This is a genomic window from Streptomyces sp. x-80, from assembly GCF_046549095.1.
Classification (GTDB): Bacteria; Actinomycetota; Actinomycetes; order Streptomycetales; family Streptomycetaceae; genus Streptomyces; species Streptomyces celluloflavus.
Map to the genome: position 1 here is coordinate 1 of NZ_JAJPWM010000021.1, position 115,343 is coordinate 115,343.

At 71.1% G+C, this 115,343-nt stretch carries 81 protein-coding genes and 3 pseudogenes (1 of these 84 running past the window's edge); 34 read left to right on the forward strand and 50 right to left on the reverse strand.

What is annotated here, in order from left to right; genetic code table 11:
- Window positions 1-262: 262 nt before the first annotated feature.
- On the forward strand, window positions 263-703 hold the full coding sequence (locus ACLJWH_RS33025) for a DUF4277 domain-containing protein (protein ID WP_411145459.1): 441 nt from the start codon (window positions 263-265) through the stop codon (window positions 701-703).
- 312 nt (window positions 704-1,015) lie between these two features.
- Here ACLJWH_RS33025 and ACLJWH_RS33030 read toward each other — a convergent pair whose 3' ends face one another.
- Window positions 1,016-3,568, reverse strand: coding sequence for an ATP/GTP-binding protein (locus ACLJWH_RS33030; RefSeq protein ID WP_411145460.1), 2,553 nt, complete (start codon window positions 3,566-3,568; stop codon window positions 1,016-1,018).
- Window positions 3,569-4,117: 549 nt separating this feature from the next.
- Here ACLJWH_RS33030 and ACLJWH_RS33035 point away from each other — a divergent pair.
- On the forward strand, window positions 4,118-4,288 hold the full coding sequence (locus tag ACLJWH_RS33035) for an HNH endonuclease (protein WP_411145461.1): 171 nt from the start codon (window positions 4,118-4,120) through the stop codon (window positions 4,286-4,288).
- A gap of 203 nt (window positions 4,289-4,491) precedes the next feature.
- Window positions 4,492-4,953 (forward strand): hypothetical protein, encoded by a 462-nt coding sequence (locus ACLJWH_RS33040; protein ID WP_411145462.1) that lies wholly within the window; start codon window positions 4,492-4,494, stop codon window positions 4,951-4,953.
- A 203-nt stretch (window positions 4,954-5,156) separates the two neighbouring features.
- Here ACLJWH_RS33040 and ACLJWH_RS33045 read toward each other — a convergent pair whose 3' ends face one another.
- Complete coding sequence (locus tag ACLJWH_RS33045) at window positions 5,157-5,954, reverse strand: hypothetical protein (RefSeq protein WP_411145463.1); 798 nt, start codon at window positions 5,952-5,954, stop codon at window positions 5,157-5,159.
- 392 nt (window positions 5,955-6,346) lie between these two features.
- Between ACLJWH_RS33045 and ACLJWH_RS33050 the strand changes: the two genes are divergently transcribed.
- A complete protein-coding gene (locus ACLJWH_RS33050) occupies window positions 6,347-6,844 on the forward strand; it encodes a hypothetical protein (RefSeq protein WP_411145464.1) in 498 nt (165 codons plus the stop codon).
- A 473-nt stretch (window positions 6,845-7,317) separates the two neighbouring features.
- Here the strand turns inward: ACLJWH_RS33050 and ACLJWH_RS33055 are convergent, their stop codons facing one another.
- Window positions 7,318-7,470: a hypothetical protein gene (locus tag ACLJWH_RS33055; protein ID WP_411145465.1), complete on the reverse strand. Its 153-nt coding sequence runs from the start codon at window positions 7,468-7,470 to the stop codon at window positions 7,318-7,320.
- Window positions 7,471-8,031: 561 nt separating this feature from the next.
- Between ACLJWH_RS33055 and ACLJWH_RS33060 the strand changes: the two genes are divergently transcribed.
- Window positions 8,032-9,564, forward strand: a complete 1,533-nt coding sequence (locus ACLJWH_RS33060) for a CBS domain-containing protein (protein WP_411145466.1) — start codon at window positions 8,032-8,034, stop codon at window positions 9,562-9,564.
- Between the two features lie 35 nt (window positions 9,565-9,599).
- Here ACLJWH_RS33060 and ACLJWH_RS33065 read toward each other — a convergent pair whose 3' ends face one another.
- From ACLJWH_RS33065 to ACLJWH_RS33085, 5 genes are all read right to left on the reverse strand, one after another.
- Entirely contained in the window at window positions 9,600-11,186 is a 1,587-nt protein-coding gene (locus ACLJWH_RS33065; protein ID WP_411145467.1) for a protein kinase domain-containing protein, read from the reverse strand.
- Between the two features lie 175 nt (window positions 11,187-11,361).
- Window positions 11,362-14,538 (reverse strand): type I restriction endonuclease subunit R, encoded by a 3,177-nt coding sequence (locus ACLJWH_RS33070; RefSeq protein WP_411145468.1) that lies wholly within the window; start codon window positions 14,536-14,538, stop codon window positions 11,362-11,364.
- A gap of 20 nt (window positions 14,539-14,558) precedes the next feature.
- Entirely contained in the window at window positions 14,559-15,767 is a 1,209-nt protein-coding gene (locus ACLJWH_RS33075) for a restriction endonuclease subunit S (RefSeq protein ID WP_411145469.1), read from the reverse strand.
- A complete protein-coding gene (locus ACLJWH_RS33080; RefSeq protein WP_411145470.1) occupies window positions 15,764-17,773 on the reverse strand; it encodes an N-6 DNA methylase in 2,010 nt (669 codons plus the stop codon). The genes ACLJWH_RS33075 and ACLJWH_RS33080 overlap by 4 nt, the downstream gene beginning before the upstream one ends.
- A gap of 97 nt (window positions 17,774-17,870) precedes the next feature.
- On the reverse strand, window positions 17,871-20,105 hold the full coding sequence (locus tag ACLJWH_RS33085) for an N-6 DNA methylase (RefSeq protein ID WP_411145471.1): 2,235 nt from the start codon (window positions 20,103-20,105) through the stop codon (window positions 17,871-17,873).
- A gap of 152 nt (window positions 20,106-20,257) precedes the next feature.
- On the opposite strand from ACLJWH_RS33085, the gene ACLJWH_RS33090 reads away from it, so the two are divergent.
- The 4 genes from ACLJWH_RS33090 (at window position 20,258) to ACLJWH_RS33105 (ending at window position 24,013) form a co-directional block, all read left to right on the forward strand.
- Complete coding sequence (locus tag ACLJWH_RS33090) at window positions 20,258-21,484, forward strand: DNA sulfur modification protein DndB (protein ID WP_411145472.1); 1,227 nt, start codon at window positions 20,258-20,260, stop codon at window positions 21,482-21,484.
- A 135-nt stretch (window positions 21,485-21,619) separates the two neighbouring features.
- Window positions 21,620-22,138, forward strand: coding sequence for a hypothetical protein (locus ACLJWH_RS33095; RefSeq protein WP_411145473.1), 519 nt, complete (start codon window positions 21,620-21,622; stop codon window positions 22,136-22,138).
- The gene (locus ACLJWH_RS33100) at window positions 22,135-22,821 is read left to right on the forward strand and encodes a hypothetical protein (RefSeq protein ID WP_411145474.1); all 687 of its coding nucleotides are present in this window, start codon (window positions 22,135-22,137) and stop codon (window positions 22,819-22,821) included. The genes ACLJWH_RS33095 and ACLJWH_RS33100 overlap by 4 nt, the downstream gene beginning before the upstream one ends.
- A 49-nt stretch (window positions 22,822-22,870) precedes the next feature.
- Window positions 22,871-24,013, forward strand: coding sequence for a Fic family protein (locus tag ACLJWH_RS33105; RefSeq protein WP_411145475.1), 1,143 nt, complete (start codon window positions 22,871-22,873; stop codon window positions 24,011-24,013).
- A 22-nt stretch (window positions 24,014-24,035) separates the two neighbouring features.
- Here ACLJWH_RS33105 and ACLJWH_RS33110 read toward each other — a convergent pair whose 3' ends face one another.
- The 4 genes from ACLJWH_RS33110 to ACLJWH_RS33125 all read right to left on the reverse strand — a co-directional run bounded on the left by ACLJWH_RS33110 (window position 24,036) and on the right by ACLJWH_RS33125 (window position 28,973).
- Entirely contained in the window at window positions 24,036-24,935 is a 900-nt protein-coding gene (locus ACLJWH_RS33110; RefSeq protein WP_411145476.1) for a tyrosine-type recombinase/integrase, read from the reverse strand.
- Window positions 24,936-25,707: 772 nt separating this feature from the next.
- Window positions 25,708-26,508, reverse strand: a complete 801-nt coding sequence (locus ACLJWH_RS33115) for a tyrosine-type recombinase/integrase (RefSeq protein ID WP_411145477.1) — start codon at window positions 26,506-26,508, stop codon at window positions 25,708-25,710.
- 194 nt (window positions 26,509-26,702) lie between these two features.
- Complete coding sequence (locus tag ACLJWH_RS33120) at window positions 26,703-27,806, reverse strand: helix-turn-helix domain-containing protein (protein ID WP_411145478.1); 1,104 nt, start codon at window positions 27,804-27,806, stop codon at window positions 26,703-26,705.
- A gap of 957 nt (window positions 27,807-28,763) precedes the next feature.
- A complete protein-coding gene (locus ACLJWH_RS33125) occupies window positions 28,764-28,973 on the reverse strand; it encodes a hypothetical protein (RefSeq protein WP_411145479.1) in 210 nt (69 codons plus the stop codon).
- 117 nt (window positions 28,974-29,090) lie between these two features.
- Between ACLJWH_RS33125 and ACLJWH_RS33130 the strand changes: the two genes are divergently transcribed.
- On the forward strand, window positions 29,091-31,976 hold the full coding sequence (locus tag ACLJWH_RS33130; protein WP_411145480.1) for an NACHT domain-containing protein: 2,886 nt from the start codon (window positions 29,091-29,093) through the stop codon (window positions 31,974-31,976).
- Window positions 31,977-32,108: 132 nt separating this feature from the next.
- Here the strand turns inward: ACLJWH_RS33130 and ACLJWH_RS33135 are convergent.
- Window positions 32,109-33,114: pseudogene (locus tag ACLJWH_RS33135) on the reverse strand (IS5 family transposase).
- 72 nt (window positions 33,115-33,186) lie between these two features.
- Between ACLJWH_RS33135 and ACLJWH_RS33140 the strand changes: the two are divergent.
- Window positions 33,187-33,464: pseudogene (locus ACLJWH_RS33140) on the forward strand (hypothetical protein); the annotation flags it as partial.
- A 492-nt stretch (window positions 33,465-33,956) separates the two neighbouring features.
- Here ACLJWH_RS33140 and ACLJWH_RS33145 read toward each other — a convergent pair.
- Together ACLJWH_RS33145 and ACLJWH_RS33150 are read right to left on the reverse strand one after the other, a co-directional pair.
- Window positions 33,957-35,417, reverse strand: a complete 1,461-nt coding sequence (locus ACLJWH_RS33145; protein ID WP_411145481.1) for an NF041680 family putative transposase — start codon at window positions 35,415-35,417, stop codon at window positions 33,957-33,959.
- A gap of 321 nt (window positions 35,418-35,738) precedes the next feature.
- Entirely contained in the window at window positions 35,739-36,791 is a 1,053-nt protein-coding gene (locus ACLJWH_RS33150; RefSeq protein ID WP_411145482.1) for a cation diffusion facilitator family transporter, read from the reverse strand.
- On the opposite strand from ACLJWH_RS33150, the gene ACLJWH_RS33155 reads away from it, so the two are divergent.
- The 5 genes from ACLJWH_RS33155 to ACLJWH_RS33175 all read left to right on the forward strand — a co-directional run bounded on the left by ACLJWH_RS33155 (window position 36,735) and on the right by ACLJWH_RS33175 (window position 41,576).
- On the forward strand, window positions 36,735-37,052 hold the full coding sequence (locus ACLJWH_RS33155) for a hypothetical protein (RefSeq protein WP_411145588.1): 318 nt from the start codon (window positions 36,735-36,737) through the stop codon (window positions 37,050-37,052). The genes ACLJWH_RS33150 and ACLJWH_RS33155 overlap by 57 nt on opposite strands.
- Before the next feature lie 155 nt (window positions 37,053-37,207).
- Window positions 37,208-37,567: an ArsR/SmtB family transcription factor gene (locus ACLJWH_RS33160; RefSeq protein ID WP_131126539.1), complete on the forward strand. Its 360-nt coding sequence runs from the start codon at window positions 37,208-37,210 to the stop codon at window positions 37,565-37,567.
- Window positions 37,568-37,895: 328 nt separating this feature from the next.
- Window positions 37,896-38,513 carry a TetR/AcrR family transcriptional regulator gene (locus tag ACLJWH_RS33165; RefSeq protein ID WP_411145483.1) on the forward strand — a complete coding sequence of 206 codons (618 nt, stop codon included), beginning with the start codon at window positions 37,896-37,898 and terminating at the stop codon, window positions 38,511-38,513.
- A 161-nt stretch (window positions 38,514-38,674) separates the two neighbouring features.
- Window positions 38,675-39,859 (forward strand): GDSL-type esterase/lipase family protein, encoded by a 1,185-nt coding sequence (locus tag ACLJWH_RS33170; protein WP_411145484.1) that lies wholly within the window; start codon window positions 38,675-38,677, stop codon window positions 39,857-39,859.
- Window positions 39,860-40,346: 487 nt separating this feature from the next.
- On the forward strand, window positions 40,347-41,576 hold the full coding sequence (locus ACLJWH_RS33175) for an acyltransferase family protein (protein WP_411145485.1): 1,230 nt from the start codon (window positions 40,347-40,349) through the stop codon (window positions 41,574-41,576).
- Window positions 41,577-41,917: 341 nt separating this feature from the next.
- Here the strand turns inward: ACLJWH_RS33175 and ACLJWH_RS33180 are convergent, their stop codons facing one another.
- A complete protein-coding gene (locus ACLJWH_RS33180) occupies window positions 41,918-43,315 on the reverse strand; it encodes a class II 3-deoxy-7-phosphoheptulonate synthase (protein WP_411145486.1) in 1,398 nt (465 codons plus the stop codon).
- Window positions 43,316-43,859: 544 nt separating this feature from the next.
- On the opposite strand from ACLJWH_RS33180, the gene ACLJWH_RS33185 reads away from it, so the two are divergent.
- Complete coding sequence (locus tag ACLJWH_RS33185; protein ID WP_411145487.1) at window positions 43,860-44,162, forward strand: hypothetical protein; 303 nt, start codon at window positions 43,860-43,862, stop codon at window positions 44,160-44,162.
- Between the two features lie 2,484 nt (window positions 44,163-46,646).
- Here ACLJWH_RS33185 and ACLJWH_RS33190 read toward each other — a convergent pair.
- On the reverse strand, window positions 46,647-49,223 hold the full coding sequence (locus ACLJWH_RS33190) for an ABC transporter permease (protein WP_411145488.1): 2,577 nt from the start codon (window positions 49,221-49,223) through the stop codon (window positions 46,647-46,649).
- Window positions 49,224-49,226: 3 nt separating this feature from the next.
- Complete coding sequence (locus ACLJWH_RS33195; RefSeq protein ID WP_411145489.1) at window positions 49,227-50,066, reverse strand: ABC transporter ATP-binding protein; 840 nt, start codon at window positions 50,064-50,066, stop codon at window positions 49,227-49,229.
- A gap of 238 nt (window positions 50,067-50,304) precedes the next feature.
- Between ACLJWH_RS33195 and ACLJWH_RS33200 the strand changes: the two genes are divergently transcribed.
- Both ACLJWH_RS33200 and ACLJWH_RS33205 read left to right on the forward strand, forming a co-directional pair.
- Window positions 50,305-51,603, forward strand: coding sequence for a sensor histidine kinase (locus ACLJWH_RS33200; RefSeq protein ID WP_411145490.1), 1,299 nt, complete (start codon window positions 50,305-50,307; stop codon window positions 51,601-51,603).
- Window positions 51,591-52,235, forward strand: coding sequence for a LuxR C-terminal-related transcriptional regulator (locus ACLJWH_RS33205; protein ID WP_411145491.1), 645 nt, complete (start codon window positions 51,591-51,593; stop codon window positions 52,233-52,235). Before ACLJWH_RS33200 ends, ACLJWH_RS33205 begins: the two co-directional genes overlap by 13 nt.
- Window positions 52,236-52,741: 506 nt before the next feature.
- Here ACLJWH_RS33205 and ACLJWH_RS33210 read toward each other — a convergent pair.
- The gene (locus ACLJWH_RS33210) at window positions 52,742-53,125 is read right to left on the reverse strand and encodes a hypothetical protein (RefSeq protein ID WP_411145492.1); all 384 of its coding nucleotides are present in this window, start codon (window positions 53,123-53,125) and stop codon (window positions 52,742-52,744) included.
- A gap of 784 nt (window positions 53,126-53,909) precedes the next feature.
- Between ACLJWH_RS33210 and ACLJWH_RS33215 the strand changes: the two genes are divergently transcribed.
- Window positions 53,910-54,263 carry a hypothetical protein gene (locus ACLJWH_RS33215; RefSeq protein ID WP_411145493.1) on the forward strand — a complete coding sequence of 118 codons (354 nt, stop codon included), beginning with the start codon at window positions 53,910-53,912 and terminating at the stop codon, window positions 54,261-54,263.
- A gap of 359 nt (window positions 54,264-54,622) precedes the next feature.
- Here ACLJWH_RS33215 and ACLJWH_RS33220 read toward each other — a convergent pair whose 3' ends face one another.
- The 3 genes from ACLJWH_RS33220 to ACLJWH_RS33230 form a co-directional block, all read right to left on the reverse strand.
- Complete coding sequence (locus tag ACLJWH_RS33220) at window positions 54,623-55,084, reverse strand: hypothetical protein (RefSeq protein ID WP_411145494.1); 462 nt, start codon at window positions 55,082-55,084, stop codon at window positions 54,623-54,625.
- 235 nt (window positions 55,085-55,319) lie between these two features.
- Window positions 55,320-58,088 (reverse strand): ABC transporter permease, encoded by a 2,769-nt coding sequence (locus ACLJWH_RS33225; protein ID WP_411145495.1) that lies wholly within the window; start codon window positions 58,086-58,088, stop codon window positions 55,320-55,322.
- Entirely contained in the window at window positions 58,085-58,813 is a 729-nt protein-coding gene (locus ACLJWH_RS33230; RefSeq protein ID WP_411145584.1) for an ABC transporter ATP-binding protein, read from the reverse strand. The genes ACLJWH_RS33225 and ACLJWH_RS33230 overlap by 4 nt, the downstream gene beginning before the upstream one ends.
- 580 nt (window positions 58,814-59,393) lie before the next feature.
- Between ACLJWH_RS33230 and ACLJWH_RS33235 the strand changes: the two genes are divergently transcribed.
- Window positions 59,394-61,181 carry a hypothetical protein gene (locus ACLJWH_RS33235; RefSeq protein ID WP_411145496.1) on the forward strand — a complete coding sequence of 596 codons (1,788 nt, stop codon included), beginning with the start codon at window positions 59,394-59,396 and terminating at the stop codon, window positions 61,179-61,181.
- A 29-nt stretch (window positions 61,182-61,210) separates the two neighbouring features.
- On the opposite strand, the gene ACLJWH_RS33240 is transcribed toward ACLJWH_RS33235, so the two are convergent.
- The 8 genes from ACLJWH_RS33240 to ACLJWH_RS33275 form a co-directional block, all read right to left on the reverse strand.
- A complete protein-coding gene (locus ACLJWH_RS33240) occupies window positions 61,211-63,385 on the reverse strand; it encodes a tetratricopeptide repeat protein (RefSeq protein WP_411145497.1) in 2,175 nt (724 codons plus the stop codon).
- Between the two features lie 225 nt (window positions 63,386-63,610).
- Complete coding sequence (locus tag ACLJWH_RS33245) at window positions 63,611-64,234, reverse strand: GTP-binding protein (RefSeq protein ID WP_411145498.1); 624 nt, start codon at window positions 64,232-64,234, stop codon at window positions 63,611-63,613.
- Window positions 64,215-64,577: a DUF742 domain-containing protein gene (locus ACLJWH_RS33250; RefSeq protein WP_411145499.1), complete on the reverse strand. Its 363-nt coding sequence runs from the start codon at window positions 64,575-64,577 to the stop codon at window positions 64,215-64,217. Before ACLJWH_RS33250 ends, ACLJWH_RS33245 begins: the two co-directional genes overlap by 20 nt.
- Window positions 64,578-64,626: 49 nt before the next feature.
- Window positions 64,627-65,034, reverse strand: a complete 408-nt coding sequence (locus ACLJWH_RS33255; protein WP_052860903.1) for a roadblock/LC7 domain-containing protein — start codon at window positions 65,032-65,034, stop codon at window positions 64,627-64,629.
- Window positions 65,035-65,036: 2 nt separating this feature from the next.
- Window positions 65,037-66,692, reverse strand: a complete 1,656-nt coding sequence (locus ACLJWH_RS33260) for a sensor histidine kinase (protein WP_411145500.1) — start codon at window positions 66,690-66,692, stop codon at window positions 65,037-65,039.
- 211 nt (window positions 66,693-66,903) lie between these two features.
- Window positions 66,904-67,104 carry a hypothetical protein gene (locus ACLJWH_RS33265; RefSeq protein WP_411145501.1) on the reverse strand — a complete coding sequence of 67 codons (201 nt, stop codon included), beginning with the start codon at window positions 67,102-67,104 and terminating at the stop codon, window positions 66,904-66,906.
- An 855-nt stretch (window positions 67,105-67,959) separates the two neighbouring features.
- A complete protein-coding gene (locus ACLJWH_RS33270) occupies window positions 67,960-69,039 on the reverse strand; it encodes a rod shape-determining protein (RefSeq protein ID WP_411145502.1) in 1,080 nt (359 codons plus the stop codon).
- Between the two features lie 284 nt (window positions 69,040-69,323).
- Window positions 69,324-71,483 (reverse strand): FUSC family protein, encoded by a 2,160-nt coding sequence (locus tag ACLJWH_RS33275; RefSeq protein WP_411145503.1) that lies wholly within the window; start codon window positions 71,481-71,483, stop codon window positions 69,324-69,326.
- A gap of 265 nt (window positions 71,484-71,748) precedes the next feature.
- Here ACLJWH_RS33275 and ACLJWH_RS33280 point away from each other — a divergent pair, with 265 nt between their 5' ends.
- The gene (locus ACLJWH_RS33280) at window positions 71,749-72,768 is read left to right on the forward strand and encodes an alpha/beta hydrolase (RefSeq protein WP_411145504.1); all 1,020 of its coding nucleotides are present in this window, start codon (window positions 71,749-71,751) and stop codon (window positions 72,766-72,768) included.
- Between the two features lie 185 nt (window positions 72,769-72,953).
- Here the strand turns inward: ACLJWH_RS33280 and ACLJWH_RS33285 are convergent, their stop codons facing one another.
- The 7 genes from ACLJWH_RS33285 to iolC form a co-directional block, all read right to left on the reverse strand.
- The gene (locus tag ACLJWH_RS33285) at window positions 72,954-73,844 is read right to left on the reverse strand and encodes an ABC transporter permease (protein WP_411145505.1); all 891 of its coding nucleotides are present in this window, start codon (window positions 73,842-73,844) and stop codon (window positions 72,954-72,956) included.
- Window positions 73,841-76,558 (reverse strand): alpha/beta fold hydrolase, encoded by a 2,718-nt coding sequence (locus ACLJWH_RS33290; protein ID WP_411145506.1) that lies wholly within the window; start codon window positions 76,556-76,558, stop codon window positions 73,841-73,843. The genes ACLJWH_RS33285 and ACLJWH_RS33290 overlap by 4 nt, the downstream gene beginning before the upstream one ends.
- A 167-nt stretch (window positions 76,559-76,725) precedes the next feature.
- Window positions 76,726-78,219, reverse strand: coding sequence for a CoA-acylating methylmalonate-semialdehyde dehydrogenase (locus ACLJWH_RS33295; protein ID WP_411145507.1), 1,494 nt, complete (start codon window positions 78,217-78,219; stop codon window positions 76,726-76,728).
- A gap of 36 nt (window positions 78,220-78,255) precedes the next feature.
- Entirely contained in the window at window positions 78,256-80,157 is a 1,902-nt protein-coding gene (gene iolD, locus ACLJWH_RS33300; protein WP_411145508.1) for a 3D-(3,5/4)-trihydroxycyclohexane-1,2-dione acylhydrolase (decyclizing), read from the reverse strand.
- Complete coding sequence (gene iolB / locus ACLJWH_RS33305; protein ID WP_411145509.1) at window positions 80,154-81,047, reverse strand: 5-deoxy-glucuronate isomerase; 894 nt, start codon at window positions 81,045-81,047, stop codon at window positions 80,154-80,156. Before iolB ends, iolD begins: the two co-directional genes overlap by 4 nt.
- Before the next feature lie 90 nt (window positions 81,048-81,137).
- Entirely contained in the window at window positions 81,138-82,025 is an 888-nt protein-coding gene (locus ACLJWH_RS33310; RefSeq protein ID WP_411145510.1) for a deoxyribose-phosphate aldolase, read from the reverse strand.
- 106 nt (window positions 82,026-82,131) lie between these two features.
- The gene (gene iolC, locus ACLJWH_RS33315) at window positions 82,132-83,124 is read right to left on the reverse strand and encodes a 5-dehydro-2-deoxygluconokinase (protein WP_411145511.1); all 993 of its coding nucleotides are present in this window, start codon (window positions 83,122-83,124) and stop codon (window positions 82,132-82,134) included.
- A gap of 285 nt (window positions 83,125-83,409) precedes the next feature.
- On the opposite strand from iolC, the gene ACLJWH_RS33320 reads away from it, so the two are divergent.
- The 5 genes from ACLJWH_RS33320 to ACLJWH_RS33340 all read left to right on the forward strand — a co-directional run bounded on the left by ACLJWH_RS33320 (window position 83,410) and on the right by ACLJWH_RS33340 (window position 87,544).
- Entirely contained in the window at window positions 83,410-84,330 is a 921-nt protein-coding gene (locus ACLJWH_RS33320; RefSeq protein WP_411145512.1) for a sugar phosphate isomerase/epimerase family protein, read from the forward strand.
- Window positions 84,331-84,383: 53 nt separating this feature from the next.
- Window positions 84,384-85,406 carry a Gfo/Idh/MocA family protein gene (locus ACLJWH_RS33325; protein WP_411145513.1) on the forward strand — a complete coding sequence of 341 codons (1,023 nt, stop codon included), beginning with the start codon at window positions 84,384-84,386 and terminating at the stop codon, window positions 85,404-85,406.
- Window positions 85,407-85,507: 101 nt separating this feature from the next.
- Entirely contained in the window at window positions 85,508-85,669 is a 162-nt protein-coding gene (locus ACLJWH_RS33330) for a hypothetical protein (RefSeq protein ID WP_411145514.1), read from the forward strand.
- Window positions 85,670-85,671: 2 nt separating this feature from the next.
- Entirely contained in the window at window positions 85,672-87,081 is a 1,410-nt protein-coding gene (locus ACLJWH_RS33335; RefSeq protein WP_411145515.1) for a sugar porter family MFS transporter, read from the forward strand.
- A gap of 256 nt (window positions 87,082-87,337) precedes the next feature.
- Window positions 87,338-87,544: a MerR family transcriptional regulator gene (locus tag ACLJWH_RS33340; protein ID WP_411145516.1), complete on the forward strand. Its 207-nt coding sequence runs from the start codon at window positions 87,338-87,340 to the stop codon at window positions 87,542-87,544.
- Between the two features lie 90 nt (window positions 87,545-87,634).
- On the opposite strand, the gene ACLJWH_RS33345 is transcribed toward ACLJWH_RS33340, so the two are convergent.
- Window positions 87,635-88,030 (reverse strand): DUF2267 domain-containing protein, encoded by a 396-nt coding sequence (locus ACLJWH_RS33345; protein WP_411145517.1) that lies wholly within the window; start codon window positions 88,028-88,030, stop codon window positions 87,635-87,637.
- A 344-nt stretch (window positions 88,031-88,374) separates the two neighbouring features.
- A complete protein-coding gene (locus tag ACLJWH_RS33350) occupies window positions 88,375-89,418 on the reverse strand; it encodes a LacI family DNA-binding transcriptional regulator (RefSeq protein ID WP_411145518.1) in 1,044 nt (347 codons plus the stop codon).
- A gap of 306 nt (window positions 89,419-89,724) precedes the next feature.
- On the opposite strand from ACLJWH_RS33350, the gene ACLJWH_RS33355 reads away from it, so the two are divergent.
- The gene (locus ACLJWH_RS33355; RefSeq protein WP_411145519.1) at window positions 89,725-90,759 is read left to right on the forward strand and encodes a Gfo/Idh/MocA family oxidoreductase; all 1,035 of its coding nucleotides are present in this window, start codon (window positions 89,725-89,727) and stop codon (window positions 90,757-90,759) included.
- A gap of 272 nt (window positions 90,760-91,031) precedes the next feature.
- On the opposite strand, the pseudogene ACLJWH_RS33360 reads toward ACLJWH_RS33355, so the two are convergent.
- A pseudogene (locus ACLJWH_RS33360) lies at window positions 91,032-91,634 on the reverse strand (GNAT family N-acetyltransferase); the annotation flags it as partial.
- A gap of 134 nt (window positions 91,635-91,768) precedes the next feature.
- A complete protein-coding gene (locus ACLJWH_RS33365) occupies window positions 91,769-92,425 on the reverse strand; it encodes a DedA family protein (RefSeq protein ID WP_411145520.1) in 657 nt (218 codons plus the stop codon).
- A gap of 267 nt (window positions 92,426-92,692) precedes the next feature.
- On the opposite strand from ACLJWH_RS33365, the gene ACLJWH_RS33370 reads away from it, so the two are divergent.
- Both ACLJWH_RS33370 and ACLJWH_RS33375 read left to right on the forward strand, forming a co-directional pair.
- Window positions 92,693-92,980, forward strand: coding sequence for a heavy-metal-associated domain-containing protein (locus tag ACLJWH_RS33370; protein WP_411145521.1), 288 nt, complete (start codon window positions 92,693-92,695; stop codon window positions 92,978-92,980).
- Between the two features lie 5 nt (window positions 92,981-92,985).
- Window positions 92,986-95,235, forward strand: a complete 2,250-nt coding sequence (locus ACLJWH_RS33375; protein WP_411145522.1) for a heavy metal translocating P-type ATPase — start codon at window positions 92,986-92,988, stop codon at window positions 95,233-95,235.
- A 569-nt stretch (window positions 95,236-95,804) separates the two neighbouring features.
- Here ACLJWH_RS33375 and ACLJWH_RS33380 read toward each other — a convergent pair.
- The 5 genes from ACLJWH_RS33380 to ACLJWH_RS33400 form a co-directional block, all read right to left on the reverse strand.
- On the reverse strand, window positions 95,805-97,094 hold the full coding sequence (locus ACLJWH_RS33380; protein ID WP_052860693.1) for a citrate synthase: 1,290 nt from the start codon (window positions 97,092-97,094) through the stop codon (window positions 95,805-95,807).
- A 174-nt stretch (window positions 97,095-97,268) separates the two neighbouring features.
- A complete protein-coding gene (locus tag ACLJWH_RS33385; RefSeq protein ID WP_411145523.1) occupies window positions 97,269-99,479 on the reverse strand; it encodes an ATP-dependent RecD-like DNA helicase in 2,211 nt (736 codons plus the stop codon).
- Between the two features lie 299 nt (window positions 99,480-99,778).
- Entirely contained in the window at window positions 99,779-100,741 is a 963-nt protein-coding gene (locus tag ACLJWH_RS33390; protein WP_411145524.1) for a sugar phosphate isomerase/epimerase family protein, read from the reverse strand.
- On the reverse strand, window positions 100,738-101,877 hold the full coding sequence (locus tag ACLJWH_RS33395) for a dihydrodipicolinate synthase family protein (protein WP_411145525.1): 1,140 nt from the start codon (window positions 101,875-101,877) through the stop codon (window positions 100,738-100,740). The genes ACLJWH_RS33390 and ACLJWH_RS33395 overlap by 4 nt, the downstream gene beginning before the upstream one ends.
- Complete coding sequence (locus ACLJWH_RS33400) at window positions 101,874-103,025, reverse strand: Gfo/Idh/MocA family protein (RefSeq protein WP_411145526.1); 1,152 nt, start codon at window positions 103,023-103,025, stop codon at window positions 101,874-101,876. The genes ACLJWH_RS33395 and ACLJWH_RS33400 overlap by 4 nt, the downstream gene beginning before the upstream one ends.
- 354 nt (window positions 103,026-103,379) lie before the next feature.
- On the opposite strand from ACLJWH_RS33400, the gene ACLJWH_RS33405 reads away from it, so the two are divergent.
- The 4 genes from ACLJWH_RS33405 to ACLJWH_RS33420 all read left to right on the forward strand — a co-directional run bounded on the left by ACLJWH_RS33405 (window position 103,380) and on the right by ACLJWH_RS33420 (window position 109,647).
- On the forward strand, window positions 103,380-104,567 hold the full coding sequence (locus tag ACLJWH_RS33405) for a LacI family DNA-binding transcriptional regulator (RefSeq protein ID WP_411145527.1): 1,188 nt from the start codon (window positions 103,380-103,382) through the stop codon (window positions 104,565-104,567).
- Window positions 104,568-104,721: 154 nt separating this feature from the next.
- A complete protein-coding gene (locus ACLJWH_RS33410; protein WP_411145585.1) occupies window positions 104,722-105,705 on the forward strand; it encodes a GNAT family N-acetyltransferase in 984 nt (327 codons plus the stop codon).
- Between the two features lie 342 nt (window positions 105,706-106,047).
- Window positions 106,048-106,899: a sugar phosphate isomerase/epimerase family protein gene (locus ACLJWH_RS33415; RefSeq protein WP_411145586.1), complete on the forward strand. Its 852-nt coding sequence runs from the start codon at window positions 106,048-106,050 to the stop codon at window positions 106,897-106,899.
- An 888-nt stretch (window positions 106,900-107,787) separates the two neighbouring features.
- A complete protein-coding gene (locus ACLJWH_RS33420) occupies window positions 107,788-109,647 on the forward strand; it encodes a glycoside hydrolase family 3 protein (RefSeq protein WP_411145528.1) in 1,860 nt (619 codons plus the stop codon).
- Window positions 109,648-109,772: 125 nt separating this feature from the next.
- On the opposite strand, the gene ACLJWH_RS33425 is transcribed toward ACLJWH_RS33420, so the two are convergent.
- The 4 genes from ACLJWH_RS33425 to ACLJWH_RS33440 form a co-directional block, all read right to left on the reverse strand.
- Window positions 109,773-111,215 carry a S28 family serine protease gene (locus ACLJWH_RS33425; RefSeq protein WP_411145529.1) on the reverse strand — a complete coding sequence of 481 codons (1,443 nt, stop codon included), beginning with the start codon at window positions 111,213-111,215 and terminating at the stop codon, window positions 109,773-109,775.
- Between the two features lie 108 nt (window positions 111,216-111,323).
- Window positions 111,324-112,322 carry an aminoglycoside phosphotransferase gene (locus ACLJWH_RS33430; RefSeq protein WP_411145530.1) on the reverse strand — a complete coding sequence of 333 codons (999 nt, stop codon included), beginning with the start codon at window positions 112,320-112,322 and terminating at the stop codon, window positions 111,324-111,326.
- Between the two features lie 60 nt (window positions 112,323-112,382).
- A complete protein-coding gene (locus ACLJWH_RS33435; protein ID WP_411145531.1) occupies window positions 112,383-112,967 on the reverse strand; it encodes a TetR/AcrR family transcriptional regulator in 585 nt (194 codons plus the stop codon).
- Between the two features lie 207 nt (window positions 112,968-113,174).
- Window positions 113,175-115,343 carry the 3' portion of an ABC transporter ATP-binding protein gene (locus tag ACLJWH_RS33440; RefSeq protein WP_411145532.1) on the reverse strand. 1,878 nt of this gene lie beyond the right edge of the window, so only the last 2,169 of its 4,047 coding nucleotides appear in the window; its start codon lies beyond the right edge, outside the window; it ends in the stop codon at window positions 113,175-113,177.

Here is a 115,343-nt window from a genome sequence, read left to right on the forward strand (position 1 = left end):
ACACGGCGAGGGCACTCGTTCGCGGGACAGGCCCGGCGAACCCGCCCCGCTTCCAGCACCACCCCACTACACTCCCCAAACCCAAGCCGTTGACCAGGCAAAACATCAAAGTCCGGCTGGAGTACTAGGCATGTCTAGTCCCGTCCCAGCGCCAGCGCCTTGAGTGCGTGGTGACGTCCGTGGTGGAGAAGCGTCTGGGCGCTCTGCCCGTCACTGCTGAGTTTCTGCGCCGCCTGGATGTAGCCAGGGTCATCGACGAGGTGTGTCCGAGTGGCGGAGCGCCCATCTGACGCACGGGCAGGTCATCGAGGCGCTGGTGGCCAGCCGGCAGACCTCGCCCGCACCGCTGGTGCGGGTCGGGGACTGGGCCCACACCTGGGCGGTGGAGGAGGTCTTCGATATCACGCCGGACCTCCTCAACGATGACCGCCTGGCCCGCGCGCTGGACGCGATCGCTCCGAAGCTGGAGGTCATCGCGGGCACGGTCGGCGCTTGGACGATCACCGAGTTCGGGATCAATGTCTCGCGGCTGCACTGGGACATGACCGGCATGTCCGTCCACGGCGCCTTCCCCGCCGAGGATCAGGACGAGCGATACCCACTCATCGCCTGCAACGGGCATCCCAAGGACCGGCGCCTGGATCAACAGGCGCGCCAGCTGCGCGAGTGTTCGGACGAGGTTGAGGGTCGCATAGCGCACTGACAACGGGCCCACCTGCTGGACCGGTTGGTGGACGCGGCCGATGTACGGACCGCGTGGAGGGGCTCAGCTTGGATCAGCAACGAGCTGTGGTCGACCTCCTCGTCGAGGTGACGATCCTGCGGGCCCCTATGTGTGTGGGTATCCGCCGACGAGGCAGATAGGGGCGTGCCGTACGTCGAGGTGACGTGTGGAGAGCTCACGACTAGATTCACTGTCAGAGAAGTCGAAACGACTGGGTTCGCCGCCAAACGCCTCGATTAGCCCACAAAGGTCAACTATGCTTTTCTGATTCCCAGTTGAGGAGTTTGACAGCTACCGAGTCATACCGTCTGACGGCGGCGCTCCGGAGGCTGACCCTGACGGCAGCACAGCGCGTCGGCCGATGACCATGTCTCGCCACCGTTGGCGGACCCTCTGCTGATCGTCGAGCCAATGTGCACGGGAGGGAGAGTCGAGCGCGAGGCCGGCCATGAAGTGGGCGATGTCGACGTAGTAGGCGTAATAGCCCTCGCGGGTCAGCTCACGAAGTCGGCTGACCTTGTAGGCAACGCCCTCTTGGTCGTCGCGGATCGCGTGGTGGAAGGCGCGTGCCAACTCCAGCTTGGCCTGGGCGAAGAGCAGGCCCGACGTGCTGATCTCGGCCGCCAGCACCTGTGCCCGCTCCTCGACTCCCGTACCGGTACCGGCATCGCGCAGCAGTGCTGCGATGCGTACGTCCAGGGTTGCGGCACGCAGATCGACCTGGGCCAGGAGGTGTTCGCCGAGGTCGATCTCGTCATCGATGGTGAGGTCAGTCGTGAAGGCCAGGGTGAAGGCTCGCATGGCCTGTGACATAGCTGCTTCCCCGCGCTTGCCGTGCTCTTCACCCTCCGTACGAGCAGCTCCGAATGCCTGCGCGGCCAGCTGCACATTGCCCTGCACCCACTGCACGTCGCCGACGACGCGGTGGTGCCGCCCCTCCCAGCCCAAGTTTCCTGCGGCCGCAAGAGCCGTCGGGAAGTCGCCGGCGAGCCGAGAAAGGTGGGCGATCCCACGGCGAGCATTGGGGGCCAGGCGCCCGCCGCCGTCGGCAACCCTCTGCATTCCCTGCCGGGACTTCTCGGTGTGCCCGAGGTCGCGTTGCGCCTTGGCCCGGTAGTAGACAGCCATGTCGGACAGCTCCGCGGGCAGCAGCCCGGTATCGGCGACCATCGTCAGGCGCTCTACGGTTCGAGCACGGTTCTCGTGCTGCCGACGGGCGAGCGCGCTGAGCAACTCCACCAGCGCTTCAGCGGCCGTGGCGGCTGTCCCCTCTCCCTGGTGGCCCGCGGCCAGGTCGAGCGGTTCCCACACGGAGTCGCCGACGTAGTTCCACGCAGCCTCGGTGAGCCAGCCGAGGTCGAGTCGGTAGTCGCGGGCGATGGCCAGTCCCTGGCGCAAGCAGCCGACAAGAAGCGGCCGGTCGCGATCCGAGCCGTCCCTCCACTGCTCTCCGAGGGCAGAGAGGGCACGGGTGGCGGCCTGCTGCCAGTCAGTGGCGGACCAGCGGTCGTCCGTCTGATCGTCGGCGCCCCGGATCGTCGCGCGGATGAGGGCATGGAGGTGAAATGGCCACAGTCCGAACGGGGTCTCCCGTACGAAGGGACGCTCGACGAGCCGCAGGGCAGGCGCTTGTTGTGGGAGACCCGCCGCCCGGGTCGCCAGGGCGATGTCGAAGGAGGAGAAGAGGCTGACGGAGCGCAGCACGTGACGCTCGGGGGCGGTGAGGTCGGAAAGAGTGCGGGCGATCAGCGCCGGGAAGCCGTGGTCGAAGTCAGCCGGCTGTGGGGTGTGTCCGCTGCGGCGGAGTTCCAGGAACCTCATCACGGAGAGGTCGAGGTACAGCGGCAGGCCGTGCGAGCGCTGTGCGATAACGGTGCGGATGGAGTCGCTTATGAGGGGGCGACCTCCAGTGGAGAGGCGGCGGGCAAGGTAGTCGTCGCAGTCCTCGCAGGAGAAGTCGCCGATCAGCATCTGCCGTTCACGGCCGGGAGCAGGTAAGTCCACACGGTCCTGGGGGACGTCGCGGGCAACCAGGCCGGGCCAGGCACTGGGGCCGGTAAAGTCGAGCTGGCCCTGGAGCGCTTCGTCAGCCCATTGCAGGCGGGAGCGGCCGGTGATGACAAAGAAGGCGTTCGGCATCAACCACACCAGGCGCTGCAGGAGTCGCTCGAAGTCCCGGTGGGTACGGTCCCCGATCTCCTCGAAGGTATCCAGCAAGATCACTGGCGTGACCCGCTTCGCGGCCGGTATCCGGCCAAGCTCCCAGGCGAGCAGGTGCGGGTAGTAGGAGAGGGAGTCCAGGTCCGGTTCGCTCTCCAGGAGGTCGGCCAGGCGTGCGCAGTCGGCGAGCGCCCGCACGGTCCGCCGACGCTCGCGCAGCGCCCCTACGAGCACCCCGGTCACCTGCCCGATCGCGGAGCCCACCGTGCCGGGCAGCAACAGGGCCTGGGCTACGTCGGAGAGCGCGGACTGCATCTGCTGCGGCAGCGCCTTGCCGAACCGAACGGCCAGACCACCGCGGTTGAGAAAGTCCTCCAGTGGGTCTCCCGGGTGCTGATGCTCCCAGTAGCGGCGCAACGCCAAGTCGAAGGCGGGCAGTGGCCGGCCGATGGCGGCCAGGGCGAGGCGGACGGAGAGCACGACCTTCTCGAAATCGGGGTTCACGGAGCGCGCGAGATCGATCCGTACGGGCAGGATCCGAGCTGCGCCCCACAAAGGAGCGCCCCACTGGGTGGGACGCTGCCCGGGGTCGGCGAAGGAAGCTTCGAACTTGCGCGACAGCGTGGACTTCCCGATGCCGCCGATTCCATGGAAGGCCACCACGTTGTCCCGAGCAGCTTCCAAGTCTGCAGGATCAAACCCAGGGGCATTGACATGCCGCAGATGTGCAGCGAGCGCAGCCACCGCGAACTCCCACTGCGCCTGACGGTTCGTGAACGCCTCCGCAGTTCCAAGCGTGCGGTCGTTCGTGCTGAACAGCGCTCGTAGATCCCACCCTGCCACGCCAGCCCCCATTGAAGATTATATGGCCGCCAACTTACGCCCACTCCAGTCCTGTTGGAGAAGGATCTCCGAAGACGGCTGCGCCCCACCAGTGCGCACCGCAACCAAACATGAATGGACGACGCCGCGGGCAAGGAGCACGGTCCGGGCTTGACCTCCGACCCAGATCCCCCTGGCAGGCAGCCAGGCAATCTGCGTACGCAATGCATCCCGCACCTGAGGCTTCGGAGTCGCCATCGATAACCAAGAGCGCGCGACCGGCAACGCATTGTCAGTGCCGAGCGCTAGCGCCCCCTCCTTGAAGCACTGGCAATGGGAGATCCGATGACCCTGGTAGGCGACGGCGTCCAGCGAGGTAGGCGCACGAAGCAGCCCACGTGGGTGTGGCTCATGACCCTGACGGCCAACGCGGGCTCCTGCACATTCTGCGCCGTCAAACCGTCGACAACCCTCGACCACGAGGCTCCGATCGCGGACAACGGCGCGGACGTGTGGTGGAACTTTCTACCCGCCTGCAAGCCATGCAACGACTGGAAGGGTAAACGGACAGCCACAGAATGAGGAAGTTTCATCGTGGTTCGTGCAGGTCAACGGGCTGGCGTGAGGAGCCGTTGGGCTACTTGCGCATGTCCCGGGCCTGATCACTTCGAGGAGATCATCTGTCGGCCCGCTTCGGGCCGTTTTCCGGGATCTCCTGAACTCTGCGTACACAGCCCCCTACCGTGCGAGCAGGGTCGCGACGGTGAACCCGTGAAGGAGGGGGCATGGCCCAGAACCTGATGGAGTGGCTGATCGAGCGCCGCGTTGTGCTGGAGGAACACGCCAGACAACTGCGCAAGGAGTTGGCCGACACCGAGGCCGAGGTGGCCCGGCTGGGAGCCGCCGAGGTCGTCTACCAGCAGTTCCAGGAGGATGCCGAGGCCGGGCATCCCGATGCCGCGGCCTGGCAGCAGGCTCTGGAAGAAGCCACCGGCGGGGAGCCGGCTGTACCCGCGCAGGGTGTCGGTGCGACACCGGGGGCCGCTGGCCAGCTGCTGATCCCTCACCGCACCGACGGCAGCGACGTGGAAGACCTGCCCGCCGACTACCGCCAGATCATGGGGATCGTCGCGAGCGGTGCCTGGGGAGCACCGCCGTACAGCTCCGCGACGACCTTCCCCACCTCCGGGTCCCCGGTCGTGATTCGCCACGCCTACAGTGCAACAGGGCGGTTGTTGAGCTGCTGACCCGCCCTGAAACGGCCCACGTAGTCACCGGCAATCGTCTTGGGGCGGGCGTTGGGGTCGGTGTCAAACACACGGAGCGTGCGGGCCACTGTGCCGGCTCGCCTTGGGAGGTGCGTAGAAAGAGGCAGCGAGAAGGCCGGCGTATAGCCGCCGGGCCTGTCGCTGTTTCCATGCACTGGGGCCCGTGACACCCGCCCCACTCCCTACGCCGCGCGGCGCTGGGTACCTGTCTCCGCCTCCCCGCCGGAGGCCACCGGGCGCCCAATCACACCGCGCTTGTTCTCCCGCTCCCAGTCGAACACCGCGCGCAGGTGAAGGAAGGTCTGGAACAGCTCCGGTGTGTGGCGCACAGGAACGAGCTTCCAGCCCTCCGGGCGGACGTGGAGAACGGCCGTTGCGTCGATCGCCGGGACCGGGACGGACTCCCCCGTATCCGCCTTCACTATGCGGTCCGCGTTCGCGTACGCAGAGAGCTGCAAGGCCACCTCCTCATGCACGCCGGAGCGGGTGGTCTTCCAGTCCAGGACGACCGTCTCCCCGGCAATGCGCGCTATAGCGTCGAAGCTCCCGGCATAGTTGTGCTGGTCCGACCACACCGCATCCTCCAGGAACAGGAACTCCGGCTGGATGGCGTCCAGGAACTCCCGGAAGTGGTCGGCGTACGCGCGGAGGTCCGGGTGGAGCCGGGTCACGTCCTCGCCACGTGCCAGGCGTTCGAACACGTCATGGGCCGCCGACCCAGTGTCGGCCGCCTGCTTCGTCACCCGCCGAGGAGCACCCTTCAGATAGTCGATGGCTCCCGCACGGTCGTTCATGGCCAGGCCCACCAAGGAGCCGATGTTGTCCACGGCTGCCGTAGCCACCTCCTTGGCAGCCCAGAACTGAAGGAACCCCTTCGGGAGCATGGACAGGATGGAGGTCACACCGGGCGCTTTGGCCCCGGTCTCCGGGTCTACGTAGAACCGGCTGCCGGACCGGCTGATGGTGTTCAGTGCTGCCACGGGTCTCTCCGCTCGCTCACGGCCGCCAAGGGCCACTCAGGTGCCTACGGCGGCATTCACCGGGGGCCGTGACAGGGCGCGGCAAAGGTTCGAAACCAGCCACACACAAACAACAATTCTCTGCCATATGTGCACTTGACCAGCAAACTTAAAATCGGAAGCCTCAATTCTCGATCTTTTGCGCCATATTCCATTTATCGCACCACTTACCCTCTTCCATCCCATCGGGTCACATGCCAAGCTAATCACCGAAGTCGCCAATGCGCATGCAGCTTCCACTCAAGCAAAAACATGCGAGTAACCAGCTGCACAGGAAGGCAAAGCGGACCACTGGCGACCTCTAGTCTTTAGAGTTGCGTAACGCCCTCTTGCGATTTTTTCGGGAGTTATTTATGCGTGCAGCAAAGAAGTTGACCGTAGCAATCGCCGCGGCCGCATTGGCCATCCCGGCAACCTCTGCATACGCGAATTCAACACCAGTCAAGGACGGCCCCGGCGCAGCTAAGGTCATACAGATATTCGATGTAAATTGGCGCTGGGTGCCGAACAGTGTCGCATTACGTGAAGGTAATTCAAAATTCGGACGTCAGCATATAGCAAAGGGCGGAAGTACCGGTAACACGACAAATCACGAACTGACCCCGGCTGCAAAGCGCCTCTGGGTGATAGCCATGGAGAAGGTCGACCCGGGTACGCATAGCAATCCATTCCCGGGAGGGACGTTATCGATTGCCCACTACGCAACGCCCTCCGGGGTCAAGCGAACCATGTGTGTAGTAGATGATGCCAATGGCTATGTTTATGCGGGAAAGAACTACGGCCCTAAGGGAATAATCACAGCGTTCTGGGTCAACGGACATAAAACCCTCAGTGGATGCAGTAGAGACTAAAGGGCATCGGTTACCCTTGATGGAGCTGGGCAACTAATCCAGAAGGGGTAGAGATGATTGATCGTTGGAAAGTTGGCGATCGGGTCATGGTATCTGCAGAAACTGACCATCCAGAGGACCCCATCGGCGTGGTAGCTATGCTAACCGCGGACGGAGATGTGCTCGTCTCCTTCCCTCAAGCAGGCGCAGAGGTCCATCCCCCAGAAGATCTCACCCGTGCACCCGCCGAGGCGTCTGCAGACGAGGAGTGAGGCTCGCCGCAAGAAGGCCCCCAGTTGCTGACGGGTTCTGCACATAGGGGCAATGCAGAGGGGTGAATCGAGTGCGGGGTGGTCAGCCCTCGGCTCGAGCTAGGTTCCGTGGCCAGCTGGGCGCTTTGACCCAGTCGACGAGCTTGCCAGCGCAGGAGGAGTCGCCCCAGATACGGCAAAAGGCCCGGACGGAACAACGTCCGTCCGGGCCCGTACCTCTCGTTATCGGCCGGCGCCGTCACCCACCGATGCCTCCGGCAGCGTTGCCGGGTTGTACTTCGCCGCCACCTTGCGGGACGCTCCTTCACCCAGGAAGAGAATCACCAGGAAAGTGATCGCGTCCACGGCCTGGTCATTTACGGCCACGTCCGCCACGGCGGGGATGTAAGGGAGTTCGGGGCCGCGGAGCCATGACCGAACCACCGTTTCCCGAAAACGTCGGAAAACTGACTGACAACACGTCAAGAATGCACGTCCGTGCAGGTCAAAGCCCCATCCACCTCACCCTCACCAGGTGCCTTCTAAGCACTTGGCCGCAGGTTCGAGTCCTGCCGGGGGCGCAAGTTTACGCAGGTCAGAGCCTGTTTTTAGCCCTCCGCGAGATCGCTCGCGGAGGGCTTTCCCATCGCCCGAGGCATCGTTTTGCCCCGTTTCGCACCCCACGTCAGGGCCCGCCATCCCACATGCATCCCCCGGGCCGGGGCAACAAATCATGCGCGCCACTCCTAGCGAGAGAGAAGTCGCTGGTCAGAGTCATACTCATGGGCCATCAGGTCAGAACAGGGTAGGCGCCAAAGCGGCACCTGCCCTGTTCTTCAACTGCTGACTCGATCTGCTCCACGCCTGTCCTCGGGCCGCCACACGCACGTAGATTCAACCCTCGACGCGAGCCGCCCCACGTAGATGCGGCTGTAGGGCTTCACGGGTGGGGGAACGATGGTCAGAGCTTGGACGGTCCGCGGGGGCCAGTACGGGGAGCGCGAAGAGCAGGCGCTGGACGAGGGTGTGGTGATCGCCGGCTGGGAGGAGGTCGGGGATCTGAGCGGCTGCGCGTCGATCGCCGAGGTGGGGGATGTTCTGGCGCGAGCCTATCCGGGTGAGCTGCCCGGCAGGGTGGACAACTGGAAGCATCAGCTATGGCGCTTCATCACGATGGAGACCGGAGACCTGGTCGTGATGCCCCGCAAGTTCCTGGGAGTCGTCGCCATCGGGCGGCTGACCGGCGGATACGAGTACCGGAACGAGGCCGCCCCTGGCTTCCGGCACACGCGCAAGGTGGAGTGGGTACGCACCCAGGTCGAGCGTGCCGCGATCGGTGGCGACCTCCGCGACAGCATCGGCGCGTTCCTGACCGTGAGCGAGCTGAGTCGCCGTGACGCGGCACACCGTGTCGAGACACTGGCGCAGACCGGTGTCGACCCGGGCTACAAGGGCGCCGTGGAGCCACCTGCGGACCCTGAGGCGCTGGAGCAGGATGTGCGCGACGAGGGCACCCGACAGCTGACCGCCCGGGACCTGATCGGCCTGTGGGGCTGGCAGAGGCGCACCGGTGACGCCATCGACCTCGTCGACCGGGAGCTCGCGGCTCGAGGTCTGCAGGTGGCCCCGCATTTCACGGAGGTGCAGCTCGACGGCCTGATCACGGTCTCCGCGGAGGAAACCACCCTGACCGGGGAGACGGTCCAGGAGCCACCAGGAACGGATCTTGGTCACACACCCACGAGGGTCGCGGGTGAGGATCTGAGTCGACACTGGCGCATCGGCAGCCTCCCCTTCGCCCGGGATGTGGTCACGGTCTGTTTCGACGAGCCGCTGAGTCGCGCCATCACACGCATGGTCCAGGGCGACTTCTCGCAGCTTCCGGTGGTGAACCGGAACAACGTGCTGCGAGGGGTCGTCACCTGGGAGAGCATCGCCCGTGCCCAGTTGGGTCACCGCGGCGCCACCATAGCCGCGGCTCTGAACCCCCACCCACTCACCGCTCAGGAGCAGGAAGAGCTGTTCGTCCGCATCGACGACATCCAGCGTCACGGATTCCTGATCGTCACCGATGGCGACAACCTTGTGCTCGGCATCCTCACCGCATCCGACCTGGCCGACCAGCTCAAGCTGCGGGTCGAGCCGTTCATCCTCCTGGGCGAGGCAGAACGGCGCCTGCGCCGCCTCACCGACCGCCTGCCCGTGGACGAACTCCCCACCAGCTCGGGAGTACGCAAGACGCGCGCCGCAGGCAAGTACCTCACCCTCGGCCAATATCCGGAAGTCCTCAAGGACGACGCCTGCTGGGCGAAGCTGGCGTGGCCGTACGAGCAGGACGATCTAGTGCGCCGGGTCACCGCCGTCAAGGAGTACCGGAACGAGCTCGCTCACTGGGACATGGACGCTCCGGAGACAAAGACCGAGGCCCTGACGGAGACCAAACAGCTGCTGAGCCTGTTGAAGCTGATCGACCACGATCCACGGCCATAACCGGCCGACTCACCCTGGGCTGGGCCGTCCACCTGTCAGGCGCCCAGCCCAGGGTCGTCGAAGCCGAGGTCGATCACCGCGAGTGCCTCAGCGATCTCGACCGCCAACTCGTCCTCCGGCCCACTGACCAGGACCACATCCTGATACAGCGGCTCCAGCACCTCCCTGGCCTCCGACGTCCGCCCTTGCGCAAGCAGCAACATGCCGATGTTGTGCCGGAGCTCCACCGCTTCTTCGCTCGCGTCGCTGTCAACGGCGCGTACGATGTCCAGCACTTCCGTCAGCTGCGCCAGCGCGTCGGTGACCATGCCGAGTTCGGCACGGCACCGTGCGGCCTGGGCACGACAGGCACGGGCCTGGTCACTGGTCGGCCCGGCAATACGGGCATACGCGTCGGCGAGAGTGTCGAACTCGGGTCGCGCGGCGCGGTAGTCACCGCCGAGCAGACGCACCGCGGCCCGCTGCCTGCGCAGCCCCAGTACCGCCCTGTTCTCGGGGCCGAGCGCACGAGCCGCCGGTTCGATGACCTCGCCGAGCACGTCGACTGCCTGCGAGAACCGCTCCTCCCCGATGAGAAGGTCGGCCTGGTCACGAGCTGCCCGGATGTCCTCGCGCAACTGAGTCGGCACCGGCATGGGTTGCGGCAGGACGGGACTCGGCTGATCGACGGCGGGCACCTGTTCACGAGCCCGGGGTGCGTAAGGCTTGCGGTAGAGCGCTGTCGGATCAGGCACTCCGGAAGGACCTTGCCCACCGCTGACGGCTGTCTCATCGCCAGGCAGCGGCAGAAACGGGAGCAGCCTCTCATACACCTCTTGTGTATCGCCCGGTCGTTCCTCGGGTGCCTTGCCCAGCAGACACAGGACAAGTTCCTCCAGAGCGGGCGGCACCTCAGGGCGCAGCTGCCTCAGAGGCGTGGGGGCTTCGCTCACATGCTGGTACATCAGGCCGAACTCGTCGCCGGCGGTAAACAGCAGGCGCCCACTGAGCAGTTCGTGCAGGACGCAGCCGAGTGCGTAGAGGTCCGTCTGCGGAGTGATCGTGCCGCCGCGTACTTGTTCGGGAGCCATGTACTGGTACGTGCCGATGGGCGTCCCAGTCGCGGTCAGCTTTGTGACGTCCGTACGGAGAATGGCGGCGATACCGAAATCCAGGACCTTCACCGTGCCGTCGCGGGCGACGAGAATATTGGATGGCTTCAGGTCACGGTGGATCACTGGGACTTGGTGTGCGTGCGACAGCACTGTCGTGACCTGCGCGGCCACCGCCGCCGCCCAGCCGATCGGTAGCGGGCGCGCCGGGTTGACGTACCGGGCCAACGAGACACCATCGACGAGTTCCATCACCAGGAACAGCCGTTCCAGCGAGGCATCGAGCACCGCGTCGTACACCTGAGGTACGCCGGGATGCTGGATACGCGCGGTAATCCTGGCCTCGCGCTGGAAGCGCTTGGCGAACTCCTCGGCAAGGTGCGGGGCCGCAACCAACGATGCTTGTCGAAGCAGCTTCACGGCGACGGGGCGGTCGAGCACGGTGTCGTAGCCGCGCCACACATCGCCCATGCCGCCGTGGTCAAGCTCCTCGAGGAGTTCGTAGCGGTCGGAGATGGGCTCGGGTGGCACGGTGCTCTCGCTTCCTGCGCTGGTGACCGAGTTTCGGCGTTCGCGGTGTGACGGTGCGTGTCCAATGTGACGACTGGGGTGATCATCCGTCCAGGCCAGGTCCAGCCAGGATCAGAGAGCGAGCGGTGCCGGGGGCTCCCCGGCACCGCTCCACGAGACGTGACGGACGAGTACGTCAGAACCCGTCGTCGACCCCTTCTTCGCTCCGGATCATCCGCCAGGCGGCCTTGCGCGCACTGCGGTCGAGGCTCGACTTGAAGCCCTTGTCGCCGCCGAAGTACTGGCGGCCGAGCCCGGCGATGGTGTCGATGTGGTCGGCCATCTTGTCCTCGAAGACGTCGTCGAAGACCAAGCCGAAGTTGTCCACGTCGTTGTTGGCCACAGCGGCAGCCCGCACCTTGGGGTCGGCCTTGGCCTCTTCGAAGGGGCGCAGGACGTCCTGTTCGGTGAACTCGGTGCCGAACTTCTCGTTGAACTTCTCGATCAGCTCGGACAGCAGCGACTTCTCCACCTCTTTGGCGCCACCGGCTCCGTCGCCGAACCCCTTCAGGTCGGCCGCTCCCTCGGGGCTGAGTGAGACGTCGTACTCGCCGGTCCTCTCCACGCGCATGTGGCTGAGGTCTACCTCACCTATGTCCACGCCTCCGTCGGCACGTCGCGGGAGCCGGTTGAGTAGATGACGGCCGTACAGGTGCAGCCGCTCCAATTCAGCATCCTGGTACGGCACGATCTGGGCAAGGAACCCGTACTTGCGCACGTAGTCGTTGAGGTTGGCGCGGAAGTCCTCAGCCGTCTCGGCCTCCTCGTCGTCCTCACTCTCCATCAGGGCGGTGAACCGCTCGACGGCCGGGGACAGGAGTCGGTACAGCTCAGCGTGCAGCTTCTCCCACTTGGCCTGCGAGCCACCCGCCTTCTGCTTCGCCTCGAAGTATGCGGCGGCGAACTCGTCCATCTCCTGCTCGGCGAGCATCGGCGCGGACATGACGCGCCCCTGCTCGGTGTACAGCAGGTTCGGGTCGGAGGGGAGGGTGTTCGCCTCCTCGAAGTACGGGCGGAAGGCGTCCCGGATGTCCTCGGCCTCGTTCACGAAGTCCAGGACGGCGAGGTCGGACTGCGCCTTGCGCTCGGCCGTCCGGTTCAGCCGGGACAGCGTCTGCACGGCGGCGATGCCGGTCAGTCTCTTGTTGACGTACATCGTCGTGAGAAGCGGCTGATCGAACCCGGTCTGGTACTTCTCCGCAACGACCAGGATCTTGTACTCGGGCTTGCCTGAGCCACCCGCCTTGACCGCCTTGTCGTCGGCACGCGTGTACGCGAATGCCTCGGGCAGCGCGCTCTCGGCGAGCCCACCGTTCTCCTTGCTCTCGGTGGTCTCCTCACCGTCAACGGTGAGCGAGCCCGAGAAGGCGACAAGGACTCCGAGGTCCGGGTACTTCGTGTCGTAGTCCCGGTCCTTGATGTAGCTCTTGATGGCGCGCGCCATCTGCACGGCGGACTGCCGCGACGCGGTGACCACCATCGACTTGCCGCGCCCGCCGAGCCGACCGCGGGTGTGCGTGACGAAGTGCTCCACGATCACCTGGGCGTGCTGCGCGACAGTCGAGTCGTGGGTGAGCGCGTACCGGGCGAGCAGGCCATTGGCCTTGGAAGGGTCGACCTCCTTCTCGTCCGGGTTCTGGTTCACCAGCTTCCAGTACGTGTTGTACGTGACGTAGTTGCGCAGCGGGTCGAGGATGAAGCCTTCCTCGATGGCCTGCCGCATCGAGTACGTGTGGAAGGGCCGGTACTTGGCCTCGCCGACGATGTCGTCGAGCGTCCCGAAGAGTTCGAGGGTCTTGGCCTTGGGGGTGGCGGTGAAGGCGAAGTAGGAGAGGTTCGCGGCCTGCGCTCGCTCCTCGGCCTTCTCCTTGAGCTGGTCGGTAAGCGTAACGGTAGTGGCGCCGGCGTCCTCGGAGTCGGAGTCCAGACCGAGGTCACGCAGGGCCGCTTTGACAGCCGTAGCGGCGTCACCGGACTGCGAGGAGTGCGCCTCGTCGACGACGATCGCGAACCGGCTGCCCGCGATCTCGGTCGGGTTGCGCTTGATGTAGTCGAGCAGCGCCGGGAACGAGTGCAGGGTTACGGTGACGATCTTCCCGGTGTCCCGGGACAGCGCGCGGGCGAGCTGCTCACCCTTCGCCCCGTTCTTCTCATCGATCTTCACGACGAGCCCGGCGGTACGCGAGAAACTGCCGACGGTCTCGCGGAGTTGGGCGTCGAGATTGCGTCGGTCGGTGATGACGATGACCTTGTCGAAGACCGGCTCGCCGGGTGCGATGCGGCCCGCGGTCACAGCGTCCTGGTCGAGGGTGCGCGGGTCGGTGCCGGCGTGCAGGTCGGAGAGCCGGTGGGCAAGCCAGCCGATGGTGTTGGACTTGCCGGACCCGGCGGACGCCATGATCAGGTAGTTCTGCCCGGAGCCGTGGTGGGCAGCGTGGGCGGTCAGCTTCTTCACGACATCCCACTGATGGAATCGGGGGAAGATCGTGGTCCGGCCGGCGCCCTTCTTCTGCTTCTGCTGGTGCACGAAGCGTTCGAGGAGGTCGAGCCAGTTCTCCCACTCCCAGACCTGCTCCCACAGGTAGGAGGTGGCGTACGTGCCGAAGGCGGTGGGGGCGGGGTTTCCGGCGCCGCCGGGTTGACCGGGCCCTTCGGAGCCGGTGTTGAAGGGCAGGAAGCGGGTGTTCTTGCCCTTGAGCTGCGTGGCAACGAAGACGAGGTCCGGGTCAACGGCGAAGTTCGCGACGACGCGCTTCGCGAAGATCAGCTCGGTCGGGTCGCGGTCGGTGCGGTACTGCTCCTTGGCGTGCTCGACACCCTGTCCGGTGAGCGGGTTCTTCAACTCGGCGGTGGCGAGCGGAATTCCGTTCAGGAACAGGGTCAGGTCGAGGCGGTGCCCCCAGTCGGCCTGCTTGGTGGCGTACGGGAGCTCGCGGACGACGGTGAGGCGGTTGGCCTTGTAGGGGGCGAGGATGGCAGGGCCGGCGACGAGGTTCGGCCTGAAGTAGGCGACGCGGAGCTTCACGCCGCGGTCTTTCACGCCTTCGCGGAGGACGTGGAGGACGCCGTGCTCGGCGATGGCCTGGTCGAGGCGGCGGGCGAATCCGCGCTGGGCTTCGGCCTGACCGCCATAGACGTTGGCGAGCTCGTACCACTCGTCGGGCTGGGTGCGGCCGATGAAGGTGAAGAGCTCGTTGGTGTCGAGGCCGAGGTCGGGTCGGTAGTCCTCGGGGTTCGCCTCGCGCCAGCCGCGGTCGAGGAGGGCGGCGACCATGGCGGAGCCGAACTCTTTCTCGTGGTGCACGTTGCTCATGGAGGTCGTGACTCCGTCCGTCATTCCGTTACGTTGCGACCGCTGGCGGTGGAGACGTCGAATTGGCCGGTTACGGCGGCGGTGATTAGGGATTGGCGGCGTTCGGCGAGGAGCTTGCCGAACTGCTCGAACTTTTCACGCAGGGGTCTCACTTTCCGGATCTGCTCACCGATATGTTGCTGTTCAAAAAGCGATGCGACCGGAATTGGAATACGTCCGAACATATCCCAGTTTCGAAAGTCAAAGGCTCGCTCACGAGTGCTGAACGAGAATCCCGTCAAGTACTCCTGGAGCGCAAGAATACGAAGCATGCGTCCATAATAGAGTGCGTCGCCACCTCGCTTGGGTGTGAGCACGTGATAGACGGGGCTGCAATTACCTTCGGCCTCGGAAGTCCCGATGGCACCCGCGAATCCGTCCAGTCCATGAACCACGACATCATCAATGCGAACAGCTTGCCCCTGAGGGTCGCTAGAAGCTGAATTTGTGTAGCCCTCAGCTCGACGCATTGAACGTGCCGTCACCTGGCCGTCACGAAATGCCGTGATCACTTCCGGGAATTTCGAGGTGGGACGTACCTGCTTATCGAGCAGCCAACGCATAGCCAGAACGGGTTCGCCTGCAATTCGGTCACCCAAACAGCTACGACCAATTACCGCGAGAATCTGATGGTTGATCCGTTCGTCCAGCAGCTCGTGCATCCTGGATTGCGCCCGCAACATCGCGTCCATTTTCCCAGTCTCGGCGTCGAGGAAGTCGGCGATGTGACGCTGCTCCTCCAATGACGGCAGAACCGTCTCGAGGGCGGCGACCTGAGCCACGCCGATCCCTGGCTGTGCAGCACTAACGGAGTACTGCCCCAGATTCATTGCATGTAGCATATATGCAAGCCATCTAGCGTCCACGCCTGAGACTGGCGAACAAACAATGGCATGCTCACTTGCCCAAAACGAACCATCCGCAAGGTGAATATTTCCACAGAGCGCACCTTGGCGGCCAATTAGCACATGCATTCCGCTGTGAGTTGCGTCCTCGGTGAATCCACGCACACCGTTTCCGCCGTATACGGGGATGCTCCCCGAATCTCTGATTCGCTCGGATTCAATAGCCTCTCCTGCACGCATCCCTCGTGTCAGGTATTTGATCCTGGCCGACTTCCAATCAGTCGGCACGTAAGTGTCGGTCAACCATGCGACCTCTGCCCTCTTCGTGGCATACCCAGTGGTCATTCCGTCACTTCCCCCAACAGCCCCTGAATCTCCGCCTCCAGCGCCTTCAGCTCCGCGTCAATCTCCGCCAACGGCCGCGGCGGCTCGTACACGTAGAAGTGCCGCGTGAACGGGATCTCGTAGCCGATCTTCGTCTTCGTGTGGTCGATCCACGCGTCCGGCACGTGCGGGTGTACCTCGCGCTTGAGGTACTCCTCCACGTCCTCGCCCAGCGGCACGTTCTCGTAGTCCCGCAGTTCCGGGTCCGGCTCGTCCGCACCCTTCACCTTTTGGATCTCGCCCTCGGGGTCCCGTACCCCGACCGCCTCGCGCATCGCCTTCATGAACGGGGCGCCGCCAGGCCAGAGCAGCCCGGCCGCCACCACCGCGTCCTTGAGATCGACGAACGCCTCTGCCTTCGTCGCCCATTCCGAGCCGAGCAGCAGGCGGAACGCCTCCACGAACTTCTCCGGCTGCGGGAGCTTCTGGAACGGCTTGGCCGTCAGCATCCCCGCCAGCGTCTCCTCCGTCACCTCGAACCGGAGCTTCAATGGCCGCTCTACCGTGATCCGTTGGTAGCCGAAGGCCGAGTTGTCGAAGACCTTCACCTTGCCGTGCAGCGGGTGCCCAGCATCCCCCGCGACGTCCACCGCCTCCGCGTACAGCCGTGTGATGTCCGCGATGTGGTTGGGCTTGCCGTTCTTGCCGTCACCCAGCTCCTTGCGCTTGTCGCCCAGCGACTTGCGCATCTTCACCCACTGGTCGCGGGCGTCGAGGAGCATGACCTTGCCCTTGTGGTCCGGTGCCTTCCGGTTCGTCAGGATCCAGAAGTACGTCGAGATGCCCGTGTTGTAGAAGAGCTGGTCGGGGAGGGCGACGATCGCTTCCAGCCAGTCGTTCTCCAGGATCCAGCGGCGGATCTCCGACTCGCCCGAGCCGGCCGCTCCGGTGAACAGCGGGGAGCCGTTGAAGACGATCGCGATGCGGGATCCGCTACCCCCGTCCACGTCGACCGGCTTCATCTTGGACAGCATGTGCTGGAGGAAGAGCAGCGAGCCGTCGTTGATGCGGGGCAGGCCCGCGCCGAAGCGGCCCGCGTCGCCCATCGACTTGTGCTCGTACTCGACCTCGTCCTTGACCTTCTTCCAGTCCACGCCGAACGGCGGGTTGGCCAGGAGGTAGTCGAACTTCTTGCGTGCGTGGCCGTCGTCAGAGAAGGAGTTGCCGGCAGCGATATTCTCCGGGTCCTGGCCCTTGATGAGCATGTCGGAACGGCAGATCGCCCAAGACTCGGGATTGAGCTCCTGCCCGTAAACCTTCACCTTGGCGTCCGGGTTCAGGGCGGTGATGTGGTCCTCGGCCGCGCTGAGCATGCCGCCCGTGCCGCAGGCGGGGTCCATGACGGTGCGCGCGGCGCCGGGCACGCTGAGCGCGTCAGCGTCCGGAGCCACCAGGAGGTTGACCATCAGCTTGATGACCTCGCGGGGGGTGAAGTGCTCACCCGCGGTCTCGTTGGACTGCTCCGCGAAGCGGCGGATCAGCTCCTCGAAGATGTAGCCCATGTTGTGGTTAGGGACCGTATCCGGGCGCAGGTCCAAGTCCGTGAACTTGCCGATGACCTGGTAGAGCAGGCCGGCCTCTTCGAGCTTCTTGATCTGACGGCCGAACTCGTACTTCTCCAGGACCTCCCGCGCATTGTCGGAGAAGGCGTTGACGTAGAGCTGAAGGTTGGCCGCGGCCGTGTTCGCGTCGTTCGCGATCTTCTTCAGGGTGAGGTTGCTAGCGTTGTAGAAGGCGTGCCCGGACGCTCGGCGCAGCAGCCGTTCCGGCTTCACGTCCTCGGCCGCGTACTTTGCGTACTCCTCGGTGAACTTCTCCCGCGTCGGTTCAAGGACGCATTCGAGGCGACGCAACACCGTGAACGGCAGGATCACCTTGCCGTAGTCGGACTGCTTGTAGTCGCCGCGCAGGAGGTCGGCGACAGACCAGGCGTGGTTCGCCAGTTCCGTGTGCTTGTTGCTGTTCAACGGTTTCCCTTCGGCGCCTGCCCGGGAGAACGGGCCAGGCGGTGCGGATGTGATCCGATGCAATGCGGTGCCTATGAGCGGCTTGGCCTCTCTACGGCTAAGGACGGGCAGGGGTTGCCCCGTCGTCGCTGTCCGACGGCGACGACGCCGGAGGCATCAGTGTCCCGCTGGTCAGCCCCTCTGCGAGCGTCTTTGGCAGCAACGTGGCGAGTTCGGTCACCTGACGTGCCGCCTGGCGCAATCCGTACAGGTGCCGGAAGGCTTCGCCGTATCTGCGCTGCTCCTCCAGGGGCAGGAGGGGCACTCGTAGCCTTGACGGGTCGATCTGCACCGAACTGGTACCGACCGAGGCGCTGTTGAGGTTGTCCTCCGCGGTGAGGAACCCGGCCAGGAACCAGGCGTCGAGGCGCTTCGGGTCCGGGCGGATCAGACGAACTCCGCGGCCGATCACCGCGCCGCTGTCCTGCTCGTCCGCGACGCGAGCCGTCGTGCCGTGCGCGCTGCGGATCTCCGCCAGCAGTACGTCCCCTTCGGCGACGATCACCGTCGTGTGGGGGACGGGTGTCTGAGGGGCGGCGGTGGCCCGCTGCCCCGCCATCATGTCGCGCCCGCCGAGCACGGGCCGGTTCGCGAACTCGGCGGGAGGCGGGGTGTCCCGCTCCCGGGTGGAAGGCGGACCGACGCGGTGAAGGGTGAGGGCCCCGCCACGCGTGAGGTCGGCGAGGGTCGCCGTTCGCCACTGACGGGCTTCAGCGCCCACGGCAGGCCACTGGCCCTTCCGCGCCTCGGCAGCTAGCCCATCAGCAGCTTGCGCCAATTCACGTCCAAGTCGAGCCGCCTGTTCGGCGACTGCGACCGGGGCCGCCGCAACCGCCGCCGTACGGATATTGCGAGCCGGGGTGACATCGACCAGGTCGTCCAAGAGGTCGACCACCGGGACAGCACGCGCCTGACTCGGTACGTCCTCGAATGCGGCGGGATCGGTGACGTACGAGGTCCAGTAACCCAGCACTCCCTCGCTCAAGGCATCCCAAGTGGCGGTGACAGCGCCGTCGCGCCTTGGTGCCCCGCCGGAAGCGCCCGTTCGAGCAAGACGCGCAGTCGTCCCTCCATCACCGCCGATCAGAGCTGCCCCGTCCACGCACAGGACCGAATGGTGTTCCGGGGCCGTCAGATCAGGCCGCTGGAGCACCCACACGTGCAGTCCGATGTGGAGGGGCGGCGCGGCTCCGGCCGGCAGGGAGATGACTGCGCGCAGCGCGCCGGTCCGGATCAGCTCGGCGCGGATGCGGCGGCTCAGGGAACGGGAGGCGGTGGCCGGTGGCAGGAGCACGGCAGCGAAGCCCCCGGGCGTGACATGGGCCAGCGCGTGTTGGACCCACGCCAGCTCCGAGTCACCGCGTGGGGGCACGCCGTAGGCCCAGCGCGGGTCGTAGGCGAGCTCGTCGTGGCCCCAGTCGCGGTCGCCGTAGGGCGGGTTGCACAGCACGCCGTCGGCGGTGAGGTCCGCGAATGCGTCGGCACGCAGAGAGTCCTCCGCGCGGATGTCAGCGGGAGAGTCGGGGGCTTCGATGCCCAGGTGGATCAGGCTTCGCCGGGCCTGCACGGGCACGAGGTCCTGTCCGTACAGACGCTGCGCGCCGTGCCGGGCCGCGGCGACGAGTAGCGCGCCGCTGCCGCAAGCGGGGTCGAAGACCCGTACGGGATAACGGGAAGGTGACCCGGCGGCGAGCAGCCGTGCCATGAGGTCGGCCACCGGGCCCGGTGTGGTGTACGTGCCGCCGGCCGCCTCGTCCTCCAGCTCGCGCTCCGCCAGCACATCAACGGCATCCTGACCCTGACCAGCGTCGATGCAGCGGAGGATCGCTCGGAGCAGGGACGCGTCCGGCGCCGTGTACGTCACGTCGTCGAAGTGCGCCTCAGGTGGCGCGGGAAGTTCACGGACGATCTCTTGGGCCCGGGCCGCCACGTCGCTGTCCGGGAGGGCGTCGGCCGCGTTGAAGAGGTCGGGGCGCCGGCGCTCGGCGAGTACGAAGGGCAGAAGGCGGGCTGCCGCCGCGCGACCGTGCGCGCTCAACCGCAGCAGCGTGCGCAGCTCTTCCAGCGGCGGGATCTTCTCGCCGTGCCCGCGCCCGGCCAGCCAGCCGCGCACCTCTCCCAGGTCGTACAGCGGACTGCTGTCCGTGCCCCCCGCAGGAGAGGGGAAGTCCGCGTGCCGCCGGCGCCAGTTGCTGACGGTCGCCCGCGTGACCCCTGCGAGCCGGGAGATCTCCGCCGCGGTGACCTGGGCGGACACCTCGGGTGCGGCAGAGACGTCGGGCTGCTTCGGCATGTCAGAGGTTCCTCGCTATTCGACATGAGCGACAGGCAAGAGATTACACGCATCCAGATTCAAGTCAATCGTTTGACAGTGCTTTCACTGGCATGCTCAACTCTGAATGTCGCCAGCCGTAAGCGTCTGGCATCAACTCCCAGGGGGAACCCGTGACCATCGCCATGCCCACCGCTACCGTCGAAGGCATCCAGCTCACCGTCACCGCCTTCCGCCCGGACGCCGTCATCGGCACCATCGGGCTGCCCACGCTGCTGCAGCTCGTCCCCTCCCCGAAGGCCGAGGAGGACAAGCGGGCGCTGAAGTACGCGTCCGGTTCGGTGCGCCGCCACGCCGAGGTGCGCGCCCTGGTCCAGCGCATGCTGAAGTCGACGCAGAAGGGGCGGAACGTCGCCGCGTACGCCTCCTACATCGCGAGCGGCGTCAGTGGCGGGCACGGTGCCGCGTGGTCCACGCCGCCCATCACGCTCTGGCTGGACGGCCAGCCGGGCTCAGTCGGCGAAGAGCTCGTCGCGGGCAGCGGGATCTGCCGGATCACGGTACTGCCGGGTTCTCCCGTGGTGGCCATCGATGGAGAGACCCAGGTCACGGCCTGGCATGAGCTCTACGACGACCCGGAGCGGTTCGGCGTGACATTCGAGCAGCTGAGCCAGGTCCGGGTGCCCTTCGAGCTCTACTTCGGGCTCAGCGTTCAGGATGCCCGGCAGATCTTCTACGACCGCAACGTCGAGGGCGTACCCGTCGCCAAGAACCTCGCCATGTCCATGGACCAGCGCGACATCGGCACCCAGATCGCGCACCGTATCGCTGAGACCGTCAAGGTCGAGCACGACGGAAAGGTCGTACCGCTCACCAAGCTCGTCCAGAACCGCAAGCGGCAGCTCACCAAGACCGACCCCGAGGTCGTCACGCTCTCCGCGCTGCGCGTCCTGGTCATCACCGCGCTGCACGGACGCGCGGGGCTGAACCTGTCCTCGTCCACGGTGCACGACACCGATCTCTCGGACGGCGTGGACATGGAGCAGGCCGAGCGGGAACTCGTGCCGCTGCTGTCGCAGCTGATCGCCGGGCTGTTCCCCCACTTCGCGGCGCGTGATGCGATCAGCGCTCCCGCTGTCCTCGCCGGCATCGGCATCGCTGCTCATCAGGCGACGAGTTGGGCGGCGACCGGCACGCGGCTGAGCTCGGATGAGCTGGTGCACCTTCTCGAGCCGGTGCGCTTCGAGCGTGAGGCCCGCTACTGGGACGGGGTTGCAGCCAGCGCCAACGCCGCCGGCACCCTCAACTTCGGCGGCGGCGCCAAGGACTCCGGCGGCCGGGTGGCCGACGCGATCCTCGGTCCCGACACGGACCACGGCCGCCGCATCCGGGGCTGGTAACGGAATGACACCCGCACCGGGCTGCAGCAGCTCCCGGTGCACTGCCGTGAATCCTGAAGCCCACCTGGGCGGGGCGGCTCCGCCGAGTCGGGGCCGCCCCGCCCATGCGCACCCCACGTGAGACCGGAGGACAGAGTGAACGCACTCGAAATGCGTGAAGTGGAAGACCTGCTCAGGGACCTCATCAGGTCCGCAGGACTCGACTGGCTGATCGACGAGCTCGACGAGGCCATCGCCACCGGCGTCGCGGAGGAGAAGCTCCTTCAGCGCCGCCGCGGCACGCCCACCGAGGAGTACGAAGCACTCGCCGTCGCGGATATGGGCACAGACACTTTTCACAGGTCCCTCAAGCGCGGGGCGTCCGTAGTGGTAACCACCCGCCCCATGACCGCTCGCGAGCGTACGGAACTGCATCTCGACGCGCTGCGCCGGCTGTTCCTGGAACTGCCCGAGATCGAAGCGGAAACCCTCAAGATCGTGAACGCTGAGGATGATCTGCACCGCGCACCCGTGCGCAGCGTTCGGTTCGCCCCCGACGAGGAACTCAGCGGGCACCGCGATCAGACCCATGAAGTCGCCACCCGCCTTCCCGAAGACACCCGCGCACACCTTCAGAACCTGTTCCGCGAAGCGCGCGAGGAGATCAGCCGATGAGCGCCGTCAGCACTCTGCTGCACGAGATCCAGACCCTGCTCGCTGGCCCCGGCGTCTCCTACACCTCCGCATCTCAGCCCTGGGACGTCTATGAGGGGTACCTCTTCTCCCTGGCAACCTCCACCGCGAGCAGCTTGGGAGCCTCCGTCCGCTACAGGGACGTCGACGGGAACGCCGTCAGCAATCTGGTGTTCCGCACCAGCCCCGGCCAGCTCTACAGCACCACACACCCGTACACCCACGCCGTGGTGGAATTCGACCGCGCCCCGGCGCTGGAGGTACACCTCGGCGTCCAGGTCCAGGGGAACTCCGGCGTGCTGCACGAGTGCGACGTCCTGATCCTGCCCGCCGACGAGGCGGCGCTCTCGCGGCAGATCCGGATGGCACCGCGGGGCAACAAGTGCTTGCTGGCCATCGAGTGCAAGTACTACACCGCCAGCCGGGTCGGCATCGGCCACGCGCGCAATTTCGAGGGGTTGCACGCCGACCTGCGGACCACCCGCAACCTGTTCGTGTCCAACACGGGGGCATCGAGCGTGGTCAAGTACTTGTCCGCCCGCAAGCGCGGATACGAGCGGGAAGTCGTGCCGGCCAACGTCAACACCGTCGGCTACACCCGCGGTCAGATCCGCGAGGCGTTCAAGATCTATCTCGGCAAGACAGCTCCGTCCACGGTGATCTAGTTCGGACCACGCACTTGACTCCATGACATAATTATCGTGTCATGGAGTCGTGCTGTACGCGACCCCTTCCCTGAACGCCGACGACCAGCGGGCCCTCGAAGAGATCGAGAGCATGCGCCGCTCCCTGCGGCACATGCTCCGAGCCACCCCACGCTGGACCCGCCAGCTGCGCCGCAACCTCACCGCCCGCGCAATCGCCGGATCGAACACCATCGAGGGATACGCGGCGACGGTCGATGACGTGGAAGCCCTCATGTCCGGTGAGGAACCCCTGGAGACCGGGGAGAAGACGCGTGCCGAGCTGGAGGGCTACCAGCGCGGTATGACCTACATCCAGGCCCTCGCCGACGCCGGAGACGACTTCCGGTACGACGCCGGCCTGCTCAACGGCCTGCACTTCATGCTCCAGGGCCACCACCTCGACAAACGCCCCGGCCGCTGGCGCGACGGACCTGTCTACGTCACCAGCCCCGACGACCCCCTGGTCCCCGCCTACACGGCTCCGGACAAGGCGGACGTTCCTGCCCTGATGGCGGAGTTCATCGACTGGCTCAACGAGGGCGACCTCGACGCACCCGTACACGTCCGCGCCTCCATGGCACACCTCAATCTCGTCAAGATCCATCCGTGGAAGGACGGCAACGGGCGCATGTCCCGCGCCCTGTCCACCCTGGTCTTCTCTCGCGAGGCTCTGGTGCCCCCCGAGTTCTCCTCCATTGAGGAGTGGCTCGGCCGGGGGCAGAACACGTACGCCTACTACCAGATCCTGGAAGACGTGGGCGGCCCGCACTGGAGCCCCGAGCGGGACACCCGGCCCTGGATCCGGTTCTGCCTGACCGCCCACCATCGCCAGGCCCAGCAGGCCCAGCGCCGCTTCGATGTCATGTCGCGAGCCTGGACCCGCCTGGTCGAAGGCGTCGAAGCAGCCGGCCTGGACGAACGGGTCGTCTACGCCCTGCTTCCCGCGTTCTCGGACGCGAAGGTGCGCCGCACCGTCTACCAGCAGGACGCCGACCTCAGCGACCAGCAGGCCATCCGCGACATCCGGGAGCTCGTCGCCCGCGGCTGGCTCGTCCCTCACGGCAAGGCCCGCGCCCGCTACTACGCCCCCGGGCCCCTCATGGACCCGGTCCGGGACGAGGTCCGCCAGTCGATGGAGCCGTACACAGATCCCTACCGGCGGGAGCACTGACCCACCCCACCGTCGTCGGCGCTTACGCCGCCAAGCCGGCCGAGATGTCCTGCATCTCGTCGAGCCGCTGCCGCAGACCTTGTTCTTGGCCGCTGATGCACTGCGCGTAAGCGGCGAACAACATGGCCACGCTGGTGCCGGCCCATTCGGCCACCTGAGCAGGTGGGATGCCGTTGTTCAGCCATGTCGTCAGTTGGGTGTGCCGCAGGTCGTAAACACGTCGTCCCGTCGGTGATGCGTAAACATGCGGTGGCAAGATCTCGCTGCGAGCGTGGTCCCATGTGCGGCGGTAGACGGAGCCCGCAAGGACTCCGCCACGCTCCCCGGAGAAGAGACGATCGCCGGGGCGCAAGCGTGCCTCCTGAATGTGTGCCCGCAATATGCGGAGGAGGCCGGGTGGGCACGGAACTATGCGCGTTTCACCCTCAGCTCTGCCTTTGAGATGCCGCTGATCATGCCGGGTTCCGCTATCGGTCCACGTACGCCCGATCTCAGGCTCGGCAGCGTGCACCACGATCTCGGCCCACTGACTCTCCCCCGGGCCCGGCGCGACGACGTCTGAGACGCGCAGTGCAACGGCCTCTTCCGGCCGCAGCCCCGTGGCATACAGCGTGGCGAAGAACGCATGCAGCCTCCGCCCGCCTCGCGGCCGATTCCGTATCCAGTCGAGCAACTCCGCCACCTGCTCCGCATTGAGCAGACGGCGTCGATCAATCGCACCACCGGTCCGCGGCATTTGCCCCCGCCCCTTGGGCAGCGGATCGGACACCAGAATCCCGCGGGAAATCGCGTACCTCATCACCAAATTCAGAATCCGCCGAAGCCGCTTCACGGATGAGGCCGCCGCCCTTCTGCCGTCCAGCAGCGTCCCCAGTACCAGCAACACGTCCTGCACCACGAGCGGATCGGTCCAGGCGTCCATGGCCGGAGTGTGCCGTCGCACCCAACCGAGTACCGCAGCGACATCCTCCGGCGCGCCATCACGGCGACCGGTATTGAATGCCCAATTATCCAGCGACGTACGCACCCGGCAAGAGGGGACACCGGGTGGATCTCGGTCCATCAGCGCGGTCGTAACGATCATCAGCGTGCGAGCGGTGTTCCTCCGGTGGTTCGCCGAAACCCGCGGCCACTGGGCGTCCGCGAACTGGATAGCGAAGTCGTACGATCCAGCCCTGCCTTCAGTGCCGACCTCGCGGAGAGCACGCATCGGGGGTACTGCGGGCTCTACCTCCATGATCCCACCGACAGGGGGTGCCCGATGGAGCCCCTCCTCGCTGACACCTCACATGGCCCCTCAAGCGGTCGCGGCCCTAGCGGCCCGCCGATGCAGACGGGGCCCGCGAACCCCCTCGCGCCCCGCCCCAACCAGACGACTTGGCCGAGCAAGGTCGTCCCACATGCGTCCCCCGAAAAGCCTGACGATACGTCACAGACCGACAAAAGCGCAGGTCAGAAGGATAGGAACGGGAGTAGACTGGGTGCCTTCTAAGCACTTGGCCGCAGGTTCGAGTCCTGCCGGGGGCGCCAGCGCAGGCCCTCCCTTTGGGGAGGGTCTTTTTGCTGGTCAGGCGGGGTTTCAAATAACCAGCGCAGAGGCCGGACGCGCCCCTCGACGGGGTGGGGCACGTCCGGCGGTGTCCGGCTGAAACCGGGTTTCTGCGGGTGGCGGCGGAGAATACGCGGAGAAGTTTTCACGCCCCCGCCGCGGCCGGATCCGGGAGCTCCCCCGCCTGCTCGATCCTGTGCTTCAAGTCGTCGAGTTGCCCGTCGATGCAGCGGGCGTAAGTGGCCAGCAGTACGGGGACACTGTTGCCCGCCCACTCGGCCACGGTCGCGGCCGGAACGCCGGCGTTGAGCCAGTTGGTCAGGCAGGTGTGCCGGAGGTCGTACACGCGGCGACCAAGGGGGGTTCCGAATTCGTAGGAGGTGAGCACTTCCTTCCGCGCCCGCCGCCACGCTCGCCTGATCACGGACCCGGCCAGGTCTCCTCCCTTCTCTCCCTGCATCAGCAGATCGCCGGGCTTCAGTCCTTGCTTCTCGATGTGAGCACGGAGGATCCGCGTCAGTCCGGGGCGGCAGGGCGCCGTACGGGTGTCGTCGGCGGCCCGCCCCTTGAGTCCGCGCTCCTCGCGCACCTCCCCCGTGTTCGTCCACTGCTTGCCGACCTCGGGGTGAGCAGTGTGGAGCAGCAGCTCGCCCCACTGGTCGGCGGCGTCCGCGTCAGGCAGGCGTACGTCCCCGACGTCGATCGCCACGACCTCCTCGGGCCGGGCGCCGGTGTAGTACATCGTGGTGAAGAAGGCGTGCAGCCGCCGGCCGCCCCTCGGCCGCGCGTAGATCCAGCCGAGCAGCTTGGCGGCCTGCTCCTTGTTGAGCAGTGACCGTTTGTCGACGGCGGAGGAGGTCTTAGCTGCCGTGGCGCCCTTACCCTTCGGCAGCGGGTTCTCCTTGAGCACCTTCTTCTTGATGGCGTACTCGAAGAGCACGTTCAAGACGCGCTTGGTCCGTCGGACCGAGCTGGCGGCCACGGGCGTCCCGTCCAGCTTCGCGGCCGGCGCGCTGAAGGCGACGCCCCGTCCCTGGGTAGCGGCGCCACTGCACAGGCGAGCGCCGACTACGCCCGCCATTTGGCAGCAGCCGGGGATGTCTGCTCGGCAGAATCCGGCCTGCCGGTGTACCTGGTCAGTCAGTAGTTCGGCCAGCGTGTGTGGTCGTGACGCAGTTTTCTCGGGAACCAGCGGTCGACCACGCGGGTTACGCGCCTGGGCGAAGCTGTGGACACGGTGCTCGTGGCAGATCGGAGCGCGGGGCCTGCCAGTGCCCCTGCCTGGGCGGTCGGGAAGTGGCTTGCTGGGACGTTTTGAGGCCGCCGCGGGGCGGTCCACGTCCGGGTGATGAACAGCGGCTCGTAGGGCGGCCGTTGATAGGCGCCTTCGTAGCGGCGGGGCCTTCTGATGGGCAGCCCGGAACGGGTGGAGCCGGCCGGGGGGTAGGCGAACTGTGGGCCCTTCTGCGCGCCTGGTGCGAAGGGGCCGATGGGGTCGAACTGGACCTGCTCCCTCAGGAAGTCGAGGTCCTCGGTGCTGATGGCCGTCGGGGCGTGACCGTCACCTGACTTCCTGACCGGCGGGTCTTCAAGGACTTTAATCTCGACGGCCAGTGACCGTTTCCGGGTGGGGCTTTCGGTGATGCGGTCCCACGCGCCCTCCCAGAGCCGGATTCTGCGCGGGGAGACCTTCAAGGCTTCCATGAACGCCGTGAGGTGGGCGCGTGAGGGTACCGCCTCGCCGCGGAGTATGACGCTGAGGCTGCTCTTGGGCAGCCGGTGGCGCCCGGCAGGAGTCAGACCTGCCGCACTCTGCAGGTCCCCCAGGGATGGCTGGCCTTCTCTGGCCCGCAGCTCGACCATGGCTTCGTGCAGTTTGCCGAAGCTGTCGATGAGCTCGGGGTGGGTCATCACGGAGCGCAACGAGCTGGCCAGATCCCGGAACTCCGGATCGGCTCCCGCGCGACGGCGTTCTTCTTCGGCCCGGCGCGCGGCCTTCCACAACCGCACCGCTTCACCCGTGTCCGCGTCGCATGCCTTCGCGTAAGCGAGGACCAGGCGGCGGGTTGGGACCTTGCGGCCGCTGGCGCCTCGCGACAGCACCGACGCGGTGAACCGGTAGTCGGTCAGTTTGGCCATCGCCGCGTAGGTGACGCCTTGGCGCTCGCGCTGTGAGCGTAGCCACAGCGCGAGCGCCTCGGACTGCCGGGTGTCTGCGGCAACGGCGTTCTCACGCCGTCCCATGGGTGCGGTCAGACTGCTTCGAGTGGCGGACCCGATGTTCGCATGGCCCTGATGGTCCGACAGGCGACGCAGAGAGCCCCGGTGATGAATTCGAAGGCGCCCCATATCGGCATCCCGAGGACTGTAAGTCCTGCGGCCACGATGATGATCACGAGCACGATGACCACCTCGGGAGTTGACAGAGGTCCCTGGGAAGGACCACCGCCCGGGGCCAGCGGGAAGAGTAACGAAAGCATGTTTGTGCCTACCTGTCGTTGTGTCACACCTCGTGCGAGGCACGGGATTTGGCTGCACCGTGAACTGCTGACGGCGACTTCCAGGTCTGCTCGCCAACCGCTGGATCTTCTCACCAGTGACCCGACCATCACAATCCGTGGCCCCCTGGGCTGGGCCATTGATTCGCAGACGTCTGCCTGTTCACCACCGGAGGATGGCGAACAGGCGGACGAGCAGAATGCCTACGAGCCAGGCAACGCAAGTCGGGGAAATGGAACCGGTGGTTTCATTCATTTTCGTCCAGGTGGCATTGCCGAAGCGGGGCACCGGGTGCCACGCTCCTCGTCAACGCTGCCTCCGGCACCCGTGCCGAGGTTCCCCTGGCGTCGTGGCTGCACCATGAAACAGGGACCGGGCATCACCGTGTTCCAGCGCGGCGCCCACGAGGGTGGCGCATCCTCTCCGGATGCGACCACCCTCCACACCCTCCGTCGGGATTTCCCAGAGCAGGCGTCGGCACATGGGATACGCCACATCGTGTGCTCACGGTGCGCACCGCGCCTGCGGCCACCTCCCGCCAGGTGGGAGCAAGAGTCCGGCCTTCTGCCGAGCGCGTGTCAGGCGGGAAGCAACTTCGGCCAGCGCCCATGGTCATCGCTCTTCGGCGGCCAGCCCTGCGGGTAGCGCCTGCCCATGTCGGGCCCAGGTGAAGGTGACACGCACTTCCCTGTTGACCAACCATCAGACGTGGGTTTGCAGAAAGGTCAGGAAAGCAAGGGACAAAGTCGCCGTGCCGGCGAAGGCGACTCCTCCGCGCAGGATCGCGGCGGTGAGGCTGACCCCGCTGCTGCGTGCCAGCAGCACGGTCGCGCTGGCCACGGCGGCGCAGAAGAGGGCGTCTATGGCCATGACCAAGCAGAGCAGCACTAGGTGATCAATGGATGAGTGCATCGCTTCTCCCCAACACGCAGTAGCAGTTGGCCGCGAGGTTGAGGCATTCGGTGTTCACCGGCGTTCGCAATGAACAAAGATGGTCCTACATGGATTAATGGGGAGGTCAGCGCCGCTATGGAAGCTGCCGATGATGACGTGTTGACGACGCTGGCGGCACAGTTACGCAAGTTACGGGTCAAGCGTGGCCTGCAAGTCGGGGGGCTCCTGCAACGGACGGGCCTAGGGCGCACCACGATCAGCAAAGCGCTCAACGGTCGCGATATACCGTCCGAGGAGACGGTGCTCAAGTTGGCGCGGGCGTTGAAGGCAGATGCCGGGCCGTTGCTCGACCTTCGCCAAAAGGCCTGCGACCGCATGCAGCCATCCGTTTCACACGCTGTTGTGCGCCGGCCGGGCAAGCCCGCCGGATTCCTGAAGCGCTACCTCGACTACGTCGTCCAACGGAACTCGCACCTCACTGTGGTCGGGCTGGACCTCAGCCGCCCGGACCGAGCGCGCTGGCCGCTGGACGCGGCCTACCTCAGCCTCGAACTCGCCGAGGACCAACCCCACAGGGACAGCAGCGACACATCGTCGCCGTACCAGACCGTGGTATGCCGGGCAGAGCGCGCTCTTGCTTCGCGACGACGCATGTTGGTCCGGGGCCTGGCAGGCAGTGGAAAGACGACCCTGCTCCAGTGGCTCGCAGTCTCCACAGCGAAGGACAAGCTTCCCGGCGAACTCAGCGCATGGCGCGGTCTGGTCCCGTTCGCTCTGCCGATGAGAACACTCGTACGCAGCGGGGCGCTTCCGTCGCCCGACCAGTTTCTGGCTTGCGTGGGGGCCCCGATGGCGGGCGCCCAGCCCCCGGGCTGGGCCGATGAGCTTCTTGCCGCCGGCCGTGCCCTCGTGCTGGTGGACGGTGTCGATGAGGTGCGCGAGGCAGACCGGCAAGAGGCTAGGCACTGGCTTGAGCAATTGCTCCACGCCTACCCTCAATCGGCCTTCGTCGTCACGACCCGGCCCTCCGCCGTTCCCGAGGGCTGGTTGGCTCCCTTCGACTTCAGCGAGTTGTCCGTACGCCCGATGGGTACCGCGGACACCAGCCTGTTCGTACAGCGCTGGCATACGGCAGCCCGCCATGGCGCTACGGCTGCTGAACAGGCACAGTTGGGGGACCTGGAGAACTCGCTGCTCGTGACGATGCGGGCGGAGCGGGATGTGGCTCAGCTGTCGACCACCCCCCTGTTGTGCGCCCTGGTCTGCGCGTTGCACCGCGACCGCCGTGGGCACCTGCCACACAGCAGGATGGAGTTGTACGAGGCGGCCTTGGCCATGCTGATGGTGCGCCGCGACCGGGAACGCAGTGTCTCCTCGAACGTGGAGTTGAGTGGGCATCAGGTGCAGCACCTGTTGCAGCGGCTGGCGTACTGGCTCATCCGCAATCAGCAGACCGAGATGGACTACGCCAGGGCTGTGCACCTCATTGAGGATCTTCTGCCAGCGATGCCAGCAGTAGTCGAGCAAGGCGACGCCGAGACGATCCTTCAGCACCTGCTCGGACGCAGCGGCCTTCTACGGCAGCCGACGGCGCGGAGCATCGACTTTGTGCACCGCACCTTTCAGGACTACCTGGGCGCCAAGGCCGCCGTAGAGGCCCACGACTTCCCGCTTCTCGTCAACCATGCGCACGACTCCCAGTGGGAAGACGTAGTGCGCATGGCTATCGCACACGCCCGCCCCATCGAACGTGCCGAACTTCTTGAAGCGCTCGTCGAACGCGGCGACAAGGAGCATGAACACCGGAGCCGCCTTCATCTGCTTGCTGCCGCCAGTCTGCAGTACACAACAGAAATCAATCCCACGGCTCGCACGATGGTCACGCAGCGGGCGAGCGCCCTCATGCCGCCCTATTCATTGAACGAAGCACGTGCTCTTGCCGCCCTGGGGCCGATGGTTCTCGATCTCTTGCCCCGAAGCGCAGAGGGCCTCGATCCAGAGGCGGCGGGCGCATCTATTTCCTGTGCCGGTGCAGTTGGGGGCGACCAGGCGTACGCCTATCTGCAACGATTCATCCCGACGCTCCCTGCTATAGCGCACCAGTTCGGGCTCGTCGATGTCTGGGAGAGCTTTGACGCAGTCAATTACGTCCACGACTTCTTGCTCCCACAGGGTGGCGGCGAGTCGCTGTTCATCACAGTGAAGAACAGCGCGCAGCTGGCAGCCCTCGAACTCATGGCTCCGATTCGGCGCATCAGCTTCCGCCTCCCTGTGACGGAGGACGACCTCATGCCACATTTGTCGGCTGAGCACACAGAGGTCTTGAACGTCGATGAAGGCCGAGGCCTCCGAAGTTTGGCCTTTATCCAGAAGCTTGATCGCCTTGAAAACCTCACCCTACGGGGATGCACACAGATAGCCTCTCTGGATGAGATGGCTGGACACCCCCTCACCAACCTGGGGCTCACGGATGTACCTCAGGGCTTCGCCTGGGAGTCCTTGCGCTGCCTGCCTCAGCTGCATGTCCTTCGTCTCTACACACAGTTCCCCTGGTCCTCGCTACAGGCACCCCCGCTTCCCGCCGGGTTGCGGTCCCTGTGGTTGGGACCGCAAACCAACGTGACCATTGAGGGGCTTGCCCAGCGGAAAGAGCTGCGGGAACTGACGGTCAACCATGTTCTTCAAGCGAAGGAACTCGAAGAGCTCACTGCTCTTCCTCACCTCAAGACACTCCATGCCCGCGAACTGGATCTCCAGTGCGCTCCTTGCTATCCAAGCGTCACTTCCCTCTCCCTCAACCCCGACGGTGTGGATCTCACGCTCGACCACTTGCCGGACCGCTTTCCCAACCTGGAGCGTCTAACTCTGGGCTGCCACAGCAGATGGAATCCTGACCTTTCTCCGCTTCTGGCACTCAAAGGGCTAAAACTGCACATCGGCAACCCTGTCCACGTGACAGGAATTGACCGGTTCCCCGCTGACCGGCTCACGGTCACTGGCGACAGACGAATCGTGTCGTGACCCAGAGCTCCAGCTGAGCCTCCTGGTACAGCGCCACGAACGTACCGGGGGTAGTCGTGGCGCAGCGGAATTCAGGAGCGAGCCTCGTAGTAGCCGAAGCACGCGGCGACTACGGACTGTGTGGGGTGGTGATCAATCGGGTGCCTGTAGGAGGTCGTTGATCCAGATCATCGAGGCGCGTAGGTAGAGGCCAGTGAGGTAGCTTTCGGGTGTCTTGTCGTATCGAGTAGCGATGCCCGCCATGCCTTGAGTTTGTTGATCCGGCGCTCGACGGTGTTCCGTTCCTTGTAGAGGTCGGTGTCGTGGCTGACGGTCCGGCCGCCCCGGCTGCTCTTCTTCTTCCAGTTGGCGGCTTGGTCCCTCTCCTCTGGGATGACCGCCTTGATCTGGCGTTTGTGCAAGTAGGCACGGTTGGTGCGGGATGGGTAGGCCTTGTCTGCGGCGACCGCACGGGGCCGGGTGCGGGGACGGCTGACGGGCAGGCGGACCCGCACCATCGTGAGTACGGGGACGAACTGAGGACTGTCGGCGGTCTGTCCCGCGGTGAGCACGAGCGACAGTGGACGGCATCTGCGGTCCCCGGCGAGATGGCCTTGCTGGTCAGCCCGCCTCGGGACCTGCCGAGCAGGGCGTTGTCCAGCCGGAGCCTGTGGCGTTGCCGCACGCTTCGCCGCCCTTCCCACCCGGGGCCGTTCTGGTCGCCCTGACCGTTCTGTTCCTGGAGACTGCCCCCTTTTCCGGGCCCGCTCCTACTCGGCAGCGGCTTCCTCCAAGGCCTCCATGGGCCTCCTCGCCGATACACATCCCGGCGGCGTCGTGATGGGCGCGGACTGTCGTGGAGTCCACGCTGACCAGGGACAAGTCTGTCCATCCCCGACGGGCGGGGCGGCCTCGGCGATCAGACCTTCCAGCAGTGTGGTGAAGACGCCGGCATCCCTCCTGATGCGGAAGCGGCCGCAGACCGTCGGCCAGGGGCCGAACTCACCGGACATCTCCCGCCACTGGGCACTGGACCACAACCGCCAGATCACCCCTCGAACTGCTCGTGCAGCCGTCCGGGATACGGCCCGAACCCGCCTACCGGCAGGTACGGATCGATGAACTCCCACTGATCGTCGGCGAGTTGCCTATGCGTCACACCCAGCGTCCAACCAGGTTCCGGCCCCACACGGGAATGGAACCCAAGATTGATCACAACCTCACACAGTCCCTAGCAGCCCTGACCGACAAACTCCCCTACGCCCGCGACACCGGCATCCGCTTCATCCTCATCCGCACCACCGCCGGTATCTCCCGCGCCCTCTACGAACCCGTCCTCCAGCGCCTCACCGAACTCGGCGCCCAGGCCCTCGTCCTCTCCGGCGACCCCAACGAAGGCGACATCCTCGCCAACGTCCGCCCCGCCCCATGCCACCGGGCCGCGCCCACTACATCACCCGCAAACGTGGCACTTCGCTGGTCCAGCTGGGCTGGCAACCTGACCTGTAGCCCACCAGAGCGGCAGCCGGCGGCCATGCGTCTCGACAGGGCCTCCGCCCCTACGGCCTGCGAGGCAAGTCCGTACGGGCCGGAGGGAGGTTCTCGGGTGAAGTCACCGCGCATGTGTCGGCGTCGGCTGAGTTCAGCCGACGTCCAGAGCGCGACGCTCACCGACTTCATGGCAAAGATCGAGGGGGTACGCGAAGCGCGACGGAAATCTCTTACCTGTCCTCGTGGAGGCTGAGGTAATGAGGCCGGTCTCGGACGGCGCTCGGATCGTGTTCCGCCCGGAAACTTCCCGGAGTTCACCGGCGGTCCCTTCGACGCCGCGGGAGCGGAGGGCAACTGCTGAGGTCCTCCATCCATCTCCCGGCTTGAGCGTTGACGGACTGGTAGGTGGGGTCGCGGGACTCGTGGTGGAGGCCGGGAATTGTGCTTGAGATCGGGAATCGTGGCCGAGGCCAGGGCTCGTGGTGGAGATCCGGGTCCCTAACTTGATCTTTAACCTGTGCGCCGGGGCTTCGGGGTGGTTGACTTCTTCTTTTGTCGTTTCGCTGGCTGTGTTTTCCGGGGTGTGTGCACGTCGTGGCGGGGTGCGGAATGTGTGTTCCTGTGGCCCGGTGGTCGTCCGGGGCCGGGGCGGGTGGGTTTCGGTGCTCTGGCTGGGCAAGCGGTCTGTGGGCGGATGTGACGGAAGTCGCGGCGGACGCGAGCGGGAGTGAGTCTGTCCGGGGGGGGGCTGGGTTTCTCCCAGGGACGGCGCCGGTCGGCTGCGAGTGGGCGGGCAAGGCGAAGTTGGGTGTAGGCGGCGAGGATCAGCCATGTCCAGCGGTCGGCGGCCTCGGGAGTTCGGATCTTGGGGGAGGTCCAGCCGAGGGTCTGTTTGAACAGGCGGAAAGTGTGCTCGATGTCGAAGCGTCGCAGGTAGGCCTGCCAGAGGCGGTCGGCATCTGCCGTAGTCGCGTCGGTGCCTGACCACCAGAGCCAGACGGGCTTGGGGGTTGCTCCGCTGGGCAGGTGGTCGATGTCCAGGCGGATCACTGTCCCTTCGACGATCGGGAGGGTGCCGTCGGCGGCTGCCCAGGAGGAGCGGTGGGTCAGCTTGGGGTGGAGTCGGTCCCAGGAGCGGGCCCTGGCGATGCCGTAGAGACGTGTGTCGGTGACAGATTCGGTGTCCGGGGCGCCCCAGATGTCGGGCTGTCCGAAGACGAACTCGCTGCCGTGCCGGGGCGGGCGGCCCATCGTGTGTGGCTGTCGGGGCGGGACAGTCCGGCGCAGGACCCGGTCCGAGCGCATCCGGGAGAGTACTTGGACGGGCAGGTCTTGCAGCAGGAACGCAAGGCGGGGTGCGTCATATCCGGCGTCCGCGATGACGAGGACGTCCGGGTCGCCCTCCTGCCACTGCCCAGCGGTGATCAGTCGCTGGAGCAGGTCACGCAGTTGTCGGGCGGTGACCGTGGCGCTGTCGTCCCCGGTGGCCAGGCGGAGGGCGTCCAGCGGCGCGGTCCATGAACTGCGGCCCGGCTCGAGGGCGCAGATGATCGAGTACGGCCAGCCGGGGACAGGGATGTGCTGGTCCTTTCCCCGGCCGTAGGTGTGACACAGGATCCGCTGCGGTGAGGTGTGGGCATCGGGGCGTAGCCAGCAGGTGATGTCGATGGCCAGGACCAGCCGGCCGTCGGCAGCCCGCGGCAGTGGTACCGCGGCCAGTGTCCGCCGCAGCCGGCCGGTATCGACCCGGCCACGGGCGACGGCGGCATAGAGCCCGCCATGACCGCGGCGGTGTTCGCCCACCAGCGACAGCTCGGCCAGCGATCTCACCGGCCCGTCGCCGCACAGGATGGCGTCAGCCAGCTCGAACAGCGCATCCGAACGAGCGGTGAGACAGGCGTAGAACTCGCCCCGGAAGCGTGACAGTTCCGCCAACGGCTCTTGCCGGGCATTGCGATGCAGCAAACTCATCCTCACGGCCTTCGTGCTGAACGTGTGTGTTCCTTGGTCGGAGCACATGTTCAGACGAAGGCCGCTTTGGCGTAAGGCAGTTACCGAACCGAGTGATCAAGTTCGAGGCGCCATTCGACGCCGGACGTTAAAGAAAAAGCTAAGGGCTGTCCCATCATACCTGGTGGATCAGCGCGCGGCGTCAGATGCGGTGCATCGCACGGCGGAGGAGCGTCCGCATACTGGGTGTATATGGACGTTCCGACAACGCGGCGAGGTGCCGTAGCTGTCGTCGCGCGCCCGCCAGGTATGACGGGACAGCCCTTAGGGCGGTGGCTCGGGTCAGGCCGGGGCGGGCCGTTCGTTTCGTTCGGTGTGGTGGGCGAGTTCCGCGTGGGGGTCCGGTGCGTCCGGTGTCGGGGCGGGGTCGGCGTGGACCAGGGCGGCGGTGAGTTTCGGTACGGCGTGCAGCAGTGCGTGCTCGGCGCGGACCGCCACGTCGTGTGCCGCGCGGAGGTTCAGGTCGTCGCTGACGACGATGGCCGTCTCCGCGCGCAGTCTGTGTCCGATCCAGCGCAGCCGCAGTTCGCCCACGGCGCGGACGCCGGGGACTGCCAGGAGTGCCTGTTCCGCGGTGTCGACCAGTGCGGGGTCGACGGCGTCCATCACCCGGCGGAACACCTCGCGTGCGACGTCACGCAGTACCAGCAGGATCGCCACGGTGATGGCCAGGCCCACGATCGGGTCGGCCGACCGCCAGCCCATGGCGGACCCGCCCGCGCCGATCAGTACGGCGAGGGAGGTGAAGCCGTCCGTCCGGGCGTGGAGTCCGTCCGCGACCAGGGCGGCCGAACCGATCTCGCGGCCGACGCGGATGCGGTACCGCGCCACCCACTCGTTGCCGAGGAAACCGATCACGGCGGCGACGGCCACCGTCGGCAGATGGCTGACCTCTTCGGGGTGGAGCAGGCGGTCGATCGCGGTCCAGGCGGCGTACGCGGCCGAGGCTGTGATCGTCAGCACGATGACGATGCCGGCCAGATCCTCGGCCCGGCCGTAGCCGTAGGTGTACCGGCGGTTCGCCGCCTTGCGCCCGAGGACGAAGGCGACGCCGAGCGGCAGGGCGGTCAGGGCGTCGGCGGCGTTGTGGACGGTGTCGCCCAATAGGGCCACCGACCCGGACAGGGCCACGACCGCGCCCTGTGCGAGCGCCGTCGCGCCCAGGACGGCAAGCGATGTCCACAGCGCGCGCATGCCCCGGGCGGAGGACTCCACCGCCCGGTCGATCTTGTCGACGGACTCGTGGGAGTGCGGTCGCAGGAGGTGCAATCTCATGAGGTGCGTGCCCATGAGGTGTGCGCCCATGAGGTGTGCGCCCATGAGGTGTGCGCCCATGAGGTGTGCGCTCCGGTGGCGCCAACGTGTCCAGGGGCGGGCTGCGGACCGGCGCCCCGCAGGCTGATGGCCGCCGCCGTGCGGGTGGCCGTGGCCGTGGCCACGGCCGTGACCGTGACCGTGACCGTGGTGGTCGTAGCGCTGATCGCGAAGGTCCTGGCCCTGATCACGGCGGTCCTGGCCCTGATCGCGATGGTCGTGGACGGGATCGCGGCGGTCCTGGCCGGGATCCTGGCTGTGCCCGTGGCGCTGTTGCGGTGAGTGGGCGTGTCCGTGCTGATCGCTCACGAGAGTCCGCCTTTCGACGTGGGGCAGAGCAACGGAGGGAGGGAGGAGGGGAGGGAGGCCGCGCAGCGGAGGGAGGGGCCGCGCGGTGGGAGGTGGACGCGGGGAAGTACCTACTCCATTATGTGCGTATGAGCGCACGCATGCACCTGGCATCTGCACACGGTTCGCACCCGCAAGACCCCGGCGCCGAGCAGTTCGCCCGCGCCGCCGATGTTCTGGGACTGCTCGCGGACCGCACCCGCCTCGCCCTGCTCCACACGCTCGGCCGGGGCGAGGCTGACGTGAGCACCCTGACCGGCGCCGTCGGCGCGGCGCGTCCGGCCGTCAGTCAGCACCTCGCCAAACTCCGCCTGGCCGGACTCGTCACCTCGCGCAAGGACGGGCGCCGTGTCGTGTACGCCCTCCGGGACGGACACCTCCGCCGCCTCGTGGCCGAGGCCCTCCAGCACGCGGATCACGACCTCTCCGGCCTCCCCGGACACGACTGAGTCCGAGGCGAAACCCCGAAACCGCCACCACGAGCTCAAGACCCACGAGGTCCTCAGACGGTCACCCAACTCAGGCCGTTCAACCCATGACCGCCCAGCTCTTGGCCGTCCGACTCACGGTCGTCCGACTCACGGTCGTCCGACTCATGGCGGCCCGACCCACGACCGTCCGACCCGGCGACGAGGCGACGAGGCGACGAGGCGACGAGGCGACGAGGCGACGAGGCGACGAGGCGAGCGTCAACGGCCGGCTCCCTGAACAGTAAAGCAATTTGCCTAATAGCTTTAGGCATACGCATACTACATTCAGGTAGATGAAAGGACGGTTATGGCAGCGCGCGTAGGACTGACCACGGAACGCCTGGTTCGGGCGGGGGCGGAACTGGCCGACGAGGTCGGCTTCGACCAGGTGACCGCCTCGGCGCTCGCCAGGCGGTTCGATGTCAAGGTCGCGAGTCTGTACTCGCACCTCAAGAACTCACAGGACCTCAAGACCAGGATCGCCCTGCTCGCGCTGGAGGAGCTCGCCGACCGGGTCGCCGCCGCCCTGGCCGGGCGCGCCGGGAAGGACGCCCTGGCCGCTTTCGCGGACGCCTATCGCGACTACGCCCGGGAGCACCCCGGCCGCTACGCCGCCGCACAGCTCCGGCTCGACCCGCAGACGGCGGCGGCGAGCGCCGGGGTCAGGCATGCCCAGATGACGCGAGCGATCCTGCGTGGCTACGACCTGTCGGAGCCGGACCAGACGCACGCCGTCCGGCTGCTGGGCAGCGTCTTCCACGGCTACATCAGCCTGGAGATGGGCGGCGGGTTCAGCCACAGCGCGCCCGACACGCAGGAAACCTGGTCGCGGGTCCTGGACGCGCTCGACGCCCTGCTGCGGAACTGGCCCGCGCCCGGAACCCCGCCGTCGCGGCACCCGCAGCCCGCCGACGCTCGGCCATGACACATCGATGCGGCGGTGCCTCGCTCACCGGCGCACCACCACATCGACATACCGCCGCATCGCCACACCACCACACCACCACATCGGCGCATCGGCGCATCGCGCACCAACGCGCCCGCACACCAACGCACTTCGAGCATCCTGATCAACAGGTGGGGACAATGAACACCGAGCACAGCTGGATCACCACGCCCATCACCACGGACATCCTGCGCGGCGCCCTCGAACTGGAACACACCGCACACGGTGTCCTGCCGCACCGGCTGCCCGCCCGCGCCCGTGCCCAGTACTCCGACGGGCAGCTCGCCATGGCGGAGTCCCAGCCCTCCGGCGTCCGGCTGGTCTTCCGGACCCGGGCCACCGCCATCGAGCTGGACGCACTGCCCACCAAGCGGGTCTACGTGGGCGCTCCGCCCCGTCCGGACGGTGTGTACGACCTGCTCGTCGACGGCCGGCTGACCAGTCAGGCCGGCGTGGCCGGTGGCAACACCCTGACCATCGACATGACCACCGGAACCGCCGAGAGCCGGCCCGGCCCGGCAGGTACCCTCCGCTTCGCCGAGCTGCCCGGCGGCGACAAGGACGTCGAGATCTGGCTGCCGCACAACGAGACCACCGAACTCGTCGCCCTGCGTACCGACGCCCCCGTCGAGCCCGTACCGGACCGGGGCCGCAAAGTGTGGCTGCACCACGGAAGTTCGATCAGCCACGGCTCCGACGCCGCCAGCCCCACCACCACCTGGCCCGCGCTCGCCGCCTCCCTCGGCGGCGTGGAACTGATCAACCTGGGCCTGGGCGGCAGCGCCCTGCTCGACCCGTTCACCGCGCGTGCCCTGCGCGACACCCCCGCCGATCTGATCAGCGTCAAGATCGGCATCAATCTGGTCAACGCCGACCTGATGCGTCTGCGCGCCTTCACCCCCGCCGTCCACGGCTTCCTCGACACGATCCGCGAAGGCCACCCCACCACACCACTGTTGGTCGTCTCGCCCATCTTCTGCCCCATCCACGAAGACACCCCCGGCCCCAGCGCCCCGGACTTCGCCACCCTCGGCACCGGGCAGCTGCGGTTCCGGGCCACGGGTGATCCGGCGGAGCGCGCGAGCGGGAAGCTGACGCTGAATGTCATCCGGGACGAGCTGGCCCGGATCGTGGCGCAGCGGGCGGCCGAGGACCCGAACCTGCACCACCTCGACGGCCGCGCCCTCTACGGTGCGGCCGACTCCGCCGAGCTGCCCCTGCCCGACGAGCTCCACCCGGACGCCGCCACGCACCGCCGCATCGGCGCCCGCTTCGCCGAGCTGGCCTTCACCGCGACCGGCCCGTTCAGGGACGGCAGCGCCTGACACCGTTCTTCCCCCCGCCGACGCCCATGACTGGCGGGGGGGGCAAGCGGCAACTGGGCTGACATCGCAGGCGAGTTGGCGCGGGAGAGCGGGGCTCACACCGGCCCCGTCCCGTCCCGTCCTGCCCCGCCCTGTCCTGCCCCGTCCTGTCCTGTCCTGTCCCGTCCTGTCCCGTCCTGCTCTTCGGCCGCACGCCCCGCAGGGCGGTCATACGGCGCACCTCGGGACGGGGCCCGGCGGGGCGGCCGGTGAGGACCTCGTGGCGGGGGTGAACGGGAGGCCGGGGGTAGGGCTGGCTGGGGGGTCCGAGGACAGGCGACCCCCGGGGGTGAAGTGCAGTCCGCACCACCTCGGTTGGGGCGCTGGCCTCACTGTTTCTTTTCGGTTCTCGACCGAGCATTGAAGCGTTCACACGAACGGTCCGATGCCCGGCCCTGAGCGAGAAGAGGAACGCAGCCATGCCGCGTCTGACACGGAATGCGAAAGCATGAGCCTGGACGAGCGGACTCGTCCGCGCACCCTTCAGCTCAGCACGATCGGCAGCCGTACCCCGGGTCAGCGGGACCGCGCCATTGACGGGCTGCGGGCACTGGCGCTGCTCGCGGTGCCGACCGGCCACTGGCTCATCGGCGGCTTCGTCCGCGATCCCGACACCTCGCTGCACAACGCCAGCCCGCTGTCGACCTTCGCTCCCCTCGCGCCCATCACCTGGGTGTTCCAGATGCTGGGCATCTTCTTCCTGGTCGGCGGCTATGCCTCGGTGCAGTCCTTCCGGCGCGCCGCCGAGCGGGGCGAGCCGACGGGCCGCTGGGTACGCGGCCGACTGGCCCGCCTGCTGCGGCCCGCCGTCGGGGTCACCGCCGTCTGGGCCCTGCTGGCCCCGCTGCTGTACGTGGCCGGGGTGCCCGAGGCGACGATCCACACGGCGGCGACGCTCGTCGTCCAGCCACTGTGGTTCGTGTGCGTGTACGCCGTCGTGACGGTGCTGACGCCGTACTGCATGGCCGCCAACCGGCGGCTCGGGGCCTGGGCCGCGGCGCCGCTGGTGGCGACGATCGCGATCGTCGACTTCCTGCGCTACGGCCCGTTCGCGGACTCGATTCCGTACTGGGTCGGCCTGATCAGCCTCTTCCCCGGCTGGATGTTCGCGTACCAGCTCGGCGTCTCCTGGGGCGAGAAGCGGCTCGGCCGGCGCGGTGCCTGGCTGCTTCTCCTCGGCGGCACGGCGCTGTTCGCGGTCCTGCTGCTGGTCTTCCACTATCCGGTGAGCATGGTCGGTGTCCCCGGTCAGGACCGGACCAACTCGCATCCGCCGTCGCTGTTGGTCATCGCTCTGGCCGCCGCGCAGTCCGGCGCCGCGATCCTGCTGCGGGACCGGATCGCCGCGCTGCTCGAACGGCCCGTGCTGTGGGCGCCGGTCACGGCCGTCAACGCCTCGGCGATGACGATCCTCTGCTGGCACCAGACCGCGATGGTCGCGGCCGCCCTCCCGGCGTCGTACCTCGGTGCGGTGCACGGCCTGACCACGTCGCCGGACTTCCCCGCCTGGATGCTGACCCGGCTGCCGTGGCTGCCGCTCTTCGCCGCGATCCTCATCCTGATCGCCCAGGTGACCCGGAGGTTCGAGTTGCCCTGGACGGGAGTGACCCGCACCACCCGAATACTCGCAGGGGGGCTGGCCGTCGGCTTCTCCGCCTTCGCCCTCGGCCTGCTCTGAGGGGAGCGGGACGGGGAGAAGGGAGCGGGGAGAGGGGAACAGGGAGAGAAGGGGGAGAACACTTCGGGCGCCCGCCTCGGGATGAGGGGGCGCCCGAAGTGTTGGTGGAGGTCCTCCGGTGAATGACCGCCCCTTCGCGTGGTCGCCTGGTGGGCGGGGCGGCTTCGTCGGGGGCGCGATTTCGCCCTCGTCGTCGAGTCCAGCCGCGGTGTCCACAGCCGATCAGGCTTTCGCGAAGTGGTCCATATCCGTATCAGTATCCGTATCGGTATCGGTATCTGTATCTGTATCCGTATCGGTATCCGTATCGGTATCCGTATTCCGCGAGTGGTCCGGTGCGGTCAGCCGTGGAGCATCTCGGCGACGCGGAAAGCGAGGTCGAGGGACTGGCTGTGGTTGAGCCGGGGGTCGCAGGCGGTCTCGTACCGGAGCGGCAGGTCCTCGATGCCCACGGCGCTGCCGCCGCCGATGCACTCGGTCACGTCGTTGCCGGTGAACTCCACATGGATGCCGCCGGCGTGCGTGCCCAGCTGCTGGTGGACCTCGAAGAAGCCCTGGACCTCGTCGAGAATGACATCGAAACGGCGGGTCTTGTGGCCACTGGGCGTCCGGTAGGTGTTGCCGTGCATCGGGTCGCAGACCCAGGCGGCCCGCGCGCCGCCCTCGACCGCCTTCGTCACCAGGGCCGGCAGCCGGTCGCGTACCCGCTCGGCGCCCATCCGCGCCACGAACGTGAGCCGGCCGGGCTCGCGGTGCGGGTCGAGCCGGTCGAGGTAGCCGAGGATGTCGTCCGGCCGGGTGTCCGGGCCGATCTTGACGGCGACGGGGTTACGGATCCGGCTGAGGAAGTCGATGTGCGCGCCGTCCGGCCGGCGGGTGCGCTCCCCGACCCAGACGAGGTGGCCGCTGGTGGCGTACGACAGCCCGGACCGCTCGTCCGTACGGGTCAGCGCCCGCTCGTAGTCCAGCAGCAGCCCTTCGTGGCTGACGAAGAACTCGGCGGTCTGCACGCCGTTGGGCTCCACCCCGCAGGCGCGCATGAACAGCAGGGTGCGCTCGATCCCGTCGGCCAGCTCCTCATAGCGTCCGGCGGCGGGCGAGTCGGCGACGAACCCCCGGTTCCAGGCGTGCACTTGGCGCAGATCGGCGAAGCCGCCCTGGGTCAGGGCCCGGACGAGGTTGAGGGTGGTGGTCGACGCGTCGTACATCCGGCGCATCCGGCGCGGGTCGGGGCGGCGGGCGGCCGCGGTGAACTCCGGACCGTTGACCGCGTCGCCCCGGTAGACCGGCAGGGTGACGCCGTCACGGGTCTCGGTCGGCCGGGAGCGGGGATTGGCGTACTGGCCCGCCATCCGGCCGACCTTGACGACCGGCATGGACGCGGCGTACGTGAGCACCACCGCCATCTGGAGCAGGGTGCGCAGCTTGCCGCTGATCGCGTCGGCGGAGGTCTGTCCGAAGGTCTCCGCGCAGTCGCCGCCCTGGAGCAGGAACGCCTCACCGCGCGCCACCGCCGCCAGCCGCTCCCGCAGCCGGTCGCACTCCTCGGCGAAGACCAGCTGGGGCGCGGCGCTCAACTCGGCCACCACGGCGTCGAGTTCGGCCGGGTCGGGCCACTGCGGCTGCTGGGCGGCGGGGAGCGCGGCGTCCACCGCACCGGCCGGGCCCGGCAGGGGTGCGGGGCGCGGCGGGGCGATCCGCGTCGAACCGATGCGGCCCTCTCGTGCGGGTTCCTTCATTACAGCCCCCAGAATGGGTTCGAGTTCAATTCCGTTACGTGTGTGCTGTCAGGTGTCTGCCGTCAGGCGTGGCGCGCGTCCGGCCCGCTCCGTGTGCCACGTCCGGCGCGGCCCGGTACCACCGGCGCGGCGACGGCCGGGTCACGAAAGGGCGGAGTGGCCCGCGTCCGCCTCCCCGGATTGGCCTGGCTCCGCTCACCGCGCGGCTGTTTCACTTACCGTGCCGTTTCACCGGCCTTCCACCGGCCTTCCACCGACCCCCTCATCTTCCCTTTTCCCTTCCCTTTCCTCTCCCTTTTCACCAGCTTTTCCACGGCCTTTCACCGGCCTCCGCCCCGCCGACGGGGAAAGCCCGTGAACTCGGGGACTTCAGACGCCGGGCACCACACCGGTAGACGCCGCCGGAGAGGTGGCGGACCACGCGCGCACCGCCGCTCCCCCTGCCTCCAGTTGCTCCCCCATTGCCCGCTGCGGGGCGTCGTCCGGCCTTTCCGCGCAGGTCACCGCGGATCCGCTGCCGACGAACGACCCGCCGGCGCGGTAGGTGTCGCTGAGCGGGGAGGCGGACCGGCGCGCGGCGTTCCCGCTGGAGAGCCTCGCCGGGCCGCGGGCGGACCGGCGTCCGGAGGTCGTCGGGCACGGCCGGCTCGCCGAGATCCGGCTCGTTGCCCGGCACGTCGGGATCGACGGCGCGGCCCCGCGGCCCCGCGGCCCCGCGCCCCCGCTGCGCCGCGCGCTGGGCGCCGTCGCCGAGCGGTGCGGTGCGGTGGTGTGCGGTGCGGTGCGGTGGTGTGCGGTGCGGTGCGGTGGTGTGCGGTGCGGTGGTGTGCGGTGCGGTGCGGCCTGACCCGCGCCGAAGGCCCCGGCACCGGCGCCGACGAGGGTCCCGACCGGTTCGGCCTCCCCCACTCCGCGCAGGCGTGGCCGCTGCTGCGGGCCGCGCAGGAACTGTTCACCGCGGACCGCGGACCGCGAACTGCCGGGCCCCGGGTACGCGTTCGCTTCCTGACCACCCGCGGCCACGAGGCCGCCTGGCACAGGGAGCCCCCGCGCGGGAGGTGTCGCGCGGCGGCCCGGACGTGACGCTGACGCTCCTCAGGGAGACCGTCCGGTACGACCCAGGACACCGGCGCGGTGCGGCTGCCGACCGCGGTGTGCGACGCCTTCCCGCCCACCGCCGGTCCCGAGGCGGCCGCCCACGCGGCGCGCACTGCCGCCCGGCCGGCCGATCCGCCCCCCTGCCCCGAAGCGCCCGCGCCGCTCTCCGTCCGGGACAGCGTCGAGCGCGCCATCTTCCTGCGCCGGGCCGAACGGCGCCTGGCGCACATCCGTCGTCGGTCAGCAGCGTCGGCGACCGGTCGTCCGCGGCGATCTCGTGCACGACGACGACCAGTACGTGATCCCGCGGAAAGACCCTCAGCAGCCGCACCCTCAGCAGCCGTACCCACAGCGGGCGTTCGGTGATCGGGGCAATGCCCGCACTGGCCGTCCGGGCCAGGGTCCGGTGCAGCCGGGCGGGCGCGACCGGTGCGGCGCGCAGCGCGCCGAAGCTCGCCTCCGGCGGACGGGACTCCGGCCCGCAGCGGCCCTCCGGCTCACGGTGCACAGTGCGCAGCGGCCGGTGCCGGCGCACGACGGCGGCCGGCGCGGCCTGGAGCGCGGGGATCTCCAGCGCGCCCGGGAGCCGTACCGAGACGGTGCGGGTCCGGCCGGCCCGCGGCTCCTGGAATCGGTTGGTTGAGGAACCGGAACCTTTCCTGGACGGGCGACAGTTCGGCCGCCCCGTCCGCCCTGTCCGCCTGTCCGCCCTGTCCGCCCCGGCCACACTTTCCACGGACGCCGCGCCCCTCACCACTTCCCCCGTTTCGCGCGCCTTCCGTACCTTCTGCGGACCCCATACCTGCCACGGATCCGACGACTTCCCTTGGGTCCCGCCATTTCGAACGGACGAACGTTTTCCATGAGATCAGCACTTTCCATGGAACCAGCGCTTTCCACAGGACCAGCGCTTTCCGCGGGTTCCGCACTTTCCACGGGCTCCCGGACCTCATCGCACTGAAGACCGTCACTCGTCGTTGTCACGTTCGCTCTCCAGAGAATTGCGGACGCCCGTCCGGCTGTCTCCCGGCCGGGGGACGAGCCACTTCGCCCCGGCTCACGCGGCGTGCTGCACCATCCGTCCGCCGAACTGCACGCGGTCGGCGCGCCCGGTCGCCGGATCGAGCAGGAACCGGCCCAGGTGCGCCCGGACTGGGTGCGTGGTGGGCCGGGTGCGCCCGGTCCGGGTGCGTGGTGGGCCGGGTGCGTGGTGGGCCGGGTGCGTGGTGGGCCAGGTGCGTGGTGGGCCGGGCGGCGGAGCCACGGCCGCCGTGGCCGGGCGGCTGGTAAGCGGCGCCGCCGTCGTCCTCCGGCACGGCGGGCCCGGCACCGGTACGGGAAATCCGGTACACGGTCTCCCCGTTGACCCATCAGCCCGTACAGTCCGGCAACGCCGCGGCGGCCTCGTCCGCCGCATCCGCCGCGTCCGGGGCGGGTATGCCGATCTCCCGGCCCGTGGCGCGCGGCAGGGCGACCAGGTCGTACCAGGTGGCGGCACCGGCGGCGGAGTTGGCCTGGAGGGCGAGAGCGATACCGCTCGTCGGATGCAGCTCAGCAGGTGGCGCGGGGCCACTCCGGCGGCCGCCGCGGGCCGTCCGGGGAGCCGTCCGGCCACCGGTTCGTCGAGGGCGAGATCGCCGTCGGTGACCAATTGCAGGAAGACCGTAGCGGTGAAGAGTTCGGTGACCAATTGCAGGACGGCCGTGGCGGTGAAGAGTTCTGTGACCAATTGCAGGACGGCCATAGCAGTGCAGAGTTCGGTGACCGAGGTCAGGAGCAGCGGTGCGGTGTCCGCCGGTTCTCCGGCCGTATCGGAACCCTCGTGTCCGGCGCGCGCCACGGTGAGTTCACCGGCTTCGTACAGCGCGCTTTGCAGCACCGGAATACGGTGTCTGCGCGTCATTTCACCGAGCCATTCATCCAGCGCTCCGGATTCCACGGCACTCCCCCACATCACATTCACCAGAGAATCCGGAACCGCGCAGCACAGAACCGCCCTGGTGGGCTTGTTACGGGAAAGGGAAAGGGAAAAGGTTTGTTCGCGAAAGCGGGCCGCGGCACCGGGGCGTTCAGGCGGGTATGGACGTCAAGCGGCAGGCGCATGGCGCGGGTTGCCGCTGTGCGGGGCTCGGCGCGGCCGCCGGGCGCCGCCGGGCCGGGGCAGTGCGACGGCCGGCGGTCCCGCTCCCGCGGGGGCCCGCCGGCCGTGGTGTGCGTCGTTGTTCCGTGCGCGCTATGCACGCATCCCGATGGCGTCCGCCGCGCGGGCGCGCAGCGCCATCCTCGTCGGCAGCAGTACCGCCGCCGCGGCCAGCGCCGAGGTCGCCCCGACGATCCCCAGGTACAGCAGCGGCGGGATGTACGGCACCGGCGAGGACGTCAGCCCCAGGCTCACCGTCATCAGGGGCAGCAGCGGCACGACGGTGCCGGCCACCACGGCGATCAGGATGACCATCAGCGTCTCGGTGCGCATCATCCGCATCACCTGCTCGGGCGTCGCCCCGACCAGCCGCAGCAGGGCGAACTCCCGGGCCCGCCCCAGCGTCGTCAGCACCAGTGTGTTGGCGACCGCGACCGCGATGTAGCCGAGGACGAGCACCAGCGGCAGGGCGCTGCCGGCCAGTCCGGCCGACGCCGTCTGCTGCTGGGCGACCGACAGCCCGCCCTCGTCCATGACCTTCAGGCCCGGGTACTTCTCGCCGATGTCCGCCAGCTCACCGGCGACCCGCTGTTTGTCCGCGCCCGGCGCCAGCCGCACCAGGACGGAGTCGTCGAGCCGTTCGGAGCTGTGCGCGAGCACCGTTTCGTGCGGCAGCGTGACATCGCCGAAGCCCAGTCCGCGCCGGTAGACGGCGACGACCTTCGCCTCCTGCCGCGCGCCGTCGGGCAGGTGCAGCCGCACCCGGTCCCCCACCCCGGCCCCCAGGGTGCTCGCCGCGCCGTCGCTGAGCGCGACCGTGTCCGGGCCCTGGCCCAGGCCCGCCAGATCGCCCTTGTCGACCTGGAGATCGAGGAGCTTGTCGAGCTGACGCGGTGTCACGCCCTGCGCGTCGTAGTCGAAGACCTCCGGGGAGTCCAGCAGCTTGCGGGAGGCGAACAGCTTGATCCGTACGATTCCGGCCGCCGCCTCGACGCCCGGCAGCCGCCGGATGTCCTCGGTGGCGGCCACCGGCACACCGCCGGCATCGCTGTTGAGGGTGTAGTCGGCGATCACTCCGGCCGCGGCCTGGTCCTTGGCCGCCTCGGAGGTGGTGGTGGGGATGAACAGCTGGACGGAGGCGAAGCCGATCGCCAGGATCAGCGGCCCGATGCCGGCGGCCAGCCGGCGGGCGTTGGCCCGGGTGTGGGCGACGGCCAGGTATCCCGGCGTGCCGAACCGCCGCCGGAAGGGCCGCGCCAGCAGCCGGGTCGCCCGGCCCACCACCGGCGGCGCCAGCATCAGGATGGCGATGACCATGACGAGGCCGCCGCTGCCCGCGCCCGCGACGGCGAAGATGCTGCCGAAGAAGAGCGGCAGCAGCGAGGCGGCCAGCCCGAGCACCAGCAGCAGTACCCCGAAGGTGATCCGGGCCCGGCCCAGCGTCGGTTCCTCGGTCGCCGACCGGCTCAGTGCCTCCACGGGCCGGATCGACACCACCTTGCGGGCCACCGCGAACCCCGCGACCTGCGCGGTGAGCACGCCGATGGCCACCGCGGCGAGCATCGGGACGGGACCGTAGGAGAACGCGAAGTCGCCCGGTACGACGCCGATGAGGGAGAGCGCGCCGCGCAGCACCCCCGCCGCCAGTGCGCCCGGCAGACAGCCCAGCACCGACGCCGGCAGCGAGATCGCCAGCGCCTCACCGGCGATCATCTTGTGGATCTGCCGGGGCGTCGCACCGACCGCCCGCAACAGCGCCAGTTCCCGGCGCCGTTGGTGCACGCCCAGCGCCAGGGTGCTGCTGACCACCAGCATCGTGATCAGGATGACCGTGCCGCCCAGCGATCCGGCGAGCTCCTTGAGCTTGCCGCGCGCGGAGGCCACGTCCGGGTTCTCCACGCTGCTGCGCCCGTCGCCGGTGTAGATGTCCACCGGGGTCCTGCCGAGCTTCCGGCCGATCCGGTCGGCGAGTTCCGCGGGGTCGGTGCCCTTCGTGGCGAGCACACCGATCGCCGAGACCTGGTCGTCGCGGCCGTAGAGCTCACGGGCCTGCGCGTCGGAGAAGAACACCGGCAGACCGCGCAGTGTGTCGCCGGGCCCCTGGTACGCGACCACGCCGACGACCTTGAAATCGGCGGCCGCCCGGGTCGTCGCCAGCCGCACCGTGCCGCCGGTGGCGACCCCGGCCCGGTCGGCGAGGGACTTCTCCAGCACGACCTCACCGGGCCGCTCCGCGCCCCGGCCGCCGACCCGTGCGAACGGGCCGAGTGCGGAACTGGCCCAGGTCGTGCCCAGGGTCTGCTGGTCGTCGTCGCCCTTGAGGATCTCGCCGTCCTCGCCGACCAGCTCGGCCGGGAAGCGCAGATCGGCCACCGCCCGCCGCACACCGGGCACCGACGCCGTGGTGTCCACCAGGGCGCGCGCCACGCCGACCGGGCCGGGCAGGCTCCTGGTCTTGGTGTGCCGGCCCTCGGTGACCGAGAACTCCTGCTTGCCCGCGACGACCACCGCGGCGTTGTCGTAGCGCTGCACCGGAACCCCGGAGCCGATACCGGACTGGAGGATGATGCCGAACGCGGTGATCAGGACGGACGCCCCGAAGAGCGCCACGAACGCCCCCACGAAGCCGCTCCTGCGCTCCCTGACCGTCGTCAGTACGAGACGGAACACGGCTCACCACTCTCCCAGGCGGGTCATCCGCTCGGCGATCCGGTCCGGCGTCGGCCCGGTCATCTCCGCCGCGTACCGGCCGTCCGCCAGGAACACCACCCGGTGCGCGTAGGAGGCGGCGACCGGGTCGTGGGTGACCATCACCACGGTCTGGCCCATCGAGTCGACGATGTCCCGCAGCAGTTGCAGCACCTGCCGGGCGGTGCGGCTGTCCAGCGCGCCGGTGGGCTCGTCGGCGAAGACCACCTCGGGCCGGGCGGTCAGCGCGCGGGCGATGGCGACGCGCTGCTGCTGGCCGCCGGAGAGCTCGGACGGCCGGTGGCCGAGCCGGTCGCCCAGCCCCACCCGGGACACCACCCGGTCCAGCCAGGCGCGGTCCGGCTGCCGGTCGGCGAGCATCAGGGGCAGCGTGATGTTGTCCGCGACCGTCAGCGCCGCCATCAGGTTGTACGCCTGGAAGACGAACCCGACGCGTTCCCGGCGCAGCATGGTCAGTTCGACCTCGGTGAGGTCCGACAGGTCCGTGCCGCCCAGCACCACGGTGCCGGCGTCCGGCCGGTCCAGTCCCGCCGCACAGTGCAGGAAGGTGCTCTTGCCCGCGCCGGAGGGCCCCATGACCGCGGTGAAGGAACCGCGCGGGAAGCCGAGGGAGAGATCGCGCAGGGCGTGCACGGTGCCGGCGCCTCTGCCGTAGGTCTTGCGGACTCCGTCCAGGCGCACCACCTGGTTGTCGCCGCCGGCCGGGCCGCCGCCGGTGCCGTGTCCTGGGGACGTGGCCTCGTCCGCACGGGAGGCCATGGCCCGTTCCGCCTCGGCCCGTGCCGCCCGTTCCCTTCTGCTCACATCCGGTCCTTCGCTGCGCGGTCGTCCGTCGTGTCCTGCCGATCAGGACGCTAGGCTCCCGGCCCCTCGGGGACCACCGCGTGAACTGGGGGTCGAATGGTGCAGTTAAGTGCCCCTACGGCCGCCCGGAGGCACCGGTCGGGCCACGGACCGGTGGAGCGTGACGGCCGTCCCCGGGACGGCCTCCGTCGCCGGTGGTACGGTGCTGACGCTGCTGCTCCGGGGGGTTTGGTCATCGATGTCCATGCCCCTGTTCGCCGCGTCACGCCAGCTGCTCCGGCTGCCGTTCAGGGAGTTGCTCCGGCAGATCTTCAGCCGTTTCCCGCCGTCCGCCGGTTACGTCCTGTTGTGTCTGGGCACCGGCCTGGCCGGGTTGCTGCTGCTCTACGTGCTCGCCATCGTCTTCGCCCTGTGCCTGGTGGGTACGGGTTTCCTGCTGCTGCCCACGGCGTTGCGCGCGCTGCGCCGGTTCGCCGAGTTCCACCGCCGCCAGGTCTCCCGCCGGTTGCGCGTCGGTGTGGCCACCCACTACCGGCTGCCGGCGGACGGCGCGCCGCCGGGGGCGCCGCCGTCGCTGCGCGATCCGGCCGTCCGCAAGGACCTCGTCTGGCTGCTCGCGCACAGCGTGCCGGGCACGCTGACGTGTGCCGCGGCGCTGAGCGCGTGCGGCCGCGCGGTCAACTGGCTCTCCGCGCCCGTGTGGTGGCGGCTCGCACCGCGCGAGCGGGGCTCCGTCATCATGATCACGGTCGATTCCTGGCCGAAGGCGATCGGTGCGATGGCCGTCGGGGTGGGCTACGCGGTGGCGGCGGCCGCCGTGCTCTCGCTGCTGGCCCGGCTGCACGCCCTGGGGTCGCGGCGGCTGCTGACCGCCCGCGCCCGGGTACCGCTGGCCCAGCGGGTCAAGCACCTGTCCGTCACCCGCGCCGACGCGCTGGACGCGCACGACGCCGAACTGCGCCGCATCGAACGGGATCTGCACGACGGCGCGCAGGCCGGGATCGTCGCCGTCTCGCTGCACCTGGGCATGATCCGGCGGGCGCTCAAGAACCGGCCGGAGCAGGTCCCCGAGATGGTCGAGGCGACCCAGCAACTGACCCAGCAGGCACTGGATTCGCTGCGCCAGCTGGTGCGCGGAATCTATCCGCCGGTGCTGATCGACCGCGGTCTGGTGGACGCGGTCCGGGCGCTGGCCGCGCTCTCCGCGGTGCCCACGAAGATCGATATCGATGAGCGTGCGGCACCGCTGCGCGCACCGGCGGCGGTGGAGGCGGCGGCGTACTTCGTCATCTCCGAGACGATGACGAACATCGCCAAGCACAGCGGGGCGGACAGTGCCCTGGTGTGGCTGCGGATCACCGAGCGGAGCATCTCCCTCCGGGTGGAGGACAACGGACGCGGTGGCGCGTCGGAGCAGGCCGGCAGCGGGATCATGGGCGTACGCCGCCGGGTCGCGGCCTTCGACGGCAGCACCGAACTGACCAGCCCGCCGGGCGGTCCGACCGTACTCAGAGTGGAGATTCCATGCGGATCCTGATCGCCGAAGACAACGCGCTGCTCCGGGAGGGGCTGGTCCTGCTGCTGACCGGCGAGGGCCACGAGATCTGCACCACCGTCGACAACGGTGACGATCTGCTGCCCGCGCTGCTCGAACACCGCCCCGACGCCGCGGTGGTGGATGTCCGGCTGCCGCCCACCTTCCGCGACGAGGGCCTGCGCGCGGTCGTCGCGGCCCGCCGGGAGATCCCGGACCTGCCGGTACTGGTGCTGTCGCAGTACGTCGAGCGGGCGTACGCGGCCGAGCTGCTGGCGCAGAGCGCCTCCGGCGTCGGCTATCTGCTCAAGGACCGGGTGGGGCGTACGGAGGAGTTCCTGGAGGCGCTGGAGCGGGTCGCGGGCGGGGGGACGGCGATGGACCCGGAGGTGATCTCCCAGCTGATGATCCGCAAGGCGGGCGACGATCCGCTGGGCGCGCTCACCCAGCGGGAGCGGGAGGTGCTGGCGCTGATGGCCGAGGGCCAGAGCAACGGCGTCATCGCCGAGTCCCTGTTCATCGCCGAGAGTTCGGTCAACAAGCACATCGGCAACATCTTCATCAAGCTCGAACTGCCCGCCCCGGCCAACGGACACCGCCGGGTACTGGCCGTCCTGGCGTATCTGCGGGCCTGACGGGGCCGACGGCGGGCACGAGCCGGCGAGGGCCGGGGGGCGTGGCCGGGGGTCGGGGCCGGGGGTCGGTGGCCGGGGGTCGGTGGCCGGTGGCCGGGGGCCGCCGCCCGCGGTCGGGGGCCGGGGGCCGGTGGCCGGTGGCCGAGGGCCGGGGGCCGGTGGCCGAGGGTCGAGGGCCGGGGACCGGGGACCGGGGACCGAGGGTCGAGGGCCGGGGCCGTACGGGCCCGCAGGCCGTCCCGCGCCGCGGCGGGCGTTCGGCCGGTAACCGCCTCCAGCGCGTGGAACCGGGGGAAGGCCCGGATCGTCCGCACGGGCGTCAACTCCGGTGCGATCACGGCCGACGCCGCCGTGCAGGCGGGCACGGTGGCCGGGGCTCCGGCGGCCAGGAGCTGGGCCGCCAGCGGCCGGGAGCAGGGCGCCGCCGAGCACCGGGCCCAGCACCGGACCCGCGCTCATCGACACCCCGATCGCCCCGACCGGCCGGCCGCGCATCCCGTCCGGTGTCACCAGCATCCGTCCGGCATCACCAGCATCTGGTACGTCGTCACGAGAGAGAGGGCCGTGGGGGCGAGCAGCGCCACGGCGGTCGGCACCAGCCCGCTCGCACACCCCGGGGGCACCACCGCGAGCAGCGGGACCAGAACCGTCGCCGCCCGGGTGAGGGTCAGCAGCGCCCCGTACCGCGGCAGCGTGTGCCGCAGCCGCGGCGCGAGCAGCGCGCCGGTCACCCCGCCGGCCGCCGGCAGGACCCCGGTCGCACCGGTCTCCGCGGCCGGCGGCCCGCCGGTGCTGGTGGCGACCGCCTTCACCATGCTCTTCGGCGGGCTGCTGCTGACCGGATCGGTGCTGCCGAGCGGTTCGACGGGTACGGTGTGGCCCTCCAGCATCGGCGTCAACTCCGGTCGTCCGACGGTCCGTTCGGTGATCCGCGGACCATCGAACGCGCCGGCGGCGAGGTGGCCTCGTGCGTCGGATGCAGGCCGATGCAGAGAAGACCGGGCCCGCCGGGCGGCGAGCTGACCACGTGGCTCTCCCGGAGTTTCTCCGCCGGAGTCATCGGTGAGCCCGTCGGCCATCCCTGACCGTCGCGCGAACGGCCCCTCGTCCGGGGCCGGATACCCGGCCTGCGGCCTCCGGGCGCCACGCTTGTGAGCTGCTGCGAAATGAGCCTGGCCGGACACCCCGGACCACCGGAAGGGCCCCGCCCGCGGCATGGACCGCACCGGATCCAGTGCCGTGACCGGCAAAGTCTGCCCCGCGAGGAGCGTCGTCCGGTGCGTGCGATCGCCAGGCGGCCGGAAGTCCTTGTGGCGGAGCTGGCAAGGCTAGCGGGGCTGGCGGAGCCGGCGGAGCCGGCAGGGCTAGCGGGGCTGGCGGAGCTGGCAGGGCTAGCGGGGACTTGAGCCAACGCGGCGAGCGTGCGTGCTGGGCGGCGCGACGGGGCAGAGCTTGCCGGGAGGGGCACCAGGTGCAGTTCTCTGCCACCTCCATTCGGGAGTGTGCCCTACTGCGCCGGGCCGCCCGGCGGCGCAGGATGGAGTCCTCGCAGAGCCCGCCACCGCGGGCGGCGGACCATGACAGGGAGGCCGGCAGGTGACACCGAAGGAGTCAGGGCCCGGAGCCAGGAGGCGCCGTGAACGGGCCGGTGCCGCGGTGGCCGCGGTGAGCACCATGGCGGCACTGACCGCGGGGCTGGCCGGTTGCCACGACGTGAGCGCCAAGACCGCCGACCGCGTGGAACTGTGCGCGAAGATCGTGGGCAAGACGTTCACCAATCCGTTCCCGGACGATGCGAACAAGACGGAGCAGGACGTCAGAAAGCGCGCCGACGAGCTGGACGAGATGGCCAAGGAAGCGCCGGACGAGAAGCTCCGCCAGGCCATCGAATCGACCGCGGAGAAGATGCGTCACGCCGAGGTCAAGGGCAAGGGCACGAGCCGCACGGCCCTCGGGTACCTCTCCGAGCAGAACGACCGGCTCAAGGACCTGCGCCACACCTGCCTGAACCGCGACGACTACACGTAACCCCGCGAACCGGTCCCGGCCGACGCGCGGCCCGCTGCTCGCGCGTCGCCGGCACCCGCCGCCGGGCTCCTTGGGTGTCTCCCCCGTCACCCGGAAGGCCCGGCTCCCCTGCCCAGCACCGAACCACCGAACCAGCGTCAGGAGCAGTCATGCCGGAATCCAGCGGTTGGAAGCCGACCAAAGAGCGCCCCGTGTGGCCCTGGATCGTGCTCGCCGTCGTCGCCGTCGGCGTGGTCATCAATGTCCTCATCACGATCTGAGGACGGCGCCCGCCCCACGTCCGGGAGCACCGTCTCCGCGCGGCCGCGGCGATCCGCGGCCCGGCGGTCGGCAGAGGTCGGCGGGTGCCTGTGGAACGGTCAGCGTTCCCAGCCGCCGGGCCGGTCCGCCCCGCGCCCGACGGTGCCACGGCTCTCCCGGGAGGGGAGCACCGCTATCGCGATCATCAGGCACACCGCGCCGCCCACCGCGTTGGCCAGCCCCTGCTCCAGGTCGGTGAAGTGGAAGGCGTCCGACGGGACCGCGCGGATCTGCTGGACCAGCCAGAGGCCCCCGATGGCGAGGCCCAGCAGCGCGGACAACGCCATCACCACCCGGGACCGGAGACCCAGGGCGAGCAGGGCCAGCGCCGCCGCGAGCGTCAGGGGCAGCAGCATGGAGGTGACGAGCGCGCTGCCGCCGCCGTCGTGCAGCCCGGTGATCAGGTCGGTCGCCGGCACCGACCGGGGGTCGCGGCCCCGGTACCAGGGCTGGAAGGCACTCACCACCAGCGCCGCACCGCCCACGAGGGTCAAGAGAATCGTCGCCGTCAAACGGGCCATGGAAAAGGTGCTCCTGTTTCTTGTCATCGGTAGATCGTGGGGTCGGCCGTCGGACGTCAGTCGTCGGACGTCGGACTCGGTCTGTGTCGTGGTGCCGTGGCATCGGCCGTCGGCCGCCGGCCGACGCCATCTCGTGGTGCCGGCCGACGTGGTACCGGCTGTCGTTCCCGGTCAGCGCCTCTCAGCGCTCGTCAGCGCCTCGTCAGCGCCTCCTCAGCGCTCGGCCGTTGCGCCGTCAGCGGCCGCCGGGGCCGGCCGGGTGCCGGCTGCGCAGGACGGATCTGGCGGGCAGGAGGTAGCCGGCGGCGGCCGTCAGCACGGCCGTCCCGACGATCAACGCTGCTTGGCCGGGCGGTAGATAGGGCAGCGAGCCGGTCAGCGAGAAGCTGAGCGCGGTGAGCGGGATCGCCGCCGCCAGCCCGCCGACGACCACCCCGACGGTGATCACCATCGCCGCCTCGGTGCGCAGCATCCGCCGTATCTGACGGCGGCTCGCGCCGACCAGCCGGAGCAGCACCAGCTCCTGGCGGCGGCCCACCATGATGAGCGTCAGCGTGCTGAGCACGGCGATGACCGTGAAGCCGCCGATCACCCCGACCGCGAGCATCGTGATCACCTGTCCGAGACCCCGGTCCTCGGCCTGGAGATGTTCGCTCTGCGGTCCGGTCACCACCGTGGTGGCCACCGCGGCGGACGCCAGCCGCTCGGTCAGTGCCTTGCGTACGGCCCCCGGATCGGCGCCCGGCTCCAGGCTCAGCAGGATGCGGGAGTTCAGCGGCGCGGCGAGATGCGGCGCCAGCTCCTGGGGCGCGAAGAGGAAGTCGCCAAGTGCCAGGGAGCGCTGGTAGATGGCGGCCACCTTCAACGGGACCGCCGCGCCGTCGCCGTAGCGCACCGTCACGGTCGAGCCGATCGCGAGGTCCAGCGAGCGCGCCCGGTCGCTGCCGACCGCGACCGTGCCCTTGCCCAGGTTCTTCAGATCGCCGGCGGTGACCGCCGGGTCGAGGGTGGCGGGCAGCGCCGCGGGCCGTACACCCAGCACCGGCAGCCGGTCCAGCTTCGGGTCGCCGAGTTCCTTGGCGGCCAGCACGACGGTGGAGTGCAACACCCCGGTGGCCGCGGCCACCCCGGGCACCTGCCGGGCCCGGTCGACCGCCGCCTCCGGCAGGCCCGCGCCGTCGGTGGTCACCGCGAGCTGGGCACGCATCGCCTGCCCGGCCTGCTCGGCGCCCAGCCGGTCGATGGTGGCACCGGCCGAGAGCTGCACCCCGATGAAGGCCACCACCAGCGCGATCGGTGTGATCGCGGCGCCCAGGCGGCGGGCGTTGGCGCGTGCCGCGGCGGCCGCCAGATAGCCGCCGGGACCGCCCAGCCGCCGCGCCGGTGCCCCCAGCAGCCGCGTCGCGCCGCGCGCGATCCATGGGCCGAGCAGCGCACACGCGATCACCAGGGCCAGTGTCGCGCTGCTGGCCGCCATCGCGGCGAGTTGCCCGTATTGCAGCGCCGCCGTGGCGGCCGCGGCGAGGCCCAGGGCCAGCAGCACCACACCGGTCACGGTGCGTCCGCGCGCCGGCCGCGCCGGTTCGCGCTGTGCCTCGCCCATCGCCTCGGCCGGCCGGACCTTGCCGATCCGGCGGCAGGAGAGGGCCGCGACCCCGCGGGCCGCCACCACGGTCAGCGCCGCGGTGACCAGCGGTGCCGCGAACAGCCACAGGGGGCTCGGCAGATCGAGTCCGGTCGGGACCGCGCCGCGCGAGCGCAGCATCGAGACCAGGGTCAGGAAGACCGGTGCCGACGCGAGCGCGCCGACCAGGGCCGCGGCCAGGGCCACCACCGTGATCTCCCGGCTCACCGTGGCCCGCAGTTGCTGCGGGGTGGCGCCGACCGCGCGCAGCAGCGCCATCTCGCGCGAGCGCTGGTGCACCGCCTGCGCCACGGTACTGGCGACCACCAGCCCGGCGATCATGAGGACGATGCCGCTGACCGAGCCCATCAGCCCCAGCAGGCTCGTACGGCTGGGCGCCACCGCGAGGAACTCCGGATCGCCGCGCCCGTCGCCGGTCAGCACCCGCAGGGCGCCCGAGTCCTCCTGGTAACGGTCGGCGGCCGCAGCGTCCTTGGCGGGCGCTCCGCCGTCCAGGGCCCGGCGCAGTCCGGTGTACAGCCGGTCCGGGTCCACCCCCGGGCCGGCCAGCACGCCGATGGCGTCGGTGGTGTCCGGGTGCCCGGCCAGCTGCCGGGCCTGCCGGTCGCTGAAGAAGACGGTGCCCTGATGACCCAGACCGCTCTTCCCGTCCTGCGCCGTGGGCGCGGCGATACCGGACACCTCGTACGCGGCCGGTGTGCCGAGGGTCTGCACGGTGACCTTGTCCCCCACCCGGGCGCCGGACCGGGCCGCCAGGTCGCCGTCCAGGACGATCTGCCGGTCGGTGGCGGGCGCGTGTCCCGTACGCAGGGTGAACGGCGCCAGCGCGGCGGCCGCCCAGCCGTGCCCGAGGACCGGGGAGTTGCCCGCGTCGCTGTCCGGGCCGGGCACGACCGTGCCGCCGCGGCCGGTCAGGGTGACCGGGATGACGTCGTCGCCGATGGCCGCCCGGACGCCCGGGACGGCGGCGAGCCGGGGCAGCGCCGTACGCGGCACCCGCACCCGTTCGGTGAGCGCCGCGGTCTCGGTCCGGGGCTCGGAGCCCGGGGGTTTGGCGGTGTAGCGGGTGCTCTGGTCACCGGCGACCACCGCGGCGGTGGCGGCGTACCGCTCCACCCGGGCGTGGCCGATGGCCGCGGACACCGTCGTCAGCGCGAAGCTGCCCAGCAGCAGGGAGGTGAACACGAGGGCCGCGAACACCGCGGCCCATGCCTTGCGGTGCAGCCGCAGCGAGCGCCGGGCGAGGAAGCGGGCCGTGCCGCGGCCGCGGGCCGCGGTCCCGGTACGGGGCGGGGCGCCGGCCCGGGTGCCCGGGGCGCCGCCGGGGCGCGGGCGGGTGCGGGCGGTCGTGGCGCTCACCGCTCACCGAGCCGGGCCATCGTGCGGGCCACGGTGTCCGGGTCCGGGTGGTCCAGCCGGCCGACGATGCGGCCGTCCTCGATGAAGATCGCCTCGTCGGTCCAGGACGCGGCCACCGGGTCGTGGGTCACCATCACCACGGTGTGGCCCTCCTTGTTCACCGCGTCCCGCAGCAGGGTCAGTACGTCCGTCGCGGTGGCCGGGTCGAGGGCGCCGGTCGGCTCGTCCCCGAAGATCACGGCGGGGTTGGTGACCAGCGCGCGGGCGATCGCCACCCGCTGCTGCTGGCCGCCGGACAGCTCGCTCGGCGCGTCGTCGGCCCGGCCCCGCAGCCCGACCGAGTCCAGTACCCGCAGCGCCCGTTCGCGGACGGACGGGTCGTCGGGCCGGGCACCGGCCAGCAGCAGCGGCAGCGCGGTGTTCTCCGCCACGGACAGCGAGGGGACCAGGTTGAGCGCCTGGAAGATGAAGCCGATGCGGTCCCTGCGCAGCCGGGTCAGGCCCGCCTCGCTCATCTTCGCCAGGTCCGTCCCGCCGATGTGCACCGTGCCCGAGGTGGGCCGGTCCAGCCCGGCGGAGCACTGGAGGAACGTCGACTTGCCGGAGCCGGAGCGGCCCATGACCGCCAGGAACCGGCCCCGCGGCACCGTGAGGCTCACCCCGTCGAGAGCGTTCACCGACCGGCCGCCGCGGCGGTAGCTGCGGGTCACCCCGTCGAGTGTCAGCGCCGCTTCCGGGGCGAAGGCGTCCTCGTACCGGGCGCCGCCCCGCGGACCGACGGCGCCGTGGAAGGACGCCTCGCCGTAGCCGGCCGCCCCGCCCCGGGACACGTCCGCTCCGTGTCTGCCCGCGCCGACGCTGCCGCCGCCCGCCGCGCGTTTCACCGTACGAAGCCTGACCATCTCTGTGCCCTCCGGCGTCTGACGACCGGAGTCCCGGCCTCGGTCCCGCCACCCGCCGACTGCGCCGGAGTGGCTGTTTTCCCTGGTGAGAACGGTATGGATCAGACGGACGCGGCACGATGGTGCGCACACCCCACCTGGGGTACAGCCTGCGCCACCATGGTGTGGGGGGGTTCGCCTTACCGCCCCGGCCGCCCCGGGGAACCAGCGTGCTCCGTATCCTCACCAGGTGCCGGGCCCGCGGTGCCCGCCCAGGGAGAACCTCACGATGCAGGACTTCGCCGACCGGCTGGAGCGCTCCTGGCGCGCCGCGCACTAACGGCACCCTGCCTCGCGCCCGCGGCTATCGTGACTGGCCTTACGCGTGGTGACAGTGTGGCGCGATGGGCGACGAGGGGGCTGGGTGGACGAGCGGCCGGACGGATGGATACGGGTCCCGGTGGGGGACGAGTCCGGGCGGTGGGACACCCGGGGGCAGTGCCTGCGGGTGTTGTTCGTGGTGCACAACGTCACGTCCGCGACCCGGCTGCTGGATGTGCTGCCGCTCTTCCGTGACGACACCAGGGTGCAGTTGCTGGCGACCTGTACGGGGTCGTCGCCGTTCCAGGCCGGGGTGGCCCAGCTGCTCGCCGAGGTCGAGGTGCCGGTGCTGCCGTGGGAGCAGGCGCTGCGGACACCGGTCGCCCTGGCCGTCTCAGCCAGCTTCGGCGGCCAACTCCACGCGCTCCAGGGGAAGTTGGCCGTCCTGTCACACGGCGTCGGATACAATAAAACGTTGGCCACGCCGGACGCCGGACGCCGGACGCCGGACGCCGGACGCCGGACGCCGGACGCCGGACGCCGGACGCCGGACGCGCCTGTTTTCGGGATGTCGCCGGAGTGGCTGCTCGCGGACGGTACGCCCATCGCGGACGCGATGGTGCTCTCCCATCCCGAGCAGCTGGTACGGCTGCGGGCGGCGTGCCCACCGGCGGCGCCGACCGCCGTGCTCGCCGGGGATCCGTGCTTCGACCGGATGCTGGCCGCCCGCCCGCACCGCGACCGGTTCCGCCGGGCGCTCGGCGTACGGCACGGACAGCGGCTGCTCGTCCTGAACTCCACCTGGAACCCGGAGTCGCTCTTCGGTGACGGCGGCGCCGAGGACCTGCTGCCCTCCCTGCTCCCCCGGCTGACCGGCGAACTCCCCGCCGACGAGTACCGGCTCGCGGCCGTTCTGCACCCCAATATCTGGCACGGTCACGGCCCCGGGCAGATCAGGGCCTGGCTGCACCGGGCGCGGCGCGGCGGCCTGGCGCTGCTCGACCCCCTGGAGGGGTGGCGGCAGGCGCTGCTCGCCGCGGACGCGGTGATCGGGGACCACGGCTCGGTGAGTTACTACGCGGCCGCGCTCGGCATCCCCGTCCTCCTGGGCGCGGCACCGCTCTCCGGGCTGGACCCGCGCTCCCCGGTGGCGGAGTTCGTCCGCACGGCGCCGCGTCTCGATCCGCGGGCGCCGTTGCGACGGCAGGTCGAGACGCTGCTCGACGGGCACCGTCCGCTGCCGGGCCCGGCGGCGCTGACCACCTCCGCGCCGGGCGCGTCGGCGACGCTGCTGCGGGAGGTCTTCTACCGCCTCATCGGGATTCCCGAGCCTCCTTGGCCCGCGCTGCTCGACCCGCTGCCCCTGCCGCCGTACGATCCGCCGCTGCGCACCGCCCCGCTGCGGGTGCTGACCCGGCTGCCGCGGGCGGGCGAGGTCGCGCTGCGCCGCTTCGCGGAACCGGGCCACGAACCGGCCGGCGAACCGCCGGGGGAGGGGTCCGCCGGGGAGGTGGCGGCGCACCTGGCGGTACACGAGGACACCGCGGACCCCGGGGCCGCGGGGTCGGCCGATGTGATCTTCCGGTACGGCGACGCGGCCGATCCGCGGCTGGGGCCACCGGCCGACTGGTGCGCCGAGGTGCTGGCCCGGTGGCCGCACTGCGCGCTCGCCGCGTACATCACGGGACCGGGCGACTGCACCGTACGCACCCGCGCGGGCGATCTGCTGCGGCTCACCGCCGCGCCCTCGGCCGCCGATCCCGCCGCCGGCGCCTCCGCGCTGCACGCCGCACTGGCCGGCGGCACGGCGCTGAGGGAACTGGTGGCGGGCGGACTGACCGTACGGACGGGCGGCGCCGCCCACCACCTCACGGTCACCCCGCTCGGCTGACGCCCGCCGTCCCCCTCACTCCGTCCCCCTCACTCCGTCTCCGCCGCACACCGTTCGCGCAGCGCCCGGAGGAGGCCGAGGGGGAAGGCCGCCCCTTCCTCCTGGAGCAGGGCGGCCGCCTCGTCGATCAAGGGCAGCGCGGCAGCCGGGTCACCGGCGTCGAGGTGGGTCTCGGCGAGGTCGGTGAGGGTGCGGGCGGTGTTGTACGGTTCGGCGCTGTCCCGGAAGAAGCGCAGGGCGCGCACCAGCCGTTCCCGGGCCTCGTCCCAGTCGCCCAGGCCGCGCAGCGCACGCCCGCGGTGGCGTTCCAGGAGCGCGCGGGCGCGCGGCAGGTCGGCGGCGCCCGCACCGTCCTCGGGGATACCGGCGAGCAGCGCGGCGGCCTCGTCGAAGTGGTCGTACGCCTCCCGGTAGCGCCACTGCCGCAGCCGGAGCAGGCCCAGGGTCTCGACGGCGGTGGCCCGGCCGCGGAGGTGGCCGGCGCGGCGCTCCGCCTCGGCGGCGGCGCGGAGTTCGGACTCGGCCTCCTCGTAGTGCCGCACCTCGGTGAGGGCCAGCGCCAGTTGGGTGTGCATCCGCCCGGCCATCCGGGACCGGGCGGCGAGACCGTCGGCGGCGGGGGCGCCGACGGCCGGATGCGCCGCGGCCTCCAACGCGTCCGCGGCCCGCACCCCCGCGCGGAGGGCGGGCAGCAGCTCGTCATGGCGACCCGCCTTGAGCTGCACCGCCCACAGCGCCTCGCACAGCTGGCAGACGGAGTCCGGGTCTGCGAACTCCTCGGCGGCCCGGACGGCTTCGAGGAGCCGGCCCAGCTCACCGGTGAGGGCGGCCAGCGCCTCGCCCTGGTCGGCGTACGGGCCCGGCTCCAGCGTCGCGTACAGCGGGCCCAGGTGCCAGCGTTGGGGGAGCACGGCGCGGTCGGCGCGGACCGCGAACCGCAGCGAGGCGGCCACCGCCCGGGTCACCGCGGCGGTGCAGCCGGCGATGCCGTCCTCGTGGGCGGCGGCCGTCTCGGCGTGCCGCCGTACGGAGGGGCGGTAGCGGTAGTGGCCGGTGGGGGTGGTCTCCAGCAGCCGGCGGGCGGCCAGTTCGGCGAGCAGCGCCGCGGCCCGGGGAGCGGTGAGCTGCGCGGTGGCGGCGGCCAGATCGGGGCCGATGGCGGGCCAGGGGCGCAGCGCCAGCAGGCGGTAGAGCCGCGCGGCGTCCGGGGCGAGGTCCTGGTAGGCGTCCTCGGCGGCGGTGCGGACGGGGTCGTCGTCGCGCACGGACACCTCCTGGTGCGGATGGGCCGGCTCCGCCAGCCGTACGGCGGCGGCCCGCAGGGCGAACGGCGAGCCGGCGCACCGGGCGAGCACCTCCGGCAGCGCGGCCCGCGCCGCGGCGAGGGTCTCCTCACCGGTGAGCCGGCCGAGGAGGTCGCGGGCGTATTTCTCGGGCAGCGGGCCGACGGGGACCGGTACGGCGTCCAGACCGCTCAGCGGGCGGCGGGCCACCACGATCGTGAACACCCCGGCCGCCGAGGTCAGCAGCGGCATGACCTGGGCGGCCGACTGCGCGTGGTCGAGGACGACGAGCAGCCGACGGTCCGCGACGCTGGTGCGGTACAGGTCGGCACGGTCCTCGGCGGCCGGCGGGATCGCCCCGTCCGGGAACCCCAGCTGCCGGAGGAAGAGGCGCAGCACGGTGGCCTGGTCGAGCGCGCCGTCCGGCGCCGGGCCGCGCAGGTCCGCGTACAGCTGCCCGTCGGGGAAGCGTGCCAGGTGGGCGTTGCCCCAGTGGACGGCCAGCGCGCTGGTGCCGATGCCGTCCGGGCCGTGGACCAGGGCGAGCCGCGGCCGCCCGTCGGCCGGCCGCCCGGCCTCGCGGTCGAGTCGCTTGAGCGGGTCCTGGCGGTCGGCGAAGAACCGTACGGAGACGGGGAGTTGACGTGGTACGGCGTCGGCGCCGCCGGGCCGCGGGGCGCCGTTCAGCCAGGCGGCGAGGGCGCGGGCGTGCGCCGGATCGCGCTGGGCGCCCTCGACCAGCAGTCCGGCCAGGGCCGCCCGCGCGTCGCTGCCGTCCGGTGCGGGCGTCTCCCGCCCGGCGATCCGCCGGACGAGTACGCCGACCGACTCCCAGGCCCGCTTCCCGGCCTCGTTGGCCATGGACGCCGTCACCGCGCCCAGGACCGCCGTGACCGCACCGATCGAGATGGGATCCACCATGCCGCAACTCCCCCTGCCTGTCCCGGGGCCGGTCCCGTACGGCCGTACCGCACCGCTGCCCCGCCTGCGGGATCAAGGTATCGGGAGCCCGGCGCCCGGCACCGCGCTCCGGACACTTCAGGACACCCGGGGGGGGAGGGAATCGCCGGGCGGCTCTCCGGCGCTCCGGCTCTCCGGCTCCTCGGTTCTCCTGCTCTCCTGCTCTCCGGATTCCCGTGGCGCGGCTCAGGCCGCGGCGAGCGAGTGCAGATAGCGCATCAGCGCCATCAGCACATCGCGGCTGGAGGTGCGCAGCCGCGCGTCGCAGTCGATGATCGGTACCTCCGCCGGCAGATCGAGGGCGGTGCGCAGTTCCTCAAGGGCGTGGACGGGCGCGTCCGGGAAGGTGTTGACGGCCACCACGAACGGGACGCCGCGCTCCTCCAGACGCCCGATGACGTCGAAGCTGACCTCCAGCCGACGGGTGTCGATCAGCACCACCGCGCCCAGGGCGCCGTCGAACAGGCCGTTCCACAGGAACCAGAACCGCTGCTGGCCGGGGGTGCCGAAGAGATAGAGGACCAGTTCGTCGTTGAGGCTGATGCGGCCGAAGTCCATCGCCACGGTCGTGGAGGTCTTGCGTTCGACGCCGACGGTGTCGTCCACCCCGACACCGGCCTGGGTCATCGTCTCCTCGGTCGTCAGCGGCCGGATCTCACTGACCGAACCGACCAGAGTCGTCTTGCCGACACCGAAGCCGCCGACGATCACCACCTTGACCGCGGCGGCGGCCGTCTGCGGCAGTTCGTCCTCGGCCCGCGGCCCCTCGGCCGGGTGCTCAAGAAGCGTCTCAGAGCTGTTGAAGTCCATGGATCACCGCCTCAATCAGGGCACGGTCGGGAAGTTGAGCGGGTGGGACGGGCGCACGCGCCACCACCCGGCCGTCGGCCAGCAGATCACCCAGCAGCACGGTGACCACGCTGACCGGCAGCCGCATATAGGCGGACAGCTCCGCCACGGACAGCGGGGAGTGACACAGCCGCACGATCGCGGTCTGCTCGGGCTGCATCCCCAGCCTGGGGCCGGTCTTCGACACGATCAGCGTGACCAGGTCGAGGGAGGCGGACTTCCCGGAGGCGCCGCTGCGCCCGCCGGTGATCACATAGAGCCGCTCGGGGCTCTGGTCCTCCCAGTCCTGGTCCGCCTCGCTCATGCCGACGCCCCGCTTCGCCCGGCCCTGTCCTGCCGTTCGGCGGGCCGGTTCATCCGGCCTGTCCGTCGTGGCGCGGTGGGCTGCTGAGGTGCTCGCCGATGCGGGCGACCAGATCCCGCATCCGCTGGCCTATCAGCCCCGCGTCCACTCCCTCGTCGGCCAGCACCGCCAGATAAGCCCCGGCGCCCGCCGCCATCAAGTAGAAGAAGCCGCCGTCCAGTTCGATGACGACCATCCGCATCCGGCCGTCGCTCTGCGGGAATTCCGCGGAGACGGCGCCCGCCAGACTCTGGAGTCCGGCACAGGCCGCCGCCAGTCTGTCCGCGGTGTCGGTGTCCGTGCCGTACTGGGCCATCCGCAGGCCGTCCGAGGACAGCACGACGACGTGTCGGGTCTGCGGAACGCTCTCCGCGAGGTCCTTGAGCATCCAGTCCATGTTGGGCCGGTGCTGAATCATGGCTACTCACTCTTTTCCGACGGCTCGTCACTCTTCTCACGGACTGCACCGGCCGCACCGGAGGCGCCGGCGGACGCGGGCGTCTGGCTTTCGCCGGACAGACCGCTCTGGAACGCCGCCAGCCACATACCGGGCTGCACCTGCGGTGCGTCGTCCGGTGCGGGGGCGGGGGAAGCGGTGACGGGGGCCGGGGCGGCCCCGGGAACCTGCGGCGCCGCGGGAGCCGTGGCCCGTGCCTTACGGCGCCGCTGCGGCAGACCGCCCGGGGTCCGCTCGGCCACCTGCGGGAGGTCGCCCAGGGTGTCGTCCCGCAGGTCAGCCGCCCGCGGCGGTTCGTGCGCCGCCGGAGCCGCCGGGGCCTGCGCGACCGGCGCAGCCGGCGGGCGCACCGCGCCCCGCGGCGAGCCCTGTGCGGGGATGTGCGCGGGTATGTGCGCGGCGGCGTGCTCCGTGCGGACCGTCCGGGGGCCCGACGCGGTGCCGATACCGTGCGCGCGGCCCGTCGCCGGGGCGGTGGTGATCAGGTCCTGCGGGACGATCACCACCGCGCGGACCCCGCCGTACGCCGAGGTGCGCAGCGACACCTGGAAGTTGCAGAGCTGCGAGAGCCGGCCGACCACCGCCAGGCCCAGCCGCGGGGTCTCCCCCAGGTCGTTGACGTCGATGCCCTGCTGGGCCTGGCGCAGCATCCGCTCGGCGCGCTTGCGGGCCTCCTCGCTCATGCTCACGCCGCCGTCCTCGATCTCCACGGCGATACCGGACTGCACCTCGACGGCGGTCACATGCACCCGGGTCTGCGGCGGGGAGTAGCGGGTGGCGTTGTCCAGCAGTTCGGCGAGGGCGTGGATCAGCGGTTCCACCGCCGTACCGACGACCGCGACCTCCGAGACGGAGTGCAGTTCGACGCGCTGGTAGTCGATGATCCGGGACATCGCGCCGCGCAACACGCTGAACAGCGGTACCGACCGGCTCCACTGACGGCCGGGGCGGGCGCCGCCGAGCACCGCGATGGAGTCGGCGAGGCGGCCGATGAGGGCGGTGCCGTGGTCCAGTCGCAGCAGGTCACCGAAGACGTCCGGCGCCTGGCCGTGACGGTCCTCCATCTCGCGGAGTTCCTGGGCCTGCTGGTGGACGATCGCCTGCACCCGGCGGGCGATGTTCACGAACGCCCGCTGGGCGGACTCGCGCAGATCCTCCACCGCGACGACGGCTTCCAGGACGGACCGCAGCACGGCCTGGTGGGCGGCGGCGAACTCGGGGGTGAGCCCCGCCTCCCGGGCCTGGCGGGCGATCCGGTCCGACAGCGACGCGAGCACGTCCTCGGGGAACTCGCCCTGGCCGAGCCGGGCCACCGCCTCGGGCAGCAGTTCCGCCGACAGCCGGACGCTCTCCGCCTCCTGGCGGACCAGCACGGCCTGCTGCGCCGCGACCCGCTCGCGCAGCTCCGCGAGCGCCCGGCCGCGGCGGGACAGCTCGGCGGTCACCAGGGCCACCGCGACAGTGGCGGCCACACCGATCCACACGACCGACGTCCGCGCCAAAGAGTGCACCGTCACCGTGGCGACGGCCGCGGCCACGGCGGTCACCGCGGCGGGCACGAGCCACGCGAGAACCGAGGCGGGACGCGGACCCCCGGGCGACGATCCTTCTCGCACCATCTGCACCCTCAAAACCCTCAAACCATCGAAAGATCACAGGACGACTCATGGGCCACGGCTCCACGGACGGTGCCGCCACAGACGTCACCCGTGGCAACTGCCCGTAGCCGAACCGGAAGTAGCATAACCGGATTTGATCACTTGTTGACCCCTGGTCACCAGTCCTTGACAACTGCGGATCACGTCATTCCGCGACACCGGCTGCCGGCCGTCACGCGGTGCGTATGGATCCGCCGCCCTCGGTCACCGACGGCACCACCCCGCCGCACCTGGCCGGACAGTCCTCCCACGCGATGTCCGCGGCCAGATCCTGACCCTGCGCCAGCATGGCCGCGACGGCGGCCGGGTCGTTCGGCGCGGCGTTGCGCGCGGCCATCGCCTCCCGGGTGGCCGGCGCCAGGAACTCGCCCACGCCCCGGCCGCCTTCCTGACACCGTGTGACACAGGGCCGCAGCCGCCGTTCACAGCGCGTGAAGGCCGCGCGGCGGTCGCCACCCGCGGCGGCCGGTTCCCCGGCGAGGACACAGGCCCCCACGATCGCCGAGCCCGTGCCCGTACCGCCGACCGTCGCACCGTAGGCGGCGTCGCCGGGGAGGACGGTCCGGCCCGCCGACCAGCGCGGCACATCGACCCGGCCGATGGCGTCGAAGTAGCGGTCACGGGCGCCCCACAGGGTCTCGATCAGCTCCGGCGTCCGCCGGCCGGCGCCTGCGTACGCCTGCGCTGTCAGCTTCTTCTGCGCCGTGGGATCGCGCCAGTCGTACGTCAGCTGCGCGGAGGCGAAGACGCAGAACGCCTCGCCCGCGTACCCGCCCCGGCGGCCCGCCGGGCCGTACGGCCGACACTCACCAGCCGGCCGGGCTCGCCGTACCCCACCGGCCGGGCGGCGAGGTCCCGGACACCACCGCCCGCGCTCGCCGCCGCGGTCGCGTCCGTCGAGGCCGCTGCCGCCGGGCGGGGCCAGGCGCCGGAGTTCGGCCTGGAACGCGTCCTGGACGGGGTGGAGAGCTACCTCTCGGCGCGCGCGGCCGGCAGCTGACGACGGGCCGGACGGGCGAGCGGACCGAGCAGGTGGGCGGACCGGCAGGCGGGTGGACCGAGCAGGCGGGTGGTACGGCCGGCCGGTCCGGGACCGCCGACCGCACCGCTCATACCGGTCACCCGCTCACACCGGTCACACGGCAGACACCCGACACACCGCCGCCGGTCACGCGCACCCCGCCACCCTGCCGGTGGCGGCGCCGTCAGCGCCCGCTCGCGCGGTTCCTCACAGCCGGACGGTCTTCCGCGGCTGCTCCTTCGCGCCCGTCAGCAGCCCGTGCAGCGCGGCGAACTCGTCCACGCACTTGGCGGTGCCGTTGACGACGCAGTCCAGCGGCTGATCCGCGACCCGCACCGGGACGCCCATCTCCTCGCGCAGCCGCCGGTCCAGACCGCGCAGCAGGGCGCCGCCGCCGGTGAGGGCGATGCCGTGCTCGATGATGTCGCCGGAGAGCTCCGGCGGGCACTCGTCGAGGGTGCGGTGGACGGCGCGGACGATCGCGTCGACCGGCTCGGCCAGCGCGTCCCGGACCTCCTCCTCGGTGATCTCCTGGATCCTGGGCAGCCCGCTGACGTGGTCGCGGCCGCGGATGGTGTACGAGGCGCGGTGGTCGGGCTCGCCGTCCTCGTCGACGCCGATCGGGGTCGGCGCCGCGGAGCCGATGGCGATCTTGATGTCCTCGGCGGTGCGCTCCCCGATGGCCAGCGAGTGCTTCTTCTTGACGTACGTGCTGATCGCGGCGTCCAGCGCATCGCCCGCGACCCGTACGGACTGGGCGGTGACGATGCCGCCCATGGAGACGACGGCGACCTCGGTCGTGCCGCCGCCGATGTCCACCACCATGCAGCCGACCGGTTCGTCCACCGGGAGGCCCGCGCCGATCGCCGCGGCCATCGGCTCCTCGATGAGATGCACCTCGCGGGCCCCGGCGCCCCGGGCGGAGTCGATGACCGCGCGCCGCTCGACACCGGTGATGCCGGAGGGCACGCAGATGACGACCCGCGGCCTGGAGAAGCGGCGGCTGGGCAGCGCCTTCTTCATCAGGGCGCGCAGCATCTGCTCGGCGGCGTCGAAGTCGGCGATGACGCCTTCCCTGAGGGGGCGCATCGCGGTGATCCCGGAGGGGGTGCGGCCGATGGTCCGCTTGGCCTCCGCCCCGACGGCGATGACCTCGCCCGCGGCGTTGACGGCGACGACGGACGGCTCGTTCAGCACCACGCCCTTGCCACGCGCGTACACCAGGGTGTTGGCCGTGCCGAGGTCGATGCCTATGTCGTACGTACCGGACGAAGTGCTGGACGCCATGGGGAGTTCGCTTGCTCTCTCTCGACTGGACGACAGTCCCCCGAGAGGGGGGCCTCGGACATCACGGGCCCAGACGGCACCAGTGGATCACCAAAGGCGTCAATTACGGGCAATTATGAAGACTACTGGAGGGGCGAAATGGTTCCTGCCCGGACGGTACCGGTGGGCGGCGCCCGCTCATCCGGAGCGGCCGGCCGGCGCCCCGGAGCCCTTGGCGCCCGGTCCGCCGAGGGGCGCGCCCACCGGCTGACGCGCACGTCGGCCGCGCCCGCCAGCCGTTCTCCTCAGCCGTTCTCGTCAGCCGCTGCCGTCCCGCGTTCCCCACGCTTCCCGCCGTCCCCGCGCCGGTCCGGCCCGCGTGCCGCCCGGTTGCGGCCGCCCGGTCCGCGCGACAGTGCCTGCGCGAACTCGTCCAGGGCGTCGAGGAGCAGATCGGCGGCGCGCAGCGCGACGTCCTGGCCACCGCTCCCGGCTTCCCAGTCCTCCCATACGGCGCGCAGCGCGCCCCAGTCCGGTGCGCGCCGCTCCCGTACGTCCTGCACCGCCCGTTCCAGGGAGGCGCGCAGTTCGGTGGCGAACGCGGCGGCGCCGGGTGACGGTTCGGCGTCCTTGCCGGGGAGGTGGGCCTCCATGATCATCGTGACCCGGCCCATCGTGCCGAGCGCGGCGCTGGCCGCGTCCGCCGCGGAGCGCGAGAGGCCGCGGTGCCGCACCGGTTCCTTCGCCGCCCGCGCCTCGCTCTCCTCCCAGGCGGCGCGGGCCGCGCGGGAGTCCAGCAGGGCCTCGCGGACCTGCCGCGGGCGGCGCTGGGCGGGCCGGGCGTAGCCGTCCAGCACGGCCACGGCGTAGCGGCCGTTCGCCGCCAGCCACTCGGCGAGCCGGTCGCGCAGCTTGGGCGTCTCCCAGGCGGGGAACAGCGCGTACGACAGCATCGCGAGCAGCCCGCCGACGAGGGTGAGCACGATGCGTTCCAGGACGGTCTGCTCCCAGCCGGCGCCCGCGATGCCGAGGAGGAAGACGACATACGCGGCCACGCAGGCCGAGGTCACCGAGACGCCGGTGCGCATCAGCAGGTACATCAGCAGCACGCAGACGACGGCGAGCCCGGCGCAGACGTACATCCCCGGGTGGGCCAGCGCCATGATGGCGCCGCCGATGGCGACCCCGACGAGGGTGCCGCTGAAGCGGGCGACACCACGGGAGTAGGTCTGGGCGAAGTCGGGGCGCATCACCATGACGGAGGTGAGCGGCGCCCAGTAGCCGTGCCCGAACGGCAGCGCGGTGCCCAGCAGGTAGCCGGCCGCGGCGACCGCGCAGACCCGCAGGGCGTGCCGGAAGATGTGCGAGGACCAGCGCGCCTCGCGGCGCAGGGCGCGCAGCGCCACCGGTACGAGCCGGGGCACGCTGGGGCGCAGCAGATGGCCGCGTTCGGCCGGGGTGGTGAGGCGGGTGGCCCGGACCGGCTCGTCGGTGAGTTCGACGGCGTCGGCGAGCAGCGAGATCAGGCGGTAGGCGGAGCGGCGGGCGGCCCCCGTGAGCATCGGGCCGCTGACCGGGACTTCGAGGGTGGCCATGGCCTCGGGCGGCAGCCGGACGGGCCGGGCGTGCCGCACGGCGCTCGCGACGGCGTCCAGGACGGTGGCGGCGGCGCCGAGCAGATCGCGGGCGCGGTCCCGTTCCGGCCCGTTCAGGGGGACGCCGACGACCGGGTCGGCGAGCGAGGCGAGGACGGGCCGGACGCGTTCGGCCAGACCGCGCGGGCCGTGCAGCTGGGCCGGGCGGCGCCTGGCCTGACGCGGGGTCACGGCGGAGGCCAGCCGGGCGTCCATGAGGGGCTGCGGGTCGAACGGGGCGACCGGGTCGTGCCGCAGCCGGCGGGCGTAGTCGGCCTCGGCGGCCAGCGCGTCGGCGAGTGCGTCGCGCTGCACGCCCCAGGGGCGGACCGGGAAGACGACGATCAGGGTGGCCTGGACGAGGCCGCCGAAGGCGATCAGGGCGGCGTGTTCCAGGGCGCCCAGGACGGACGTCGGCAGGGTGACGGTGACCAGCATGATCGCCACGGTCTGGGTGCCGGCCAGGCCGGAGACCGGGCCGATCGCCCAGGCCATCCCGGCGAGGAAGGTCCAGCCGACGAGCAGCAGCAGGAACCAGACGATATGGGAGGCGGCCAGATAGCCGAGGAAGGTGGAGACGGCCAGGCCGGCGGCGACGGCGAGCGCCAGGACCGGGCGCGGCCGCATGCTGCGCTGGAAGGTGGCGATACCGGAGGCGAACGCGCCGAAGGCGGAGGAGACCGCGAGGGTGGGGTTGCCTAGCCACAGGCACAGGCCGATGACGATGGCGACGCCGATCGTGCCGCGGACGGCGATCACCGGGGTGAGTTTGGCCCGCTCGATCGTCAGCCCGGAGCGGGCGGTCTGTTTCAGCGCGCGCGACCAGGTCATACCGAGAGAATACGGTCCGTTGCCGGGCGCTTCGGAACGGCCCTGTCGCGGCTTTTCCGGTACCGGGTTACGGCGCCGCCGGGAAAATGACGGTAAACCCGTCTTCTGCTCCGCGTAAACCCCACAGGTCACAGCGGGTTGGCCGACGGCGGTCCGGCCGGTGCGAGCAACCAGACACCCCGGAAGGGAAACCCCCGGCCATCACGGTGCCCTCTTGCTGGCCAGCCGGGAGATGTCCCGGCACGTTCGGCAAGGAGAAGGCCCCGTGCGAAAAGCCCTGTTCACCCCGGTGGTCACGCTGATCACCCTGACCGTTCTCGCCGCCACGGCCGGGTGCGGGTCGAGCGACGCGCCGCCCTCCGCCGTACGTTTCGGCGGTCCGAAGGCGGGGGCGGCGCTGCACGCCCCGCCGCCGGGCAAGGGGTCGCTGGCGCAGCTGCCGACCCACCCGATCACCTTCCAGGAGACGAGCCGGGTCGGCGGGGCCGGGGAGAACACACCGATCGCGCTGACCACCCTGCACGGCCCGAAGTCGGGCTTCACCGGGAAGGTATGGGTGTGGGCGCCGCCGGAGTACTACAAGAAAGAGAACGCGGACAAGGGCTTCCCGGTGATGGAGGCGCTGCCCGGCGCCTACGGATACCCCGTCAACTACTGGATCGGCTCGGACCTCAAGCTGGAGGAGAGCCTGGCGCAGATGTCCAAGGCGGGGACCAGCCTCCCGTTCATCGTCGTGATGCCGGTGCTCAACCCCAATGACAAGCAGTACTACGACGGCAGCGACATCCCGGGGCAGCCGAAGATCGGCACCTGGCTGAGCAAGGACGTGCCCGATCTGGTCCGGCAGAACTTCCGCACCCTCAAGACCCGTAACGGCTGGGCCGTCATGGGCTCCTCCTCGGGCGGCTTCGCGGCGCTGAAGAACGTGTTGCAGAACCCGGACACGTTCAAGGTGGCCATCCCCAACGGCCCGGACATCGTGCCGGACTCCCCGCTGTGGAAGGGCCATGCCAAGGCGGAGCGCGAGAACAACCCCGAGGTGCTGGCCCGGCGGCTGATCGCGCGCGGCGGACCGCCGGTCTACCTGGCGTTCCAGGACGGCTCCCAGGAGGGCACGGTGCTGCCCAAGGTCCGGAAGTTCATCGCGCAGTACGGGCACGGGCCGGTGAAGACCCGCTTGCAGATCGTGCCGGGCGGTACGCACAGCGGCCAGACCTACGTACAGGGGCTCAGCGAGGGCACGATGCAGTGGGTCAGCGCGCAGATGCAGGGGCCGTCCGCCTGAGCGCGGCCGGGGCGCGCCGGGTCAGCGGACCGGGCCCCGGCGCTCCCGGCGGACCTCGCCGTCCGGCCGGGCCGCGGTCGGGCACCGGCCCGCGGCGGTGGCGGACCGGGTGGCGCGCGCCGGGTGGAGATACGCGCGGACGGCGGTGATCCGCGGCGGCCCGGCGCACGGGGGCCGGGCCGCCGTCAGGACACCACGTCCTTCTTCGCGAAGCCGCGGAAGGCCAGGGCGAAGAGCACCAGCGCGTACGCCACCGAGACCGCCGAGCCCTGGATCATCCCCGGCCATTCCAGCTGGGGTTGCAGGGCGTCCGCCCAGGCGAACTGCCAGTGGGCGGGCAGGAAGTCGCGCCAGTCGCCGAGCGCGGTGACCTGGTCGAGGACGGTGCCGACGATGGTCAGGCCGACCGCGCCGCCGACCGCGCCCAGCGGCGCGTCGGTCACCGTCGAGAGCCAGAACGCCAGCGCCGCGGTGACCAGCTGGCTGACGAAGAGATAGCCGACCACCACCGCCAGCCGGGGCACCGCCTCGCCCGCGGGCAGCGCGCCGCCGGTGGGCAGCTGGAGCGGGCCCCAGCCGTACGCGGCGGTACCCACCGCGAGCGCGACCAGCGGCAGCAGCACCATCGCGGCGGCGCTGCTCAGCAGCCCGATGGTGAGCTTGCTCAGCAGCAGCCGGGCCCGTGGGACGGGCGCGGCGAGCAGATAGCGCAGTGAGGACCAGCTCGCCTCCGAGGCGACCGTGTCACCGCAGAACAGCGCCACCGGGACGACCAGCAGGAAGCCCGCGGAGACGAACAGCACGGTGGCGGCGAAGTTGCTGCCGGAGGCGGTGGCAGTGTCGATCAGGCTGATCCGGCCGGTGCCGCGGCTGCGGCTGCTCGGGTCACCGCCGATCGCGAACGCCACGACCAGGACGAACGGCAGCAGCGTCAGGATCGCCGCGATCACCAGCGTGCGGCGCCGCTTGAGCTGGCGCAGCGCCTCGACGCGCAGCGGGAGGGTGCGGTGTGTGCGGTAGCCGGGCGCGGCGGGCGGCTCCGACGGCGCCGGGGCGGGTGGGGTGACGGCGGTCACCGGTCACCTCCGATCAGGGTGAGGAAGGCGTCCTCCAGGCGGCGGTGCGGCCCGACGCGGAGCACCGGGACCTCCAGCCGGATGAGGTCGGCGAGCAGTTGGGGGGTGCCGGCCACGGCGGTGAGGCGGACCAGCAGGCCCTCCTCGGCGCGGACGGCGGAGGCGACGCCGGGCAGCGCGCCGACCTTCTCCACCAGCGCGTCGGAGAGCTCCGCCGGTGCCGCGACGCCCACCAGCAGGGTGTCGCCGGAGCCGGTGATCTCGGCGACCGGACCGGCCTGGACGAGCTGCCCGCGGTCCATCACGACCAGGTGCGTACAGCTCTGTTCGACCTCGGACAGGAGATGGCTGGAGACGATGACGGTGCGTCCGGCGGCGGCGTAGCGGATCATCACCTCGCGCATCTCGCGGATCTGCGGCGGGTCGAGCCCGTTGGTCGGCTCGTCGAGGATCAGCAGGTCCGGCAGGCCGAGCATGGCCTGGGCGAGGGCGAGCCGCTGGCGCATGCCCTGGGAGTAGGTGCGCACGGCGCGGTGCAGGGCGTCGCCGAGGCCCGCGATCTCCAGCGCCTCGTCGAGGTGCGCGTCGGCGGCGGGCCGGCCGGTGGCCCGCCAGTACAGGTCGAGGTTGGCCTGCCCGGACAGATGCGGCAGGAAGCCGGCGCCCTCCACGAACGCGCCGACCCGCGACAGCACCGGCGCGCCCGGCCGGATCGCGTGCCCGAAGACCCGGATCTCGCCCGCGTCGGGCCGGATCAGCCCCATCAGCATCCGCAGTGTGGTGGTCTTGCCCGCGCCGTTGGGCCCCAGCAGTCCCAGCACCTGGCCCCGCTCCACCCGGAACGACAGGTCCCGTACGGCGTACCGGTCGGCGGACTTCGCGTACCGCTTGCCCAGGCCGGTGATGCTCAGTGGTACCCCGGCGAGCGCCGGGTCGGGGGCGGGCGCCGCTGTCCGGCGCCGGGCGGTGAGCAGCAGCAGCGCCGCGAGCACGGCCGCCGCGGCCGGCAGTCCCCAGGTCCACGCGGGCAGCACGGCGGCCGCGCCGCGCACCTCGGGCGCGGTGGGCACGGCGAGCGTGCCGCCTTCCAGGGAGACGGTGTACGTGGCGGGCCGGACCGGTGAGGCGTAGGCGAGGTCGGTGGCCGAGAGCACCAGCCGCAGCCGGTGGCCGGCCGCGAAGTCGTGGTCGACGGCGGGCAGTTTCAGCTGGACGGTCCGGCCCTCCCCGGCGCCCTCGACCCGGTAGGGCGTGACGAGCTGGGCGGGCAGCACCTGCCGCTTACCGTCCGGGCCGACGTCGTAGACCTTCGCGAAGAACACCGCGTCCGGGGAGCTGGCGTGCAGCCGCACGGTGGCGGTGGGGCTGCCGGTGAGGTGGAGGGGGGTGCGCAGCGGCGCCGAGTCGAAGCGGGCGTACTGGCCGGGGAAGTCGAGGGAGAGCCCGGCGCCGAGCGCGGAGAGGTTGCCGAGCGCGCCGGCGCCGGGCACCGCGGAGATGGCGGGCGGGCCGGCGCCGGCCGGGTTGCCGAAGGTCTGCTCACGGCCGGCCAGGGCGAGGTGCCGCGGATCGTTGGCCAGGCCGGGGTAGCGGTCGCCGCTCGCGCCGCGCAGTCGCAGGGCGCCGTTGGTGGAGTCCACTCCCCCGCTGCGGCTGACCCGGAACGCGGGCCCGGTGTCCGTCCCGTGCTCGCCCTTCAAGTAGCGGTCGAACCACGCCTTGGTGCGGGCCTCGACGCGGGCGCTCTCGCGGTCGCCGCCGTCGTGCCCGCCGGCGATCCAGTCGACGTCGACGGGTGCGCCGTTCTTGCGGATCGTCCGCTGCATCGCGTCGGCCTGGTCGAGCGGGAACAGCGAGTCGGTCTGACCCTGCGTGATCAGGGTGGGCACCTTGATGCGGTCGCCGACGGCGGACGGGCTGCGGGCCGTCAGGAGGGCGCGGGCGGCGGCGTCCGGCTCACCCGCGACGGCGACCCGTTCGTACATCGCGCACAGCTCCGCCGTGAACCGTCCGCAGCCGCTCGCCGCGGGCGGTCCGGCCGCTGCGGGCGGCGCGCCCGGTGCGCCGGCGGGGCCGCCCGCCGACCCGGTGGTGAAGAAGATCCCGGCCCACAGCTTCTTGAACACGCCGTGCGGGAACAGCGCGTCGGCGAGGTTCCAGTAGGTGAGCTGCGGGGCGATGGCGTCGACCCGCAGGTCGTGACCGGCCGCCAGCAGCGCGATCGCGCCGCCGTACGAGGCTCCCGCGATGCCGACCCGCGGATCGCCGGGCTTGTCGAGCTGCACCTCGGGCCGCTTCGCCAGCCAGTCGATCAGCCGGCTGACGTCGGCGACCTCGCCCTTGGGGTCGTTCAGCCCGATCTTCCCGGTCGACTCCCCGAAGCCGCGCGCCGACCAGGTCAGCACCGCGTAGCCGTCGCGGGCCAGTTGCTCGGCCTGGGCCCGGACGTCGTCCTTGCTCCCGCCGAATCCGTGCCCCAGCAGCACCGCGGGCCGCCGGGCGCCGTCCGCTCCCGCCGCGGTGAAGAAGGAGGTGTCGAGGGACACCCCCTTCTTCTCGCCGTCCGTCGTCCCGGGCATCGCCAGCACCCGGTCCTCGCGGTGTACGGCGGGCGCGGCGTCCGGGGAGGCAGCCGCCCAGGTGCCGCCCCCTATGAGCAGGGCCAGCGCGCCGGCGATCGCGTACCGGCGCCGCCCGCGCAGTCGGAGATCCATACCGTGAATCCTAGGTACGCCCCGCACCGGGCGCCCCGTCCCCCGGAGTGACCCCCGCCACCTTGTTCCGGAGGAGCGGCGGCGCCGGGGCGCGGACACGGCGGACCCCCTGCCGACGGGTGGTGCGGCAGGGGGTCGTCTGTGGGCCGGCCGGGGCGGCCGCGCCGTCAGTGGTTGCTGGGGAAGCCCAGGTTGATACCGCCGTCGGCGGGGTCGGGCCAGCGGGTGGTGACGACCTTGCCGCGGGTGTAGAAGTGCACGCCGTCGTTGCCGTAGATGTGGTGGTCGCCGAAGAGCGAGTTCTTCCAGCCGCCGAAGGAGTGGTAGCCGACCGGGACCGGGATCGGCACGTTCACGCCGACCATGCCGGCCTCGACCTCCAGCTGGAAGCGGCGGGCCGCGCCGCCGTCGCGGGTGAAGATCGCGGTGCCGTTGCCCCAGGGCGAGGCGTTCATCAGGGCGATGGCCTCGTCGTAGGTCTCGACGCGGACGACGGAGAGCACCGGGCCGAAGATCTCGTCGCGGTAGGCGTCCATGGCCGGGGTGACGCGGTCGAGCAGCGAGACGCCGATCCAGTGACCGTCCTCGTAGCCCTCGACGGTGTAGCCGGTGCCGTCGATGACGACCTCGGCACCCTGGGCCGCGGCGCCCGTCACATACGAGGCGACCTTGTCGCGGTGGACCTTGGTGATCAGCGGGCCCATCTCGGAGGCCGGGTCGTCGCCGGGGCCGATCCGCAGCTTGGCGGCGCGCTCCTTGATCTTGCCGATCAGCGGGTCGGCGGTGTCACCGACGGCGACCACGACGGAGATGGCCATGCAGCGCTCGCCGGCCGAGCCGTACGCGGCGTTGATGGCGGCGTCGGCGGCCAGTTCGAGGTCGGCGTCCGGCAGCACCAGCATGTGGTTCTTGGCGCCGCCCAGCGCCTGGACCCGCTTGCCGTTGGCGGTGCCGGTGGTGTGGATGTAGCGGGCGATGGGGGTGGAGCCGACGAAGGAGACGGCGGCGATGTCCGGGTGCGCCAGGATGGCGTCGACGGCCACCTTGTCACCGTTGACGATGTTGAGGACGCCGTCCGGCAGGCCCGCCTCGGCGGCCAGTTCGGCGAGCTTGAAGGCGGCGCTGGGCACCTTCTCGCTCGGCTTGAGGACGAAGGTGTTGCCGCAGGCGACGGCGAGCGGGAACATCCACATCGGCACCATCGCCGGGAAGTTGAACGGCGTGATGCCGGCGACCACACCGAGCGACTGGCGGATCGAGGAGACGTCCACCCGGGTGGAGACCTGGGTGGACAGTTCGCCCTTGAGCTTCTCGGGGATACCGCAGGCCAGCTCGATGATCTCCAGACCGCGGGCGACCTCGCCGAGCGCGTCGGAGTGGACCTTGCCGTGCTCGGCGGTGATCAGCGCGGCGATCTCGTCGCGGTGCGCGTCGACCAGCTCGCGGTACTTGAACAGCACCGAGGTCCGCTTGGCCAGCGAGCTGACGCCCCAGCCTGCGAACGCCTCCTTGGCGGCGGCGACGGCGGCGTCGACCTCGTCGGGGGAGGCGAAGGCGACCTGCTTCTCCTGGGCACCGGTGGCCGGGTTGTAGACCGGACCGAAGTTGCCGGAGACGCCCTCGACGGGCTTACCGCCGATCCAGTGGCTGATGGTCTTCATGCGGGGGCCTTTCTGGGTGACGACAACGAGCTCGGGTCAGAGGTGGCGGCGGCGGCCGGCGGCGTGCCGGTCGTACACCGCGCGGGCGGCGACCGCCGCCGGCCGCGTCGCGGTCTCGGCAACGGGTACATCCCACCAGGCTTGGGCGCCCGGCGCGCCCGGCACAGTGTCAGCCGTTTCGGTCTCGACATAGACACATGTGGGCCGGTTCGTGGCGCGCGCCGTGGCGAGTGCGGCGCGCAGCTCGCCGACGGTGGCGGCGCGCAGCACCTCCATGCCGAGCGAGGCGGCGTTGGCGGCGAGATCGACGGGCAGCGGCGCGCCGGTGTACGTACCGTCCGCGGCGCGGAAGCGGTAGTCGGTGCCGAAGCGTTCGCCGCCGGTCTGCTGGGAGAGCCCGCCGATGGAGGCGTAGCCGTGGTTCTGGATGAGGACGAGGTTGATGTTGACGCCCTCCTGGACCGCGGTGACGATCTCGGTGGGGTTCATCAGATACGTACCGTCGCCGACCAGCGCCCACACCGGCCGGTCGGGGGCGGCGAGCCGGACGCCGATCGCGGCGGGGATCTCGTAGCCCATGCAGGAGTAGCCGTATTCGAGGTGGTACTGCCTGCGGGACCGGGCGCGCCAGAGTTTGTGCAGGTCGGCGGGGAGGGAGCCGGCTGCGTTGAGGAGGATGTCGGTGTCGTCGACGAGCGCGTCCAGGGCGCCGAGGACCTGGGTCTGGGAGGGGCGCGCGCTCGCGTCGTCGGCGGCGTAGGCGGCGTCCACCCGGGCCTCCCAGTCGGCCTTCGCCGTGCGGTAGCCCGCCTCGTACGCCGCCTCGACGCGATGGCCGGACAGCGCTTCGGTGAGGGCTTCGAGACCGGCCCGCGCATCGGCCACCAGGGCGTGCGCGCCGAGCTTGTGGGAGTCGAAGGAGGCGATGTTGAGGTTGACGAAGCGCACCTCGGGCGCGGCGAAGAGGGTGGCGGAGGCGGTGGTGAAGTCGGTGTAGCGGGTGCCGACGCCGAGGACCAGGTCGGCCTCGCGGGCGAGCGCGGCGGCGGTGGCGGTGCCGGTGTGGCCGATGCCGCCGATGTCGGCGGGGTGGTCGTGGCGCAGCGAGCCCTTGCCGGCCTGGGTGGACGCGACGGGGATGCCGGTGCGGTCGGCGAAGGCGCGCAGCGCGTCCTCGGCCTCGCTGTGGTGGACGCCGCCGCCCGCGATCAGCAGCGGCCGGCGGGCGGTGCGCAGGGCGTGGACCGCGGCGGCGAGGGCGTCGGGGTCCGGGGCGGGCCGGGCGATCCGCCAGACGCGGTCGGCGAAGAACTCCTCGGGCCAGTCGTACGCCTCGGCCTGGACGTCCTGCGGCAGGGCGAGGGTGACCGCGCCGGTCTCGACGGGGTCGGCGAGGACGCGCATGGCCTGGAGGGCGGCCGGGATCAGCGCCTCGGGGCGGTGCACCCGGTCGAAGTAGCGGGAGACCGGGCGCAGCGCGTCGTTGACCGATACATCGCCCGCGTAGGGAACTTCGAGCTGCTGGAGGACGGGGTCGGCGGGCCGGGTGGCGAAGGCGTCGCCGGGCAGCAGCAGGACCGGGAGGCGGTTGACGGTGGCCAGGGCGGCGCCGGTGACGAGGTTGGTGGCGCCGGGGCCGATGGAGGTGGTGACGGCGTGCGCGCTCAGCCGGTCGGACTGCCGGGCGTAGCCGACGGCGGCGTGCACCATGGCCTGCTCGTTGCGGCCCTGGAGGTAGGGCAGCGCGTCCTGGGACTCCAGCAGGGCCTGGCCGATGCCGGCGACGTTGCCGTGGCCGAAGATGCCCCAGCAGGCGTTGATCAGGCGGTGGCGGCGGCCGTCCCGCTCGGTGTACTGGTGGGCGAGGAACTCCACCAGTGCCTGGGCGACGGTCAGCCGGCGGGTGCGGGACGGGCCGGGCGGGGGCTTCGCGGTCATCGGGCGTCTCCTGCGGGCGCTTCGTAGAGGGGGAGGCGGGGGTCGACGGGCTGGTCGGGCCAGGTGCCGCGGATCCAGCCGTGGTCGGGGTGGTCGCAGATCAGCCACTCCCGGTCCGTACCGGGCCCGGCCATGACGTTGAGGTAGTACAGGGTGTGGCCGGGGGCGGCGATGGACGGGCCGTGCCAGCCGTCGGGGATCAGGACGGCGTCGCCGGTGCGGACCTCGGCGAGGACGTCGGTACCGCGGCCGTGGCCCGAGGGGCTGACGCGCTGGTAGCCGACGCCGTCCGTGCCGTGCGCGGCGGCGATCTCGAAGTAGTAGATCTCCTCCAGTTCGGACTCCTCGCCGGGCCGGCACTCGTCGTGCTTGTGCGGCGGGTAGGACGACCAGTTGCCGCCGGGGGTGAGCACCTCGACCGCGATGAGTTTGTCGCACTCGAAGGCACCGGCCGCGGCGAAGTTGTTGACCTGGCGGGAGCAGTGGCCGGCGCCGCGCAGTTCGACGGGGACCTCGTGGGCGGGGCCGTAGCGGGCGGGCAGCCGCCGCTCGCAGCGGGCGCCGGTGAGCGCGAACCGGCCGCCGGCGCCGCTGTCGATCCGCACCTGCGCGTCGCGCGGTACGTAGGCGAAGTCGGTGACGCCGCTGAACACGCTCTCGCGGCCGGTGAGTTCGAAGGTCTCGCCGCTGTCGGTCCGCACGGTGCAGCCGCCGGCCAGCGGCAGCACGATCCATTCGCTGTCGCCGGTGGCGAAGGAGTGGTGACCGCCGGCCGGCAGGTCGAGGACGCGCAGCGCGGAGTGGCCCCAGCCGGCCCGTGCGGGGTCGATGTCCAGGGCGTACGCGTCGCGCGCCGCCGCGCCGGCCTTCAGGTGGAATTCAGTGCTCATGGTGCCCAGTCTCCTGCGGGGTCACGGTGGTGGCGGTGGGTGTGCCGGCCGGTACCGCGGTCCGGCCGGTACTCGCGCGGCGGCCGGTGGTCACAGCAGTCCCACGGCGGTGTCCACGGCGGCCGTCACATCGCCGTCGGCCGGGTAGAGGAGGGAGCGGCCGACGACCAGTCCGTGCACGGTGGGCAGCCGCAGCGCCTTGCGCCATTTCTCGTAGGCGGCTTCCTGGGCCTGGACGGTGGTGCCGATGTCGCCGCCGAGCAGCACGGTCGGCAGGGTCGAGGTCTCACAGACCCGGGCCATCGCGTCGGGGTCGTCGGTGACCGGCAGCTTGAGCCAGGTGTACGCGGAGGTGCCGCCGAGGCCGGAGGCGATGGCGACGGAGCGGGTGACGGCCGCGGCGCTCAGGTCGTTGCGTACCTTGCCGTCGATCCGGCGGGAGAGGAACGGTTCGACGAAGGTGGGCAGTTCGCGTTCGGCCATCGCGTCGATGGCACGGGCGGTGGCCTCCAGGGTGGTCAGCGAGCCGGGGTCGGCGTAGTCGATGCGCAGCAGGAGCTTGCCCGCGTCGAAGCGGAGCCGGGCGATGTCCTGGGGGCGGTAGCCGGTGAACCGGTCGTCCATCTCGAAGGCGGCGCCGGCGATGCCGCCGCGGTTCATGGAGCCCATGACGACCTTGCCCTCCAGGGCGCCGAGCAGCAGCAGGTCCTCCAGGATGTCGGCGGTGGCGAGGACGCCGTCCACACCGGGCCGCGACAACGCCAGGACGAGGCGTTCGAGCAGGTCGACACGGTTGGCCATGGCGAGCTGCCGGTCGCCGACGGCGAGCGCGCCGCGGGCGGGGTGGTCGGCGGCGATGATCATCAGCCGGCCACCGGCGCCGAGGAGCGGGCGGCGGGCGCGCCGGGCGGCGGCCTCCGCGACGGCTTCGGGGTGCCGGGCCCGCAGCGTCGCGAGGTCACTGATCCGAGTGGTCAAGGCGTAACTCACCTTCTTGAGTGCACAGGTACGCCGGGGGCGGCAGGTGCGACGGGTGGGGCGGCGGAGGCCCGGACGGCGAGGGGGGCGGGGGCGGTCATGGGCGTCACCGGTCCGCGAGGAAGGCGTCGACCTCGGCGGCGGTCGGCATCGCGGACGAGCAGGCGAGCCGGGAGGCGACGATGGCGCCGGCCGCGTTGGCGTACCGCATCATCGGCTCCAGGTCCCAGCCGCTGAGCAGACCGTGGCAGAGCGAGCCGCCGAACGAGTCACCGGCGCCCAGGCCGTTGACGACCTCGACGGGGGTGGGCGGGACCTCGGCGGTGCGGCCGTCGCGGTGGACGGCGAGCACGCCCTTGGGGCCCTGTTTGATGACGGCGAGCTCGACGCCCCGCGCCAGCAGCGCCTCGGCGCAGGCCCGGGGGTCGCGCAGTCCGGTGGCGACCTCGGCCTCGTCGATGTTGCCGACCGCGACCGTGGCGTGGGCGAGGGCGGCCTCGTAGTACGGGCGGGCGGTGGCCATCGCCGCGGCGCCGGACGCGCCGCCGTCCTTGGAGGCGCCGCCCTCGCCGCCCCAGAACATCGGCCGCCAGTCGAGGTCGAAGACGGTGGGGCCGGACTTGGCGCGGGCGGCCAGCGCGGCGAGGGTGGCGGATCTGCTGGGCTCCTCGCACAGTCCGGTACCGGTGATCCAGAAGACGCGGGCGGCCCGGATGGCGTCCTGGTCCAGTTCCTCGGGGCGGATGACCAGGTCGGGGGCCTTGGGGCGGCGGTAGAAGTAGAGCGGGAAGTCGTCCGGCGGGAAGATCTCGCAGAAGGTGACCGGGGTCGGGTAGGCGTCCACCGGGGTCACCCAGCGGTCGTCCACGCCGAACTCGCGCAGGGCCTGGTGGATGTAGTCGCCGAACGGGTCGCGGCCGGTGCGGCTGATGACGGCGGTGCGGCGGCCGAGCCGGGCCGCGGCGACCGCGACATTGGTGGCCGAGCCGCCGAGGAACTTCCCGAAGGTATCCACCCGGGCCAGCGGCACGCCGGTCTGGAGCGGGTAGATGTCCACTCCGATGCGGCCCATCGTGATCAGGTCGTACGGCTCGGTCATGTGCGCCCCTTCGGTTCGGCCGGCGCGGCGGGTTCGGCGGGTTCGGTTCTGAGCACAGGTCTAACGAAGAGGGTCAGACCCTGTCAATAGTTTGTCCTTACATTCTGACGTCGAGTGGGGAAAGTGAGGGAACCCTGCCAGGCCGACCTCTGGGTCACAAAGTCCTTAAGTCCTTATGTCAGGACGAAGTCTTGACACTCTTGAGGGCGGCAGCGAGGCTGTGCCCCACACACCCCGCCCCAGCGCCTCCCGGTCACCGCCGACCGGCGAGAGGAGAGCCGCAGCATGTCCGCACCCCGTGCCGTTGCGCCCGTTCTGGACCGAATCCGCGTCGGTTCCGCCCCCGACTCCTGGGGGGTCTGGTTCCCCGAGGACGAGCGGCAGGTCCCCTGGCAGCGCTTCCTCGACGAGGTCGCCCAGGCCGGCTACGAGTGGATCGAACTGGGCCCGTACGGCTACCTGCCCACCGACCCCGCCGTGCTGCGCGACGAGATCGCCCGCCGGCAGCTCAGGGTCTCGGCCGGCACGGTCTTCACCTCCCTGCACCAGGGCCCGGCCGTCTGGGACAAGACCTGGGCCCATGTCTCGGAAGTCGCCACCCTCACCCAGGCGATGGGCGCGGGCCACCTCGTCGTCATCCCCTCCTTCTGGCGCGACGACAAGACCGCCGAGGAGCTCGAACCGCGCGAACTGACCACCGAGCAGTGGCGGCACCTGACCACCGGTATGGAGCGGCTGGGCGAGCGGGTCCGGGACGAGTTCGGCCTGGACATCGTCGTCCACCCGCACGCCGACACCCATATCGACACCGAGGAGCACGTCGCGCGGTTCCTCGACGGCACCGACGCCGACCTGGTCGGCCTCTGCCTGGACACCGGCCACTACGCCTACTGCGGCGGCGACAGCGTCAAACTCCTGCGCACCTACGGCGAACGGATCGGCTACCTGCACCTCAAGCAGGTCGACCCGGAGATCCTCGCCGACGTCGTCGCCAAGGGCACGCCCTTCGGACCGGCCGTCCAGCAGGGCGTGATGTGCGAACCGCCGCTCGGCGTGCCCGACCTGCCGCCCGTCCTGGAGGCCGCCCAGGAGCTGGACGTCGATCTCTTCGCCATCGTCGAGCAGGACATGTACCCCTGCCCGCCCGACCAGCCGTTCCCCATCGCCGAACGCACCCGGCGCTTCCTGCGCTCCTGCGGCGCCTGACACCCCCGCCCCTTCTTACGGACCTACGGACTCACGGAGCAGGAGAGACACGGATGAGCCAGCACCAGACATCCCTCGGCGTAGCGGTCATCGGCACCGGCCGGATGGGCGCCGACCACGTACGCCGGATCAACGACGTCATCAGCGGCGCCCGGGTGGCGGCGGTGGCCGACCTCGACGCGGACCGCGTCCAGCGCCTCGCGGACGGCATCGAGGGGTGTACCCCGTACACCGACCCGGCCGCCGCCATGGCCGACCCCGGGGTGGACGCCGTCCTGATCGCCTCGCCGGGCCCGGCCCACGAGGACGCGCTGCTCGCCGCCTTCGCGCGCGATCTGCCGGTGCTCTGCGAGAAGCCGCTGACCCCGGACCCGGCCTCCGCGCTGCGCGTCGTCGCGGCCGAGACCGCGCTCGGGCACCGGCGCGTCCAGGTCGGCTTCATGCGCCGCTACGACGCCGACTACCTCACCCTCAAATCCCTGCTGGACAACGGCGTCTACGGCCGTCCGCTGATGCTGCACAACAAACACCGCAACGCCGACACACCGCCCGGCTTCAGCAACGCGATGATGATCCACGACTCGGTGGTGCACGAGATCGATGTGACCCGCTGGCTGCTGGACGAGGAGATCACCGCGGTCCAGGTGCTCCGCCCGGCCCCCACCGGCCACGCCCCCGAGGGCCTCAGCGACCCGCAGCTGATCCTCTTCGAGACCGCCGGCGGCCGCGTCGTGGACACCGAACTGTTCGTCAACTGCCGCTTCGGCTACCAGGTCAGCTGCGAGGCGGTCTGCGAGGACGGCACCGCCCGGATCGGCGACGACCGCGGGGTCTTCGTGAACACCGCCGGCCACTGGGGCGGCGCCATCACCCCCGGCTTCGTGGAGCGCTTCGAGGAGGCGTACGACCGGCAGGTACAGCGCTGGGTGGACGCGACCCGGCGCGGTGCGGTCGAGGGCCCCAGCTGCTGGGACGGCTATGCGGCGGCCGCGGTCTGCGAGGCCGGGGTACGCGCCCAGGCCACCGGTGAGCGCGTCGCCGTGGAGCTGGCCGAGCGCCCCGCGCTGTACCGCTGAGGCCGCACCGCCGCATCGCCGCGCACCACGCCGCCACAGCCGCCGCATCCGCCGCACCGCGAAAGGCGCCCCTCGTCACCACCCTGAAAGGCCCCCGCACCATGCGCACCACCCCTGACCTCTGTCCGTCCCACCGCGCCATACCGCTCGCACCACCCACGTCGGCCGTCGTGCCGGATCACGGGCGGGAGGGCCATGCCGAGGCCACCGCCCGCCTCCCGCGCGAGACCACCGGCCGCCGCGTCACCGCGAACCGGAGCTGACGATGGCCGCTCCGACCAGCCAGGCGGCGCCCGCCGGCCCGCACGGGAACACCCGGGCCCGCAGCGCCAGACGCTTCATCGTCGGCATCGCCGCCATCGCCGCCCTCGGCGGCGCCCTCTTCGGCTACGACACCGGAGTGATCTCCGGCGCCCTGCCCTTCATGGAGAGCCACTTCGGCCTCACCTCCCTGGGCGAGGGCGTCATCACCAGCGCGCTGCTGATCGGCGCGGCCTTCGGCTCGCTGGCCGGCGGCCGGATGTCCGACGCGCTGGGGCGGCGCAACTCCCTGCTGTGGGCGGGCGCCGTGTTCATCGGCGGCGCGCTCGCGGTGGCCCTCGCCCCCTCCGTACCGTTCATGACCGTGGCCCGCTTCGTCCTCGGCCTCGCGGTCGGCAGCGCCTCCGTCATCACCCCGCTGTACCTGTCGGAGATCGCGCCCCCGCACATCCGCGGCCGGCTGGTCTCCTTCAACTCCCTGATGATCGTCAGCGGTCAGCTGCTCGCGTATCTCATCAACGCCGTCCTGGCGCACTGGGAAGCCTGGCGCTGGATGCTGGGCCTGGCCGCGCTGCCCGCCGTGGCGCTCTTCATCGGGCTGTTCTTCCTGCCGGACACCCCGCGCTGGTACATCAGCAAGGGCCGGCCCGACGACGCGGCCCGGGTGCTGCGCCGCACCCTGCCCGCCGAGGACGTCGCCGGGGAACTGGCCCGCATCGACCACGCCCGCGGACTGGAGGCCGACGCCCGCCGCGGCGCCTGGGAGGAGCTGCGGACACCGTGGGTGCGGCGGCTGCTGCTGGTCGGCATCGGGCTGGCGATCGTGCAGCAGATCACCGGCGTCAACGCCGTCATCTACTTCGCGCCCAAGATCCTCGCCGCCACCGGCCTGGGCACCAATGCCGCGATCACCGCCACCATCGCCGTCGGCGCCGTCTCCGTCATCGCCACCGCGATCGGGATGTCGCTGATCGACCGGGTCGGCCGGCGCCCCATGCTGATCTCCGGACTGGCCGGTATGACGGTCGCGCTGGCCCTGCTCGGCGCGTCCTTCCACCTGCCGCACTCCACGGCCGTCAGCTATCTGGTGCTCGGCCTGATGGTCCTCTACATGGCCTTCATGCAGGCCACCCTCAACACCGGCGTCTGGCTGCTGCTCGCCGAGATGTTCCCGCTCAAGGTGCGCGGACTGGCCATGGGCGCCGCGGTGTTCGTGATGTGGCTGGTCAACTTCTCCGTCGCACTGGTCTTCCCGCTGCTGCTCGACGCGGTCGGTGCCAGCGTCACGTTCTGGTTCTTCGGCGTGATGTGCGTCCTGTCCCTGTTCTTCTGCAAGCGGTACGCACCGGAGACCAAGGGCCTGGCCCTGGAGGACCTCGAACACGAGCTGCGCAAGGCGGCCACCCCGCGCTGACGGCCCGCCGGGCCGGGCCCCGGCCCGGCCACCGCGGTCCGGCCACCGCCCGGCCGTCCCCGCACCGCCCCGGCCGTCCCGCCTCGGTCACGGCTGTCACCGTTGTACGGGACTTCCGTCACAGCCGGTCGACAGCTCTCCGCGCCGCTCACCCGGCGCCGCCGACCGGGTCAGTCTGAGTGATCGCCAAGCCGTACGCGGTACCCCGCCGGCCCCTCGGACCGGCCCTGCGCACGGCTCCAGGAGGTGCGCAGAGATGACCGATCGCAGGCTCTGGTCGTACAGGGAGATCGCCGCACACATCCAGGTGCAGCCGGACACCGTGCGCGCGTACCGCAAGCACGGACTGCTGCCGGAGCCGGACCTGGTGGAAGGCGGCAAGCCGTACTGGTTCGCCGACACGGTCCGCGCGTGGGCGGCGCGCCGCCCCGGCAACCGCGGACGGCGCGGGTGGCGGGAATGAACCGAGCCCGCTCCGGGTGCGGCGGGTACGCCCGTGCCGTCGCCCGCCGACGGGGCGGCCGACGGCGGGGCAGCCGGCGTGGCCGGGGCGTCAGATCTGCCGGGGATGGCCGAAGAGCAGGTCATAGCCCGGAGGGAGCTGGAGCAGGACGCGCCGCATGAGTTCCTCGCCGGCGGCTTCGGCCACGACGCTGAGGACGGCGCCGACATCCCACTCGGCGGTCTCCTCGGTGGCTCCCTCGATCCACGCGGCGGTCGCCCGCACGAAACGGTCGGGGCCGAGCGGCTCGGCGGCGGGGAGCGGATTGAGCAGCACCAGCACACAGGTCGCGGGCAGCCGGGCGGCCAGTTCCGCCCGCTCGTCGCCCACGAGGTGCGCACCCAGGAGGCCGAGCACGACACGGGCCGCCCGCTCCGCCTCCCGCCGCGAAGGGTACTGACCCCGCTCCTGCACAGCGGCCAGGAACGCGTCCCACGACAGAGTCATCGGCGCTCCCTCCTCACTCTTCGGTGTCCGTCCCCGGCTCCCGGTTCCTCGCCCACCCTCGGCCGTCCGCCGGGTGCGGCGACGCGGCGGGCGCCCATCGGCACGGCCGCCGGACGGGCAGCGGCGCCCGGCATCCGGCATCCGGCATCCGGCATCCGCTCGGCGAACCGGCCGCCCCACGGGGGGCTGATCCGCACCGTCCGCACCGGCACCGGCCTCGGCCTCGGCCTCGGCATCCCGCCGTCTCGCACCCGAGATACAACTACAAACGGGCCATTTCCTTATATATCGCCCCGCCGCAACGTTGACAAGGGTCGGCTCAACATCATCCCGGACCGCCGACCCTAGGCGGTCCGCGGCGGGGCGGTCGATCCCCTGATCTCCAGCTCCGGGGCGACGAGTTGGCGGGCGGCGGGCCCGTCCGGCCGCTCCATCCGGTCCAGCAGACAGCGCGCGGCCCGGCGGCCCACCTCGTGACTGGCGTTGTTCACCGAGTTCAGCCAGAGATGCCGGATGCGCGAGAGGTAGGTGTTGTCGTAACCGACGAGGGACAGGTCGGCGGGCACCGCCAGGCCCAGCTCCTCCGCGGCGGACAGTGCGCCGACTCCCGAGATGTCGTTGAACGCGAAGAGGGCGGTGGGGCGCTCGCCGCCGCGCGCCGGGTTCAGCAGGCGGACGGCGGCGCGGTAGCCGCCCTCCTCGGTCCCGTCCCCGGTCTCCACGACGGCGGACAGCCCCGGCCCGTGCGCGCGTACGGCGGCCTCGAAACCGCGTCTGCGCGCCTCACCCACCAGCCCCTGCCCGGCGATATGGGCGAGCCGGGTGTGGCCGAGGCCGATGAGGTGCTCGGTGGCGAGCCGGGCGCCGCGCTCGTCGTCGTTGGCGACGATGTCGACCCGCGGCAGCCGGGGCCCGTGGTCGCCCGCGATCACGGTCGGCAGCCGCTCGGCGACCTCGGCCAGGCCCGCACTGTCCGGCAGCGTGCCGACGACGACGATGCCGTCCACCCGCAGCTCCAGAAAGGTGCGGGCGAAGCCCTGGCCGGCCCGCCGGTCGAGCCGTCCGTCGGCCATCAGCATCCGCAGCCCGTGCGCGTGCAGCAGCGAGTTCAGACCGTCGAGAACCTCCACGAACCAGGGGTTGCGCATGTCGTCGAGGAGCACACCGACGGTGTGCGTACGGCGCGCCACCAGGCTGCGGGCCGCGGCGTTCGGGCGGTACCCCAGCTCCTGGATCGCGTCCAGCACGGCCTGCCGCTTGCCGTCGCTGACCCGCAGCGAGCCCTGCAACACCAGCGAGACCAGCGACTTCGAGACGCCCGCGCGCTCGGCGACACCGCGGATCGTCGGGGGCCGGTCCGCGCTCGGCCGTTCATTGGACCGTTCCATGGGCGGAAATCCTTCCATTTGACCGGACCGGCGTCAACGCGAGCCGGCGTGACACCCCCAGGGCGGCCCACCTGAGCCGCCCTGGGGGTTGACATACGGACATACAGACATGCAGGGTGCCGGGACGGCGGCGTTGGACCGTTCCAAAGCGCATGCTTCCCAGCACACCCGGCGTCCGTCCGCTCCCGCCCCACCGCTCCCGCCCCGCCGCCCCCGCCCTGCTGCCCCCCCCGCACGCGGCGACAGAGCACACCCCCTCCCCTCCGCCTTCCCCTCACCTCACCTCCCCCTGGAAAGGAACCGGGCATGAAGATCGGCCTGATCGGCACCGGGCGCATCGGCGCGTTCCACGCCGAGACCCTCCGCGGCGTCCCCGGCGTCACCGGCATCGTCGTCGCGGACGCGGACACCGCGCGCGCCGCGTCGCTGGCGGACACCCTCGGCGTGCGCGCCGCCGCGAGCGTCGAGGAGATGTACGCGGACGGCCTGGACGGCGTGGTGATCACCGCCGCGACCAGCGCCCACGCCACGCTCATCCACCAGGCCCTGGACGCCGGGGTGCCGGTCTTCTGCGAGAAGCCGGTCGCCCTGGACGTACCGGGCACCCGCGACGTGGTGGCGCGGGCCGAGGCCGGCACCGTCCCCGTACAGATCGGTTTCCAGCGGCGCTTCGACGCCGGTTACCGCGCCGCCCGCGCGGCGCTCCGCTCCGGTGAGCTGGGCTGGCTGCACACCCTGCGCGCCTGCACCAGCGACCGGACACCGCCGCCCGCCGGGTACATCCCCACCTCCGGCGGCCTGTTCCGGGATTGCAGCATCCACGACTTCGACATCCTCCGCTGGCTGACCGGCCGCGAGGTGGTCTCGGTCTACGCCCAGGGCGCCAACCGTGGCGCGCCCTTCTTCGCCGCGGGCGATGACGTCGACACCTGTGCGGCGCTGCTGCGCTTCGACGACGACACCCTGGCCACCGTCACCGCGACCCGTTACAACGGCGCGGGCCACGATGTCCGGCTGGAGGTCTGCGGCTCCGAGGGCGCCCGGATCGTCGGCCTGGACGACCGCGCGCCGCTGCCGTCGGCCGAGACCGGACTGTCCTGGCAGCGCGCCGCGGCCCCGTACGCCACGTTCATGGAGCGCTTCCACGACGCGTACGTCACGGAACTGGGCGTCTTCACCGAGGTCGCCGCCGGCCGTACGCCGAGCCCCTGCTCGCCCGGCGAGGCGCTGGAGGCCCTGTACATCGCCGAGGCGTGCGAGCGCTCCCGCCGGACCGGCGAGCCGGTCGCCGTCGCGGACATCCGCGCCGCGGCCGGCGGCGGCGCGACCACGGACGCCTGACCGGCCACGGACGCCTGACCGGCCACGGCCGGGCACCCGGCCACGACGTCGGACCGCTCGGCGCGCCGAGGTGCGCCGAGGTGCCGGCGGGGGTCTCCCGGGCCCCCTCGGCGGCGTCGGCGCGCGCGGCGCCACCCCGGGACCGACCGGCACGATCCTCAGCCGCGGGCCGCCGCGTCCCGCCCTCCCCCGTCCGGGGACGCGCCCTCGGACGGTGCGGCTCCGGACGGTGCGGCCCCGCCGGGCGCGACCCCGGATATGCCGGATATGGCGGTCAGATCCAGCCGCCAGTCATGGGACCGCATCAGACACCCCTTCGGATACTCGAACTCGCACTCCCCCATGAGCTCGAATCCCGCCTTCCGGCAGACGGCGTTGGACGCGGCGTGGTGCACCGAAGGAAACGCGTGCAGATAGCGGTGCCGCCCCTCGGCCCCCGCTCGCCCGATGACCTCCCGTGCGGCCGCCACCGCGATGCCCCGGCCCTGGAACTCGGGCAGCACACCCCAGCCCGTCTCGTACGCCGCCGCACCCTGCCGGGTCAGCTCCCAGAACCCGATCGACCCCACCACGGCCCCCGGCTCGCCCCCGTCATCCCCCGGCACACCGTCCGGCAGCAGCACGACCCGGAACATCTGCCCCGCCCCGTCCAGGCCGAGATATCTCCGGTGCCGCGCGAGCAGTTGCCGCTCCGTCTCCGGGCCGCCCAGATGCCCGGTCATCTCCGGTGCGTTGAGCCTGCGCAGCAGATCGAGACCGGCCGCATCCCACGGTTCGATCCGCACCCGCGGTGGCGTCCGCCTACCCACCCCCGCCCTCGTCTGCGCCTGCGCCTCTGCCTCTGCCTGCGTCTGCGTCTTCCGCTGCGGCTTCATCTGCGTCTGCACCCGCCCCCGTCTCGTCCTGTCCGCACAGTACGGGCAGCCACTGACAACGCCGCCGAGCTGCGCAAACGCCCGGCCACGGCCTCCGGCCGGGTGTTTGCGCAGCCACGCGTCATGAACCCCGATCAGCCGGACCGGCCGAGTGCGCCCGCCGCCCGGGAGGCCCGCTGCCCCGGCCCCGCCGGCCCCTCCGGCCCGTTGCCGCCCTTGCCGCTCCCGTCGCCCGGCACCCGCGCGGACCGGCGGCGGGCCGTCCACTGGATCGCCGTGCCCACCGCGGCGACCATGCAGGAGACGCCCACACCGACCCCGGCGGCGTAGAGCGGATCGCCCGCGGCGGCGCTGCCGAGGTAGCCGAGGCCGATCGAGTACGTCGCCCACGTCGTCTCGGCGAACGCGGCGCCGAGCGCGTACCTGCGGACCGGATAGCGCAGCACACCGGCCGCCAGCGGACCGGCGATCCGCCCGCTGGGCAGGAACCGGACACCGATCACGAACGGCAGGCCGTAGCGCTCGATCCGGACCAGGGTCCACTCCAGCATCGCCCGGCGCCGGGGCCTGCGCAGCATCCAGGCCCGTACGGGGCCGCCGAACCGCCGGGCGACGAGGTGCATAAGGAGGTCACCCAGCGTGGCGCTGCCCGCGACGACCAGCAGGATCAGCGGGAGATAGGCATGCCCCTCGGAGGCGAGCACACCGGCGGTGACGAGCAGCGCGGAGTTGGGGACCAGCGGCGGCAGGGTGGTGAGCGCCAGCAGGCCGTACAGGGCGAACGCGTCCATCCGGCCGCCTCCTCGGATCCGCCCCGAGCCCGTACCCCCCAGGCTGACGCGCGGCGCGGCGCACGGCAACGCGTACGGCCCGGCACGCTCCGGCGGGGCACCGCTCGGCGCGTCGTGCGGCGGCGGCGCGCGGTGCGGCGGCGCACGGTTGGATTGATACCCCCTAGGGGTATAAAGTGAAGGCATCGGGAAGCGCCGGGCGACACCGGAGCCCCTCGTACAACACCGACATCACACGGAACACATCGGCACCACAAGGAGAGACCCATGGCCGAGAACAGCTCCTGCTGCACCTCCGAAGACTCCTGCCACTCCGGCGACACCGACGTCCAGGTGGGCGCGGTGACCACCACCTACCAGGTCAGCGGTATGACGTGTGGTCACTGCGAGGGCGCCGTGTCGTCCGAGATCTCCGAGATCACCGGGGTCAGCTCGGTGCAGGCCGTGGCGGCGACCGGCCTGGTGACCGTCGTGTCGCAGGCCCCGCTCGACGACGAGGCCGTGCGCGCGGCCGTCGACGAGGCGGGATACGAGCTCGTGGGCCAGGCGGCCTGACCGCGATGTCCGGTTCCGGCACGCAGGCGCGGGTCGAACTCGCCATCGGCGGGATGACCTGCGCCTCGTGCGCGGCGCGCGTCGAGAAGAAGCTCAACCGCATGCCGGGCGTCACCGCCGCCGTCAACTACGCGACGGAGCGGGCGAAGGTCTCCTACGGGGACGGCGTCTCGGTCGCGGACCTGATCGCCACGGTGGAGAAGACCGGCTACACGGCGCGTCCGCCCGCGCCCGCGGAGCCCGCACCGTCCGCCGCGGCCCCAGGCGCACCACCGGCCGACGACGACGGCTCCACCGGCGCCCTGCGGCAGCGGCTGGCGGTCTGCGCCGTACTGGCCGTGCCCGTCATCGTGCTGGCGATGGTGCCCGCGCTCCAGTTCACCTACTGGCAGTGGCTGTCGCTGACCCTCGCCGCGCCGGTCGTCGTCTGGGGCGGTTACCCCTTCCACCGCGCCACCTGGACGCATGTGCGGCGCGGCGCCGCCACCATGGACACCCTCGTGTCCCTGGGGACGCTCGCCGCGTTCGGCTGGTCCCTGTGGGCGCTGTTCCTCGGCGACGCGGGTGCGCCGGGTATGCGGCACGGCTTCGATCTGACGGTCTCGCGTACCGAGGGTTCCTCGGCGATCTATCTGGAGGTCGCGGCCGGGGTGACCGTCTTTCTGCTGCTGGGCCGCTATCTGGAGGCGCGTGCGAAGCGGAAGGCGGGCGCGGCGCTGCGGGCGCTGCTCGAACTGGGCGCCAGGGACGTCGCCGTACTGCGCGACGGCCGCGAAGTCCGCGTCCCCACCGCGGAGCTGAGCGTCGGCGACCGGTTCGTCGTACGCCCCGGCGAGAAGATCGCCACCGACGGACGGGTCGTGGCAGGCACCTCCGCGGTGGACGCGTCGATGCTCACCGGCGAGTCCGTCCCGGTCGAGGTCGCCCCCGGCGACCCGGTCACGGGGGCGACGGTGAACGCCGCCGGGCGGCTGGAGATCGAGGCCACCCGGGTCGGCGGCGATACCCAACTCGCCCGGATGGCACGGCTGGTCGAGGCCGCCCAGAGCGGCAAGGCCGAGGTGCAGCGGCTGGCGGACCGGGTCTCCGCGGTCTTCGTGCCGGTGGTGCTGCTGATCGCGGCCGGCACACTGGCCGGCCGGCTGCTGGCGACCGGCGATGCGACGGCGTCGTTCACCGCCGCGGTGGCCGTCCTGATCATCGCCTGCCCCTGTGCCCTGGGCCTCGCGACGCCGACCGCGCTGATGGTCGGTACGGGCCGCGGCGCCCAGCTCGGCATCCTGCTCAAGGGGCCCGAGGTACTGGAGTCGACCCGGCGGGTGGACACCGTCCTGCTGGACAAGACCGGCACGGTCACCACCGGCCGGATGAGCCTGGCGGAGGTCACCGCCGCCGACGGTGTCGCGGAGGGCGAACTGCTGCGGCTGGCCGGGGCGTTGGAGCACGCCTCGGAGCATCCGGTGGCCCGCGCCGTCGCGGCGGGCGCGGCGGAGCGGGTGGGCCAACCGCCCCCGGTGGAAGGGTTCGTGAACGTGCCGGGGCTGGGCGCCCGCGGCGTCGTGGCCGGGCACCGGGTACTGGCCGGGCGGGCGGCGCTGGCCGAGGGGGCCGGGATCGTGCTGCCGCCGGAGCTGCGGACGGCGCTGGCGGCCGCCGAAGTCGCGGGCCGTACCGCCGTGGTGGTGGCCTGGGACGGCCGGGCGTGCGGGGTGCTCGCGGTCGCCGACGCGGTGAAGCCCACCAGCGCCGAGGCCGTCCACCGGCTCCGCGCCCTCGGACTCACCCCGGTCCTGCTCACCGGCGACAACGAAGCCGTGGCCCAAGCGGTCGCCACCGAGGTCGGCATCGACGAGGTCATCGCCGAAGTCCTCCCCGAGGACAAAGTCGCCGTCATCCAACGACTCCAGGCCCAAGGCCGCTCCGTCGCCATGGTCGGCGACGGCGTCAACGACGCCGCCGCCCTCGCCACCGCCGACCTCGGACTCGCCATGGGCACCGGCACCGACGCCGCCATCGAAGCCGGCGACCTCACCCTCGTCCGCGGCGACCTCCGCGCCGCCGCCGACGCCATCCGCCTCGCCCGCGCCACCCTCGGCACGATCAAGGGAAATCTCTGCTGGGCGTTCGGTTACAACGTCGCGGCGCTCCCGCTGGCCGCGGCCGGACTGCTCAACCCGATGATCGCGGGCGCCGCGATGGCCTTCTCGTCGGTCTTTGTGGTCACCAACAGCCTGCGGCTGCGCGCTTTCACATAGCTCTCACAACTGACACAACACCCATACGGGAAAGCCTTGATCTGCAAATCGCAACCCTTGACCATATTCGCCCCCTTATGGCAGGAGACCCAGATCACAGAGATCCGAACGTAACCATTGAGGGGGGTCGTGAGTCTAACCGGGCAGTGCAGGCACCCCGGCGGGGCTTGCACTGCAAAGCCGTGCCGATCTTGGGGGATCGTGCTCGGCAACGCGTAGCCGGGGCGACGCGCCCGGGGAGCTTTGAGCGGCCCTCCCGAATGTGCGCGTCCCGGCAGAGCGCGGTGCAACCCAGAACGCCCGGACGGATCCCGTGGGGGGAATCCGAACCGGGACAAGGGAAGCGCCCCGCACTCCGGACCCGTGGGGGGATCTGGAGGCGGGGCGCTTCTCGTTTGCGCCACACTTCCGGCGGCCCGCACAAGGCCGTGGGCGGCGCTCCCGGCGGCCCGTACGAGGCCGTGGCCGACGCGGCAGTGTCGGCCCTCGACGGCCCCGTACGCGACCGGCCCCCGTCCCTTCGAGGGGGCGGGGGCCGGTCCGGGGTCACTGCGCTCGGCGCGAGGCCGTCAGCGCTGCTCGACCGGGACGAAGTCGCGCTCGACGACGCCGGTGTAGATCTGGCGCGGGCGGCCGATGCGGGAGCCGGGCTCCTTGATCATCTCGTGCCACTGGGCGATCCAGCCGGGCAGCCGGCCGAGCGCGAAGAGCACGGTGAACATCTCGGTCGGGAAGCCCATAGCCCGGTAGATCAGGCCGGTGTAGAAGTCGACGTTCGGGTAGAGCTTGCGCGAGACGAAGTAGTCGTCGGAGAGCGCGTGCTCCTCCAGCTTGAGGGCGATGTCCAGCAGCTCGTCGGACTTGCCGAGGGCCGACAGGACGTCGTGCGCCGCCGCCTTGATGATCTTCGCCCGGGGGTCGAAGTTCTTGTAGACGCGGTGCCCGAAGCCCATGAGCTTCACGCCGTCTTCCTTGTTCTTCACCTTGCGGATGAAGGCGTCGACATCGCCGCCGTCGCGCTGGATGCCTTCCAGCATCTCCAGCACCGACTGGTTGGCGCCGCCGTGCAGCGGGCCCCACAGCGCGTTGATACCGGCCGAGATCGAGGCGAAGAGGTTCGCCTGCGAGGAGCCGACCAGGCGCACGGTGGAGGTGGAGCAGTTCTGCTCGTGGTCCGCGTGCAGGATCAGCAGCTTGTCCAGGGCACCGACGACGACCGGGTCGAGGTCGAACTCGGCGGCCGGCACCGAGAACGTCATCCGCAGGAAGTTCTCGACGTAGCCGAGCTCGTTGCTCGGGTAGACGACCGGGTGACCGACGGACTTCTTGTACGCGTACGCCGCGATCGTGGGCAGCTTGGCCAGCAGCCGGATCGTGGAGATGTGCCGCTGCCGCTCGTCGAACGGGTTGTGGCTGTCCTGGTAGAACGTCGACAGCGCGCTGACGACCGACGACAGCATCGCCATCGGGTGGGCGTCCCGGGGGAAGCCGTCGTAGAAGCGCTTGACGTCCTCGTGCAGCAGGGTGTGGTAGGTGATGTCCTGCTTGAAGTTCGCCAGCTCGTCAACGGTGGGCAGCTCACCGTTGATCAGCAGGTACGCGGTCTCGACGAACGTGCTGCGCTCTGCGAGCTGCTCGATCGGGTAGCCGCGGTAGCGAAGAATGCCGTTCTCACCGTCCAGATAGGTGATCGCGGATTTATACGCGGCAGTGTTGCCGTAACCGGAATCCAGGGTCACCAGACCGGTCTGGGCGCGCAGCTTCGAGATGTCGAAGCCCTTGTCGCCGACGCTGCTGTCGACAATCGGGTAGCTGTATTCGCCGTCCCCGTAACGCAGTACTACAGAGTTGTCGCTCACGTCATCCCTCACCGACGTTGTGCCTCTTCTTCGAGGTGCCCTGACTGCCTATACCTTCCCCCATTTGGACCTTGGATGTGCACTCGGGGTCGGCCATAGAGCCTCATCGCGGCACTCAGTGCCGTCCGAGCGCCCATCCTGCTCCCTTTCGCCCCGATTGGGAAAGGGGTGACATCACATCGCACCGCCAAGCCGGTGATCGAGGGCCGTACACCGCCGACCGGCGGATACGGTGCGCACGGCCTGCCCCAGAGCCCTCCGGGAGCCGACCAGCACCACCAATCGTTTTGCCCGGGTCACGGCGGTATACAACAGATTGCGTTGCAACATCATCCAGGCGCTCGTGGTGACCGGAATCACCACGGCGGGGTATTCGCTGCCCTGTGAGCGATGGATCGTCACCGCGTAGGCGTGCGAGAGCTCGTCGAGTTCGTCGAAGTCGTAGGGGACCTCCTCGTCCTCGTCGGTGACCACCGTCAGCTGCTGGTCGTCGACGTTCAGCGCGGTCACCACGCCGACCGTGCCGTTGAAGACGCCGTTACGGCCTTTTTCATAGTTGTTACGGATCTGGGTGACTTTGTCGCCGACCCGGAAGACCCGGCCGCCGAAGCGCCGCTCGGGCAGATCGGGGCGCGCCGGGGTGACGGCCTGCTGGAGCAGGGCGTTCAGGGCGCCCGCGCCGGCCGGACCGCGGTGCATCGGCGCCAGCACCTGGACGTCCCGGCGCGGGTCGAGTCCGAACTTCGCCGGGATCCGGTGGGCCACCACGTCGACCGTCAGCCGCCCGGTCTCCTCCGTGTCCTCCTCGGCGAACAGGAAGAAATCCGGCAGGCCGGTCGTCAGCGGCGGGACGCCGGAATTGATGCGGTGGGCGTTCGTGACCACCCCGGACTGCTGGGCCTGCCGGAAGATCCTGGTCAGCCGGACGGCCGGCACCGGACCGGACTCGGCGAGCAGATCGCGCAGCACCTCGCCCGCACCGACCGACGGCAGCTGGTCGACATCCCCCACCAGCAGCAGATGAGCACCGGGCGGCACCGCCTTGACGAGCTTGTTCGCGAGCAGCAGATCGAGCATCGACGCCTCGTCCACCACCACCAGATCGGCGTCGAGCGGGCGGTCCGCGTCGTACGCGGCGTCGCCGCCGGGCCTGAGCTCCAGGAGGCGGTGCACCGTGGAGGCGTCCGCCCCGGTCAGCTCCGCGAGCCGCTTGGCCGCCCGGCCGGTCGGCGCCGCCAGCACCACCTTGGCCTTCTTCGCACGGGCCAGCTCCACCACCGAACGGACCGTGAAGGACTTGCCGCAGCCCGGCCCGCCGGTGAGCACCGCCACTTTCCGCGTCAGCGCCAGCCGCACCGCCGCCTGCTGCTCCGGCGCCAGCTCGGCGCCCGTCCGCTTCGCGAGCCACGCCAGCGCCTTGTCCCACGCCACGTCCCGGAACGCCGGCATTCGGTCCTCGTCCGTCCGCAGCAGCCGGGTCAGCCGGCCGGCCAGGGAGATCTCCGCGCGGTGGAACGGCACCAGATAGACGGCGGTGACCCGCTCGCCGTCCGCGTCGCCCGGCACCTGCTCGCGGACTACCCCCTCGGGGTCCGCGGCCAGCTCGCCCAGACAGTCGATGACCAGTCCGGTGTCCACCTGGAGCAGCTTCACCGCGTCCGCGATCAGCCGCTCCTCGGGGAGGAAGCAGTGCCCCTGGTCGGTGGACTGCGACAGGGCGTACTGGAGGCCCGCCTTGACCCGGTCGGGGCTGTCGTGCGGGATGCCGACGGCCTGGGCGATGCGGTCGGCGGTCAGAAAGCCGATGCCCCACACGTCCGCGGCCAGGCGGTAGGGCTGGTTGCGGACGACGGAGATGGAGGCGTCGCCGTACTTCTTGTAGATGCGCACCGCGATGGAGGTCGAGACGCCGACGCCCTGGAGGAAGACCATCACTTCCTTGATGGCCTTCTGCTCCTCCCACGCCGCGCCGATCAGCTTCGTCCGCTTCGGGCCGAGGCCGGGCACCTCGATCAGCCGCTCGGGCCGCTCCTCGATGACGTCGAGGGTGTCCGTGCCGAAGTGCTCCACGATGCGGTCGGCGATCCGCGGGCCGATGCCCTTGATCAGCCCCGAGCCGAGATAGCGCCGGATGCCCTGGATCGTCGCGGGCAGGACGGTGGTGTAGTTCTCGACCGTGAACTGCTTGCCGTACTGCGGATGGGAGCCCCAGCGCCCCTCCATGCGCAGCGACTCCCCCGGCTGCGCGCCGAGCAACGCACCGACGACGGTGAGGAGATCGCCGGCGCCCCGGCCGGTGTCGACCCGCGCGACCGTGTAGCCGCTGTCCTCGTTGGCGTAGGTGATCCGCTCCAGGACCCCTTCCACCACGGCTGCGTTGACCATGACCCGACCGTACCGCCCGGGTCCGACAACGCGCCCTGGCCGGTCTCCCAGGGCCGCCGCCCGCCCGGCGGCCCCGCGCCCGGACCGTCATCGAGGGGTCCGGCACCGCGCCGGACCCCTCGGTTCCCCCTCCGGACCGGCCCCGGATCCCCCCGGATCCCTCCCCTGACGGGACCGACGCCGGATATGACCTTCGTGGCCGCGGAACGGTTGTGCCCTTTCGCCGGGCCATTGCCCGGTCACCGGAGGTGGCGGCTGCGCGGTCTCCGGATGTGGCGGCCCGGGGCCCGCCGGCGCCGTCAGCCGACGTGCGCCGCGAAGCGGTTGACGATCTCGGCCAGGACCTGCGCGCCGTCCCGTGCCCACAGCGCCGGGTTGAAGATCTCCACCTCGATGGGCCCCCGGTAGCCGGCCGCGTCGACCCGCTCCCGGAACCACCGGAAGTCCACCGACCCGTCGCCGAGCTGCCCGCGCCCCAGGAGGACGCCCTCGGGCAGCGGGGTGACCCAGTCGGCCAGCTGGAAGGCGGCGATCCGCGAGCCGGCACCACCGCCCGCCGGTCCCCCGGCCCTGCCCGTACCACCGGCCCCGTCCACCGCATCCGACGCGGCTGCCGTATCCGTCCCGGCCGACCCCGCGTCCGCCCCGCCCGCGCGGGCGATCTGGGCACCGGCCGTGTCGTCCCACCACAGGTGGTACGTGTCCACGACCACCCCTACCTGGTCGGCGGGGAACCGTTCGGCGAGATCGAGCGCCTGGGTGAGGGTGGAGACCACACACCGGTCCGCCGCGTACATCGGGTGCAGCGGTTCGATCGCCAGCCGTACGCCCCGCGCCGCGGCGTACGGCCCCAACTCGCCCAGCGCGTCCGCGATCCGCTCCCGGGCACCGCGCAGATCGCGGCTGCCGGGCGGCAGCCCGCCGGCTACCAGGACCAGGGTGTCCGTACTGAGGGCGGCGGCCTCCTCGATGGCGGCCCGGTTGTCGTCCAGGGCGGCCGCCCGCCCGGCCGGGTCCAGGGCGGTGAGGAATCCGCCGCGGCACAGGCTGGTGACGGTCAGCCCGGCGTCCCGTACGAGCCGGGCGGCGGCGGCCACCCCGTACTCCTGCACCGGCGCGCGCCACAGGCCCACCCCGCGCACGCCCGCCCGCGCGCACCCGTCGGCGAGCTCCGGCAACGACCACTGTTTGACGGTCTCCTGGTTGAGGCTCAGACGGGCGAGCAGACCGTCCGCGGCGGCCGGCCGGCCGGAGTCCGTCATGCGTCCGCCTCCCCGTACACGGCGAGCAGCCCGCGCATCCGGGCGGCGGCGAGCTCCGGGTCCGGGAAGAGACCGAGCCCGTCGGCCAGTTCGTACGCGCGCCGCAGATGCGGCAGCGAGCGGGCCGACTGGAGCCCGCCGACCATGGTGAAGTGCGACTGGTGCCCGGCGAGCCAGGCCAGCAGTACGACGCCGGTCTTGTAGTAGCGGGTCGGCGCCTGGAAGAGGTGCCGGGCGAGCGCGACGGTCGGGTCCAGGGCGGCCCGGAAGGCGGCCGGGTCCCCGCGGTCCGCCGGGTCCCCGGGGACCGCGGGGTCCAGGAGGCGCACGGCCTCGGCCGCCAGTGGTGCCAGCGGGTCGAAGACGCCCAGCAGCGCATGGCTGAAACCGTGCTCGTCACCCGCGATCAGCTCGGGGTAGTGGAAATCGTCGCCGGTGTAGCAGCGGACGCCGGCCGGCAGTCGGCGGCGCAGCCGCACCTCCCGGCCGGCGTCCAGCAGGGAGACCTTGACGCCGTCCACCTTGCCGGGGTGGTCGGCGATGATCCGCAGGAAGGTCTCGGTGGCGGCGTCGAGATCGGCGCTGCCCCAGTAGCCCTCCAGCGCCGGGTCGAACATCGGGCCGAGCCAGTGCAGGATGACCGGTCCGGTGGCCTGGCGCAGCAGATGGCCGTACAGCTCCAGATAGTCCGCCGGTCCGGTGGCGGCCGCGGCGAGCTGCCGGGACGCCATCAGGACCGGCCGGCCGCCGGCGTTTTCGACGAGCCCCAGCTGCTCCTCGTACGCGCCCCGGACCGCCGCCAACGACGCGCCGTGCGCGGGGAGCTGGTCGGTGCCGGCGCCGCAGGCCAGCAGGCCGCCGACGGCCCGTGCCTCGGCGGCGGAGCGGCGGATCAGCTCGGCGGCGGCCGGCCAGTCCAGGCCCATCCCGCGCTGCGCGGTGTCCATCGCCTCGGCCACGCCCAGGCCGTGCGACCACAGGTGGTGGCGGAAGGCGAGGGTGGCGTCCCAGTCGATGGCGGCCGGGCCGTCCACCGGGGTGTCGGCGCGCGGATCGGCGACCACGTGGGCGGCGGCGAAGACGGTACGGGCGGCCGCCGGCCGACGCCGGCCCGCCCGGGGCCCGGCGGCGGTCACAGCGTCAGCTCCGGCACGTCCAGGCGGCGCCCCTCGGCCGACGACCGCAGCCCCAGTTCGGCGAGCTGGACACCACGGGCGCCCGCCATCAGGTCCCAGCGCCAGGGTTCGTCGCGGACGACATGCCGCAGGAACAGCTCCCACTGCGCCTTGAAGCCGTTGTCGAACGCGGCGTTGTCGGGGACTTCCTGCCACTGTTCGCGGAACCGCTCACTCGCCGGAATGTCCGGATTCCAGACGGGTTTGGGGGTGCTGGAGCGGTGCTGGACCCGGCAGCCGCGCAGTCCGGCGACGGCCGATCCCTCGGTGCCGTCCACCTGGAACTCCACCAGTTCGTCGCGGTGCACCCGCACCGCCCAGGAGGAGTTGAGCTGCGCGACGATGCCGCCCGCCAGCTCGAAGATGCCGTACGCGGCGTCGTCGGCGGTGGCGTCGTACGGCGTGCCCGACTCGTCCCAGCGGCGCGGAATGTGCGTGGTGACCTGCGCCTGGACGGTCTTGACCGGCCCGAACAGCTCGTGCAGCACATACTCCCAGTGCGGGAACATATCGGCCGCGATGCCGCCGCCGTCCTCGGCGCGGTAGTTCCACGAGGGGCGCTGCGCCTCCTGCCAGTCGCCCTCGAAGACCCAGTAGCCGAACTCGCCCCGTACGGACAGGATGCGGCCGAAGAACCCGCCCTCCACCAGGCGGCGGAGCTTGCGCAGACCGGGCAGGAAGAGCTTGTCCTGGACGACGCCGTGTTTGATGCCGGCGTCCCTGGCCGACCGGGCCAGCCCCAGCGCACCGGCCAGCCCGGTGGCGGTCGGCTTCTCGACGTACAGATGCTTCCCGGCGGCAATCGCTTTCTGCACCGCCTCCTCGCGGGCGGCGGTGACCTGCGCGTCGAAGTAGATGTCGATGCCGTCGTCGCCGAGCACGGTGTCGAGGTCGGTGCTCCAGTGCTCCAGACCGTGCCGTTCGGCCAGTGTCCGCAGCTTGTGCGCGGAGCGGCCGACGAGGACCGGTTCCGGCCAGATCACCGTCCCGTCGCCCAGGTCCAGGCCGCCCTGTTCCCGCAGGGCGAGCAGGGAGCGGACCAGATGCTGGCGGTATCCCATGCGTCCGGTCACGCCGTTCATGGCGATGCGTACGGTCGTGCGTGTCACGGCCCGGCCTCTCTCACTCGGCACTGACGGCAGGTCAGTTCGTTCGATGCGGGTGCGGATGGCGGTGCGGGTGCCCATAGGGGTGCATGCGAAGGCAGGTTCAGTAAGCGCTTTCCATCGCGAGAGAAGCTAACCTGCGGTGCGGGACACGGACAAGAGGCGGGACGCGGAAAGCGCGGCACCCGGCGAGGGAAGCGCGGGAATCCCTGACCGCATGGACCACATAGGCCCAACGGATCGCACAGCAGGCACGACGCGCACGGAACGCGCGGAACGTACGGGGAGGATGGGCCCTATGGGGAATTCGGGGAGCACGAGAAAAACAAGAAGCACGAGGAGTACGGGGAGGCCGCGATGGCGGTGACGCTGGCGGATGTGGCGGCGCGGGCGCGCGTCTCGGCGGCGACGGTCTCACGGGTGCTCAGCGGCAACTACCCGGTGGCCGAAGGCACCCGCGGCCGGGTGCTGCGCGCCGTCGAGGAACTGGCGTACGTCGTCAACGGCCCGGCCAGCGCGCTCGCCGCCGCCAGCTCCGACCTGGTCGGCATCCTGGTCAACGACATCGCCGACCCGTTCTTCGGGATCATCGCCGGCGCCGTGCAGACGGAGCTGAGCGGCGCGGCACAGGGAGGCGAGAAGCTGGCCGTGGTGTGCAACACGGGCGGCTCCCCCGAGCGCGAACTGACCTATCTCACCTTGTTGCAGCGGCAGCGGGCGGCCGCGGTCGTACTGACCGGCAGCGCCTCGGAGGACGCCGCACACGCACGGGCGCTGACCGCCACTCTGGCGCGACTGGCGGACGCGGGCACCCGGGTGGTGCTGTGCGGACGGCCGACGGGGGCGGCGACCGCGGCGGAGACGACGGGAGCGGTACCGGGCGAGAGCCAGGGGGCGGAAGAGGCCCGGGAGCCGGGGAAGGCGCGAGGAGCGGGAAGGACCCTGGGGGCGGACGAGACCCGACCCCGGGCCCCCCTCACCACACTCGCCGCGCCCGCCCCCCTGACCACTCTCGCGTTCGACAACCGGGGCGGTGCACGGCAGTTGACCGCCCACCTCATCGGCCTCGGCCACCGCCGTATCGGCTGCGTCGCGGGGCCGGCCGGCCGCACCACCACCGGCGAGCGCCTGGCGGGCCATCGCGCCGCACTCGCCGCGTACGGCATCGCGGACGCCCCGCGGCGTACCGTGCACGGCGCCTACGACCGCGCCTCCGGCTACGACGCCGCCGCGGAACTCCTGCGCAGGGAAGCCGGTCTGACCGCGATCGTGGCGGCCAACGACACCGCCGCGCTGGGCGTCTGCGCGGCGGTGCGCGACCGCGGACTGCGTATCCCCGAGGACGTGTCCGTCGCGGGCTTCGACGATCTGCCGTTCAGCGTGGACGCCACGCCGGCGCTGACGACCGTCCGGCTGCCGCTCCAGGAGGCGGGCGCGCGGGCCGGCCGGCTGGCGATGGGGCGCGCGGAACGGCCGCCGGGCGGACTGGCCACACTGCACGCCGAGTTGATCGTGCGTGCCTCCACGTCCATCCCCTACCATTGACTCAGTCAAGCGTAAAGGCGGGTTCGCGATGACAGCCGGGTCGACCAGCAGGAAGACGGCCGGAACAACGGCTGGGCAGGCGCCCGGGACGCGACGTACCGCGGGGGCGGCCGGGACGCGGCGTACCGCGACGGCCGATCCCGATGTGCAGGAGATGCGCCGGTTCAACCGCTTCTACACCAACCTCATCGGCGCGCTCGATTACGGCCGCCATCTCTACACCCCGTACACCCTCACCGAGGCCCGGGTGCTCTACGAGGTCGCCCACCATCAGCGGGTGGACGCCGCCGACCTGCGCGCATCGCTGTCACTGGACGCCGGGTATCTCAGCCGGCTGCTCGGCAAGTTCGCGGACCGCGAGCTGATCACCCGCGGCAGATCCGACCAGGATCCCCGCCGGCAGCGCATCACACTGACCGAGCGCGGCCGGGAGACGGTCGGCCTGCTGGAGGAGCGTTCGCAGAACGCCGCGGGCTCGCTGCTGGAGCGGCTCCCCGCGGCGGACCGGGCCCGCCTGGTGGCGTCGATGCGGACGATCCGCGACCTGCTGGACGACACCACCCCCACTCCCCCGCCTGCCTCACCTGCCTCCGCTCCCAGCCCAAGTCCCGCTGCTGCTCCTGCTCCCGCCCCTGGGCCTTCCCCCTCCTCCGTCCCCGAGGTCGTCCTGCGCACCAGCAGGCCCGGCGATCTGGGCTGGATGGTCGAGCGCAACGCCACCTGCTACGCGGCGGAGTACGGCTTCGATCTGAGCTACGAAGCGCTGGTGGCCCGGATCGTCGCGGAGTACGCCGAGGCGTTCGACCCGGAACGGGACCGCACCTGGATCGCCGAGCTGGCCGGCGAGCGGGTCGGCGCGGTGATGTGCGTCCGGGACACCCGGCCCGGGGCCGCCCGGCTGCGGCTGCTGCTCGTGGAGCCCGCCGCCCGAGGGCACGGCGTGGGGCACCAACTCGTCGCCGCCTGTGTGGAGTTCGCCCGCTCGGCCGGGTACACCGAGCTGGTGCTGTGGACCAACTCGGTGCTGAGCGCGGCCCGGAGCATCTATCAGCACACCGGATTCGAGCTGGTCGGCGAGGCACCGCACCACAGTTTCGGTCAGGACCTCATCGGCCAGGACTGGCGACTGGTCCTGTGACGGCAGGGGCCGTACGGACGGTGGTGACGCGACGAACGGTGGTGCCGCAACGGACGACGTTGACACCACGGACGACGGCGACGCCACGGGCGAGCGGGACCACACGGGGCACGAGGGGCCACACGGGGCGCGAAGGGCCACCGGAGTGACGCCGCCGTGGCGAAGGCCGGAAGAGACCGGAAGAGACCGGAAGGGAAGCGATAGCCGATTACCGAATCGACAAGTGAACCGGTACAAGAGCCGACAAGTGAACCGATGAAAGAGCCAAGGAGAGGGCCCGTGACCGGAGACGCCGCGAACGAAGCCGCCGGGGACGCGGCGGGCGGCACCAGGAGCGCGGCGGTGCGGTTCGCGTTCTCGACTCTCGGCGTGCCCGGGATGCCGGTGCCCGAGGTGCTGAAGCTGGCCACCGGTACCGGGTATCAGGGGGTGGAGCTGCGCGCCCATCCGGAGGAGCCGGTGCACCTCGGGACCGGGGCGCGCGAACGGGCCGCGGTGCGCGGGCGGTTCGCGGACGCCGGCATCGACATCCTGGCGGTCGCCGGATACGCCAAGGTCGCCGCGGCCCTGGACGCGGCGGGCGAGGCGGCGCTGGCACGCGAGCTGACCGAGCTGGTGCTGCTCGCCGCCGATCTGGGAGCGCCCTTCGTACGGGTGTTCCCCGGCGGTGGTGACCGCCCGGCGGAGGCGGCGGAGGCGGACGCCGTCCGCCGGCTCGCCGCGCTGGCACCGCTCGCCGCCGAACGGGGCGTCCGCGTCCTGCTGGAGACCCACGACTCGCACCGCACGGGTACCGCCGCCGCCCGCGTCCTGGGCCCGGTGGGCCACCACAGCATCGGCGCGCTCTGGGACGTACTGCACAGCTGGCTCGGCGGCGAACGGCCCGCCGACACAGAGACCGCGCTCGCCCCGTATCTGGGATATGTCCAGGTCAAGGACGTCGCCTCGGCCGAGGACACCACCCCGCTCCCGCTCGGCACCGGCGCCCTGCCGCTCGCCGCCGCCCTCGCCGCCCTCGGCCGGGCGGGAAGGTACGGCGGCGGCCGGGCGGACGGCCGGGCTCCCGGCGACTGGCTGTGCTGGGAGTACGAAAAGCGCTGGTACCCGGGGGCGGCCGAACTCCCCGCCCGGCTGGCCGCGGGCCGCGCCCATCTCCAACACCTCCTCGACACCAGCGCGCCAACGAGCACCTAGGGCCCCTCCCGGCAGGCTTTGCCCCGTAGCGCCGCCCAGCACGCACGCTCGCCACGTTGGCCAAAAGCCCTGGTAGCTCCGCTACAAGGACCTCCGGCCGCCTTACGATCGCACACACCGCACAACGCTCCTCACGGGGCGAACATCGCCGGTCACGGCACTAGTACGCCCGGCACCACGGCCACACCGGCATCCGGCGCGAACGCATCGACGGCCCAGTGCCCGAGCGCCGGGCGTCGAGTGCCGATTTCTGAGTCCCGGCTCCCGGCGTCCGACTTCCCGCTCCCGGCTCCCGGCATCCGGCATCCGGCATCCGGCATCCGGCGCAACCACCTCACCGGCCGAGTGGGACAGGGCGAGGCCCCGATCGATGCCGTACCGGCGGATCTCGCCCGCACACCGCGACGATCAGGGGGCCACGCGTCGGCGACGACCACGCGGGACCGTGCGGCGTGCCCCCCCGCGCACGCCCGCCCACGCCCACACCCTCCCCCACGCCGTCCGCCCACGCCGTCGCCCACCACCGCAGACGACGGCAACGCCGACGGCAATGGCAGTGGCAGTGGCAGTGGCAGCGGCAACGGCAACCGGCAACCGGCAACCGGCAACCGGCAACCGGCAACGACGATGCCCCCCACCCCGCCCATCCCACACCCCAGCCCGCCCCGCAAGCCCTGGGCGCCACCTCGCTCTCAGTCGTTGACCGGCACGCGTTTTCCGGCTATCCGTGTCACCTCGGAAGAGATTCCCGCCGACTCGCCGGGCAAGCCCTGAGCCGACCCCGGGACCGCCCTGAGCCAGCCCCGAGACAGCCCCGAGCACGCCCCGAGCACGCCACGAGGACCCCTTTGAGGCCCCCTGAGGGAGCCCCCTCCGGAAGGAGCGCACATGCACTCCCGACGTACCGTCCTGACCACCGCCGCGGCCGCCGCGGCCGCCTGTGCCGCGGGCGCCGCCCCCGCGCAGGCCACCGCGGCGGCCACCGCTCCGGCCCGCGACGGCCGGCCCGCCGTCCCGGCCCCCGCGACCCCCGGCGCCGCGACCCGGGCCCGGCTGCGCCGTCTCATCTCCCGTATGACGCCCGAGGAGAAGGTCGGCCAGCTCTTCGTGATGCGGGTCTACGGGCACTCCGCGACCGACCCCGACCCGGCCGACGTGGCGGCGAACCGGCAGGAGATCGGGGTCTCCGACGCCGCCGAGCTGATCGCCAGATACCACGTCGGCGGCATCATCTACTTCGGCTGGGCGCACAACACCCGTGAGCCGCATCAGATCGCCGACCTCTCCAACGGCATCCAGCGGGCCGCCGCCGCCCAGCGCGTCCCCGTTCCGCTGCTGATCTCCACCGACCAGGAGCACGGCGCCGTGGCCCGGATCGGCGCGCCCGCCACGCTCTTCCCCGGGGCGATGGCGCTCGGCGCGGCCGGCTCCCGCGACGACACCCGTACGGCGGCCCGGATCGCCGGTGCGGAGCTGCGCGCGATGGGCCTGCGGCAGAACTACGCGCCGGACGCGGACGTCAACGTCAACCCGGCCAACCCGGTCATCGGCGTCCGTTCCTTCGGCGCCGATCCGCAGGCCGTGGCCCGGCTGGCCGCCGCCGCGGTACGGGGCTATCAGAGTGCCGGGGTCGCGGCCTGTGCCAAGCACTTCCCCGGGCACGGCGACACCGACACCGACAGCCACATCGGGCTGCCCCGCATCTCCCACACCGCCGCGGAGTGGGAACGGCTGGACGCGCCGCCCTTCAAGGCCGCCATCGCCGCCGGTATCGATTCGATCATGACGGCGCATATCGTCGTCCCCGCCTTCGACCCGAGCGGGGACCCGGCCACGCTCTCCCGCCCGATCCTCACCGGCATCCTGCGCGAACGGCTCGGCTACGACGGTGTGGTGGTGACCGATTCGCTCGGCATGGAAGGCGTCCGGGTGAAGTACGGCGACGCCCGGGTGCCGGTGCTGGCCCTGAAGGCGGGTGTCGACCAGCTGCTCAACCCGCCGGATCTGGCCGTCGCGCACGCCGCGGTCCTCAAGGCGCTCCGGGAGGGCGAGCTGTCCGGCCCCGACATCGACGCGAAGCTGCTGCGCATCCTGCTGCTGAAGGAGCGGCGCGGCCTCTTCGCGGACCCGTACACCACACAGCGGGCGGTGGACCGGGTGGTCGGCACCGGCGCGCACCTCGCCACCGCGGACCGGATCGCGGACCGCACCACCACCTTGCTGCGCAACGACGACGGGCTGCTGCCGCTCTCCCGCCGCCGCGAACACCGGGTGCTGGTGGTCGGCGCCGACGCCGACGCGCCGTCCGGCACCGGCGGTCCGCCCACCGCCGTCCTGGCCACCGCCCTGCGCGGGCTCGGGTTCGCGGCCACCGCCCTCGCCACGGGCACGGCACCGTCGCGGGAGCTGATCGACCGGGCCGTGGCGGCGCTCGCCGACCGGGACGCGGTGGTGGTGGCGACGTACAACGTCAGCGCCGGCTCGCCGCAGCGGCAGCTGGTCGCCGCCCTCCTGGCGAGCGGGAAACCGGTGGTGCAGCTGGCGGTGCGCAATCCGTACGACATCGCCCACCTGGACGGCGTCAAGGCGGGCCTGGTGAGCTACTCGTGGACGGATGTGGAGCTGCGGGCCACGGCGCGGGTGATCGCGGGCCACCGGGAGCCGGCCGGCCGGCTCCCGGTCCCGGTGCTGCGCGCCGGCACCCCGGCCACGGTGCTCTACCCGATCGGCCACGGCCTGACGTACTGAGGCCCCGCACGGCGCCGGGCACACACGTACGCCCCCGGACGGCGCGCACCCCGGCGGGAGAGCGCGCCCCAGGGGCGTACGGGAGCGGCGCGGCGGCCGTTAGGCGCGCACGGCAGCAGCCTCGGTCACGGCAGCAGCGGCGTCGCCGTCCGCCGCAGCTCCTGCTTGTCCAGCTTCTTGTTGTACGGGGCCTGCGGGGTGGCCTTGCCGTTCACGGGCGCCTTGAGGCCGGCCCAGCCGAGGAGTTCGGCGGTGGCCTTGGTCCGGTCGGCGTCCTTCAGCTTGGCGATGTTGGAGCCGTGGTTGCCGCCGGGGACGGTGAAGACGTACGAGTTCCGGGAGCCCTTGCCGAGCTCGAAGTGCTCCGAACTCCACGGGTCGTACTCGCCGTTGACGAACATCATCCGGTTGGCGTGCTGGCGCACCCAGCGGTCGATGTCGGGCATCGCGCGCTTGTCGAAGCGCATCGGGATCTCCCGCGGCACGAACGACCGGGAGTTGTTGATGCCGGGGTACTTCAGCAGGCCCTTGAGCTGCGGGTAGTGGTAGCCGGGCTCACCGAGCTGGGTGCCCGCCTGGTAGTAGTACGGAAGGTAGGACTCCAGGCCCTGGTCGGTGTAGCTGGCGAAGCCGCCGATCTTGTCCATCCACGCCCACAGGGCGTCCGTGGAGACGGTCGGCTTGGGCACCTCGGCGCAGGCGGTCGCGGCCGGCTGGTACTGCCAGAAGCCGAACACCAGGTCCGTGACCATGACTTCGTAGGAGCGGTCGGCGTTGCCGACGGTCTTGAAGGTCCGGCCTTCCTTGTCGGCCCACTTCTGGAAGCGGTCGACCATCTCACCGCGGCGCACCAGCGCCTCGCGCTCGACGGCGGCGAGGTCGGCGCGGCACTGCGCGGTCCCGACGGTCCGGAAGAACCGGTCGTACGCGGAGTCCTCGTCGTTGTTGACGTCGTTGGGCGCGACGTAGGCGACGGTGCCGTTCATGTCGTGGGGGAAGAAGCGGCGGTAGTAGGTCGCCGTCATACCGCCCTTGCTGCCGCCGGTGGCGATCCAGTTCTTGGGATAGATCCGGTGCAGGGCCTGGAAGATGCGGTGCTGGTCGTTCGCGCCCTGGCGGATGTCCAGTTTCGTCCAGTCGGTGGGCCGGGGCCGCGACGGGGTGAAGTAGCGGTATTCCAGGGAGACCTGGTTGCCGTCGATGATCTGCGTCGGCTCGCTGCGGGACGGACTGGTGCTGACGTTGTAACCGGAGGTGAAGAACACCGTCGGGCGGTCCACCGACTTGTGCAGCAGGGTCAGCCGCTGCTGGAAGGTGCCCCTGGCCGGGTGCCGGTGGTCGATCGGCTGGGTGTAGTTCAGGACGAAGTAGCGGTAGCCCTCGACCGGTTTCTCCTCTATGAGGCTCATCCCCGGTATGGCGAGGATCCGGTCCTTGATATCCGTGGTGCGCGTGGTATCCGTACGGTTCGACTCGGCGGCGGTAGCTGCCCCTGCCGTGGCCCCGCCGGCACCCACTGTGCCGACGAGCACGACGAGCGACAGCAGCCATCTGATGGCCTTGCGCATATGTCCTCCCCATGGAATAGCAAAGTCGGGGTGAACCTATCCGCGCGAGGGGGCGGCCACCAGCCCCTATGCGACGTTCGGCGGTGCGGCCTGCCGGCTGAGGGCCGGTCAGCCGTCCGCCCGATGGGCGGCCCACCGGTCGGCCGCGCCCCGGAGGCCGTGCGTCCATGCGTTGGGGTACGTCGCCTCGGTCTCCTGCCAGAAACGGGCCTGGGCGGTGGCGAAGAGGTCGAGGGCGCCGGCGGACGCGGTGGACCAGGCCGGGACCTTGGCGGCCCACCGTTCGGCCTGCTGGGGGTCGTGCCCGGCGAAACCGAGCCAGACGATCCAGCACGCCGGATCGATCCAGGCCGCGCCGCGGGTGGCCCAGGGCCAGTCGATGAGCCGCGCGGTGTCCGTGGGCCGCGGGGTGTCCGCCGGTGGCGCGGTGTCCGGGCCGGTGATGAGCACATTGGTGTGGTGCCAGTCGGTGTGCAGGAGCGCGGTGCCGGTGAACAGCCGGGCATCGGCGGGGTCGTCCACGTACGCGGCCCAGCGCTGTCCGGCGTCCGCCAGCTCCACCTCGGGGCAGGCGATGCGGCCGAGGGCCGTCATGGCTTCGACGACGAGGGGCAGGTCCGCGGACGCCGGACCGTAGTCGGCGCTGCGGCCCGTGAGGTGCTCGAAGCCCAGCAGGTCCCAGCCGTCCGCGGTGACGTGCCACAGCAGCCGCGGACCGAGGGGGACGATATGCGGACCGACGTCCGCCTCACGCCGCTGCGTCCACGCCTCCCCGTGATCCTGCCGCATGCCCTTGACGAAGACGCGGCCGTGCGCGGTGTCCAGAGTGACGGCGAGCTGGCTGCTGAACCCGGCGTCGGCGGACCTGGCGGCCCGGATGGGGCCGGTGCGCTCGCGGACCGCCGCCCGGACGCCGGCGGGGAGGTCGTCCCAGTGCCGCCGACGCGAAGCGGAGGGCCGTGCGGAGGGCCGTGCGGGGTCGGTACGGGGGATGTCCTGGGCCGGGGGGACGTGCGCGGCGGTCGCGGACGCTCCGGCCCCGGCCGGGCCGCCGGGTGCGGATTTCGGCTCCGTGGCGCGGCCGGGTGCGGGCAGGTGCTGATCCATCGCTTCCTTTCGGTGGGGGCGACTCAGTGGGGGCGACTCGGTGGGGGCGACGCTCCCGCGTCAGGTGGTGGACTCCAGGCCGCGCGCGATGGCCCGCAGGCCGAGGGCCACCTCGCGGCTGCTGGGCGCGCGCTCCGGATCGGCCAGCCACTGCTGTGTCAGCCCCGCGATCAGCGCCATGTGCACCGAGCCGACCGCACGCGCGGTCTCCTCGTCCGCCTCGGCGTCCAGGCCGTGCAGATCGGCGGCGAGTTGCGGACGGGACCGCTCCAGCGCGTCGGCGATCTGCTGCCGGATCTCCGGCGACCGCTCGGCCTGCGCATACGCCTCGACGGCCGCCACCAGCATCGGACGCTGCGTCAGCACCGCGTCGATGGCCCGGGACCACATCAGCTCCAGCCGTTCACCGGTCCCGTCGGCCGGCTCCGTCGCCGCGGACCGGCCGGGCACCGTCCGGTCCCCCCACTCCTGGAGCGTCTCCAGCAGGGCGGCGTTGAGCAGGCCCTCCTTCGAGCCGTAGTGGTAATTGATCGTGCCGAGCGGGGCGTCGGCCGCCGCGGCGAGATCGCGCGAGGTCGTACGGGCGTATCCCTGCTCTTCCAGGCAGCGCCTGGCCGCGGCCAGCAGCCGCTCACGGTGTCCCATGGCGGGTACGCTACCGCAGAGTTGAACGGGCGTTCAAAACGAGCGTTCAAGTCGCTGACCGTCCGTCGCGCCCACCGCCGCTCCCCCAGGAACATCAGCCGTCCCCGGAACACCGGCCCACGCCACAGCTGCCCGCACCGGGACCGCACTCACCCGGCCGGTACGCGCACCCGCCCACGCCCCGGCCGGCCCGCGGCTGCCCGGTCCTCAGCGGACCGGTACCGGCGCGGCCCGCCCGTCACCCGTAGCCGGTGGGGCGGCCTCCGTCTCGCCGGTGAAGGCGCGCCACAGCTGTGCGTAGTGGCCGTCGCGGGCGAGGAGCTGGGCGTGGGTGCCGTCCTCGGCGACCCGGCCGTGGTCCATCACCACGACGCGGTCGGCGCGGGCCGCGGTGGTCAGCCGGTGGGCGACGACAAGGGTGGTACGGCGGCCGGCGAGGCGGTCGGTGGCCTGGTTGACGACGGCCTCGGTGGCGAGGTCCAGGGCGGCGGTGGCCTCGTCCAGCAGCAGCACGTCCGGGTCGACGAGTTCGGCGCGGGCCAGGGCGAGCAGCTGGCGCTGGCCCGCCGAGAGGTTGCGGCCGCGTTCGGCGACCTCGTGCAGATAGCCGTCCTCAAGGGTGGCGATCATGTCGTGGGCGCCGACCGCCCGCGCCGCGGCCTCGACCTCGGCGTCGGTGGCGCCCGGCCGGCCGTAGGCGATGGCGTCGCGGACGGTGCCCGCGAAGAGGTACGACTCCTGGGGGACGACGCCGAGGCGGTGGCGGTAGTCGGTCAGGTCCAGCTCGCGCAGGTCGGTGCCGTCCGCGCGGACGGCGCCCGAGGACGGGTCGTAGAACCGCGCGACCAGCTTGACGAGGGTGGACTTGCCCGCGCCGGTCTCGCCGACGAAGGCCACGGTCTGGCCCGCGGGGATGGTCAGGTCGATACCGGTCAGCGCCTGTCCGTCGTTCTCGCCGTAGTGGAAGTGCACATCGTCGAAGGTGATGTCACCGCGCAGCGCGGGCACCCGGCGCGGCCGCTCGGCGGCCGGGGTGGTGGTCGGCTCGCGCAGCAGCTCCTGGATGCGGCCGAGCGAGACGGACGCCTGCTGGTAGCCGTCGAAGACCTGGGAGAGCTGCTGGACGGGGGCGAAGAACAGATCGATGTAGAGCAGGTAGGCGACCAGCGCACCGGCGGTGAGGGTGCCCGCGCCGATCCGGTGGGCGCCGACGATCAGCACCAGCGCCGCCGCGACGGAGGACAGCAGCTGCACGAACGGGAAGTAGACGGATATCAGGAACTGGCCGCGGATGCGCGCCGTGCGGTAGGCGTCGCTGCGGGCGGCGAACCGCTCGGCACCGCTCGCCTCGCGCCGGAACGCCTGGACGATCCGGAGTCCCGCCACGCTCTCCTGAAGGTCGCCGTTGACCACGCTGATCCGCTCGCGGGCCAGTTCGTACGCCTTCACGCTCTGCTTGCGGAAGAAGTACGTGCCGATGATCAGCGGCGGGAGGGTCGCGAAGACGACCATGGCCAGCTGGACGTCGATGGCGAGCAGCGCGACGAGTATGCCGAAGAAGGTCAGGACCGAGACGACGGCGGTGACCAGGCCGGTCTGGAGGAAGGTGGACAGCGCGTCCACATCCGTCGTCATCCGGGTCATGATCTTGCCGGTCAGCTCGCGCTCGTAGTAGTCGAGCCCGAGCCGCTGGAGCTGCGCGAAGATCTTGACGCGCAGGGAGTAGAGGACCCGCTCGCCGGTGCGTCCGGTCACCCGGTTGGAGCCGATCTGCGCGCCCCACTGGGCGAGCACCACGACCAGCGCGAACGCGGCCGCCGTCCACACCCCGGCCAGCGCGCCGACGCGGACGCCCTCGTCGATGCCCTGCCGGATCAGGACCGGTACCAGCAGGCCGCCGACGGCGTCCACCGCGACCAGGGCGAGCGCGATCGCCAGCGGCCCGCCGAAGCCGCGCAGCAGCCGGCGCAGTCCGTAGGCGCTCTCGGGGCGGGTGGCGCGGTCCTCGTCGATGTCCGGTGCGTCGGTGGCCGGGGGCAGCGCGGCGACCTTGGCCAGCAGCTCGGGCGTGGCCGGCATACCGGCCATCGCGGCGGCCGTCCCGGGCCCGGCCGCACCGGCAGCCGCGCCGTCCGTGCCCACTGCGCCGTCCCGGCCCCGGCGGACCCACAGCTCGGGGGTGACGCCCGGGACGACGTCGGCGCCCTCGGTACCCGTGGTGCCCTCGGTACCGGCGCGCGTGCGCCCGGTGGTGGATGTGCCCGCGGCACCGTCCGCGTCCCCCCGCTCCGCGTCGTCCGTGTCCAGACACTCCTCGATATCCGCTTCGAGCAGCCCGCTCGCCGCGTAGTCGCCGCTGAAGGCACCGGCCAGCTC

Excerpts from the sequence above, each read along its gene's own strand:
- ACLJWH_RS33035 (WP_411145461.1), top strand. The coding sequence starts at position 4,118 with ATGACCCTGACGGCCAACGCGGGCTCCTGCACATTCTGCGCCGTCAAA.
- ACLJWH_RS33040 (WP_411145462.1), top strand. The coding sequence starts at position 4,492 with ATGGCCCAGAACCTGATGGAGTGGCTGATCGAGCGCCGCGTTGTGCTG.
- ACLJWH_RS33050 (WP_411145464.1), top strand. The coding sequence starts at position 6,347 with ATGCGTGCAGCAAAGAAGTTGACCGTAGCAATCGCCGCGGCCGCATTG.
- ACLJWH_RS33060 (WP_411145466.1), top strand. The coding sequence starts at position 8,032 with ATGGTCAGAGCTTGGACGGTCCGCGGGGGCCAGTACGGGGAGCGCGAA.
- ACLJWH_RS33070 (WP_411145468.1), bottom strand. The coding sequence starts at position 14,538 with ATGAGCAACGTGCACCACGAGAAAGAGTTCGGCTCCGCCATGGTCGCC.
- ACLJWH_RS33075 (WP_411145469.1), bottom strand. The coding sequence starts at position 15,767 with ATGACCACTGGGTATGCCACGAAGAGGGCAGAGGTCGCATGGTTGACC.
- ACLJWH_RS33085 (WP_411145471.1), bottom strand. The coding sequence starts at position 20,105 with ATGCCGAAGCAGCCCGACGTCTCTGCCGCACCCGAGGTGTCCGCCCAG.
- ACLJWH_RS33100 (WP_411145474.1), top strand. The coding sequence starts at position 22,135 with ATGAGCGCCGTCAGCACTCTGCTGCACGAGATCCAGACCCTGCTCGCT.
- ACLJWH_RS33110 (WP_411145476.1), bottom strand. The coding sequence starts at position 24,935 with ATGGACGCCTGGACCGATCCGCTCGTGGTGCAGGACGTGTTGCTGGTA.
- ACLJWH_RS33120 (WP_411145478.1), bottom strand. The coding sequence starts at position 27,806 with ATGGGACGGCGTGAGAACGCCGTTGCCGCAGACACCCGGCAGTCCGAG.
- ACLJWH_RS33125 (WP_411145479.1), bottom strand. The coding sequence starts at position 28,973 with ATGCACTCATCCATTGATCACCTAGTGCTGCTCTGCTTGGTCATGGCC.
- ACLJWH_RS33130 (WP_411145480.1), top strand. The coding sequence starts at position 29,091 with ATGGAAGCTGCCGATGATGACGTGTTGACGACGCTGGCGGCACAGTTA.
- ACLJWH_RS33145 (WP_411145481.1), bottom strand. The coding sequence starts at position 35,417 with ATGAGTTTGCTGCATCGCAATGCCCGGCAAGAGCCGTTGGCGGAACTG.
- ACLJWH_RS33150 (WP_411145482.1), bottom strand. The coding sequence starts at position 36,791 with ATGGGCGCACACCTCATGGGCGCACACCTCATGGGCGCACACCTCATG.
- ACLJWH_RS33160 (WP_131126539.1), top strand. The coding sequence starts at position 37,208 with ATGAGCGCACGCATGCACCTGGCATCTGCACACGGTTCGCACCCGCAA.
- ACLJWH_RS33165 (WP_411145483.1), top strand. The coding sequence starts at position 37,896 with ATGGCAGCGCGCGTAGGACTGACCACGGAACGCCTGGTTCGGGCGGGG.
- ACLJWH_RS33170 (WP_411145484.1), top strand. The coding sequence starts at position 38,675 with ATGAACACCGAGCACAGCTGGATCACCACGCCCATCACCACGGACATC.
- ACLJWH_RS33175 (WP_411145485.1), top strand. The coding sequence starts at position 40,347 with ATGAGCCTGGACGAGCGGACTCGTCCGCGCACCCTTCAGCTCAGCACG.
- ACLJWH_RS33180 (WP_411145486.1), bottom strand. The coding sequence starts at position 43,315 with ATGAAGGAACCCGCACGAGAGGGCCGCATCGGTTCGACGCGGATCGCC.
- ACLJWH_RS33200 (WP_411145490.1), top strand. The coding sequence starts at position 50,305 with ATGTCCATGCCCCTGTTCGCCGCGTCACGCCAGCTGCTCCGGCTGCCG.
- ACLJWH_RS33205 (WP_411145491.1), top strand. The coding sequence starts at position 51,591 with ATGCGGATCCTGATCGCCGAAGACAACGCGCTGCTCCGGGAGGGGCTG.
- ACLJWH_RS33210 (WP_411145492.1), bottom strand. The coding sequence starts at position 53,125 with ATGCTGGAGGGCCACACCGTACCCGTCGAACCGCTCGGCAGCACCGAT.
- ACLJWH_RS33215 (WP_411145493.1), top strand. The coding sequence starts at position 53,910 with ATGGCGGCACTGACCGCGGGGCTGGCCGGTTGCCACGACGTGAGCGCC.
- ACLJWH_RS33220 (WP_411145494.1), bottom strand. The coding sequence starts at position 55,084 with ATGGCCCGTTTGACGGCGACGATTCTCTTGACCCTCGTGGGCGGTGCG.
- ACLJWH_RS33240 (WP_411145497.1), bottom strand. The coding sequence starts at position 63,385 with ATGGTGGATCCCATCTCGATCGGTGCGGTCACGGCGGTCCTGGGCGCG.
- ACLJWH_RS33245 (WP_411145498.1), bottom strand. The coding sequence starts at position 64,234 with ATGGACTTCAACAGCTCTGAGACGCTTCTTGAGCACCCGGCCGAGGGG.
- ACLJWH_RS33250 (WP_411145499.1), bottom strand. The coding sequence starts at position 64,577 with ATGAGCGAGGCGGACCAGGACTGGGAGGACCAGAGCCCCGAGCGGCTC.
- ACLJWH_RS33255 (WP_052860903.1), bottom strand. The coding sequence starts at position 65,034 with ATGATTCAGCACCGGCCCAACATGGACTGGATGCTCAAGGACCTCGCG.
- ACLJWH_RS33260 (WP_411145500.1), bottom strand. The coding sequence starts at position 66,692 with ATGGTGCGAGAAGGATCGTCGCCCGGGGGTCCGCGTCCCGCCTCGGTT.
- ACLJWH_RS33270 (WP_411145502.1), bottom strand. The coding sequence starts at position 69,039 with ATGGCGTCCAGCACTTCGTCCGGTACGTACGACATAGGCATCGACCTC.
- ACLJWH_RS33275 (WP_411145503.1), bottom strand. The coding sequence starts at position 71,483 with ATGACCTGGTCGCGCGCGCTGAAACAGACCGCCCGCTCCGGGCTGACG.
- ACLJWH_RS33290 (WP_411145506.1), bottom strand. The coding sequence starts at position 76,558 with ATGGATCTCCGACTGCGCGGGCGGCGCCGGTACGCGATCGCCGGCGCG.
- ACLJWH_RS33295 (WP_411145507.1), bottom strand. The coding sequence starts at position 78,219 with ATGAAGACCATCAGCCACTGGATCGGCGGTAAGCCCGTCGAGGGCGTC.
- iolD (WP_411145508.1), bottom strand. The coding sequence starts at position 80,157 with ATGACCGCGAAGCCCCCGCCCGGCCCGTCCCGCACCCGCCGGCTGACC.
- iolB (WP_411145509.1), bottom strand. The coding sequence starts at position 81,047 with ATGAGCACTGAATTCCACCTGAAGGCCGGCGCGGCGGCGCGCGACGCG.
- iolC (WP_411145511.1), bottom strand. The coding sequence starts at position 83,124 with ATGACCGAGCCGTACGACCTGATCACGATGGGCCGCATCGGAGTGGAC.
- ACLJWH_RS33320 (WP_411145512.1), top strand. The coding sequence starts at position 83,410 with ATGTCCGCACCCCGTGCCGTTGCGCCCGTTCTGGACCGAATCCGCGTC.
- ACLJWH_RS33325 (WP_411145513.1), top strand. The coding sequence starts at position 84,384 with ATGAGCCAGCACCAGACATCCCTCGGCGTAGCGGTCATCGGCACCGGC.
- ACLJWH_RS33330 (WP_411145514.1), top strand. The coding sequence starts at position 85,508 with ATGCGCACCACCCCTGACCTCTGTCCGTCCCACCGCGCCATACCGCTC.
- ACLJWH_RS33335 (WP_411145515.1), top strand. The coding sequence starts at position 85,672 with ATGGCCGCTCCGACCAGCCAGGCGGCGCCCGCCGGCCCGCACGGGAAC.
- ACLJWH_RS33340 (WP_411145516.1), top strand. The coding sequence starts at position 87,338 with ATGACCGATCGCAGGCTCTGGTCGTACAGGGAGATCGCCGCACACATC.
- ACLJWH_RS33345 (WP_411145517.1), bottom strand. The coding sequence starts at position 88,030 with ATGACTCTGTCGTGGGACGCGTTCCTGGCCGCTGTGCAGGAGCGGGGT.
- ACLJWH_RS33350 (WP_411145518.1), bottom strand. The coding sequence starts at position 89,418 with ATGGAACGGTCCAATGAACGGCCGAGCGCGGACCGGCCCCCGACGATC.
- ACLJWH_RS33355 (WP_411145519.1), top strand. The coding sequence starts at position 89,725 with ATGAAGATCGGCCTGATCGGCACCGGGCGCATCGGCGCGTTCCACGCC.
- ACLJWH_RS33365 (WP_411145520.1), bottom strand. The coding sequence starts at position 92,425 with ATGGACGCGTTCGCCCTGTACGGCCTGCTGGCGCTCACCACCCTGCCG.
- ACLJWH_RS33370 (WP_411145521.1), top strand. The coding sequence starts at position 92,693 with ATGGCCGAGAACAGCTCCTGCTGCACCTCCGAAGACTCCTGCCACTCC.
- ACLJWH_RS33375 (WP_411145522.1), top strand. The coding sequence starts at position 92,986 with ATGTCCGGTTCCGGCACGCAGGCGCGGGTCGAACTCGCCATCGGCGGG.
- ACLJWH_RS33385 (WP_411145523.1), bottom strand. The coding sequence starts at position 99,479 with ATGGTCAACGCAGCCGTGGTGGAAGGGGTCCTGGAGCGGATCACCTAC.
- ACLJWH_RS33390 (WP_411145524.1), bottom strand. The coding sequence starts at position 100,741 with ATGACGGACTCCGGCCGGCCGGCCGCCGCGGACGGTCTGCTCGCCCGT.
- ACLJWH_RS33405 (WP_411145527.1), top strand. The coding sequence starts at position 103,380 with ATGGCGGTGACGCTGGCGGATGTGGCGGCGCGGGCGCGCGTCTCGGCG.
- ACLJWH_RS33410 (WP_411145585.1), top strand. The coding sequence starts at position 104,722 with ATGCGCCGGTTCAACCGCTTCTACACCAACCTCATCGGCGCGCTCGAT.
- ACLJWH_RS33420 (WP_411145528.1), top strand. The coding sequence starts at position 107,788 with ATGCACTCCCGACGTACCGTCCTGACCACCGCCGCGGCCGCCGCGGCC.
- ACLJWH_RS33425 (WP_411145529.1), bottom strand. The coding sequence starts at position 111,215 with ATGCGCAAGGCCATCAGATGGCTGCTGTCGCTCGTCGTGCTCGTCGGC.
- ACLJWH_RS33430 (WP_411145530.1), bottom strand. The coding sequence starts at position 112,322 with ATGGATCAGCACCTGCCCGCACCCGGCCGCGCCACGGAGCCGAAATCC.
- ACLJWH_RS33435 (WP_411145531.1), bottom strand. The coding sequence starts at position 112,967 with ATGGGACACCGTGAGCGGCTGCTGGCCGCGGCCAGGCGCTGCCTGGAA.